The sequence below is a fragment of the Rhizobium sp. 57MFTsu3.2 genome (assembly GCF_012932765.1).
In the GTDB taxonomy this organism is placed as follows: domain Bacteria; phylum Pseudomonadota; class Alphaproteobacteria; order Rhizobiales; family Rhizobiaceae; genus Rhizobium; species Rhizobium altiplani.
Map to the genome: position 1 here is coordinate 226,749 of NZ_JDWI01000003.1, position 111,629 is coordinate 338,377.

General features: G+C 59.5%; 114 protein-coding genes, 1 tRNA gene, 3 pseudogenes and 2 riboswitches (2 of these 120 cut by a window edge). Of the genes and pseudogenes, 57 read left to right on the top strand and 61 right to left on the bottom strand.

Translation table 11 applies throughout. The features are described 5' to 3' along the window. Together AF71_RS05200 and grxD are read right to left on the bottom strand one after the other, a co-directional pair. Positions 1–1,045 carry the 5' portion of a multidrug effflux MFS transporter gene (locus tag AF71_RS05200; RefSeq protein ID WP_018854872.1) on the bottom strand. 161 nt of this gene lie to the left of the window's left edge, so the window shows 1,045 of its 1,206 coding nt (coding positions 1–1,045); its start codon is at positions 1,043–1,045; its stop codon lies beyond the left edge, outside the window. Positions 1,046–1,188: 143 nt separating this feature from the next. Continuing rightward, on the bottom strand, positions 1,189–1,524 hold the full coding sequence (grxD, locus tag AF71_RS05205) for a Grx4 family monothiol glutaredoxin (protein ID WP_016554134.1): 336 nt from the start codon (positions 1,522–1,524) through the stop codon (positions 1,189–1,191). 281 nt (positions 1,525–1,805) lie between these two features. Here grxD and AF71_RS05210 point away from each other — a divergent pair, with 281 nt between their 5' ends. Further along, positions 1,806–2,957: a hypothetical protein gene (locus AF71_RS05210; protein ID WP_169680271.1), complete on the top strand. Its 1,152-nt coding sequence runs from the start codon at positions 1,806–1,808 to the stop codon at positions 2,955–2,957. A 20-nt stretch (positions 2,958–2,977) separates the two neighbouring features. Here the strand turns inward: AF71_RS05210 and AF71_RS05215 are convergent, their stop codons facing one another. From AF71_RS05215 to AF71_RS05225, 3 genes are all read right to left on the bottom strand, one after another. Beyond that, entirely contained in the window at positions 2,978–3,211 is a 234-nt protein-coding gene (locus tag AF71_RS05215; protein ID WP_025661197.1) for a BolA family transcriptional regulator, read from the bottom strand. A gap of 19 nt (positions 3,212–3,230) precedes the next feature. Beyond that, positions 3,231–5,465, bottom strand: coding sequence for a phosphoribosylformylglycinamidine synthase subunit PurL (purL, locus tag AF71_RS05220; protein ID WP_169680272.1), 2,235 nt, complete (start codon positions 5,463–5,465; stop codon positions 3,231–3,233). A 255-nt stretch (positions 5,466–5,720) separates the two neighbouring features. After that, complete coding sequence (locus AF71_RS05225) at positions 5,721–7,139, bottom strand: PLP-dependent aminotransferase family protein (RefSeq protein ID WP_169680273.1); 1,419 nt, start codon at positions 7,137–7,139, stop codon at positions 5,721–5,723. Between the two features lie 78 nt (positions 7,140–7,217). Between AF71_RS05225 and AF71_RS05230 the strand changes: the two genes are divergently transcribed. Then, positions 7,218–7,478 carry a DUF1127 domain-containing protein gene (locus tag AF71_RS05230; RefSeq protein ID WP_169680274.1) on the top strand — a complete coding sequence of 87 codons (261 nt, stop codon included), beginning with the start codon at positions 7,218–7,220 and terminating at the stop codon, positions 7,476–7,478. On the opposite strand, the gene AF71_RS05235 is transcribed toward AF71_RS05230, so the two are convergent. From AF71_RS05235 to AF71_RS05265, 7 genes are all read right to left on the bottom strand, one after another. Then, positions 7,479–7,877: a hypothetical protein gene (locus AF71_RS05235; protein WP_169680275.1), complete on the bottom strand. Its 399-nt coding sequence runs from the start codon at positions 7,875–7,877 to the stop codon at positions 7,479–7,481. A 47-nt stretch (positions 7,878–7,924) separates the two neighbouring features. Continuing rightward, positions 7,925–8,596, bottom strand: a complete 672-nt coding sequence (gene purQ, locus AF71_RS05240) for a phosphoribosylformylglycinamidine synthase subunit PurQ (protein ID WP_018854879.1) — start codon at positions 8,594–8,596, stop codon at positions 7,925–7,927. Between the two features lie 8 nt (positions 8,597–8,604). Continuing rightward, on the bottom strand, positions 8,605–8,850 hold the full coding sequence (locus AF71_RS05245) for a hypothetical protein (RefSeq protein WP_025661192.1): 246 nt from the start codon (positions 8,848–8,850) through the stop codon (positions 8,605–8,607). A 22-nt stretch (positions 8,851–8,872) separates the two neighbouring features. Then, the gene (gene purS / locus AF71_RS05250; protein ID WP_018854881.1) at positions 8,873–9,115 is read right to left on the bottom strand and encodes a phosphoribosylformylglycinamidine synthase subunit PurS; all 243 of its coding nucleotides are present in this window, start codon (positions 9,113–9,115) and stop codon (positions 8,873–8,875) included. 33 nt (positions 9,116–9,148) lie between these two features. Further along, positions 9,149–9,913, bottom strand: a complete 765-nt coding sequence (purC, locus tag AF71_RS05255; RefSeq protein ID WP_007532892.1) for a phosphoribosylaminoimidazolesuccinocarboxamide synthase — start codon at positions 9,911–9,913, stop codon at positions 9,149–9,151. A gap of 231 nt (positions 9,914–10,144) precedes the next feature. Next, a complete protein-coding gene (locus AF71_RS05260; RefSeq protein ID WP_348644113.1) occupies positions 10,145–12,358 on the bottom strand; it encodes an EAL domain-containing protein in 2,214 nt (737 codons plus the stop codon). Between the two features lie 474 nt (positions 12,359–12,832). Continuing rightward, positions 12,833–13,387, bottom strand: coding sequence for an alpha/beta hydrolase (locus tag AF71_RS05265; protein WP_018854883.1), 555 nt, complete (start codon positions 13,385–13,387; stop codon positions 12,833–12,835). 158 nt (positions 13,388–13,545) lie between these two features. On the opposite strand from AF71_RS05265, the gene AF71_RS05270 reads away from it, so the two are divergent. Next, positions 13,546–14,349, top strand: a complete 804-nt coding sequence (locus tag AF71_RS05270; RefSeq protein ID WP_018854884.1) for a DUF2189 domain-containing protein — start codon at positions 13,546–13,548, stop codon at positions 14,347–14,349. Between the two features lie 71 nt (positions 14,350–14,420). Continuing rightward, a complete protein-coding gene (locus AF71_RS05275; protein WP_025661189.1) occupies positions 14,421–14,900 on the top strand; it encodes a low affinity iron permease family protein in 480 nt (159 codons plus the stop codon). A 6-nt stretch (positions 14,901–14,906) separates the two neighbouring features. Here AF71_RS05275 and purB read toward each other — a convergent pair whose 3' ends face one another. The 4 genes from purB to AF71_RS05295 form a co-directional block, all read right to left on the bottom strand. Beyond that, entirely contained in the window at positions 14,907–16,214 is a 1,308-nt protein-coding gene (gene purB / locus AF71_RS05280) for an adenylosuccinate lyase (protein ID WP_112667560.1), read from the bottom strand. Between the two features lie 62 nt (positions 16,215–16,276). Next, a complete protein-coding gene (locus tag AF71_RS05285; protein ID WP_018854887.1) occupies positions 16,277–16,768 on the bottom strand; it encodes a hypothetical protein in 492 nt (163 codons plus the stop codon). Positions 16,769–16,784: 16 nt separating this feature from the next. Further along, positions 16,785–17,465, bottom strand: coding sequence for a ribulose-phosphate 3-epimerase (gene rpe, locus AF71_RS05290; RefSeq protein WP_018854888.1), 681 nt, complete (start codon positions 17,463–17,465; stop codon positions 16,785–16,787). 42 nt (positions 17,466–17,507) lie between these two features. Continuing rightward, a complete protein-coding gene (locus AF71_RS05295) occupies positions 17,508–18,590 on the bottom strand; it encodes a branched-chain amino acid ABC transporter substrate-binding protein (RefSeq protein ID WP_112648587.1) in 1,083 nt (360 codons plus the stop codon). A gap of 171 nt (positions 18,591–18,761) precedes the next feature. Here AF71_RS05295 and AF71_RS05300 point away from each other — a divergent pair, with 171 nt between their 5' ends. Genes AF71_RS05300 through AF71_RS05330 form a run of 7 tightly spaced genes read left to right on the top strand, consistent with a single transcriptional unit; the run spans position 18,762 to position 24,455 of the window. After that, on the top strand, positions 18,762–19,256 hold the full coding sequence (locus tag AF71_RS05300) for a flavin reductase (protein ID WP_169680277.1): 495 nt from the start codon (positions 18,762–18,764) through the stop codon (positions 19,254–19,256). 21 nt (positions 19,257–19,277) lie between these two features. Continuing rightward, a complete protein-coding gene (locus AF71_RS05305; RefSeq protein ID WP_018854891.1) occupies positions 19,278–20,207 on the top strand; it encodes a MoxR family ATPase in 930 nt (309 codons plus the stop codon). Between the two features lie 3 nt (positions 20,208–20,210). Continuing rightward, on the top strand, positions 20,211–21,473 hold the full coding sequence (locus tag AF71_RS05310) for a VWA domain-containing protein (RefSeq protein WP_169680278.1): 1,263 nt from the start codon (positions 20,211–20,213) through the stop codon (positions 21,471–21,473). Next, positions 21,470–21,799, top strand: coding sequence for an XdhC family protein (locus AF71_RS05315; RefSeq protein WP_026371479.1), 330 nt, complete (start codon positions 21,470–21,472; stop codon positions 21,797–21,799). Before AF71_RS05310 ends, AF71_RS05315 begins: the two co-directional genes overlap by 4 nt. Continuing rightward, positions 21,799–22,503, top strand: coding sequence for an XdhC family protein (locus AF71_RS05320; protein WP_018854894.1), 705 nt, complete (start codon positions 21,799–21,801; stop codon positions 22,501–22,503). The genes AF71_RS05315 and AF71_RS05320 overlap by 1 nt, the downstream gene beginning before the upstream one ends. Beyond that, the gene (locus tag AF71_RS05325; RefSeq protein WP_169680279.1) at positions 22,500–24,134 is read left to right on the top strand and encodes a molybdopterin-binding/glycosyltransferase family 2 protein; all 1,635 of its coding nucleotides are present in this window, start codon (positions 22,500–22,502) and stop codon (positions 24,132–24,134) included. The genes AF71_RS05320 and AF71_RS05325 overlap by 4 nt, the downstream gene beginning before the upstream one ends. Before the next feature lie 3 nt (positions 24,135–24,137). Then, positions 24,138–24,455, top strand: coding sequence for a TfoX/Sxy family protein (locus AF71_RS05330; protein ID WP_018854896.1), 318 nt, complete (start codon positions 24,138–24,140; stop codon positions 24,453–24,455). 3 nt (positions 24,456–24,458) lie between these two features. Here the strand turns inward: AF71_RS05330 and AF71_RS05335 are convergent, their stop codons facing one another. The 5 genes from AF71_RS05335 to AF71_RS05355 form a co-directional block, all read right to left on the bottom strand. Further along, entirely contained in the window at positions 24,459–24,881 is a 423-nt protein-coding gene (locus tag AF71_RS05335; protein WP_018854897.1) for an NUDIX domain-containing protein, read from the bottom strand. Between the two features lie 5 nt (positions 24,882–24,886). Next, positions 24,887–26,374, bottom strand: coding sequence for a DEAD/DEAH box helicase (locus AF71_RS05340; protein ID WP_169680280.1), 1,488 nt, complete (start codon positions 26,372–26,374; stop codon positions 24,887–24,889). A 157-nt stretch (positions 26,375–26,531) separates the two neighbouring features. Beyond that, positions 26,532–27,830 carry a M23 family metallopeptidase gene (locus tag AF71_RS05345; RefSeq protein WP_018854899.1) on the bottom strand — a complete coding sequence of 433 codons (1,299 nt, stop codon included), beginning with the start codon at positions 27,828–27,830 and terminating at the stop codon, positions 26,532–26,534. 97 nt (positions 27,831–27,927) lie between these two features. Then, the gene (locus AF71_RS05350) at positions 27,928–28,755 is read right to left on the bottom strand and encodes a ferritin-like domain-containing protein (RefSeq protein ID WP_169680281.1); all 828 of its coding nucleotides are present in this window, start codon (positions 28,753–28,755) and stop codon (positions 27,928–27,930) included. Continuing rightward, entirely contained in the window at positions 28,752–29,225 is a 474-nt protein-coding gene (locus tag AF71_RS05355; RefSeq protein ID WP_018854901.1) for a peroxiredoxin, read from the bottom strand. Before AF71_RS05355 ends, AF71_RS05350 begins: the two co-directional genes overlap by 4 nt. Before the next feature lie 119 nt (positions 29,226–29,344). Between AF71_RS05355 and AF71_RS05360 the strand changes: the two genes are divergently transcribed. After that, complete coding sequence (locus AF71_RS05360) at positions 29,345–32,731, top strand: DUF3971 domain-containing protein (RefSeq protein WP_169680282.1); 3,387 nt, start codon at positions 29,345–29,347, stop codon at positions 32,729–32,731. 52 nt (positions 32,732–32,783) lie between these two features. Here AF71_RS05360 and tyrS read toward each other — a convergent pair whose 3' ends face one another. Next, positions 32,784–34,040, bottom strand: a complete 1,257-nt coding sequence (tyrS, locus tag AF71_RS05365; RefSeq protein WP_169680283.1) for a tyrosine--tRNA ligase — start codon at positions 34,038–34,040, stop codon at positions 32,784–32,786. A gap of 116 nt (positions 34,041–34,156) precedes the next feature. On the opposite strand from tyrS, the gene AF71_RS05370 reads away from it, so the two are divergent. Both AF71_RS05370 and AF71_RS05375 read left to right on the top strand, forming a co-directional pair. Next, the gene (locus tag AF71_RS05370) at positions 34,157–35,275 is read left to right on the top strand and encodes an anhydro-N-acetylmuramic acid kinase (protein ID WP_169680284.1); all 1,119 of its coding nucleotides are present in this window, start codon (positions 34,157–34,159) and stop codon (positions 35,273–35,275) included. Then, complete coding sequence (locus AF71_RS05375; RefSeq protein ID WP_018854906.1) at positions 35,275–35,799, top strand: GNAT family N-acetyltransferase; 525 nt, start codon at positions 35,275–35,277, stop codon at positions 35,797–35,799. The genes AF71_RS05370 and AF71_RS05375 overlap by 1 nt, the downstream gene beginning before the upstream one ends. Here the strand turns inward: AF71_RS05375 and AF71_RS05380 are convergent. Then, positions 35,796–36,473: an alpha/beta hydrolase gene (locus AF71_RS05380; protein WP_007789602.1), complete on the bottom strand. Its 678-nt coding sequence runs from the start codon at positions 36,471–36,473 to the stop codon at positions 35,796–35,798. The two genes, AF71_RS05375 and AF71_RS05380, sit on opposite strands and share 4 nt — an antisense overlap. Before the next feature lie 205 nt (positions 36,474–36,678). Here AF71_RS05380 and AF71_RS05385 point away from each other — a divergent pair, with 205 nt between their 5' ends. The 9 genes from AF71_RS05385 to AF71_RS05425 all read left to right on the top strand — a co-directional run bounded on the left by AF71_RS05385 (position 36,679) and on the right by AF71_RS05425 (position 45,490). Further along, positions 36,679–37,845 (top strand): cysteine desulfurase family protein, encoded by a 1,167-nt coding sequence (locus AF71_RS05385; protein ID WP_029792342.1) that lies wholly within the window; start codon positions 36,679–36,681, stop codon positions 37,843–37,845. A 143-nt stretch (positions 37,846–37,988) separates the two neighbouring features. Continuing rightward, positions 37,989–39,458 carry a Fe-S cluster assembly protein SufB gene (gene sufB, locus AF71_RS05390; RefSeq protein WP_029792341.1) on the top strand — a complete coding sequence of 490 codons (1,470 nt, stop codon included), beginning with the start codon at positions 37,989–37,991 and terminating at the stop codon, positions 39,456–39,458. 72 nt (positions 39,459–39,530) lie between these two features. Beyond that, the gene (sufC, locus tag AF71_RS05395; RefSeq protein ID WP_018854909.1) at positions 39,531–40,286 is read left to right on the top strand and encodes a Fe-S cluster assembly ATPase SufC; all 756 of its coding nucleotides are present in this window, start codon (positions 39,531–39,533) and stop codon (positions 40,284–40,286) included. Positions 40,287–40,309: 23 nt separating this feature from the next. Next, the gene (sufD, locus tag AF71_RS05400; RefSeq protein WP_029792339.1) at positions 40,310–41,584 is read left to right on the top strand and encodes a Fe-S cluster assembly protein SufD; all 1,275 of its coding nucleotides are present in this window, start codon (positions 40,310–40,312) and stop codon (positions 41,582–41,584) included. Between the two features lie 12 nt (positions 41,585–41,596). Next, on the top strand, positions 41,597–42,838 hold the full coding sequence (locus tag AF71_RS05405; RefSeq protein WP_018854911.1) for a cysteine desulfurase: 1,242 nt from the start codon (positions 41,597–41,599) through the stop codon (positions 42,836–42,838). A gap of 11 nt (positions 42,839–42,849) precedes the next feature. Further along, on the top strand, positions 42,850–43,230 hold the full coding sequence (locus tag AF71_RS05410; protein WP_018854912.1) for an SUF system Fe-S cluster assembly protein: 381 nt from the start codon (positions 42,850–42,852) through the stop codon (positions 43,228–43,230). A gap of 77 nt (positions 43,231–43,307) precedes the next feature. Beyond that, entirely contained in the window at positions 43,308–43,700 is a 393-nt protein-coding gene (gene sufA / locus AF71_RS05415; RefSeq protein WP_018854913.1) for a Fe-S cluster assembly scaffold SufA, read from the top strand. A 138-nt stretch (positions 43,701–43,838) separates the two neighbouring features. Further along, complete coding sequence (locus AF71_RS05420) at positions 43,839–44,456, top strand: LysE family transporter (protein ID WP_018854914.1); 618 nt, start codon at positions 43,839–43,841, stop codon at positions 44,454–44,456. Positions 44,457–44,530: 74 nt separating this feature from the next. Then, positions 44,531–45,490, top strand: a complete 960-nt coding sequence (locus AF71_RS05425) for a UDP-glucuronic acid decarboxylase family protein (RefSeq protein ID WP_029792338.1) — start codon at positions 44,531–44,533, stop codon at positions 45,488–45,490. Positions 45,491–45,495: 5 nt separating this feature from the next. Here the strand turns inward: AF71_RS05425 and AF71_RS05430 are convergent, their stop codons facing one another. From AF71_RS05430 to AF71_RS05455, 6 genes are all read right to left on the bottom strand, one after another. Continuing rightward, a complete protein-coding gene (locus tag AF71_RS05430) occupies positions 45,496–46,512 on the bottom strand; it encodes a glycosyl transferase family 90 (protein WP_113471524.1) in 1,017 nt (338 codons plus the stop codon). A gap of 159 nt (positions 46,513–46,671) precedes the next feature. Then, the gene (locus tag AF71_RS05435) at positions 46,672–46,944 is read right to left on the bottom strand and encodes a DUF982 domain-containing protein (RefSeq protein WP_018854917.1); all 273 of its coding nucleotides are present in this window, start codon (positions 46,942–46,944) and stop codon (positions 46,672–46,674) included. 70 nt (positions 46,945–47,014) lie between these two features. After that, positions 47,015–49,879, bottom strand: a complete 2,865-nt coding sequence (gcvP, locus tag AF71_RS05440) for an aminomethyl-transferring glycine dehydrogenase (RefSeq protein ID WP_018854918.1) — start codon at positions 49,877–49,879, stop codon at positions 47,015–47,017. Continuing rightward, positions 49,879–50,241, bottom strand: coding sequence for a glycine cleavage system protein GcvH (gcvH, locus tag AF71_RS05445; protein ID WP_018854919.1), 363 nt, complete (start codon positions 50,239–50,241; stop codon positions 49,879–49,881). The genes gcvP and gcvH overlap by 1 nt, the downstream gene beginning before the upstream one ends. Before the next feature lie 23 nt (positions 50,242–50,264). After that, positions 50,265–51,401, bottom strand: coding sequence for a glycine cleavage system aminomethyltransferase GcvT (gcvT, locus tag AF71_RS05450; protein ID WP_026371482.1), 1,137 nt, complete (start codon positions 51,399–51,401; stop codon positions 50,265–50,267). Positions 51,402–51,475: 74 nt separating this feature from the next. Beyond that, positions 51,476–51,556: riboswitch (glycine riboswitch) on the bottom strand. Between the two features lie 3 nt (positions 51,557–51,559). Continuing rightward, positions 51,560–51,647: riboswitch (glycine riboswitch) on the bottom strand. Between the two features lie 113 nt (positions 51,648–51,760). Further along, positions 51,761–52,030, bottom strand: coding sequence for a hypothetical protein (locus tag AF71_RS05455; protein WP_018854921.1), 270 nt, complete (start codon positions 52,028–52,030; stop codon positions 51,761–51,763). A 118-nt stretch (positions 52,031–52,148) separates the two neighbouring features. On the opposite strand from AF71_RS05455, the gene crcB reads away from it, so the two are divergent. From crcB to AF71_RS05490, 7 genes are all read left to right on the top strand, one after another. Further along, a complete protein-coding gene (gene crcB, locus AF71_RS05460; protein WP_018854922.1) occupies positions 52,149–52,526 on the top strand; it encodes a fluoride efflux transporter CrcB in 378 nt (125 codons plus the stop codon). Positions 52,527–52,615: 89 nt separating this feature from the next. Further along, on the top strand, positions 52,616–53,611 hold the full coding sequence (locus AF71_RS05465) for an RluA family pseudouridine synthase (RefSeq protein WP_018854923.1): 996 nt from the start codon (positions 52,616–52,618) through the stop codon (positions 53,609–53,611). Further along, on the top strand, positions 53,608–54,261 hold the full coding sequence (locus AF71_RS05470) for an HAD-IA family hydrolase (protein ID WP_018854924.1): 654 nt from the start codon (positions 53,608–53,610) through the stop codon (positions 54,259–54,261). The genes AF71_RS05465 and AF71_RS05470 overlap by 4 nt, the downstream gene beginning before the upstream one ends. 8 nt (positions 54,262–54,269) lie before the next feature. Next, the gene (locus AF71_RS05475) at positions 54,270–55,055 is read left to right on the top strand and encodes an ATP12 family chaperone protein (protein ID WP_029792333.1); all 786 of its coding nucleotides are present in this window, start codon (positions 54,270–54,272) and stop codon (positions 55,053–55,055) included. A 70-nt stretch (positions 55,056–55,125) separates the two neighbouring features. Then, the gene (locus tag AF71_RS05480) at positions 55,126–55,581 is read left to right on the top strand and encodes a hypothetical protein (RefSeq protein WP_029792331.1); all 456 of its coding nucleotides are present in this window, start codon (positions 55,126–55,128) and stop codon (positions 55,579–55,581) included. 32 nt (positions 55,582–55,613) lie between these two features. Continuing rightward, on the top strand, positions 55,614–57,146 hold the full coding sequence (locus AF71_RS05485) for an acyl-CoA carboxylase subunit beta (protein ID WP_018854927.1): 1,533 nt from the start codon (positions 55,614–55,616) through the stop codon (positions 57,144–57,146). A gap of 126 nt (positions 57,147–57,272) precedes the next feature. Then, positions 57,273–57,659, top strand: a complete 387-nt coding sequence (locus tag AF71_RS05490; protein ID WP_018854928.1) for a DoxX family protein — start codon at positions 57,273–57,275, stop codon at positions 57,657–57,659. A 66-nt stretch (positions 57,660–57,725) separates the two neighbouring features. On the opposite strand, the gene fghA is transcribed toward AF71_RS05490, so the two are convergent. From fghA to AF71_RS05530, 8 genes are all read right to left on the bottom strand, one after another. Further along, complete coding sequence (gene fghA / locus AF71_RS05495; protein ID WP_018854929.1) at positions 57,726–58,559, bottom strand: S-formylglutathione hydrolase; 834 nt, start codon at positions 58,557–58,559, stop codon at positions 57,726–57,728. Next, positions 58,556–59,023, bottom strand: a complete 468-nt coding sequence (locus AF71_RS05500) for a YaiI/YqxD family protein (protein ID WP_113470452.1) — start codon at positions 59,021–59,023, stop codon at positions 58,556–58,558. The genes fghA and AF71_RS05500 overlap by 4 nt, the downstream gene beginning before the upstream one ends. 104 nt (positions 59,024–59,127) lie before the next feature. Continuing rightward, positions 59,128–59,706, bottom strand: coding sequence for an S-(hydroxymethyl)glutathione synthase (gfa, locus tag AF71_RS05505; protein WP_018854931.1), 579 nt, complete (start codon positions 59,704–59,706; stop codon positions 59,128–59,130). 104 nt (positions 59,707–59,810) lie between these two features. After that, positions 59,811–60,938, bottom strand: coding sequence for an S-(hydroxymethyl)glutathione dehydrogenase/class III alcohol dehydrogenase (locus AF71_RS05510; protein WP_018854932.1), 1,128 nt, complete (start codon positions 60,936–60,938; stop codon positions 59,811–59,813). A gap of 132 nt (positions 60,939–61,070) precedes the next feature. Continuing rightward, positions 61,071–62,339: a hypothetical protein gene (locus AF71_RS05515; protein WP_113470451.1), complete on the bottom strand. Its 1,269-nt coding sequence runs from the start codon at positions 62,337–62,339 to the stop codon at positions 61,071–61,073. Between the two features lie 98 nt (positions 62,340–62,437). Continuing rightward, on the bottom strand, positions 62,438–64,447 hold the full coding sequence (locus AF71_RS05520; RefSeq protein WP_169680286.1) for an acetyl/propionyl/methylcrotonyl-CoA carboxylase subunit alpha: 2,010 nt from the start codon (positions 64,445–64,447) through the stop codon (positions 62,438–62,440). An 85-nt stretch (positions 64,448–64,532) separates the two neighbouring features. After that, entirely contained in the window at positions 64,533–65,240 is a 708-nt protein-coding gene (locus AF71_RS05525; protein WP_018854935.1) for a hypothetical protein, read from the bottom strand. A gap of 99 nt (positions 65,241–65,339) precedes the next feature. Further along, entirely contained in the window at positions 65,340–66,218 is an 879-nt protein-coding gene (locus tag AF71_RS05530) for a DMT family transporter (protein ID WP_049809231.1), read from the bottom strand. 307 nt (positions 66,219–66,525) lie between these two features. On the opposite strand from AF71_RS05530, the gene AF71_RS05535 reads away from it, so the two are divergent. The 6 genes and pseudogenes from AF71_RS05535 (at position 66,526) to AF71_RS05560 (ending at position 72,633) form a co-directional block, all read left to right on the top strand. Beyond that, complete coding sequence (locus tag AF71_RS05535) at positions 66,526–68,013, top strand: mechanosensitive ion channel family protein (RefSeq protein ID WP_026371484.1); 1,488 nt, start codon at positions 66,526–66,528, stop codon at positions 68,011–68,013. A gap of 274 nt (positions 68,014–68,287) precedes the next feature. Then, a complete protein-coding gene (locus AF71_RS05540) occupies positions 68,288–68,698 on the top strand; it encodes a cupin domain-containing protein (protein ID WP_029792320.1) in 411 nt (136 codons plus the stop codon). Between the two features lie 107 nt (positions 68,699–68,805). Further along, positions 68,806–69,564 carry an SDR family oxidoreductase gene (locus AF71_RS05545; RefSeq protein WP_169680288.1) on the top strand — a complete coding sequence of 253 codons (759 nt, stop codon included), beginning with the start codon at positions 68,806–68,808 and terminating at the stop codon, positions 69,562–69,564. 168 nt (positions 69,565–69,732) lie between these two features. Then, positions 69,733–70,455 (top strand): annotated as a pseudogene (locus AF71_RS05550) (HlyD family secretion protein); the annotation flags it as partial. A 60-nt stretch (positions 70,456–70,515) separates the two neighbouring features. Next, positions 70,516–72,119 (top strand): annotated as a pseudogene (locus tag AF71_RS05555) (MDR family MFS transporter). Positions 72,120–72,195: 76 nt separating this feature from the next. After that, a complete protein-coding gene (locus AF71_RS05560) occupies positions 72,196–72,633 on the top strand; it encodes a hypothetical protein (protein WP_018854942.1) in 438 nt (145 codons plus the stop codon). Between the two features lie 33 nt (positions 72,634–72,666). Here AF71_RS05560 and AF71_RS31500 read toward each other — a convergent pair whose 3' ends face one another. Beyond that, positions 72,667–72,918: a hypothetical protein gene (locus AF71_RS31500; protein ID WP_246733585.1), complete on the bottom strand. Its 252-nt coding sequence runs from the start codon at positions 72,916–72,918 to the stop codon at positions 72,667–72,669. Then, entirely contained in the window at positions 72,884–73,429 is a 546-nt protein-coding gene (locus AF71_RS05565; RefSeq protein WP_246733586.1) for an NmrA family NAD(P)-binding protein, read from the bottom strand. Before AF71_RS05565 ends, AF71_RS31500 begins: the two co-directional genes overlap by 35 nt. A gap of 327 nt (positions 73,430–73,756) precedes the next feature. Here AF71_RS05565 and AF71_RS05570 point away from each other — a divergent pair, with 327 nt between their 5' ends. Next, entirely contained in the window at positions 73,757–74,395 is a 639-nt protein-coding gene (locus AF71_RS05570; RefSeq protein ID WP_018854944.1) for a response regulator, read from the top strand. 56 nt (positions 74,396–74,451) lie between these two features. Here the strand turns inward: AF71_RS05570 and AF71_RS05575 are convergent, their stop codons facing one another. Beyond that, on the bottom strand, positions 74,452–75,093 hold the full coding sequence (locus AF71_RS05575) for a response regulator (protein WP_018854945.1): 642 nt from the start codon (positions 75,091–75,093) through the stop codon (positions 74,452–74,454). 182 nt (positions 75,094–75,275) lie between these two features. Between AF71_RS05575 and AF71_RS31505 the strand changes: the two are divergent. After that, a pseudogene (locus tag AF71_RS31505) lies at positions 75,276–75,607 on the top strand (adenylate/guanylate cyclase domain-containing protein); the annotation flags it as partial. Positions 75,608–75,796: 189 nt separating this feature from the next. On the opposite strand, the gene AF71_RS05580 reads toward AF71_RS31505, so the two are convergent. Then, entirely contained in the window at positions 75,797–77,371 is a 1,575-nt protein-coding gene (locus AF71_RS05580) for a carboxylesterase family protein (protein WP_169680290.1), read from the bottom strand. Positions 77,372–77,528: 157 nt separating this feature from the next. Further along, complete coding sequence (locus AF71_RS05585) at positions 77,529–77,681, bottom strand: hypothetical protein (RefSeq protein WP_112647943.1); 153 nt, start codon at positions 77,679–77,681, stop codon at positions 77,529–77,531. Between the two features lie 226 nt (positions 77,682–77,907). On the opposite strand from AF71_RS05585, the gene AF71_RS05590 reads away from it, so the two are divergent. Then, a complete protein-coding gene (locus AF71_RS05590) occupies positions 77,908–80,223 on the top strand; it encodes a PAS domain-containing sensor histidine kinase (protein WP_113470447.1) in 2,316 nt (771 codons plus the stop codon). A 26-nt stretch (positions 80,224–80,249) separates the two neighbouring features. Here the strand turns inward: AF71_RS05590 and AF71_RS05595 are convergent, their stop codons facing one another. Beyond that, on the bottom strand, positions 80,250–80,615 hold the full coding sequence (locus AF71_RS05595; protein WP_113470446.1) for a response regulator: 366 nt from the start codon (positions 80,613–80,615) through the stop codon (positions 80,250–80,252). 918 nt (positions 80,616–81,533) lie between these two features. Further along, positions 81,534–81,618: transfer RNA gene (locus AF71_RS05600), tRNA-Leu, on the bottom strand. Between the two features lie 171 nt (positions 81,619–81,789). Between AF71_RS05600 and lipB the strand changes: the two genes are divergently transcribed. Next, positions 81,790–82,509 (top strand): lipoyl(octanoyl) transferase LipB, encoded by a 720-nt coding sequence (lipB, locus tag AF71_RS05605; protein WP_026371487.1) that lies wholly within the window; start codon positions 81,790–81,792, stop codon positions 82,507–82,509. Positions 82,510–82,554: 45 nt separating this feature from the next. Here lipB and AF71_RS05610 read toward each other — a convergent pair whose 3' ends face one another. Together AF71_RS05610 and AF71_RS05615 are read right to left on the bottom strand one after the other, a co-directional pair. Continuing rightward, positions 82,555–82,926 carry a hypothetical protein gene (locus AF71_RS05610; protein WP_018854953.1) on the bottom strand — a complete coding sequence of 124 codons (372 nt, stop codon included), beginning with the start codon at positions 82,924–82,926 and terminating at the stop codon, positions 82,555–82,557. Between the two features lie 247 nt (positions 82,927–83,173). Next, on the bottom strand, positions 83,174–83,668 hold the full coding sequence (locus AF71_RS05615) for a peptide deformylase (protein ID WP_169680292.1): 495 nt from the start codon (positions 83,666–83,668) through the stop codon (positions 83,174–83,176). 167 nt (positions 83,669–83,835) lie between these two features. Here AF71_RS05615 and mgtE point away from each other — a divergent pair, with 167 nt between their 5' ends. Next, a complete protein-coding gene (mgtE, locus tag AF71_RS05620; protein ID WP_018854955.1) occupies positions 83,836–85,248 on the top strand; it encodes a magnesium transporter in 1,413 nt (470 codons plus the stop codon). A 77-nt stretch (positions 85,249–85,325) separates the two neighbouring features. Further along, a complete protein-coding gene (locus AF71_RS05625; protein ID WP_016554043.1) occupies positions 85,326–85,718 on the top strand; it encodes a MerR family DNA-binding transcriptional regulator in 393 nt (130 codons plus the stop codon). Here the strand turns inward: AF71_RS05625 and AF71_RS05630 are convergent, their stop codons facing one another. Together AF71_RS05630 and AF71_RS05635 are read right to left on the bottom strand one after the other, a co-directional pair. Beyond that, entirely contained in the window at positions 85,719–86,705 is a 987-nt protein-coding gene (locus AF71_RS05630; protein WP_113470444.1) for a heparan-alpha-glucosaminide N-acetyltransferase, read from the bottom strand. It lies immediately after the preceding gene. Continuing rightward, a complete protein-coding gene (locus tag AF71_RS05635; protein ID WP_113470460.1) occupies positions 86,706–87,470 on the bottom strand; it encodes a DUF599 family protein in 765 nt (254 codons plus the stop codon). It abuts the gene before it with no gap. Positions 87,471–87,655: 185 nt separating this feature from the next. On the opposite strand from AF71_RS05635, the gene AF71_RS05640 reads away from it, so the two are divergent. After that, positions 87,656–89,062, top strand: coding sequence for an L-serine ammonia-lyase (locus AF71_RS05640; RefSeq protein ID WP_113470443.1), 1,407 nt, complete (start codon positions 87,656–87,658; stop codon positions 89,060–89,062). Between the two features lie 59 nt (positions 89,063–89,121). After that, entirely contained in the window at positions 89,122–89,559 is a 438-nt protein-coding gene (locus AF71_RS05645; RefSeq protein WP_113470442.1) for a DUF1489 family protein, read from the top strand. A 5-nt stretch (positions 89,560–89,564) separates the two neighbouring features. Here AF71_RS05645 and AF71_RS05650 read toward each other — a convergent pair whose 3' ends face one another. The 6 genes from AF71_RS05650 to AF71_RS05675 all read right to left on the bottom strand — a co-directional run bounded on the left by AF71_RS05650 (position 89,565) and on the right by AF71_RS05675 (position 95,118). Beyond that, positions 89,565–89,843: a hypothetical protein gene (locus AF71_RS05650; protein ID WP_113470441.1), complete on the bottom strand. Its 279-nt coding sequence runs from the start codon at positions 89,841–89,843 to the stop codon at positions 89,565–89,567. A gap of 110 nt (positions 89,844–89,953) precedes the next feature. Next, positions 89,954–91,423, bottom strand: coding sequence for a serine hydrolase (locus tag AF71_RS05655; protein ID WP_210258153.1), 1,470 nt, complete (start codon positions 91,421–91,423; stop codon positions 89,954–89,956). A 117-nt stretch (positions 91,424–91,540) separates the two neighbouring features. Beyond that, positions 91,541–92,290, bottom strand: coding sequence for a hypothetical protein (locus AF71_RS05660; RefSeq protein ID WP_113470438.1), 750 nt, complete (start codon positions 92,288–92,290; stop codon positions 91,541–91,543). A gap of 236 nt (positions 92,291–92,526) precedes the next feature. After that, the gene (locus tag AF71_RS05665) at positions 92,527–93,132 is read right to left on the bottom strand and encodes a transglutaminase-like cysteine peptidase (RefSeq protein ID WP_169680293.1); all 606 of its coding nucleotides are present in this window, start codon (positions 93,130–93,132) and stop codon (positions 92,527–92,529) included. A 645-nt stretch (positions 93,133–93,777) separates the two neighbouring features. Next, the gene (locus AF71_RS05670; RefSeq protein WP_018854964.1) at positions 93,778–94,389 is read right to left on the bottom strand and encodes a PilZ domain-containing protein; all 612 of its coding nucleotides are present in this window, start codon (positions 94,387–94,389) and stop codon (positions 93,778–93,780) included. Positions 94,390–94,479: 90 nt separating this feature from the next. After that, positions 94,480–95,118, bottom strand: a complete 639-nt coding sequence (locus tag AF71_RS05675; protein ID WP_113470436.1) for a PAS domain-containing protein — start codon at positions 95,116–95,118, stop codon at positions 94,480–94,482. Between the two features lie 292 nt (positions 95,119–95,410). Between AF71_RS05675 and AF71_RS05680 the strand changes: the two genes are divergently transcribed. Further along, positions 95,411–96,169 carry a rhomboid family intramembrane serine protease gene (locus tag AF71_RS05680; protein ID WP_062370894.1) on the top strand — a complete coding sequence of 253 codons (759 nt, stop codon included), beginning with the start codon at positions 95,411–95,413 and terminating at the stop codon, positions 96,167–96,169. A 103-nt stretch (positions 96,170–96,272) separates the two neighbouring features. Then, a complete protein-coding gene (locus AF71_RS05685; RefSeq protein WP_018854967.1) occupies positions 96,273–96,707 on the top strand; it encodes a CBS domain-containing protein in 435 nt (144 codons plus the stop codon). 15 nt (positions 96,708–96,722) lie between these two features. Here AF71_RS05685 and AF71_RS05690 read toward each other — a convergent pair whose 3' ends face one another. The 3 genes from AF71_RS05690 to folE all read right to left on the bottom strand — a co-directional run bounded on the left by AF71_RS05690 (position 96,723) and on the right by folE (position 98,914). Beyond that, the gene (locus AF71_RS05690; protein WP_112660177.1) at positions 96,723–97,694 is read right to left on the bottom strand and encodes a patatin-like phospholipase family protein; all 972 of its coding nucleotides are present in this window, start codon (positions 97,692–97,694) and stop codon (positions 96,723–96,725) included. 114 nt (positions 97,695–97,808) lie between these two features. Then, on the bottom strand, positions 97,809–98,267 hold the full coding sequence (gene hisI, locus AF71_RS05695; RefSeq protein WP_018854969.1) for a phosphoribosyl-AMP cyclohydrolase: 459 nt from the start codon (positions 98,265–98,267) through the stop codon (positions 97,809–97,811). A gap of 26 nt (positions 98,268–98,293) precedes the next feature. Then, positions 98,294–98,914: a GTP cyclohydrolase I FolE gene (gene folE / locus AF71_RS05700; protein WP_018854970.1), complete on the bottom strand. Its 621-nt coding sequence runs from the start codon at positions 98,912–98,914 to the stop codon at positions 98,294–98,296. Positions 98,915–99,221: 307 nt separating this feature from the next. Here folE and AF71_RS05705 point away from each other — a divergent pair, with 307 nt between their 5' ends. The 5 genes from AF71_RS05705 to thrS all read left to right on the top strand — a co-directional run bounded on the left by AF71_RS05705 (position 99,222) and on the right by thrS (position 102,849). Then, positions 99,222–99,668, top strand: a complete 447-nt coding sequence (locus AF71_RS05705; protein ID WP_018854971.1) for an iron-sulfur cluster assembly scaffold protein — start codon at positions 99,222–99,224, stop codon at positions 99,666–99,668. Between the two features lie 12 nt (positions 99,669–99,680). Further along, entirely contained in the window at positions 99,681–100,079 is a 399-nt protein-coding gene (yidD, locus tag AF71_RS05710) for a membrane protein insertion efficiency factor YidD (protein WP_113470433.1), read from the top strand. A 3-nt stretch (positions 100,080–100,082) separates the two neighbouring features. After that, entirely contained in the window at positions 100,083–100,220 is a 138-nt protein-coding gene (locus tag AF71_RS05715) for a hypothetical protein (protein ID WP_162763407.1), read from the top strand. Further along, a complete protein-coding gene (locus tag AF71_RS05720) occupies positions 100,217–100,741 on the top strand; it encodes a DUF1697 domain-containing protein (RefSeq protein ID WP_169680294.1) in 525 nt (174 codons plus the stop codon). The genes AF71_RS05715 and AF71_RS05720 overlap by 4 nt, the downstream gene beginning before the upstream one ends. A gap of 122 nt (positions 100,742–100,863) precedes the next feature. Then, positions 100,864–102,849 (top strand): threonine--tRNA ligase, encoded by a 1,986-nt coding sequence (thrS, locus tag AF71_RS05725; RefSeq protein ID WP_169680295.1) that lies wholly within the window; start codon positions 100,864–100,866, stop codon positions 102,847–102,849. Positions 102,850–102,936: 87 nt separating this feature from the next. On the opposite strand, the gene AF71_RS05730 is transcribed toward thrS, so the two are convergent. Then, positions 102,937–104,028 carry a hypothetical protein gene (locus tag AF71_RS05730; protein ID WP_037089063.1) on the bottom strand — a complete coding sequence of 364 codons (1,092 nt, stop codon included), beginning with the start codon at positions 104,026–104,028 and terminating at the stop codon, positions 102,937–102,939. A 113-nt stretch (positions 104,029–104,141) separates the two neighbouring features. Between AF71_RS05730 and AF71_RS05735 the strand changes: the two genes are divergently transcribed. The 3 genes from AF71_RS05735 to AF71_RS05745 all read left to right on the top strand — a co-directional run bounded on the left by AF71_RS05735 (position 104,142) and on the right by AF71_RS05745 (position 106,578). Next, the gene (locus AF71_RS05735) at positions 104,142–104,726 is read left to right on the top strand and encodes a nitroreductase (RefSeq protein WP_018854977.1); all 585 of its coding nucleotides are present in this window, start codon (positions 104,142–104,144) and stop codon (positions 104,724–104,726) included. Then, the gene (locus tag AF71_RS05740) at positions 104,726–105,328 is read left to right on the top strand and encodes a flavin reductase family protein (protein WP_113470431.1); all 603 of its coding nucleotides are present in this window, start codon (positions 104,726–104,728) and stop codon (positions 105,326–105,328) included. The genes AF71_RS05735 and AF71_RS05740 overlap by 1 nt, the downstream gene beginning before the upstream one ends. Positions 105,329–105,405: 77 nt before the next feature. After that, positions 105,406–106,578, top strand: coding sequence for a DUF2336 domain-containing protein (locus AF71_RS05745; RefSeq protein ID WP_192241976.1), 1,173 nt, complete (start codon positions 105,406–105,408; stop codon positions 106,576–106,578). On the opposite strand, the gene AF71_RS05750 is transcribed toward AF71_RS05745, so the two are convergent. Continuing rightward, positions 106,575–106,982: a hypothetical protein gene (locus tag AF71_RS05750; protein WP_113164078.1), complete on the bottom strand. Its 408-nt coding sequence runs from the start codon at positions 106,980–106,982 to the stop codon at positions 106,575–106,577. The two genes, AF71_RS05745 and AF71_RS05750, sit on opposite strands and share 4 nt — an antisense overlap. A gap of 108 nt (positions 106,983–107,090) precedes the next feature. On the opposite strand from AF71_RS05750, the gene AF71_RS05755 reads away from it, so the two are divergent. After that, positions 107,091–107,549, top strand: a complete 459-nt coding sequence (locus AF71_RS05755; RefSeq protein WP_018854981.1) for a GNAT family N-acetyltransferase — start codon at positions 107,091–107,093, stop codon at positions 107,547–107,549. Here the strand turns inward: AF71_RS05755 and AF71_RS05760 are convergent, their stop codons facing one another. Beyond that, the gene (locus AF71_RS05760; RefSeq protein ID WP_018854982.1) at positions 107,550–108,728 is read right to left on the bottom strand and encodes an AI-2E family transporter; all 1,179 of its coding nucleotides are present in this window, start codon (positions 108,726–108,728) and stop codon (positions 107,550–107,552) included. A gap of 205 nt (positions 108,729–108,933) precedes the next feature. On the opposite strand from AF71_RS05760, the gene AF71_RS05765 reads away from it, so the two are divergent. Together AF71_RS05765 and AF71_RS05770 are read left to right on the top strand one after the other, a co-directional pair. Continuing rightward, positions 108,934–109,551, top strand: a complete 618-nt coding sequence (locus AF71_RS05765; protein ID WP_113470429.1) for a GntR family transcriptional regulator — start codon at positions 108,934–108,936, stop codon at positions 109,549–109,551. A 3-nt stretch (positions 109,552–109,554) separates the two neighbouring features. Beyond that, on the top strand, positions 109,555–110,010 hold the full coding sequence (locus AF71_RS05770; protein ID WP_169680297.1) for an OsmC family protein: 456 nt from the start codon (positions 109,555–109,557) through the stop codon (positions 110,008–110,010). A gap of 5 nt (positions 110,011–110,015) precedes the next feature. On the opposite strand, the gene parE is transcribed toward AF71_RS05770, so the two are convergent. Then, positions 110,016–111,629 carry the 3' portion of a DNA topoisomerase IV subunit B gene (gene parE / locus AF71_RS05775; RefSeq protein WP_062370902.1) on the bottom strand. Its footprint extends 459 nt past the window's final position, so the window shows 1,614 of its 2,073 coding nt (coding positions 460–2,073); the start codon falls outside the window, past its right edge; it ends in the stop codon at positions 110,016–110,018.

Genomic DNA, 111,629 nt, shown 5'->3' on the forward strand with positions numbered 1-111,629 from the left:
TGCTCATGAAGCCGAGGACGGACGAAGCCGTTCCCGCGACGTGGCCGAGCGGCTCCATGGCAAGCGAGTTGAAGTTGGAGCCGATCCAGCCGAACTGGAACATGGCCACACCGAAGAAGCAGATGAAAAACGCAAAGGGCATCGGTTGCGGCCCAAGAACGAGGGCTGCGAGCCAGATGGTGTTGACGGTGATAAAGCCGACCAACGCGCCATGCGACAACCGCCGCATCCCGAACCTGCCAACAAGCCGCGCGTTGAGGAATGACGAAAGCGACATGAAGACAGCGACGCCGGCAAAGGCGAAGGGGAAGTAGACCCCAAGCTCGTAGATGCCGACGTATATCTGCTGCGCGGAATTGATGAAGCCGAACAGCGAACCGAAGATGAAGGTGGTGGCAATCGTGTAGCAGAGGGCGATGCGGTTCGTGAGAACCAGCTTGAAGCCACCGATCACCGAGCGTGCGGTGAACGGGCGGACATTCGCGGGACGCAAGGTTTCGGGAAGGCGGATATAGGCCCAAACCGAGATCAAAGCGGCCAGGACGGCGATGAACACGAAGATCAGATGCCAGCTGCCGAAGAACATGATGATCTGGCCGCTGCCCGGCGCGATGACGGGAACGATCATGAAGACCATCATGATCAGGGACATGACCTCTGCCATCTGCCGGCCGCCGTAGATATCACGGACGATGGAGATGGTGATGACGCGCGTCGCTGCGGAACCAATGCCCTGAATGAAGCGAAGTGCGAGAAGGCCCGCAAAGGACGGTACCAGTGCGATCCCCAGCGCAGAACAGATATAGATGACAAGGCCGATCAACAGCGGCAGACGGCGGCCGAATCGGTCGGAGAGAGGGCCGTAGAAGAGCTGAGCCGAGCCGAAGCCCAGCAGATAGGCGGAAACGACGAACTGACGGTGATTTTCGCTTTCGACGCCAAGGCTTGCGCCGATCTGCTGCAGTGCCGGCAGCATGATGTCGATCGCGAGCGAATTGACCGCCATCAAGAAGGCGGCGAGCGCAATGAATTCCCCTTTGCCCATGGGCAATTGGCCCGCGTGCACGGTTTGTGATGAATCTGTCACAATGAATTTCCCATAAACGGGCCAAGGCGCTGTTCAGCACAGCGCCTCGGACTCAAAATGCAAGATTTGGAAACCGGGCGGACGCCCGGTGACCGAACAGGTCAGGCAGCGCCGCGAACGGTCACGCCATGTTCCTGCAGGTGCTGCTGCAACTCGCCGGCCTGGAACATTTCCCGGACGATGTCGCAACCGCCGACGAACTCGCCCTTCACGTAGAGCTGCGGGATCGTCGGCCAGTTGGAGTAATCCTTGATGCCCTGGCGGATCTCGGAGTCAGCGAGCACGTTGATGCCCTTGTAGTCGACGCCGATGTAATCGAGAATCTGCACGACCTGGCCGGAGAATCCACACTGCGGAAACTGCGGCGTGCCCTTCATGAAGAGGACGACGTCGTTGCTCTTGATTTCGTTGTCGATGAATTCGTTGATACCGCTCATAGGGACTAATCCTTTCCACAGGCGAGTTAAAGGCCCGCCGTTTCAATCGTTAAGCTTAGATAGCATGTGATCCGCGGAATTCCAGCAGGCCGAGCCAAAAAAAGAGCGCCCTATCGGTTTGCGGACGGCGCATTGTTGCGCTTGCGTTACGCCTGGTTCAGGAGCGGCTTAATCTCGCGCGCGCATTGCCGGTTATGGCAAGGAATTCACCCGGATTTTGCCACAATTCTCGCCGATTGCGGCGCAGCAATTTCCTGCCGTGCGCGGCCAGAAAGAAAATAATGACATTGATTTCGAAACGGGTCGTTCTCCATTTTCCGGGGTTCGAGCCACTTGATGGGCGTGCTCACAGGGCGCGCTATGAACGATCCGCAAAACAAAGTGCAGCGACCTGGAATTTCTCCGTGCTGACAGGCGAGCCGGACGACGGACCGGCGTCGACGGCGTTCAAGGTGAAGGCGGGTGTTGACGGATGGGAAACCAACAGCCACATCCATATCTTCGACCACAATGCTTTGGTGGAGCAGCTTCGATCACGCAGCATACCTGCGCAAATTCTGGCGGGCTTTCGTAGTGCTCTGCAGGTCATCCTCCATGGCGGGATGGCCGGCTACTTCAGGCACGCTTGGCGATTCGGGCTGTTCTTCGTCTTTCCGTTCCTGATGATGATACTCGGCTTTTCGCTTAGCGCCACGATCGCCGTGATACCACTCGAAATGGAGTTGCCCGCTTTTCATCTCCTGTGGAGCACGGCGTTGGCATTGTGTTTCTTCGTCTTCGTGTTTCTGCCTTTCGCGGAGCGCTTCTACACGCTGCATCTCTTCGCTGACTGGCGGATGGCGGTCGCTCTTGCCCGGACGAGCGATGCGGCATTCGACCAGTGGCTAGATCGCTGTGCCACGGCCGCGCAGACCGCCCTGTCGGAACCTGCGCAGGAGTATGTGATCTCATCTCACAGTATGGGATCCAGCGTCGCCGCCCACGTCGTTGGCCTCCTGCTCGAACGGGATCCTGATGTTTTTGCCGGCAAGAAGGTGATCTTTGCAACGCTCGGCTCGGCAATCCTGCAATGCGCATTGTTGCGCCCCGCGCACGTGTTGCGGTCACGGGTCGGCCTGATCGCGCGATGCGACAGCGTCAACTGGCTTGATGTCCACTGTCTGACCGACGCCATTCATTTCTACAAGGTGCCGGTCGTAGCGGTTTGTGGACATGGAAATGCACGGCCTGCGAAGATGATCTTCATTCGCGTGAAGCAAATGCTGACTATCGAGCACTATAAGAAGATCAAGAAGGATTTCCTGCGCGTGCATCGGCAGTATGTCCTGGGGCCAGACCTGCGGGCGCCCTTCGACTTCACGCTGCTAACCGCCGGCCCACGCTCGGACATGGTCTTTGCTGCAGACGGTTATAACGAAATGCCCGGCTTCTAACCGGGCATTTGCGTTCGATATCACTCAGGTGCCGATGTCTGCAGCGCCAGGGCATGCAGTATGCCACCCATGTTGCCCTTCAGGGCCTCGTAGACCATCTGATGCTGCTGCACGCGGCTCTTGCCGCGAAAAGCTTCCGCTACCACCTCAGCCGCATAATGATCGCCGTCGCCGGCAAGATCGCGGATGGTCACCTTGGCGCCGGGGATGCCGGCCCTGATCATGTCTTCGATATCACCGGGTTTCATAGGCATGATCGTTACTCCTTGCGCATTATTCCGTGGCAGCCAGTGTGCCATGGCCTTCCATGTAATCAGGGAACCATGATTCATGGGCGTCGCGCAATTGCTGAATCGGCAGCGACAGCAGATCGTCAATCACGAGGCTTTCACCTTCGACAGTGCCGAGGCGGCGGAAAGGTACACCCGCACCTTCGGCGTTGGCGCAGACGAAATTGGCAACATCCGCTGGCACCGTCAGCACGTAGCGGGCCTGATCTTCGCCGAATAGGAGCGCGTGCGGTGCACCTTTGCTTTCACGAAGATCGATCTTGAGGCCCTTGCCTGACGCCATCGCCATTTCGGCGAGAGCCAGAACGAGGCCGCCGGAAGAGATATCGTGGCAGCTCGTTGCCTGGCCGTTTCGGATGACCGAGCGGACGAAGTTGCCGTTACGGCGCTCCGCGAGGAGATCGACCTCGGGAGCGGGGCCTTCAGTGCTGCCGACGACATCGCGCAGATAGGCCGACGAACCGAGATGGCTGCCGTCCGTACCGATCATGATTACCTTATCGCCATTCGAGGCGCTGCCGATGCGCGCCATCTTCTTCCAGTCGGGCAGAAGGCCGACGCCAGCGATCGTCGGTGTCGGCAGGATCGCAACGCCGTTGGTTTCATTGTAGAGCGAGACGTTCCCCGACACGATGGGGAAGTCGAGGACGCGGCAGGCTTCGCCGATGCCTTTCACGGCCTGAACGAACTGGCCCATGATTTCCGGCTTTTCAGGGTTGCCGAAGTTCAGGTTGTCGGTCGCCGCCAGCGGCTCTGCGCCGGTAGCCGTGATGTTGCGCCAGCATTCTGCGACTGCCTGCTTGCCGCCCTCGAACGGATCGGCCTCGACATAGCGCGGCGTCACATCGGACGAGAATGCAAGAGCCTTGGTCGGATGGTTCTCGACGCGAACGACGCCTGCATCACCTCCCGGAAGCTGGAGTGAGTTGCCCTGGATCAGGGTGTCGTACTGTTCGTAAACCCAACGGCGGCTCGATTGATTGGGAGAGCCAACGAGCTGCAACAGCGCCTGGCCGTAGTCTGCCGGTGCGGCAACGAGGTTCGCGGGCAGCGGCGCACGCTTGTCCGATTCTCGCCACGGACGATCATATTCCGGCGCCTGGTCGCCGAGATCCTTGATCGGCAGGTTGGCGACTTCTTCGCCCTGATGGACAACGCGGAAGCGCAGGTCGTCGGTGGTCTTGCCGACGATCGCAAAATCCAGGCCCCACTTGGTGAAGATCGCCTTCGCCACGGCTTCCTTTTCCGGCTCCAGAACCATGAGCATGCGCTCCTGGCTTTCGGACAGCATCATTTCGTAGGCGGTCATCTGCTCTTCGCGCACCGGCACGGTATCGAGATCGAGCAGAATGCCGAGATCGCCCTTTGCACCCATTTCGACGGCCGAGCAGGTGAGGCCGGCAGCACCCATGTCTTGGATGGCGATGACGGCGCCGGTCTGCATCAGCTCGAGGCAGGCTTCCAGCAGGCACTTTTCGGTGAAGGGATCGCCGACCTGGACGGTCGGACGCTTTTCCTCGATGGACTCATCGAATTCGGCCGAGGCCATGGTCGCACCGCCGACGCCGTCGCGGCCGGTCTTTGCGCCGAGATAGACGACCGGCAAGCCGACGCCCTTGGCTTCCGAGAGGAAGATGGCATTCGACTTGGCCAGGCCAGCCGCGAAGGCGTTGACCAGGATATTGCCGTTATAACGCGCGTCGAACTCGACTTCGCCGCCGACCGTCGGAACGCCGAAGGAGTTTCCATAACCGCCGACGCCCGAGACGACACCGGAGACTAGGTGACGGGTCTTCGGATGGTCCGGCTCGCCGAAACGCAGCGCATTCATTGCTGCGATCGGGCGTGCACCCATGGTGAAGACGTCGCGCAGAATGCCCCCGACGCCTGTGGCCGCGCCCTGATATGGCTCGATGTAGGACGGGTGGTTGTGGCTCTCCATCTTGAAGACTACGCAGTCGCCGTCATCGATATCGACAACACCGGCATTTTCACCCGGGCCCTGAATGACGCGCGGACCTTTGGTCGGCAGCGTACGCAGCCACTTCTTGGAGGATTTGTAAGAGCAGTGCTCGTTCCACATGGCCGAAAAGATGCCGAGCTCGGTGAAAGTCGGTTCGCGTCCGATCAGGCTCAAGATCCGCTGATACTCGTCTGGCTTCAGGCCGTGGGCGGCAATCAGTTCGGGGGTGATCGGGCGGGTATTGGAAATGGTCATGAGCTCTCGGAAGTCCCTGCCGTTGCGCGATTGCGGTGTCTTTAGCCTAAGTGAATGAAACGCGCGATAGGAAAATGCCCGCTGTTAACAGACAGCAGGCACCAAAAGGCGACTATCGTGCCAGCTCAAAACTTGTAGCCGACCTGGATGCCGGCGCGCGTAATCCGAATTACGCACCATCGATCATCGGCGGGTAAAGCATTTTTGCCGACCGACGATGCTTTGTCGCTGGTCTGCGGCCGATCTGCCGTCGCTTCAAATCTCACCATCATAGCCGGCGCCGCCGCTTTCTAGTAGGCGTCTCAAAGTCATCAATCCTGCAACCAGATCGTCACGGTTTCTGGGGGACGAGAAGCCTATCCGCACGCGGTGATAAACTTTCTCGGCGCGAGCGGCCTTGAACTCGTCCTCGTCATCGATCAGCACGCCATCTCTATAGGCGGCGTTCTTGAAGGTTCCCGAGAGCCAGGGATCGGGCAGCTTCAGCCAGAGGAAGGGAACATGCGGATGGGACACAAAATCGTATCCCTGTAGTTGTTGCCGTGCGAGGCGCTCGCGGATGGCCAGTTCGGCCGTGCTTGCCTTGCGGATTTCGTGTGCTTGGCCGCTCTGAACGAGACGGGCGCAAGCCTCGGCCAGAATGAAAGGCAGCCCGCCCGTAATCATCTTGTGCGTTACCTTGATCCGCTGCGCAAAATGCGGCGGGCAGGCGACCCAGCCGCCGCGCACTCCGGCAGCCACGGACTTTGAAAGGCCACTGATCAGGAAGGTGCGATCGGGCGCGAGCGACGCCAGCAGGGGATTTTCGTCTCCAGTCATGCCACCGTAGAGATCGTCCTCTATCAGCCAGACGCCATGCCTGCGTGCAATCTCCGCGATCCGTACCCGCCGCTCGCAAGGCATCGTAGCCAGGGTGGGATTGTGCGCGGTCGGCATGAGGAACGCGAGCTTGGGATGCTGCTGAAGACACAAGCGCTCGAAGTCATCGGGGATTACGCCGTTCTCGTCGGAGTCGACGGTGATCGTACGGCGACCAAGAATGCGGGCGCTGCGGCTGACCTGCGTATAGCTCAAATCTTCAAATACGATCTTGTCACCGGGCGACGACACGGCCGAAATCACCGAGACCGCCGCCGCGTGTGCGCCGAGGGTAGGGACGATGTTTTCGGTGTCGGGCGTCCAATCGTTCCTGGCGAGCCAGCGCCGCCCTGCCTCGTACCAATTTTGCGGGAAAACACGGGAATAGGACGAAATCTCGGAAAGCTGCTCCTCGCCGATTGCGGCGAGCACGCTGCCGATGATCTTGCCCTGGCCGAGGTCCGGAGCCGCGGTGGTGTCAAAGCGTATCTTGCCGGCCGGCGCATCAATCGGACGCGTGCCGCCGAGCGCGATGGTCAGTGGGTCCGGCTGATTGCCGGGTGCCGTCTCGGCGCGATCCAGGACATATGTGCCGCGGCCGACTTCTCCCGCGACGAGGCCGCGTTCGTGCACCAGCGCATAGGCCCGGCCGATTGTCCCGATTGTCACGCCTATGTCGTAGGCAAGGTTTCGCTGCGGCGGCAACTTGCTGCCAGCGGGCAATGTACCTGCGGCAATGGCTGATTCAATGCTGTCCGCAATCCGGAGGTAAACCGGGCCGAAACCGCGCGAAACGTCTGGGAGCCAATTTGTCATGATGACAATTCTCTATATTGTCACCCTTCGTCCGTCAAGATTATCTGAATTACAGACACAATCCACGTGGAGAATGAAATGTCCGCCGTTCCAGAGAACGAGCTCCGGATTGCACCGCTCCCTTCCAAGGTGCAATCGATACAATGCCGCATTCAGCAAGACTCTCGCCGTGTGCCGCGCACCTTGCTGGTGTCCGCATTGCAACGACTAACATCGTGGCATCAGAAGCGAGAGAGCCGCAGGGTGTTGCGTGATCTGACGGACGCCGAACTGCTGGACATTGGCGTCACGCGCGCCGAGGCGAACAAGGAGGCCAGCAAGTCGTTCTTTTGGGACTGATCAGCCGCAAGCCTTGCCGCCGGAGGCCCAGCGGGTGACATCCTTGACGATCCGCGGTCCGGTGGCGCCTTGCATCATCGGACCGAAGGCATCGAGCTTGGAGGGGTTGCCCTCTGCCTGAACAACGAGCAATGGGCGGCTTTCGGGGCTTCCCTTGTGCACGACGAGAATGCGCGGACGACCGGAGAAGGAATTCAACTCCGGCGCCAACCTGTATGCGGCAAAGGCCGCGTCGCCCGACTTGAACCAGCAGGCGTTCGCACCGAGAGCAACGCGCTCCATGGTGGACAGCGCGCTGCGGTCAGGACCCTTCGCGGGCGTGTTCGATTGGCAGGACGCGACCAGCGCCGCCGTTGCGGCAATCGCGAGAACACGTGTCATCGAAAGGCGAGGACGCATCAACTTGCTCCAATGGACTGGATGAATGGCCTCTTACGTGCCGAAGGTTAAGCTGCGATTACCTCGAGGGCGGATGCGAACAGACCACGGCCGTCGGAACCGCCATGCGCTGCTTCGATGAGGTTTTCGGGATGCGGCATCATGCCGAGGACGTTGCCCTTATCGTTCATGACCGCGGCAATATCGTTGATCGAGCCGTTCGGGTTGGTGCCTTCCGCATAGCGGAATACGACCTGGCCGCTGCCTTCGATCTTTGCCAGGGTCTCGGCGTCGGCGAAGTAGTTGCCGTCGTGATGGGCGACTGGGCTGCGAATGATCTGACCCTTGGAATAGGCGCGGGTGAAATCGGTGTCGGCGTTGACGACTTCGAGCTTGATCTCGCGGCAGACGAATTTGAGCGAGGCATTGCGCATCAGCGCGCCAGGAAGCAGACCTGCCTCGAGCAGGATCTGGAACCCGTTACAAACGCCGAGAACCTTGACGCCCTTGTTTGCCTTTTCGATGATCGCCTGCATGACCGGCATGCGCGCTGCGATAGCGCCGCACCGGAGGTAGTCGCCATAGGAAAAGCCGCCGGGGATGACGATCAGGTCGACGTCCGGAATATCCGTCTCCGTTTGCCAGATGGTCACCGGCGCGTGACCGGAGATTTTCGTCAGTGCTGCGATCATGTCTCGATCGCGATTGAGACCCGGAAGTTGAACGACGGCTGATTTCATGAGTGCGGCTAAAACCTTGTTTGTGCTTCTGCAAGTTCTCTGAGTACGAGACGCTTTTCAATACGCTCCAGCCGGCCTTCGTGCCGACCGAGAACACCGTAAATACTGTGTATTTCCTGCTCCATCGTGGTCATCGTGTCGCGCATGCAATGCATTTCGCTTCGGATCTCGTCAAGCGACGCGTCCAGCGTATCGATGTGCTCGTTCATCTTCGTCAACAACTCAAGCATGAGCTCTTGCGTCAATTCAGCCATCGAGTGCGCTCCACGACCAAGATTAGTCGACGGAAATATTATAGTTCTCGATCACCGTATTTGCGAGGAGTTTCTCACACATTGCCTTGAGGTCGCTCGCCGCTTTCTCCTTGTCAGCGCCTTCGAGTTCGACGTCGAAAACCTTGCCCTGACGGACATGGCCGACACCATCGAAGCCGAGAGCACCGAGGGCGCCCTCGATTGCCTTGCCCTGCGGATCGAGAACGCCGTTCTTCAGCGTGACGGTTACACGAGCCTTGATCACTTTATCTTCCCTGTCTTGCTTGGCCTGAAAGTCTTACTTCACGAGCACCGGTCCGGTGCCGCGCACAGGCTCGTTCTCGTTGATGATGCCGAGGCGGCGCGCAACTTCCGAATAGGCTTCGAGAAGTCCACCCATGTCCCGGCGGAAGCGGTCCTTGTCCATCTTTTCACGGGTATCGATATCCCAGAGACGGCAGGAGTCCGGCGAAATCTCATCGGCCAGTATGATGCGCATCATGTCGCCTTCGTACAGGCGACCGCATTCGATCTTGAAGTCGACAAGCTGGATGCCGACGCCGAGGAAAAGACCGGTCATGAAGTCGTTGACGCGAATGGCAAGCGCCATGATATCATCGAGTTCGGCGGGGTTCGCCCAGCCAAATGCCGTGATGTGCTCCTCGGAAACCATCGGATCGTCGAGCGCGTCGGACTTATAATAGAACTCGATGATCGAGCGTGGCAGCACGACGCCTTCCTCGATGCCAAGGCGCTTGGACAGCGAGCCGGCGGCAACGTTGCGTACAACGATCTCAAGCGGGATCATTTCGACTTCGCGGATCAACTGCTCGCGCATGTTGAGGCGACGAATAAAATGCGTCGGAATGCCGATCTTGTTCAGATGGCTGAAAATGTATTCCGAAATGCGGTTGTTCAGAACGCCCTTGCCATCGATGACTTCGTGCTTTTTCTTGTTGAAGGCGGTGGCATCGTCTTTGAAGAACTGGATCAGCGTGCCCGGTTCCGGGCCCTCATACAGAATCTTGGCCTTGCCCTCGTAAATACGGCGGCGACGGTTCATTGCAATTGTTCTCTATCGTTGGCGCTCTTGGGATAGCGCGAGTGGATCGATCTCGTGGCGTCCCCTTAAAGGAAAAGCGAGGGTTTCACAATCCGCCTGTCACTCCTTCCCCGGAATCCGGGATTGCCGGAGTGCCGCTAAGAGAATCGAAGACTTTCTGCGAAGCAGTTTACAGGTTTTTTGCGATCAACGGAATGTGAGCCGTCCGTCTCGGCGGAGTCATGCAGGCCTTTATCTTTGGCCGGAGCTGTTGATCGACTTGCGCAGGTCCTGTTGCAGGCCGCGGGCAGGGCCTTCCACGCCCCGCCAGGACGCAGCGCGTGCAAAGGGCGCTATCTGCAGTGCGGGCATCGGGCGGGCCAGCGCGTAGCCCTGGAGCATGTCGCAACCGAGGTCGCAGAGGATTCGGACGTGGTCCATCGTCTCCACCCCCTCAGCCGTGACGAGAATGTTCAGCGAACGACCGATGTCGATGATCGAGCGGACGAGCTTCCGCTGCTCTGCCGAGTGGGGCAGCATGCGGATCAGCTCGCGGTCGATTTTCAAGGTCTTGGGGCTCAGCTTCAAAAGGCTAACAATCGACGCGTGGCCCGTGCCGAAGTCATCGATCTCGATATCGATGCCGAGGCGGCGTAGCTGCCGGAGATTGGCGGTCACGGCATCATCGCAATCGTCCAGCGAGATCGATTCAAGCAGTTCGAAGGAGATCGTGCGAGGCTCGATCTTCAGTCGGCGAAGCTTCTTCGCAAGGTTCGGATCGGCGAGGCGACGAGACGAGACGTTGACTGCGATCTTCGGGATGCGAAGCCCTTCATCCTCCCATCGCTGGCGATCCGCCAGTGCCTGCTCGAGGATAAGACCGTCGATCGTCGAGACAACATCCAGATCTTCGGCAATCGCGAGGAAGCGATCGGGGGCCAGCAAACCGTGTTCGCGGTGCTGCCAGCGCGCCAGCGTCTCGACGCCGGCAACCTCGAGCGTTCGCGCCTGGAACTGCAACTGGTAGAACGGGATAAACTCGCCGCGTTCCAGGCCCAGCAGGATTTCGTCGGCCAGTCGCTTGCTGGCGATGATGCGGCGGCGCTCATCGGTCGAGAAGAATTCGTGGCGATTGCGTCCACCACTCTTTGCACGGTAGAGCGCGATATCGGCATTTAGCAGAAGTTGCTTGGCATCCAGCGCCGGACCGTCCCCCGTGGCGATTCCTATACTTGCGCCGAAACGGCAATCATGGCCCTCGTAGCGAATAGGCTTGCAGAGCTCGCGGATGATGCGTTCGGCCAGATTAGAGATCTTCCTTTGTGTGACGTCGAGGGTACACAGGACCACGAACTCGTCGCCACCAATACGAGCGACGAAATCAGTGGAACGGACGTTCCTTTTCAGGACCTGCGCAACGTGCTTCAGCATCGCGTCGCCGGCACGGTGGCCGAGCGTATCGTTGATCTGCTTGAAGCGATCGAGATCGATATGGAGGATCGCGAGCGTCAGGCCGGTCCGGCGACATTCGGCGGAACGCTCGTCCAGCATGCGATCCAGGTATCGGCGATTGGGTAAGTTGGTGAGGTAATCATGCAGCGCCAGGTGCTCGATGTTTTCCTTGGCGCTTTCGAGCTCCCTATTGCGGGCTTCGGCGAGATCCTTGGCGCGCTGCAACTCGTTATTGAGCCGGACTTCGGCAGTGACATCCCAATTCGCACCGATCAGCTTGCGGCGTCCGTCGCTGTCGAGAAAAAATGCCGCCTTTGCGCGGATGACGCGCTCGATGCCGTCCTGCCGGATGATGCGGAATTCGTGCTCAAAATCGGTGTTGTCAGCGATGCTCTCGCTGATGGTCGCTAGCACACGTTCCCTGTCATTGGGATGCAGCGAAGCCTCCCAGGCATCGCCCGTGGTGGCTGGCGACGTCCCAGTAATGCCGTAGATCGCCAGAAGACGGTCGTCCCAATCGACAGTGCCATTCTCGATGTCGGCCTCGAAGACGCCGATATTGGAGATATCAAGCGCGAGATCGAGGCGTCGCGACACGTGCGCCAGCCGCTCCTCCGCCTCCTTGCGCTCGGTGATGTCGGTATCGGTGCCGACGAGGCGGGCAGGGGCGCCATTTTCGTCCCATTCGACACAAGCACCACGGCATTCGATCCAGATCCAGTGGCCGTCCCTGTGGCGCTCGCGATACACGAAAATCTGATAGTCCGGATCGCCTGCATTCTGACGATCGATCGCCCTTACGACGAATTCCCGATCATCGGGGTGGATGAGTTCAATCCAAGTGTCATAATCCCCGTCGGCATCCTCATCGGGTGCCATGCCACGAATGGTCTTCCAGGTATCGGAATAGTAACGCTTGCCAAGACGAAGATCGTGGTCCCAGACGCCGAGGCCTGACCCGACAAGAGCGTAGTTCCAGCGACTCTCGCGCTCCGAGAGTTCGGCGCTATTTATTGGGGGCGCGTGGTCGTCGAGCCCGGTCGCATGAAGCTTGGTCTTCGGTTTGCCCCGGTTGCCGGGTGTCGATCGTTTCAATCTGCGTACTCGCTCTCCTGGCGCGTGTATATTTTGGATGCATTGAATTAAACAGCCCTTAATGCCATAAAAATAATATCTACGTAAAAACAATTACTTGGTTGTGCGTTCCGCCCTGCGTAGCCTGAGGGGCGCAGACAAGGTTCGACAATGCCCATTCACTTGTGCAGTGGTGCCCTATATCGCCCCAATTGGCGGAGGGAATGCGATGTCTCCAGAATGGCCGATGTTCATACTGCAATGCATCGTTCTTGTGGGCCTGGCGGGCGTTCTCTTCATTCGCGGAGAGGGTGACTAGCCGATTGCTCAGCTAAAACCGCCCGAGCGTTCCCGTGCTGGGCGCGGCGATGCAATGCCCGACTGTGAATTGCGGTTCTGCCAAAGCGTCCGGTATTACGGCTTCAAACGGCCAAGGAATTGGGCAAACACCATTGTTCCTTCCGGCCAAGGCCCGTGGCCGGACTCGGTGTTGATATGGCCGGCCTCACCAGCGTCAATGAGGAGGGATCCCCAGCTTGCAGCGATGTCATCGGCGTGCTCGTAGCTGCCGAAGGGATCGTTGCGGCTGGCGATCGTGATTGTCGGGAAGGGAAGTGGATCCCGCGGGTACGGGCCGAATGTCATCAGGTGCTTCGGCCGTATTGCCGGATTGGCGACATCGGGCGGTGCAACGAAGAATGCCCCGGCTATCTTGTTGCGAAAATGGGGAATTGCATGGATCGCCGATGGAATGCCAAGGGAATGCGCAACCAGCACCACCGGTCGCGTGGCAGCGTTCACCTCCTCGGCGATCCGCTGAACCCAATCGTCGCGGACCGGCTTCGACCATTCTGCCTGTTCGACACGACGAGCCGTGCTGAGCTTGGCCTCCCAGCGGCTTTGCCAATGATCGGGGCCGGAATTCGTATAACCGGGAATGATGAGGATTTCGGCGTCTGAAGCTTTCATGATGGCGCGGATGTGAGAAAGCTCGACGGCGATGTCAAGGGAGGGTGGGACAAGGCTTCTGAAATTTGTTATGTTTTTGGCAGTGCCGGTTGCGTCTCGTATCGGCGTTGTCGCCGATCCTTTCGCTGCCGGCTATCTTGGCTGAGGAGGAGAAAGCCATGACGGCATTCCATGTTATGTCGGGTGCAAGCGATGTCTACACACGCCCGGTCGTCAACAAGATCAGCGTTTCGGATGTCTTTGATGCGCTACGGCGCGGCCTCGACGATTTTCGTGAAAAACCATCCCACTATGTATTTTTGTGCCTGATGTATCCGATTGCCGGCATTTTTCTCGCTGTCGCGACGTCAAGTGCTAACCTCCTGCCGATGATTTTTCCGCTGGTATCGGGCTTTGCACTGATCGGCCCTATCGCCGCGATCGGGCTCTATGAGATCAGCCGCAGGCGCGAAGCTGGCATGGATACCTCGTGGAGGCACGCGCTCGAGGTAACAGGATCGCCAGCGTTTCCATCGATCATTGCTGGCGGATTGTTGCTGTTTGGCTTCTTCGTCGTCTGGCTTGTCGCTGCGCAGACGCTCTATGCCAACGTGTTCGGCGACGTTTTCCCGCGATCGATCTCGCTCTTCCTCTCAGAGATCTTCGGCACGGCTGCAGGGCTGCAGTTGATCATTTGGGGACACGTGCTTGGTCTGGGCTTTGCTATTATCGTGTTGGCCACGACCGTCGTCACCTTCCCGTTGTTGCTGGATCGGGATGTCGGTCTCGTCTGCGCGATGGAGACATCGGTCAGAGCGACCGTCGCCAACCCGATCCCCGTCTTCTGCTGGGGGCTGATCATCGCCGTTTCTCTCATCGTCGGCACCATCCCGCTCTTTGTCGGGTTGGCGTTGGTGATGCCGATCCTCGGGCATGCCAGTTGGCACCTGTATAGGAAGCTCGTGGCACCGCCAGTGGTCTGACAGTCAGGGCGCCGGGAACTGCAACACCTCCCTGGGAGTTTCGCTGAGGCGAATACCGAGGGAGGTTATACATGGCAACGCCGCAGCATCTGTTTACCCGCTTTGCCAGCAGGACTTCTGAATGGGCAGGCAGGCCCGCCACGTTCGTGCTGGCGGTCGTACTCGTCGCGGTATGGGCAGGGACAGGCCCGGTCTTCGATTTCTCCGAGACTTGGCAACTGGTCATCAACACCGGAACGACCATCATTACCTTCCTGATGGTGTTCGTGCTTCAGAACGCGCAGACGCGGGATGCTCGGGCGGTGCAGGCCAAACTCAACGAAATCATACTCACCAGCCACGCGGAAAACCGCTTCATCGGCATCGAGCATCTTGACGACGAGGACCTCCAACATCTCGATCGCCTCGTTGCCAAGGCGGCGAAAGGCGTTCGCAATCAACGGTCGTCAAAAGCGTCCAACGGTCAAAATGGTGGAGGCGAGGCGAGCGCGTCGGCAAGGCTCAAGAAGACGAAGCGTAAAACGGCGCCCGTGAAGGCGCCGTCTCGGTAATCCAGCTTAGGCAGCGCCGAAGACGCGCCGGAAGATCGTATCAACGTGCTTGGTATGATAGCCAAGGTCGAATTTCTCGCGGATTTCCTCTTCGGAGAGCGCGGCACGGACCTCGGAGTCGGCAAGCAGCTCCTCCAGGAAATCCTTGCCCTGTTCCCACACCTTCATGGCGTTTCGCTGGACGAGCCGGTAGGCATCCTCGCGGGAAACGCCTGCCTGTGTCAGCGCCAGAAGCACGCGCTGCGAATGCACGAGGCCACGGAACTTGTCGAGGTTCTTCATCATGTTGTCGGGATAGACCACGAGTTTCTCGATGACGCTGGCCAAACGGTTGAGGGCAAAGTCGAGCGTGATCGTCGTGTCGGGCCCGATGCCGCGCTCGACGCTCGAATGGCTGATATCGCGCTCATGCCACAGGGCGACGTTCTCCATGGCGGGAACGACCGACATGCGCACCAGGCGCGCCAGACCGGTCAGGTTTTCAGTCAGGACCGGGTTACGCTTGTGCGGCATGGCCGAAGAGCCCTTCTGGCCGGGCGAGAAGTATTCCTCAGCTTCCAGGACTTCCGTGCGCTGCATATGGCGAATCTCGATCGCGACGTTTTCGATCGAAGAGGCAATGACGCCGAGGATGGCGAAGAACATCGCATGCCGGTCGCGCGGAATGACCTGCGTCGAAACCGGCTCCGGCACCAGGCCGAGCTTGGCGCAGACATGTTCCTCGACGCGCGGGTCGATATTGGCGAAAGTGCCGACAGCGCCGGAGACCGCACCGGTGGCGATTTCGGCACGCGCGGCCAGCAGGCGGGCGCGGTTGCGGCTCATCTCGGCGTAGAAGCGCGCGAGCGTCAGGCCCATCGTGGTCGGCTCGGCATGAATGCCGTGGCTGCGACCGATGCGGACGGTGTCCTTGTGTTCGAAGGCGCGTGCCTTGAGAGCGGCGAGCAGACGATCCATGTCGGCGAGCAGGATGTCGGCTGCGCGGACGAGTTGGATGTTGAATGTGGTGTCGAGAACGTCAGAAGACGTCATGCCCTGGTGGACGAAACGCGCATCGGAACCGACGATCTCTGAAAGGTGCGTCAGGAAGGCAATGACATCGTGCTTGGTGACGGCCTCGATTTCATCGATCCGCGCAACGTCGAACGTGGCGGCGCCGCCTCGTTCCCAGATCGTCTTCGCAGCCGATTTCGGGATGACACCCAGTTCGGCGAGCGCATCGCAGGCGTGAGCCTCGATCTCGAACCAGATGCGGAATTTGGTTTCGGGCGACCAGATGGCGACCATCTCTGGCCGGGAATAGCGCGGGATCATGGCTTCCTGCTTTCGTTCATAAGGAAATGCTGGCGCCCCTGTATCAAAGACAGGCGGCAATCTCAACGCATGCGTTTAGCAAGCGCAACACTAGTGCCGAAAAGGCAGAGAAGGCCGAGCGGAAGAAACAGGCGAATTCCAAGGACGGCGAACTGATAGACTGCACTGGCACCGGTGAAGACGAATTGAAACACCCACGTCAGGGATCCAAAAGAAGCGTGCCACGCCGAGTAGAAGACCCGGTAGTCCATGGCGAATAGAAAGGCGGTCATCAGGATCGTCCCGGCAGCAAGTGTCAGGAAGAAGGCTGCAAAACGCGTCTCCGGCGAGCGTCGGTGCGCAAGGAAGCGACCCAATGGCAACATGAATGGCCAAGCCAGCAATCCGCCTGTGAAATAGAGTAGCGCGAGGTCGCGGAGATGTGCCGTCTCCATTCCGTTTCTGAAACAGAGCGCGGCCATCGCGGACGCGAGCATCTGCGTGCCCCAGAGCACTGCGCCTGCGAATAGATCGGGGAGAGGCGGGCGCGCCGCCTTGAGCCGCTCGGAGATCAAGGACGGCCTGCTTTCATCACGACTTGGACTGACCTTCGGCGGCACTGCGCAAGGCGCTGATGGCCGCCTTGTAGGCCTCGACCGAGCCGCCCTTGAAGATCGCCGAACCTGCGACGAGAACATTGGCGCCAGCTTTGCCGACGATCGGCGCCGTTTCGACTGTTACTCCACCATCGACTTCGAGATCGATCGGCCTGTCACCGATGAGTGACCGCGCGGCGGCAATCTTGTCCGCCATCGCGGGAATGAATTTCTGTCCGCCAAATCCGGGGTTTACCGACATGATAAGGATGAGGTCGACCTCGTCGAGGACATTTTCTAGCGCCGAAAGCGGCGTGGCCGGATTGAGGGTGACGCCGACCTTTTTGCCCAGGCTGCGCACAGTTTGAAGCGACCGGTGGAGATGCGGCCCGGCTTCGGCATGGACGGTAATGCGGTCGCAGCCCGCCTTGGCGAAGGCCTCCAGGTAAGGATCGGCAGGTGCAATCATCAGATGGCAATCAAAAACGGCGTCCGTATAGGAACGCAGCGATTTGATCACATCAGGGCCGAAGGAAATGTTTGGGACGAAGTGACCGTCCATGACGTCGAGGTGAATCCAATCGGCTCCAGCCGCGGTCACGTCACGGACTTCCTGGCCCAGTTTGGCAAAATCGGCGGCAAGGATGGATGGCGCGATGCGAATGGGCGTAGTCATTGACGTCTCTCCGTAAAACTCGTGCAGCGGCGGCGGCAAAGCCTATTCGATCGGAGCGCTTGGCAGCACGAACGAACCGGCGTGCCATAGCAGCAGGCGGTAGGGGTTATCGGCCAATTCATGGCCGGCGTTGAAAGCAATCTTTCCGATAATCGTCTCGAAGGAGGTGCCGCCGATATGCTGCGCGATCGGCCTATCATCAGCGCCGGCATCCTGGACAGCCTTCGTCGCGATTTCCACAGCTGCATAAGCAGGCAGTACATAGCCCTCCGGCTCGACGCCGCCGGCGCGTAACGCATCGACAACCGACTTCGCTTCCGGCCGCGCCGCATAGTCCGGCAGGGCAACGGCGTAAACGCCATCGGCAAGCGCGAGCGGTTGGTTGGCAGCCCGCATGGCGTCGCCACCGAGGATATCGAGTTGAATCTTTTCCGCCGCTGCATCACGTGCGATCACTGCAACGTCGCTGCGATCCCCGCCGACAAATACCTTTGTCGCCCCGGCCTTCTTCAGGCGGCGTACAAGAGCAACCTGCTGCTCCTGGCCCGGTCGATAGGTGTCGGTGAATACCGGCTTGAGGCCTTTTTCCTCGAGCGCGTTTCGGATCGCTTCCGTAAGCTCCCGGCCATGGATAGTGCCGTCTTCGACCAGTGCGATCGGCGAGGCCGCCCACTCCCGTACGATCACCTCGATAATCTTCTCCGCTTCCGCGCCATCGGCCGGCGCCATTCGATAGAGCGGCCAGGCATTTTTTAGCGCGTCTTCCATGAGGATGCGTGAGCGCACCGAGATGGTAATCGCCGGGATATTGGCATCCTTCAGCTTTGGCAGTGCGCCCTCGAGCGTCTCGCTGCAGAGAAAGCCTACGGCTACCTGGACCTTGGCATTGATCAACGCGTCAGCGATCGCCGCGCCGCTGTTTTCCTCGCAAGTCTCCGCGACCGTGACGATCGTGTTGCCATCCTGCTGGATCCTGGCAGTAGCACCGGCAATGATCTGGGCTCCGATTGGCGCGAGGTTGCCAGTCTGTGGCGCAACAACGCCAATCGTGAGGCCGGCGGCATGGCATTCTCCGGCCGCAAGGAGCAGCATCGGCAGAAGTGCTAGGCCACGCAAAGTATTCATAAAAGCCGCAGGTCCGTGTCGTTTGTCCTGCTCTTTTATCCGTCCGGCATCGATCGTCAAAGAAAAACGCACGGTTGGGAAGCTTTTCGCCTGGCTTTTGTAGAAAAGGTAACCGATCACCTTCATATTATAGAAAACAGCAAAACCGGTGACGCCGGATGGAGAATGCCTTTGTTGAACAAGCAACCGATCGACCCGCGCCTCTACCGGGATGCGATGAGCCGCTTTGGCGGCCATGTGCAGCTCGTAACGACGGCGATCGGCGAGGAGCGCAGAGGCGTGACGATCACTGCCGCTTGCTCGGTATCCGATAGCCCTGCGACCGTACTGGTATGCCTGAACAACAGCAATCCGAAGAACGACATCTTCTTTCGGAGCGGCATCTTTGCATTGAATACCTTGGCCGCGTATCATCAAGCGCTTGCGGATGCTTTTTCGGGGCGTGCGCTGCTCACCAACGACGAACGCTTCGCGATGGGTGTGTTCGACAAGCTGGTAACGGGCGCGCCCATCCTTCGCGACGCGCTTGCCTCCTTCGATTGCCGCGTGAGCGAAATCAAGGAAATGTCGACGCACCACATCATTTTCGGCGAGGTCGTGGCAGTCCGGTACAACGAGGCGAAGCCTGCGCTTGTCTATATGAACCGGGATTACCACACGCTATAACTCCTGAAAAAGGGAGGAGACATGCCGGATCAAACTCATCCGCCGCTGCCATCGTCGATCGATGAGACGATCGCGATGCTGGGCGATCAGGATTATCTCGCGGGGCGGGCGCTTGGAACAGTGCTTTTCCTGGCCCTGAAGATGAAGCGTCCTCTCTTTCTGGAAGGCGAGGCGGGTGTCGGCAAGACCGAGATCGCAAAGGTGCTCTCGAAAGCTCTCGGCCGGCCGCTGATCCGCCTGCAATGTTACGAAGGACTGGATATCGCTTCGGCTGTCTACGAATGGAACTATCCGGCACAGATGCTCGAAATCCGCCTGGCCGAAGCGTCCGGGCTGACCGACAGGAACAGGATAGAGTCGGACATCTTCTCCGAACGATACCTCATCCGCCGGCCGGTGTTGCAGGCTCTGTCGAGCGCAGATGGGCGGGCGCCCGTCTTCCTCATCGACGAGCTCGACCGCACCGATGAAGCGTTCGAGGCCTTTCTGTTGGAGGTTCTCTCTGATTTTCAGGTGACGATCCCCGAGCTTGGCACTATCCGTGCAGCCGAGCCACCGATCGTCATTATAACCACGAACCGGACGCGTGAGGTTCACGACGCGCTGAAGCGGCGTTGCCTATACCATTGGGTCGATTATCCCGATGCCGCGCAGGAGCTGGAGATTATTCGCCGCAAGGTGCCGGGCTGTAATGCGGCTCTGTCCGCGCAGATCGTCGCCTATGTACAGAAGCTTCGGGCACTGGATCTTTTCAAGAACCCGGGCGTAGCCGAGACGATTGATTGGGCGACAGCGCTGACCGAACTCGATCGCCTGGCGCTCGATCCGGAAACGATTTCCGATACGATCGGAACACTGCTGAAATACCAGGACGACATCGCGCGTATCCAGGGTAGCGACGGTGCGAAAGTCCTGGAGGATATCAGGGGCGAGCTGCAGGCGGCAGGATAACGGATGGAAGCTACAAGCCGACAGGATGGGATTGTCTTTCCGCCTCTTCCGGTCGGTGACGGTCGTTTTGCCGATAATATCGTCTTCTTTGCCAGGGTACTGCGGAAGGCCGGCATGAAGATCGGGCCGGCCGCGATCGTTGATGCGATCGAGGCGGTCGAGACGATCGGTATCGGGTCGCGTGAGGAATTTCACGCCGCGCTCTCATCCGTCTTCGTCAAACGGCACGAAGACAAGCCGGTCTTCGACGAGGCGTTTCGCCTTTTTTGGCGCTCGCGGGACCTTGTCGAGAAGATGATCGCAATGCTGTCGCCAAGGGCGTCGGAAACCCTCCAGAAGGAGAAGGCAAAGCCCGGCGAAAGCCGCGCCGCGGACGCCTTGCTCGGCGACCGAAGGGACAACAAGCCGCCGCGCGACGAGCCTGATATCGAGATCGATGCGCGCTTTACGATGTCGGGCAACGAAGTCTTCCGGCGGATGGACTTCGCCCAAATGTCTGCGTTGGAGATTGCCGCGGCCAAGAAGGCACTTGCGAAACTGCAGCTGCCTCTGGACAAGGTGCGGACCCGGCGCTTCCGCCCATCGCATGCTCACGCCCATGTGGATGCGCGCGCGACGATGCGGGCTGCATTGCGCAGCGGGGCCGGCCTCATTCTTCCGCGATACCGCGAGATCCGCGAGGTTCAGCCACCCTTGGTCGTTCTCGCCGATATCTCCGGCTCGATGAGCCAGTACACGCGCATCTTTCTGCACTTTCTCCATGTGCTAACGGAGAAGCGCCGGAGGGTTCATACCTTCCTGTTCGGAACGCGCCTCACGAATGTCACTCGCCAGATGCGGCACAAGGATCCCGACGAAGCAATGGATGAATGCGCGGCAGCGGTAAGGGATTGGTCCGGTGGGACGCGGATCGGTGAGACGCTGAGGGAGTTCAATCGCCTGTGGGCTCGCCGTGTGCTGGGGCAGGGCGCGGTCGTGCTGTTGATCACCGACGGGCTGGAGCGCGAGGGAACGGATCTGCTCGCGGCAGAAATGGACAGGTTGCATCGCTCGTGTCGGCGACTGATCTGGCTCAATCCGCTGCTGCGCTTCGACGGCTTCGAGCCGCGCGCGCGTGGCGTGCGCGCAATGCTGCCGCATGTTGACGAATTCCGACCGGTTCACAATCTATCATCCTTGAGCGACCTTGCGGAAGCACTCGGCGCAACGCGATCGACGGAATGTGACCCGCGCCGGTACCTCGAAAGATTGAAAGGCATCGCATGACAGGTACATCGTTTGACCTTGATCCGTTAATGACGGCGGAAGCCTGGAGAAAAAGCGGGCGAGACGTGGCGATTGCCACGGTCATCGAGACGTGGGGATCGGCGCCACGACCGGCCGGAAGCCATCTCGTGATCGACCGAGACGGCAATTTCGAAGGCTCCGTATCGGGGGGCTGCGTCGAGGGCGCCGTTATCGCCGAGGCGCTTGATGTGATCGCCGACGGTAAGGGGAAGATGCTCGAGTTTGGTGTTGCGGATGAAACGGCGTGGCGCGTCGGCCTTTCTTGCGGCGGCCGGATTCGTGTCTATGTCGAAAGGCTCAATTGATGGATGCGGCAAATCTTGCGCGGCTGAATGACGCGCGCCGGGCGCGCCGCGCCGCCATGCTGCTGACTGATCTCGAAAAGGGAGGAGATACCGTTGTCCTTGAGGGGGAGCCAGTGGAACCCTCCTTGCGAGCGGATATCGAGGCTGCCTTTCGCTCAGGGAAATCGACGGCAATCGAGGTCGATGGGCATCGCTACTTTCTTAACGTGCATCTGCCGCCGGCCCATATCGTGATTATCGGCGCCGTTCACATCAGTCAGGTCCTGGCGCAGATGGCATCGCTTGCCGGCTTCGATGTGCGGATCATCGATCCGCGCACGGCTTTCGCCACGCCGGAACGGTTCCTCGGGACCGATCTGACGGCGGATTGGCCGGTGGATGTCCTCAAGGATCGTCCGCTGGACGCCTATACGGCGCTCGTCGCCGTGACGCATGACCCGAAGATCGACGACTATCCCATTACCGAGGCGTTGCGGACCGGCTGTTTCTATGTCGGAGCGCTCGGCAGCCGGAAGACGCATGCGACTCGGCTAGAACGGTTGCGCGCAGACGGTGCGGACGAGGCCGCGCTTGCCAAAATCAGCGCGCCGATCGGGCTTAATATCGGTGCGTCGAGCCCAGCCGAAATCGCGGTCGCCATTCTCGCGGAGATCGTCCAAACGCTGCGGACGCGGACCTTGTCTCCGGTTGGTGACAGCAAATGAAGTTCGGATCATTCTCCATCGAGGCAGCCGAGGGCGTGGTCCTCGCCCATGCCGTGAAGCTTGCCGGCGGCAGCCTGTCCAAAGGACACAGGATCGGTGCCGGCGACATCGAAAGGCTGCGCGGTGAGGCTATAGGGCAGGTCATTGCTGCACTAATGGAGGAGGGCGACGTCGGGGAGGACGAGGCGGCGAGACGACTTGCGCAGGCAATCGCGCCCGACCATTTGCGCCTCTCTGAGGCTTCCACGGGACGCGTGAACGTCTATTCGACTGTTGACGGCCTGTTCGTCGCAAGCCGCAGCGCCGTCGACCGGCTGAACAGCATCGACCCTGCTATCACGCTTGCCTGTCTCAACGATCATGTGCCCGTTCGCAATGGCGACATGGTTGCGACATTCAAGATCATCCCGCTCGCCGTGTCCGGCGCCAAACTCGACCTTGCATGCGAGGTGCTGCGGTCGACATCCGCCTTCGAGGTGAAGCCCTTTGCCGGCCGCTCGGTCTCGTTGATCGCGACGGAACTGCCGTCGCTGAAGCCATCGGTCATGGACAAGACGGCACGCGTGCTTTCCCGGCGGCTCGTCGCATCAGGCAGTCATCTCGTGAGGGAGACGCGGGTTGCTCATCACGTCGAACCGGTAGCGCAGGCGCTTCTCGACGCATTGCGGCTACCCGACAGCGCCCCGAAGTTGGTCATCCTTTTCGGCGCGTCCGCCGTGATCGACGCGGAGGATGTGATTCCCGAAGCCATAAGAAGGGCCGGCGGCGAAGTCGTGCAGGTCGGCATGCCTGTCGATCCAGGGAACCTGCTTGTCCTCGGTCGGATCGGTGATATTCCCGTCATCGGCGCACCGGGATGTGCACGCAGCCCGAAGGAGAATGGCTTCGATTGGGTACTCGACCGCATTCTGGCTGGCGAACAGCCGAGCGCAGTCGACATCAGCGGCATGGGTGTGGGAGGTCTTCTGATGGAAATCCAGGCGCGGCCCAGCCTACGCGAAGCCGAGGCGCGCACTAGCCCCGCCGGCAAGCTTGTTACAGTCATTCTTGCCGCGGGCCAGGCCAGACGGATGGGAGAGGGCGGCCCGCACAAGCTGCTGGCGGAGTTTGGCGGTGTGCCGCTTATCCGGCGATCGGTGATGACCGCGATCGGCAGCCGCTCGGCGTCGGTGATCGTCGTGACGGGACATCGTAAAAGCGAGATTGAATCAGCACTGTCCGGACTTGACGTGACAATTGCTCACAATCCGGATTACGCGTCGGGCATGGCTTCGTCGCTCGCAACGGGATTCTCGGTCGAGCACGCCCGTGACGCGGATGGAATTCTCGTTATGCTTGCCGATATGCCGGGTGTGTCCAGTGATGATCTCGATAAGCTAATGGCAGCTTTCCGGCAATCTGGCGGCCAGTCGATCATCCGCGCGGTGTCGCGCGGCAAGCGTGGCAATCCCGTGATATTGCCTAAATCTCTATTTGATGCAGTGCTGCGGCTGGAGGGTGATGTCGGGGCGCGGCACATCATCGAAACATCGGGCGTGCCTGTCGTGGACATCGATATTGGCGATGCGGCGCATCTGGATGTGGATACGCCGGAAGCGGTCATTGGCGCAGGAGGGGTTTTAAAGGGCTAAGGGATGGACACGGCGGCAATTGAAGAAATGTTTCAGGGGCTTGGACCCGTCACCATCAGGCGCATGTTCGGCGGCAAGGGCATCTACCATATGGGGCGGATTGTTGCTGTCGAAGTGCGCGGCGAGATGCTGTTGAAGGCCGACGAGCAAAGCGCATCGGAATTCGAGGCGGCGGGAGCGTCGCAATGGGCCTATGAAGGCAAGAAGGGAAGCCCGGTGAAGATGCCGTATTGGTCCATCCCCGACGATGCCTATGACGACCCCGATGTCATGGCGCGATGGGTTCGGCTTGCCTACGAAGCGGCTGTCCGAGCGGAATGAACCTTAGAGGAGTTCGCCCGACTTGAGCTTTTCGATTGCGGCCGCCGCAAATGCGGAAAGCGGCTGCGGGAGATCGGCGCGGCTGAACCAACCGAAGTCCGACAGCTTGTCCGGCTCCGTGAGCTGCGGTTCTCCATCGAACTCGGACGCTACATAGAGCAGGGAAATCCAGTGCTGGGCATCCGCGTCGCTGATCAGTTCCGTGGCGCCGAGAAGGTTGACGCGGCCGATCGATAGGCCGGTTTCTTCTTCCGCCTCGCGTCGAGCCGCCTGCTCGGACGGCTCCATATGATCGACCTTGCCGCCTACAATGCTCCAGTGGCCGGCTTCAGGAGCGCGCATGCGCCTGTAAAGCAGGATCTTGCGGTCGCGCAAAACCACCAGGCCAACGCCAAGGCCCGGGAAATCGATGCCAGGCGTGCCCATATTCGTCAGATCTTGGCGTTGGCCGTGATCAGCATGAAGGCGGGAATTTCATCACCGAAGCCAACCGGCGTCGGACCGTCGTCGTGGTCGCGATAGCGGCGGCGGTCGCGATTGTCGTCGTTTGCCGGGTAAGGACGAGCGGCGCGCGAGCTCTGCTGCGGCTTGTTTTGTTCTGCTTTGCGCTCTTGCTTCACGCTTTCGACCTTTGCTGGTGCTGCTGTTTCCATCGTCTCGACGTCATTATCTGCGACGGCGATTTCAGATTTATGACCTCGACGGCTCTTGCCGCGGCCGGTGTCCTTGTCCCGGCCCTTGCGACGCGAGCGATCGTCGTCGCGGCTGGGTTCGGGCGGAGGCAAGGCGGAGAGGTCGCCGTTCAACCACTCGACCTTCTCGCCGATCAACTTTTCGATCGCGTCGGCATGTTTCTGGTCGTGGCGGGTGACGATGGTGAATGCAGCGCCGGAACGGCCTGCGCGGCCGGTACGGCCGATACGATGCACATAATCCTCGGAATGGATCGGAACATCGAAGTTGAAGACGTGGCTGACGTCGGGAATATCGAGACCGCGAGCGGCGACATCGGAAGCCACGAGAAGCTGGAGATTACCGTCCTTGAAGTTCTGCAGCATGGCCATGCGCGAACGCTGATCCATGTCGCCGTGCAGAGCGCCGGCGGAAAAGCCGTGGCGGTCGAGCGAACGGAAGAGATCGGACACGTCCTTCTTGCGGTTGCAGAAGATGATTGCGTTCTTCAGATCGGTTTGAGCCTTGATAAGATCGCGCAGAACAGCACGCTTCTCATAATCCTTGCCATGCGAGGCAACGAAGCGCTGCGTTACCGTCTTTGCGGTGGATGCCGGCTTGGCAACTTCGATCCGCTCCGGATTCTGCAGGAAGCGACCCGCAAGCTTCTGGATCTCGGGCGGCATGGTTGCCGAGAAGAAAAGTGTCTGACGGGTGAACGGGATAAGCTTGGCGATGCGCTCGATATCCGGGATGAAGCCCATGTCGAGCATGCGGTCGGCTTCGTCGATGACGAAGATTTCGACAGCACTCATCAGGAGCTTGCCGCGTTCGAAATGGTCGAGCAGGCGGCCCGGGGTGCAGATCAGAACATCCGCGCCACGCTCGAGCTTGCGATCCTGATCTTCAAACGAAACGCCGCCGATCAGCAACGCGACATTCAAGCGGTGGTTCTTGCCGTACTTTTCGAAGTTCTCCGCAACCTGGGCGGCTAGTTCGCGGGTCGGCTCGAGGATCAGAGTCCGGGGCATGCGGGCGCGGGCACGGCCCTTTTCCAGCAGCGACAGCATCGGCAGAACGAAAGACGCAGTCTTGCCCGTTCCCGTCTGCGCAATCCCGCAAATATCGCGGCGCTCAAGCGCAAAGGGGATGGCACCAGCCTGAATTGGGGTTGGCGTCGTGTAACCCGCGTCGGTCACGGCGGAAAGCACTTTTTGGCTCAAGCCAAGATCAGCAAATGTCGTCAAAGGGAAAACTGTTTCCGTTCCGGTTCGGCCGTACTCTGGTTGAGTCGGCGTGATTGCGTGGCGCAATGCAGCGCGACATAAGCCGAAACTCTCCTTAAGTCAAGGAATACAGGCCTTGCAGCCAGTGCCGAGGTAAAGACGTGGTTAGCGCGCGTAGTTACTGTATGTAACTCGCAAGCTTCAAGCCCGCATTCATGAAGTAAATGGGATCAATGGCACGACCATCCTGACGGACTTCATAGTGTAAATGCGTACCGGTGGACCGGCCGGTGCTGCCGGCAAGGCCAATCACGTCCGTGCGGTCGACTTTGTCGCCAATTTTCACGAGAATTTCCGACATGTGGCCGTAACGCGTGGAAATGCCCTTGCCGTGATCCACCTCGACCATGTTGCCGTAGCCGCCGGTCCAGCCGGCCGCTATGACCTTGCCGGGTGCCGTCGGGTGAACCTTTTCGCCAGGCGCAAAACGGAAATCGATGCCGGAGTGGAGTGCGAGGCGGCCGAGGAACGGATCACGCCGGTTCCCAAACGAGCTGGTGATCTCCTTGCCGGCGGCCGGATTCTGGAATGGCAGCGATTCGGCCATGCTCCGTACAGTCTCCAGGCGGGTGAGGGCATCGTCCAACTGCGCAAGCGACGTATCGAAATCATCGTTGCTCTCAGGCTCTACGTAAGGGCCGCCGACTGCGGTGTCATCCTGCTTCAAGCGCTCGGCCGGGACCGAAATCCTGAACCGCGTCAAGACCTTCGATATGGCATTGGCGGCGCCGCCGGCATCGCTCGTCAGTTGCGCGATGCGGGTGCGTTGCTTCTGCTCAATATCCTTCAGAGACAGCGTTACCTTGGAAAAAACCCGGTCAGCTCGGTCGCCGACGGTTTCCTTTGCCGGCACATCAGCCAGCGTCGCGTTATCAGGCGTCGCCTCAGCAGGTTCTACAGCGCCGGCAAGCTGATTCTCGATAGCCTGAACTGCGCCGGAGAGCGAGGCATGCTTCTCGTTTGCGTCGGGCGCGTAGGACTGGAGTGGTGTGGCCGCCTTGTTTCCGAGCCCGGAACTTTCGGCCCGGTCAAGAAGGGAGCCCAACTTGCCGTGGCGTGAGGTGAGCGCCAGTTGTTGCTCCATCAATTTGTCGACCTTGTCTTCGACGACCTGCTGATCGAGCAACTGGCGGGAGGTAACGCGATCGACCTGAGCTCGCAGAGCGGCGATCCGGTCCTCATAGTCGTGCTGCATGCGCGCCTGTCTGGCCATTGCCGCGCCGATCAGGTCGTCACGCAGCACGAGATAGGATGTGGCCAACAGATAGCCGATCGCAAAGACCCCGACAAAACATAAGACAAGCGCCGCCATCCACGGCTTGACGGTGAGGTGACGGACCCGGTCACCGCTCGCCAGGATCAGGATATGCTCTTGTTTTCGCTGACCGAATACGCGGCTATGCTGTGCATGCGTCACGGAGAATCTCCCAATCGAAGGCCGATGCCTCAATTGCCGCAGTTACGCACGATTATGGTTAATATTTACTTAGGTCAGTATGGCTGTCGTGATCGGATCAGGCGTTGCTTGTCGATGTCAGCGATCGGTAGAAGGATGGCGTCAGTCCTGCTTCGGCCCGGGCGATGTCGTTGAAGGGAGGCTTCAACGGTCCGCGGAAGTTGGCGCGTACCAACTCGTGGAATGTCCGTGCCGGATCCCGCTTTTCTCTGGCGCAAAGGAAGCGGAACCATTTGGCGCCTATCGCAACGTGACCTTTCTCGTCGTTGTAGATGACATCGAGCACGGCAGCGCTCTCCAAATCCCCGGTTTCGCGCATCTTGGCCTGCAGCGACGGTGTGACGTCCAACCCGCGAGCCTCGAGAATAAGCGGGACAACGGCGAGGCGCGCCGTCAGGTCATTCCTCGTCGCGTGCGCGGCCTGCCAAAGGCCGTCATGGGCGGGGAGGTCACCGTAGTCGGCGTCGAGGTCATTCAGGCGGGCGCGCACCATGCGGAAATGTTTCGCTTCTTCGAAGGCAACCTGCATCCACCCGTCGAAGAAGGAGTTCGGGACGGGTTCGGTCGCGAATCGCGCAACGATATCAAGCGCCAGATCGACGGCGTTGAGTTCGATGTGGACGATGGCATGCAGCAGCGCGATGCGCCCCTTGACGGTATGCAAGGACCGCCTCTCCACCTGCGTCGGCGGTATCAAGTCCGGCTTATCCGGACGGCCCGGCCTCTCAGGCAGCGGCGCGTCAAGTGGCGAACGCAGGGACAGTGTGCGAGCAAACCAACGCGTCGCAGTTTCCTGGGCGAGCGTCGTCTTCTTATCGAGATCAGTTGCTCGGATAGCGTCGATCGCTCCGCCGCGCAGGGACGTGATGCTGGAGCGAGAGGTCATCGCGACAGGTTCTGCACGGCGGCAAGAACGATTTCTGCGTGGCCGGGCACCTTCACCTTCTGCCAGATCGTTCCGATGGTCCCATCCTCACGAATGAGGAAGGTTGTGCGCTCCACGCCCATGAAATTGCGTCCATACATGCTCTTTTGTTTCCACACACCGTAGGCCGCCAGCGTCGTCTTCTCTTCATCGGACGCCAGGACAACCGAAAGACTATGCTTCTTGATGAAGCGATCATGGCATTTTGCGGAATCGGGAGACATGCCGATGACGGCAGCACCGGCCTTTTCGAACTGGTCTGCAAGCGCCGTGAAAGCCAACGATTCGGCCGTGCATCCTGTCGTGTCGTCCTTGGGATAGAAGAACAACACCAGCGGCTTACCACGGAAATCGGCAAGCGCGACGCGGCCTCCGCCATCGCGCGGGAGATTGAAGTCAGGCGCCGTCGTGCCGATGCTGACATCCGTCATGGAGAGACCTTTCTTTTGCCGAGTTTATGGATAACAGGTGATTTGCCAGATATATATTGGACGGGTAGTCGTCCAGCCAGTCTGGTCCAAACCGCAAATTAGGGAGTTAGGCGAGACGCATGTCGGCGATCCGCGGCGAGAAAATTACATTCCGCAAGAAAGACATCGTCGCACTGCATGAGCTCCCTTCGGCGCAGGCCGAAGATCCCATGATCGTCAGTTGCCCGCCGTCGCGTTCGCGCATGCGCAAGACCGCCGGCGCCACGGGTGGCTGCGTCGCCGTTATTTTCTTCGTGCTCGCTGCAATTGTCTTCACGGTAGAAAGCGGCATATTCGACGGGCCGCTGACGCGGCAGGCGCAGGCTGCACTCAATTCGGCCATCGGGCCTCGCTATAGGGCGGAGGTCGGCTCCACTGCTATCCGCTTTACCTCGAACCTGCGCCTTGCGCTCGAAGCTCGCAACGTCAACATGATTGACGAGAAGAGCGGCCAGCACCTGTCGACCACACATGCGATGCGCATGGCGCTCGACCCGCTACAACTCTTTCGCGGTCGGATTGCGATTGCGCAGATCGAGGCGGAAGATATCGCACTCGACACAGCGCTGCTGCCGTCTGGAAAGCCGCTCAAGCTCGATGACGTTCGCATCGACGAGATTCCGACGGCGATGGAAGCTGCGTTCGCTCAACTCGACATGATCGACAGTTTTGTCGAGCGGGGTGGGACGCGCTCAGTGAAACTCTCGGGCATAGATATCAAGCTGGCCGATACGGCGAATGGTCCACTCTCGATCGTCGTCGACAGCCTGGACTTCACAAGGACACGCCAAGGCGCGCTGGCGCTGGATGGTGAGGTCGCGATCAACGGCAAGGCAGCGACGCTCAGCGTCATCACCGAAAGAACCGGCGAACGTACCTCGAAGTTGACGGGACAACTGGCGGGCGTCGACCTGGGACCGTTCACACTCAAGCGGAATGTCCAGGGTCAAATCCGGCAGGGCATCGACGGCTCTGGTGATGTGACGATCTCGGCAGTTCGCACCGGCGATCAAGCCGAGCCGGCGCTCGGCGCGTCAGTCGACCTGGAGCCTGGGCAATTCTATATGGATGGCGACCAGCAGGAGTTGAGCGGAGGGCGCATCAACCTCGCCTACGACTTTGACAAGCAGAAGCTTGAGATCGCGAAATCGCGTGTTCAGTTCGGCGCGACATCCGTCCCGCTTACCGGCGCTCTTATCGATCTGGACAAGATCGATGCCGCTGCAGGAAAGGGCTTCGGGATAGATCTGCTGGTCAGTGGCGGCACCGCGGCCCCCACCGCGTCAGGCGAGCAACCGCTCGCCTTCGATATCCAGGCGACCGGTCGCTACCTCGTTACCGACCGCGAACTCGAATTCCCGAACATGCGGGTTTCGAGCCCTGCTGGCGGTCTTTTTGGCTCGCTGCATGTTCGTCTGGGCGACGTGTCGCCGGAGATCAGCTTTGCCGGGCAGTCACAGCAGTTGCAGACAACGGCCGTCAAGCAATTGTGGCCATTCTGGATGGCGTCGAAGGGCCGCGAATGGGTTCAGCGCAACCTCTTCGGGGGCACCGTCACCGACGCATCAATCTCCGTCTTCATTCCGTTCGGACGCCTGGACGAGGCGGTCGGCAAAGGTCTGAAACTCGACAAGAACCAGATCCGGATTGCTTTCGACATCGCAGATACCCGAATGAACGTGGCCGGCGACATCCCGCCAATCCGCGATATGAATGCCCACTTTGATCTGAGCGGTCCGCGGGCGACAATCTCGATCAAGAGCGGGACGGCATTCTTTCCGTCCGGACGATCGGTGAGCGTCGGCGAGGGCACGTTTGTCCTGCCATCGACCTACGACAAGCCGCTCATGGCCGAACTCAATCTTCCCATTTCCGGCGCGGCTGACGCGGTCGGCGAATTGCTCACCTATAAGCCGATCCAGGTGTTACAGCGCGCGGGCTTCGTGCCCGAGGACCTGAAGGGCAAGGTGTCGGCGAAAGTGCAGGCTCGCATCGGGCTGATCTCGTCGCAGAATCCTCCTCCTGCTGAATGGAAAGCGGTCATGCAGCTACAGGATCTCGATGTCGCCAAACCGTTTTCGGGCCGCAAGATCACTGGTCTCGACGGCGTGTTGAACGCGGATCCAAAGCAGGTCAGCCTCGACGGAAAGGGGCTGATCGATGGCATTCCCGCCGGGATCAAGCTTGTCGAGCCGACGGACAAGTCGTCCAATGTCCAGCCGCAGCAGACCATTACTGCCACCTTGAACAATGATCAGCGGGAAAAGGTGCTGCCCGGTCTCAACGACATCGTCGATGGTAGCGTCGACGTGGAACTCAATCGCATCGATCAGGACCGACAGGCGGTCACTGTCGACCTTGGAAGGGCGCGGCTGTCTCTCCCATGGATCGGCTGGTCCAAGGGCGGCGGGATCGGCGCGACGGCCACATTCGAGGCCTCCGGCCCTGCAGACAACACCGAGTTGAAGAACTTCGTCCTCAAGGGGGATGGATTCGGGGCAAATGGCTCGCTTGTTATCGGCAAGGGCAATCTCGTGAAGGCGGATTTCGACAGTGTCAAACTGTCGTCGCTGGACGACTTCTCCGTTTCGGTGAAGCGCGGCAAGGGAGGGTTTGATGTCTCCGTGTCAGGCGAGAGTGCAGATGCACGTCCGATCATCGCGAGATTGAAGTCCAGCAGCGGCGATGACTCCGACCACAGCGGCAGCATATCCGTTCGAGCCAAGCTCGGCCGCGTCGTCGGTTTCAATGACGAGAAGTTGCGCAATGCCGAGATGACCTATGTGTCGTCAGGCGGGAGGCTGCAGACACTGAATTTCACCGGCGTCACCGACAGCGGCGAGGCGTTCGTAGCCCAGACGAAGGGCAATGGCGTTATCAATGTCACGAGCGGCGATGCCGGCTCTGTTTCCCGCTTCGCCGACCTCTATCAGCACATGATGGGCGGGTTGCTCAATATGCAGATCCGCCTAGGGGCGGGCGACAATTGGGATGGCTCCATCGACATCAGGCGCTTCTCGCTTGTCAACGAACAGCGCTTGCACTCGATCGTTTCGACGCCGGTCGGCGAGGAGCAACGAAGCCTGAATTCAGCGGTAAAACGGAACATCGATACATCGGCGCAGCGTTTCCAGCGCGGCTTTGCGCGCATTGTTTCTCAGAACGGCGTCGTCAGTATCGAGAACGGCGTGGTGCGTGGTGACCAGGTCGGCGCGGTGTTTCAGGGAACGGTTCGTAACCAGCGCGGCAGGATGGACATGACGGGTACCTTCATGCCTGCATATGGCCTCAACCGGCTGTTTGCCGAATTGCCGTTGATCGGCATCATCCTTGGGAACGGCACGGATCGCGGCCTGATCGGCATTACCTTCAAGCTCACAGGAAAGTTGGAATCGCCGGATCTGATCGTCAATCCGTTGTCGATCATCGCGCCGGGCGTTTTCCGCAACATCTTCGAATTCCAGTAGGCACAAAAAAGCCGGCGCGAGGCCGGCTTTCTGTCTGAGACGTTGACCACGCTTAGGCAGCGCGGCGGATCAGGATGTGCTTCTTCTTGCCGAGCGATAGCTTGATCACGCCATCAGCGGTGATCTCTTCGCTGCCGATGATCTTGCGCTCGTCGCTGACGGCCTGGTCGTTGATGCGCACCGCACCGCCCTGAACGTGGCGGCGGGCCTCGCCGTTCGAGGCTGCAAGGCCGGCGCGGACGATCAGCGACAGAAGGCCGATGCCACCGTCGAGTTCGGCAGCCGGGACGTCGACAGACGGAAGGTTCTCGGCAAGGCCGCCTTCCTCGAAGGTCTTGCGGGCGGTTTCGGCAGCCTGCTCGGCGGCAACACGACCATGCAGGATCGCGGTGACCTCAGTCGCCAGGATCTTCTTGACCTCGTTGATCTCGGAACCGGCAAGCGCTGAGAGGCGTGCGATTTCGTCCATCGGCAGCGTGGTGTAGAGCTTCAGGAAGCGCGAGACGTCAGCGTCCTCTGTGTTGCGCCAGTACTGCCAGAAGTCATAGGCCGTCAGCATGTCCGCGTTGAGCCAGACAGCGCCGGTCGCAGACTTGCCCATCTTGGCGCCGGAAGCGGTCGTCAGCAGCGGCGAGGTGAGGGCGTAGAGCTGCGGCGTCCCCATGCGGTGACCGAGGTCGATGCCGTTGACGATGTTGCCCCACTGATCCGACCCCCCCATCTGCAGACGGCAGTCGTAGCGCTTGGCCAATTCGACGAAGTCGTAGGCCTGCAGGATCATGTAGTTGAATTCGAGGAACGACAGCGACTGTTCGCGGTCAAGGCGCGTCTTGACGCTGTCGAAAGCCAGCATGCGATTGACCGAGAAGTGCCGGCCGACATCGCGTAGGAATTCGAGGTAGTTGAGCGATCTCAGCCACTCTGCGTTGTTGATCATCAACGCATCCTTCGGGCCTTCGCCGTAGGAGAGGTAGTTCGAGAAGACGCGCTTAATCGAAGCGATGTTGCTCTCGATCGTATCGACGGTCATCAGCTGCCGCGCTTCCTCCTTAAAGGAGGGATCACCGACCATGCCGGTGCCGCCGCCCATCAGCGAAATGGCGCGATGGCCGGTCGCCTGCATCCAGTGCAGCATCATGATCTGGATCAGCGAGCCGGCATGCAGGCTGGGAGCGGTGGGGTCAAAGCCGATATAGGCCGTTACCGTTTCCTTGGCGAAGAGTTCGTCGAGGCCCGTTTCATCGGAAATCTGATGAATGAAGCCGCGCTCTTTCAGCGTACGGAGGAAATCGGATTTGAACTCGGACATGACCTTTTGCTCTCGGGTGCGGATTTTCGGATTGGCTATTGTTGAAGTGACGCGGCGCGTTTAGCACTGTTTTGCCGAACAGTCACCATTTGGCGAGAATCTTCCAGCGAGGGGTCATGGAGAAGATCAGGACCGCGATCGGCTTGATGAGCGGAACATCAATGGACGGCATCGATGTGGCGCTGCTGCGGACCGACGGCCGAGCCTTCGTCGAGCGCGGGCCGTTTCTCGGTGTTCCGTATGAGCCAGACTTCCGCGACCGATTGAAGCTGGCGCTGGAGCAGGCGAAGTCTATTGCGCAACGTGAGCAGCGGCCGGGCGATCTGGCGTCTGTCGAGCGTGAACTGACGTTACGTCATGTAATTGCCGTAAGGGAATTTCTGGCTACGAATGTGCTCGATGCCTCGTCGATCGACGTCATCGGCTTTCACGGCCAGACAGTGTTACATCGCCCGGACGAAGCGCTGACGGTCCAGATCGGGGATGGGGCGCTTTTGGCACGGGAAACCGGCATTCCTGTTGTCTACGATCTTCGTGCCAACGACATGATGCATGGCGGCCAGGGCGCGCCATTGGTTCCGGTCTATCATGCGGCGCTCGCCGCCAACGTCCCTCATGCCACATTGCCGGTCTGCTTCGTCAATATCGGTGGGATCTCAAACCTGACCTATATTGGCGCGGATGGCGTCATAGTCGGTTTTGACAGTGGCCCGGGCAATACGCTGATCGACCAGTGGGTCGAAACCCATGCGGGCGTGCCGTTCGATCAGGGCGGCATGATAGCCTCCGAGGGACGGATCGTGGGGGAACTGGCCGATCGCTATTTGAATAGCCCGTTCTTCACCGCAGAGAAGCGGCGCTCGCTCGACCGCAACGACTTTCCGCCGCCGTCGGGTGCAGATGCGGAGCTTGTAGACGGCGCCCGCACACTTGCCTATGTCGCGGCCGCCTCGATCATCAAGTCCGCCGGTCACTTGCCGGTCACGCCGGCCCTCTACGTCATCTGCGGTGGTGGTCGGCTCAATCGCGTGCTGATGCAAGATTTGAAAGATATCGCCCATCGCAACGGCGCCGAGGTGATAACGGCGGAGCAGGCGGGGTTCAATGGCGATTCCATGGAGGCTGAAGCCTGGGGCTATCTCGCGGTAAGGTCGTTGGACCGCTTACCATTGACATTTCCCGGCACGACCGGCGTGCGTGCGCCCGTCAGCGGCGGTGTCGTGGTGAAGCCGTGATGCAACAGGCGATTCTGGAGACGCCGCGCCTAGTCGCGGTCATGTGGGAACCTGACGACGCGGGCCTGATCCATGAGCTTCACTCCACGATTGAGACGACACGGTATCTTTCGGGCGCTGCGCCGTGGTCGCGTGAGAAAGCCGAGGAAAGGCTCCGCAATTGGTTCGGCGAGCAGGAGCGGGATGGAGCCACCAAGTACAAGATCCTCAGTCGTGACGACGGCCGCTTCATTGGCCGCGCGGGCTTTTCCCTGCTTGGCGGTGAGCGGCAGGATTTCGAACTCGGCTATTCGCTTCGGTTCCAGGAATGGGGCAAGGGTTATGCGACGGAGATTGCCGGCGAGTTGGCGGAATGGTTCTTCGAACGGAACTTCGCGCAGCAGTTCATCGCATTCACGCATCCGGACAATGCCGCATCTCAGCATGTCCTAACGAAAATCGGCATGCGAAGCCGCATGCCGATGATCATTGACGGATTGGCCTGTCCGACGTTCGAACTGACCGCCGGGATGCGGACCGCTTAGCGGATCCGCTTGGCAGCCGGTTCCGGCACGAGTTCGCCGTTCAGGCGGCGATCGAGGTAATCCTCGCATTCGCTCATCAGCGTCTCGACCTGGCCGTTGAAGAAGTGGTTGGCGCCAGGCACCGTGCGGTGCGTGATCAGGATACCCTTCTGCGTCTTCAGCTTCTCAACGAGGCCGTTTACGTCCTTCTCGGGCGCAACCTTATCGGCTTCGCCGTTGATGATGAGCCCGGAAGACGGGCAGGGTGCGAGGAACGAGAAATCATACGTGTTCGGTTGCGGCGCGATCGACATGAAACCTTCGATTTCCGGGCGGCGCATTAGAAGCTGCATGCCGATCCAGGAGCCGAAGGAATAACCGGCAACCCAGCAGGTCTTCGAATCAGGATGCAAGCTCTGTACCCAGTCGAGCGCGGACGCGGCGTCCGAAAGCTCGCCAGCGCCGTGGTCGAATTCACCCTGGCTGCGACCGATTCCCCGGAAATTGAAACGCAACGTCGTGAACCCGCGCTTCTGGAACATGTAGAAGAGCTGGTAGACGATCTGGTTGTTCATCGTGCCGCCGAACTGGGGGTGCGGGTGCAGAATGAGGGCAATCGGTGCGCTTTTTTCCTTGGAGGGCTGGTAGCGGCCTTCAAGACGGCCGGCAGGGCCGTTGAAAATGACTTCGGGCATCGGTACTCCGGCTTTTATTTTTCGCGTTCGGCCCTGCGTAAGACTTGACGAATGTTGTCAGCTTTTCTAAAACGCAGTTTAGAACAATTCGAAACTTGCATGACGATCCACGCATTGTGGGATGTGTCATAAGGCAAGCCCGGCCGAAATTTCAAGGAAAATGAGCCGAGCCGCCTCGCAAGGATTTAGCGCAGGACAAAAGATCATGGCGCCGCCACGCCTTTATCTCGATTGGAACGCGACTTCGCCGCTGCATCCGAATGCGCGCGACGCGGTCCTGCGCGCGTTGGACCTGTTCGGCAATCCAAACTCGGTCCACGGCGAAGGCCGAGCCGTTCGTGCTGCGATCGAGCATGCACGACGCCAGGTGGCGGCACTTGCAGGGGCTGATCCGGCCCATGTAATCTTTACGAGCGGCGCGACAGAGGCAGCCAATATGGTGCTGACGCCCGAGTTCAGGATGGGGCGCACGCCGCTTAAAGTCAGCCAGCTTTTCTATTCTGCCGTCGAGCATCCTGCGATGCGGGAAGGCGGTCGCTTCCCGAAGGAACAGACGGCGGAAATTCCGGTGACGGAGGCCGGCGTCGTCGATCTCGATGCGCTTGGTGCTTCGCTTGCCGCTCATGACAAGTCGGCCGGGCTGCCGATGGTCGCGGTCATGCTCGTTAACAACGAGACCGGCATCGTCCAACCGATTGCCGAGGTTGCGAAGCTGGTGCAGGCGCATGGCTGCCTTCTTGTTGTCGATGCCGTACAGGCAGCCGGTCGCTTGAAGCTGGATATCAACGCGCTCGGCGCCGATTTCCTAATCGTCTCATCGCACAAGATCGGCGGCCCGAAAGGCGCCGGTGCGCTTGTCACGCGCGGTGAAGTGCTGATGCCGCGACCGCTGATCCATGGCGGCGGCCAGGAGAAGGGTCACCGCTCGGGGACTGAGAACTCGCTTGCGGTGATCGGGTTTGGTGCTGCCGCCGAAGCTGCTGCGATGGAATTTGAGGCACGCAACGAAGCGATCTCCGTGCTCCGTGACCGACTGGAAACCGGAATGCGAGGCGCGGCACCTGATGTCGTCATCTACGGCTCCGAGGGCCAGCGCGTTTCGAACACGACTTTCTTCACCCTTCCGGGGCTGAAAGCCGAAACGGGCCAGATCGCCTTCGATCTCGAAGGTGTGGCGCTTTCTGCCGGGTCTGCCTGCTCGTCCGGCAAGGTCGGCGAGAGCCATGTCCTGGTTGCCATGGGGCGAGACCCCAAGCTCGGCGCTTTGCGCATTTCGTTGGGCTTTGCCACCACCGAAGAGGAGATCGACAAGGCGATTTCGGTCTTCGCGAAAATAGCCGCTCGGCGCAAGCCGGCCGGGGAGGCGGCTTGACCGCTTCATAAATTTGCGGAAACGCAATTTTCCGCTTGCCATTCGGGCTGAAAAGTCCCTTTTGGCCACCTACATACGGGGCAAACGATACTGCCCGAACGACAAGCTGCCGGACCTTTTCTCCGGCGAGATTGGAGAATGACATGCCCGCCGTCCAGGAAACGGTTGATCGCGTTCGTCAGATTGACGTCGATCAGTACAAATACGGTTTCGAGACCATTATCGAAATGGACAAGGCGCCCAAGGGCTTGTCCGAAGACATCATCCGTTTCATCTCCGCCAAGAAGCAGGAGCCGGAGTGGATGCTCGAATGGCGTCTGGAAGCCTACAAGCGCTGGCTGACCTTGGAGGAGCCCACCTGGGCTCGCGTCGATTATCCGAAGATCGATTTCAACGACATCTATTACTACGCCGCGCCGAAAAGCACGCCCGGCCCGAAGTCGCTTGACGAAGTCGATCCTGAAATCCTCAAGGTCTACGAAAAGCTTGGCATTCCGCTCAAGGAACAGGAAATCCTGGCTGGCGTCGAGAAGCCGAAGATCGCCGTCGATGCCGTCTTCGACTCTGTCTCCGTTGTCACGACCTTCAAGGAAGAGCTTAAGAAGGTCGGTGTGATCTTCATGTCGATCTCGGAAGCCATTCGCGAGCATCCGGAACTGGTGCAGAAGTACCTCGGCTCCGTCGTTCCGACCTCCGACAATTACTACGCGACCCTGAACTCGGCCGTCTTCACCGATGGTTCGTTCGTGTTCGTTCCGAAGGGCGTTCGCTGCCCGATGGAGCTGTCCACCTACTTCCGCATCAACGAAAAGAATACGGGCCAGTTCGAACGCACGCTGATCATCGCCGAGGAAGGCGCATACGTCTCCTACCTCGAAGGCTGCACCGCGCCGCAGCGCGACGAAAACCAGCTGCATGCCGCTGTCGTTGAGCTCGTTGCGCTCGATGATGCCGAGATCAAGTACTCGACGGTCCAGAACTGGTATCCGGGCGATGCGCAGGGCAAGGGCGGCATCTACAACTTCGTCACCAAGCGCGGCGATTGCCGTGGCGACCGCTCGAAGATTTCGTGGACGCAGGTCGAGACCGGTTCGGCTATCACCTGGAAGTACCCATCCTGCATCCTGCGCGGCGATGACTCCAGAGGCGAGTTCTACTCGATCGCCGTCTCCAACGGCCACCAGCAGGTCGATAGCGGCACGAAGATGATCCATCTCGGCAAGAACACGTCGAGCCGTATCATCTCCAAGGGTATCGCCGCGGGCGTGTCGCAGAACACCTATCGCGGCCAGGTCTCGGCGCACCGCAAGGCATCCAACGCCCGCAACTTCACGCAGTGCGACTCGCTGCTGATTGGCGACAAGTGCGGCGCCCACACGGTTCCCTATATCGAGGCGAAGAACTCCACGGCGCAGTTCGAGCACGAGGCGACCACCTCGAAGATCTCGGAAGACCAGCTCTTCTATTGCCTGCAGCGCGGCATTCCGGAGGAAGCGGCGATCGCCCTGATCGTCAACGGCTTCGTCAAGGAAGTCCTGCAGGAACTGCCGATGGAATTTGCTGTCGAAGCGCAGAAGCTCATCAGCATCTCGCTTGAAGGCAGCGTCGGCTGACGCGACACGACATGAATGCGCGAGGGCGCGTGGAGCGCGCCTTTCTCCGATTGCTTTTTATGGGAAAATACCATGCTTGAAATTAAGAACCTGCACGCCCGCATCGCCGAAGACGGCACCGAGATCATCCGCGGCTTGAACCTCACCGTGAAGGCCGGCGAAGTGGCCGCCATCATGGGCCCGAACGGCTCCGGCAAGTCGACGCTCTCCTACATCCTGTCCGGCCGCGAAGACTACGAAGTCACCGAAGGCGACATCCTCTACAACGGCGAGAGCATTCTGGAGCTCGACGCTGCCGAGCGTGCCGCCAAGGGCATCTTCCTGGCCTTCCAGTACCCGGTCGAAATTCCGGGCGTTGCCACCATGCAGTTTCTCAAGGTTGCGATGAACGAGCAGCGCAAGGCGCGCGGCGAAGAAGAGCTGAAGACGCCTGACTTCATGCGCCTCGTCAAGGACGCAGCCGGCAAGCTGCAGATCAACACTGAAATGCTGAAGCGCCCGCTGAACGTCGGTTTCTCCGGCGGTGAGAAGAAGCGCGCCGAAATCCTGCAGATGGCCCTCCTGCAGCCACAGCTTTGCGTTCTCGACGAAACCGACTCCGGTCTCGACATCGACGCGCTGAAAATCGTTGCCGACGGCGTCAACGCGCTGCGTTCGCCGGATCGCGCTGTCGTCGTCATCACGCACTACCAGCGCCTGCTCGACTACATCGTCCCGGATACCGTTCACGTTCTCTACAAGGGGCAGGTGATCAAGTCGGGCGACAAGACGCTGGCGCACGAGCTGGAAGCCAATGGCTACGCCGACATCATCGGTGCGGCAGCCTGATTGAGGCGGAAAGGACGAGTCTCATGAACATGCAGACGACGAGCCGCCAGACCGCCGCGGAAGCGGCGCTCATCGAGGCTTTCAACAACCAGATCGGCGAACTGCCGGGCGACGGTTCGGTCATCGCCATCCGGGACAGGCTGCTTGACGACCTGAAGAAGGCCGGTTTGCCGACGCGCCGCATCGAGGCCTGGCACTATACCGACCTCAAGACCCTGCTGCGCGCCATTCCGGATCAGGCTGGCGACGCCGGCTCCGAAGCTCGCGACCCGCTGGTCGAAGAGTCCTCCGTTTTGTCGGTTATTCAGGGTGTTCCTGATCTCAAGGCTTCGGTCGATGGTCTGGACATATCAGGCTATGCGGCTCAGCTCTCCAACGGCACGGCTGCCACCAGCCTCGGCGCGCTCGGCAATGACGACGCGATCGGCCGGATCAACGGCAGCTTCGTTCGCGATGGCTACGTCATTGACGTTGCCTCGGAAACGACGTTTGACCAACCGCTTGAGATCCAGTTTGTTCACGCTGGCGGCCAGACGCATACGCGCCTGCCGGTCACCTTCGGCGCGAACGTAAAGGCGACGGTCATCGAACGTCACCTTGCAGTGACGTCGGATGCGGCTTTCGTGTCCCACATCAGTGACATCACGGTTGGCGAGGGTACCGAGCTCACCTGGATCATCATCCAGCAACAGGGCGCTGATGATACGCACCTCGGCCAGATCCGTGTCGATCTCGGCGCCGATGCCAAGCTGAAGCTGTTCGTCATCAATGCCGGCGGCAAGCTGGTTCGCCAGGAACTGCACATCAAGGTGACTGGTGAGGGCGCCGATCTGACGCTTCGCGGGATCAACCTGCTGGGCGCTGAAACGCATACGGACGTTACCATGGTTCTCGGCCATAACGTCCCGCATACAGGTTCCACGGAAGTGATCCGTAACGTCGTCTTCGACCGCGCCAAGGGTGTATTCCAGGGTATGATCCGCGTTGCGCCCGATGCGCAGAAGACCGACGCGAAGATGGCGTGCAACACTCTATTGATATCTGACGACGCCGAGTTCTCGGTGAAGCCGGAGCTCGAGATCTTCGCTGACGACGTTCAGTGCGGTCACGGTGCAACCGTTGCCGACATCGACGACAACCATCTCTACTACATGATGGCGCGCGGCATTCCGGAGAACAAGGCGCGCGCCATGCTCGTCAATGCCTTCGTTGCCGAAATCGTCGAGGAACTGGAAGACGAAGCTCTGGTCGAGGCGCTGGAAGGCGTCATCTCGGCCTGGCTCGAAAAGCACGCCTGATCGGATAGCGTCATGGACAAGATAGTTCCGGCAACCGCATACGACGTCGAAGCCATTCGCAAGGATTTCCCGATCCTTGCGAAGGAAGTCTATGGCAAGCCGCTGGTCTATCTCGACAACGGCGCCTCCGCCCAGAAGCCGCAGGCCGTCATCGACGCGATTTCCCACGCCTATTCGAACGAGTATGCGAACGTTCATCGTGGTCTGCATTTCCTCTCGAATGCGGCCACGGACGCCTATGAGGGCGCTCGCGAGAAGGTCCGGCGCTTCTTGAACGCGCCTGATATCAACGACATCGTGTTCACGAAGTCTTCAACGGAAGCGATCAACACCGTCGCCTATGGCTGGGGCATGCCCAAGCTCGGCGAGGGCGACGAGATCGTCATCTCGATCATGGAGCATCACTCCAACATCGTACCGTGGCATTTCATCCGTGAGCGGCAGGGTGCCAAGCTGGTCTGGGTACCCGTCGACGACGAGGGTGCTTTCCACGTCGAGGATTTCGAAAAGAGCCTGACGGAGCGGACCAAGCTCGTCGCGATCACGCATATGTCGAATGCGCTCGGCACGGTGGTTCCGGTCAAGGAAATCTGCCGGATCGCGCATGAGCGCGGCATTCCTGTACTGGTTGATGGTTCGCAGGGCGCCGTCCATATGCCTGTCGACGTGCAGGATATCGATTGCGACTGGTACGTGATGACCGGCCACAAGCTTTACGGGCCGTCGGGCATCGGCGTGCTGTATGGCAAGAAGGAGCGGCTTCGCGAGATGCGGCCCTTCCAGGGCGGCGGCGAGATGATCTTCGAGGTGACAGAGGATGCCGTGACCTACAACGATCCGCCACATCGCTTCGAAGCTGGCACGCCGCCGATCGTCCAGGCGATCGGGCTCGGCTATGCGCTCGACTACATGGAAAAGGTTGGCCGCGAGGCGATCGCGCGCCATGAGGCTGATCTCGCGGCCTACGCCGCGGAGCGGCTGCAGGCGGTCAATTCGTTGCGGGTGTTCGGCACGGCGCCGGGCAAAGGTGGTATCTTCTCCTTCGAGCTTGCCGGTCTGCATGCACATGACGTGTCGATGGTAATCGACCGTCAGGGTGTTGCGGTCCGCGCGGGCACGCATTGCGCCATGCCGCTCTTGAAACGCTTCGGCGTCACCTCCACATGCCGCGCGTCCTTCGGGATGTACAATACACGGGCCGAGGTCGATGCCTTGGCAGATGCGCTTGATTATGCGCGCAAGTTCTTTGCCTAAGGAGTGTCCATATGAGCTTGGACGAAAGCGAACAGAAGATCGACGTGCGCGAAGGCATCGTGCATTCCAGCATTCCGGCCGACGAACTGGCGCGGCTGAGCGACGACGTAATTTCGGCGCTCAAGACGGTCTATGACCCTGAAATTCCGGCTGACATTTTCGAGCTCGGGCTGGTCTACAAGATCGACATCGAAGACGATCGCATGGTGAAGATCATGATGACGCTGACTGCGCCGGGCTGCCCCGTTGCCGGTGAGATGCCGGGTTGGGTGGAGAACGCGGTCGGCGCGGTTGAGGGCGTATCCGGCGTCGAGGTCGAGATGACCTTCGATCCGCCGTGGACGCCGGACAGAATGTCGGAAGAGGCGCAGGTCGCCGTCGGCTGGTATTGATCGGTTAAGCTACTGGCACTACATTTGAATCATGAAACGCCGGACCTTGAATCCGTGCGCGGAAGGAGAAAAGGCCCATGGGCTTTGCAATCATGAGCATGACGGAGACCGCTGCGAACCGCGTGAAGGCGATCGTCGAGAACTCCGGATCAGAGGCCAAAGGCATTCGCGTCGGGATCAAGAAGGGCGGCTGTGCAGGGATGGAGTATACCATCGACCTCGTGACCGATCCGAACGCCAAGGACGATTTGATCGAGCGGGATGGCGCCAAGGTCTGGGTCGAACCATCAGCAGTGCTGTATCTCCTCGGCACCGAAATGGGCTTCGAGAGCACGACGTTGCGCTCCGGTTTTACCTTTACCAATCCAAACCAGACGTCTGCGTGCGGCTGCGGCGAATCCGTGGAACTGAAGCCTGCAGACCTTGCGGCGCTTGCTGCCCAGGGCAATGCTGTCGTGCCTGCGCACTGATTGTCACAATCATTCGAATTCTCGATTAGGCCGCCGGTTCGGCGGCCTTTTTGATTTTACCTCTTCGCAATAGCGCCTTAAGGGCTCTCTTTCGAAAGTCCGCGGGATTGTCTCCTGTGGAGGGGAAGCGACTGACCAATGCTATTGCTGTTTGCGAAGGGCGCCCTGCTGGGCGTCATCATCACGGCCCCGCTGGGGCCGATTGGAATGCTGTGTATCAATCGTACATTGGAGCGCGGCTTTACTGCTGGCTTCTCCTGTGGCCTCGGAACGGCGCTCGGTGATGCCAGTTATGCCCTGGTCGCAGTAACCGGAATCGCGGTCTTCGAGCAGGCCATGTCGGTAGCAACGCTGCCTCTGGCGATTGGCGGAGGCTTATTGCTCCTGGCGCTGGGCTATCGAGGGCTGACGCACGATCCGGTCAGGGCTGCAAATGTCAGGGCGGCGGGCCTCCTGGGCACAACAGCTGCAACGTTTTTTCTGACAATCTCCAACCCGGCCACCATTCTCTCCTTTGGCGCGCTGTTCGCCGGTTTCGGGTTGACGGAGGAAACGCGGCGTTTCAGCTCGGCCGTGATCGTGGGCGGCGTCTTCAGCGGATCGCTTGCTTGGTGGTTTCTTCTGAGTGGTACGGTCAGTGTCGCCAGGGGCAAATTGCCAATGAATTTTACAGCAAAGGTCGTGCGCGGAACAAGCTATCTGCTGATACTCTTCGGCCTCGCAGCGCTCGCCTCAGCAGCCTACTCGCTCCTCTAGTTTCAGGCCGGCTCCCTTGAAGGCAGGCAGAATCCGCGATAGGCCTGCGACGTCACAAACAAGCGCAAGCCACTATGAATAAACGCATTCTTGTTACCGGCGGCGCCGGCTTCGTCGGCACACATCTTTGCAGAAGGCTGCTCGACGGAGGGCATCGGGTTGTCTGCATGGATAATTTCTCGACGGGCTCCATGCACAATGTCGCGGAATTGCTCAATAACCCCGCCTTCAGCTTGCTTACTCAGGACGTGAACGAGGCCGTGAACCTCGAGGTTGACGAGATCTATAACCTCGCATGCCCAGCCTCACCGGTCCATTATCAGGCCGACCCGATCGCCACGTTGAAGACGAGTGTCGTCGGCGCGCTCAACATGCTCGAGCTGGCTCGAGACAGGAATATTCCGGTATTGCAGGCATCGACATCGGAGGTTTATGGCGATCCCCATGTCCATCCGCAATCGGAAAACTACTGGGGCAACGTCAATCCGATTGGCCCGCGTGCTTGCTACGACGAGGGGAAGCGGAGCGCCGAGACATTGTTTTTCGACTATCGCCGCCAGTTCGAACTACCGATCAAGGTCGTGCGCATCTTCAACACCTACGGGCCGCACATGCATCCCGCCGATGGAAGGGTTGTCGCAAATTTCATCAAGCAGGCGCTATCGGGCGACGACATCACCGTCTATGGCGACGGAACACAGACGCGGTCGTTTTGCTACGCGGACGACCTGGTCGCGGGTCTGATGGCCATGATGAGCAGTCGTCCGGATGTTACGGGTCCGATCAATCTTGGCAATCCGGAAGAGTTTACGATCCGACAGTTGGCGGACCTCATCCTCGAATTGACCAACTCCAATTCACGCATCGTCCATCGCCCTCTACCCGTAGATGATCCGCGTCAGAGGTTGCCGGATATCGAAAAGGCGAGGCGGCTTTTGGACTGGACGCCGAGCGTTCCGCTCCGCGACGGCCTGACGCGCACCATTGCCTACTTCAAGACCGTTCGTGAGGCACCGGTACTGGCAGCCGTTTAAGCCAGTTAGTCCCGATCCCAGTGTTCTTCGATGAGGTTGGCAGCGCGCCGCGCCTGGGTTGCGAAAGTAAGCTTACGTGCCAGCGCCTGACCACGTTCCGCAATGGCCTTGGCTTCGATTTGTTGGCTGCGCACCCAATCGATCTTCTCGCGAAAGTCCGACATGTCGGCAGCGACCGGTACATAGTGTTCGAACGGCTTGAGTTCGTCATAATACCACTGGCGAAAGCCGAATTGTGACTCGACCTTCAGCACGCAGCATCCGTAGAGCATGCGCACCAGGAGGTTCGACCAGGTGTTGGTATAGCCATCGATATCAATCGCGAACTTGCGCCCAAGCCAACTTTGGGCCGCAATCGGCTGCCCCAGAAGCTTTTGCCGGTCCGCCAGCGTGCCGTAGTCGTCCGCAGTCGGATGGAGATCGACGAACTTGACGTCCAGTCCCGCCATGTCCCTGAGTTGCAAGACCATCCGGATCCTCTGAAGGACGGCGGGATTGTTGATGTCTTCCGGCGAAAAGCTCGCCCAGCCGCAGCCGTTCATGCCGCCGCGCCAGACGATGTCGTTCGAGCGCTCCTCCCAGCGCGGCGCTGTCTGGCCGCGCTCCAACTCGGCGGCAAAGCCGTCGTTCTGGAAGAAGTGCGGATCTGGCAGCCCCACATGCTGAGGCAACCGCACGGACGCCGCAAATCGTGCGTTGGAGACCGCCTCTCCATCCGAGGCGTTCACGGTGATGTACCTCACCTCTGGCGGGCACAGGCTCAGCCAATAGGCATAGCTGCAGACCTTGTACCGCATGTATCCGGAAAACCACCGTGTCGCGGCGCTCTCGAGAACGAGGATGAAGTGTTGCCCATGCCGCTCGATCCGAACATCTCGAGGCGGATTCCCGGCATCGGTGTAACCAATGCGTACCTTTGGCGGCTTGGCGCCGACCCGTTTGAACTCGCGCCTGAAATAGGGTGCAACCCGTCGCGTGCTGTAGAGGCGAAGCGGGTTGAGGGTGGAAGAATACGTCATCATATTCCTGAGCTTACGCGACAATCGTCAAACGATCGCTGACGCGATCACGCGGCAATCAATATGGTGGATTGGGGCCAAAGAACAGATCGCGTGTGTGCGCATGCAGCGCGCAAGCCGGTACCGAACGAAGCCTTGGTCCAAGGGAGGTTGGACCGCTTGTCAGCTCTTGATGTCGATGCCCGCTTCGATGGCAGCTTCTATGAAGGCACGTCGTGCATCCTCGTTCGTGCGCTTGCCCTTGACGACGTCGGCGCAGATCAACAAGGCGCGGTCGAGCGCCGGACCGTCTTCGGTCGGCCAATCCTCGATCATCGTCCAGGAGGCCGCCTGCGTCGTTGCGATCGTCACGTAGTTGCCCGGCTCTTCAAGGGCAAGCAGGACCGGCTTTGGCCAGGGAGCCTGCGTCAGAGAATCGCTGTCGTCTTTTGGCATTCCGCGCGGACCTTCATTTCCAGTGTAAGTGCGGAACGGCCCTCCCTGAAAAGGGAAGGCCGTTCGGATGTTACTCAGCAGCTTCCGCGTAGCTCTCAACCGGCGGGCAGGTACAAATCAGGTTGCGGTCGCCGAAGACGTTGTCGACGCGGTTGACCGGTGACCAGTACTTGTCGACGCGGAAGGCGCCGGGTGGGAAGCAGGCCTGTTCGCGCGAATAAGGACGATCCCATTCGCCGACGAGATCCTCGACTGTGTGCGGGGCGTTCTTCAGCGGGTTATTGACCTTGTCCGAGCGACCTTCCTCGATGTCGCGGGCCTCCTGGCGGATCGCCAGCATCGCCTCGCAAAAGCGGTCGAGTTCGGCTTTGGTTTCCGACTCCGTCGGCTCGATCATGAGCGTGCCGGCGACCGGCCAGCTCATGGTCGGGGCGTGGAAGCCGCAGTCGATCAGGCGCTTTGCGACGTCGTCGACCGTCACGCCGGCGCTATCGACCAGCGGGCGCGTGTCAATGATGCACTCATGCGCCACGCGCCCGGCCTCGGACTTGTAGAGCACGTCGTAGGCGCCCTTCAGCCGTGCGGCGATGTAGTTGGCGTTGAGGATCGCCACCTTCGTCGCCTGCGTCAGGCCTTCGCCGCCCATCATCAGGCAGTAGCTCCAGGAGATCGGCAGGATCGATGCCGAGCCGAAAGCCGCAGCCGATACCGCGCCCTTACGACCGTCGGTTTCCGGATGACCCGGAAGGTAGGGTGCCAGATGCGCCTTGACGCCGATCGGACCCATGCCCGGGCCGCCGCCGCCATGCGGGATACAGAACGTCTTGTGCAAGTTGAGGTGGCTGACGTCGGAACCGATGTCACCAGGACGGGACAAGCCGACCATGGCGTTCATGTTGGCACCGTCGAGATAAACCTGGCCACCATGCTTGTGCACGAGGTCGCAGATTTCCTTGACGGTTTCTTCGAAGACGCCGTGTGTCGACGGGTAGGTGATCATGCAGCAGGAGAGGTTCACCGAATACTGCTCCGCCTTGGCGCGGAAATCATCCATGTCGATGTCGCCGTTCTCACGAACCTTGACGACCACGACCTTCATGCCGACCATCTGTGCCGAGGCAGGATTGGTTCCGTGCGCCGACGTCGGGATGAGGCAAACGTCGCGATGGCCGTTGCCGTTGGCGATATGGTAGTTGCGGATCGTCAGCAGGCCAGCATATTCGCCCTGCGCGCCGGAGTTCGGCTGCATGGAGAAGGCATCATAGCCGGTTACGGCGCAGAGCTTTTCCGTCAGATCGTCGATCATCTCGCGATAACCGAGCGCCTGATCGGCTGGAACATACGGATGAATATCCGAGAACTCAGGCCAGGTGATCGGCAGCATTTCCGCTGTAGCGTTCAGCTTCATCGTGCATGAGCCGAGCGGGATCATCGCGCGATCGAGCGCCAGATCGCGGTCCGACAGCCGGCGGATGTAACGGGTCATCTCGCTTTCGGCGCGGTTCATGTGGAAGATCGGATGCGTCAGGTACTCGCTGGTGCGGGCGAGGCCCTTCGGCAGGCGATAGCTCGGCTCGAAGTCGCCGACAGCAAAATTGCCGCCGAAGGCGCGCCAGACGGCTTCCAGCGTTGCCGGGCGCGTACGCTCGTCAAGGCTCATGCCGATCTTCGTCGCGCCGACCTTGCGCAGGTTCACACCTTCGGCGACGGCTGCCCGCATGATGAGGCCCTGCATATGGCCGACATCGACAGTAATGGTGTCGAAGAAAGTTTCGGGCTCGATGGTGTAGCCGAGCTTTTCCAGGCCCTTGGCCATCAGCACGGCCTTCTGATGAACCTGCTGTGCGATCGCCTTGATGCCCTTCGGGCCATGGAAGACGGCGTACATCGAGGCCATGACGGCAAGCAGCACCTGCGCTGTGCAGATGTTCGACGTCGCCTTTTCGCGACGAATATGCTGTTCGCGGGTCTGCAGCGACAGGCGATAGGCGCGGTTACCGCGAGCATCGACGGAAACACCGACGAGACGGCCGGGCATGGAGCGCTTGTGTGCGTCCTTGACCGACATGTAGGCCGCATGCGGGCCGCCATATCCAACAGGAACGCCGAAGCGCTGAGAATTGCCGATGGCGATGTCGGCGCCCATTTCCCCGGGCGACTTCAGAAGCGTCAGAGCGAGGATGTCGGCTGCGACGATCGCGATGGCACCGGTCTGATGCAGGCGCGAAATCAGGCCGGTGAAATCATGAACATGGCCATGCGTGCTCGGATACTGAAAGATGGCGCCGAAGACGTCGACCGGGTCCAGATCGGTGAACGGATTGCCGACGATGACGCTCCAGCCGAGCGGTTCGGCGCGGGTCTTGATCAGCTCGATCGTCTGCGGATGGCAGGCGGCATCGACGAAGAAGGCCTTCACCTTCGACTTGGAGACGCGCTCCGCCATTGCCATGCCCTCGGCAGCAGCAGTCGCTTCATCGAGCAGCGATGCGTTGGCGACATCGAGACCGGTGAGGTCGCAGATCATGGTCTGGTAATTGAGCAGCGCCTCGAGGCGGCCCTGACTGATTTCCGGCTGGTAGGGCGTATAGGCCGTGTACCAGGCGGGGTTTTCCAGGATGGTGCGCTGGATAACCGGCGGCGTGATCGTGCCGTAATAGCCTTGGCCAATCAGCGAGACGAGCACCTTGTTCTTGTTGGCCGTCTCGCGCAGCTTGTCGAGCGCCTCGCGTTCCGTCATCGGCGCGCCCCAGACAAGCGGCGCCTTCTGACGGATGGAGGGCGGCACGGTGGCGTCGATCAGCCCGTCGAGGCTGCTGTAGCCGATGACACCAAGCATGTCAGCCATTTCAGCCGGCGAGGGGCCAATATGGCGACGGTTGGCGAAGTCATACGGCTGGTAGTCTGTAAACTGGAATTCGGTCGGCGTCGTCATTACGCGGTGAGCTCCTTGTAGGCCGCTTCATCGAGCAGGCCATCGGCATCGGTGGCGTTTGCCAGCTTCAGCTTGAAGAACCAGCCGGCGCCCTGGGGATCGGAATTGACCAGCGACGGATCGGCGACGATCGCAGGATTGACTTCGGTGATCTCACCATCGAGCGGACAATAGACGTCGGAAGCAGCCTTGACGGACTCGACGGTGGCCGCGTTGTCGTTCTTGGAGAAGGTGGCGCCAACTTCAGGCAGTTCGACGAAAACGAGGTCGCCAAGCTGATCGACGGCATAATTGGTAATACCGACCGTTGCGACAGCGCCTTCGATTTTCAGCCACTCGTGTTCTTCGGTAAATTTCAGCATGATTGTAATCTCCGGAAAATGTTTCAGCGTTTGTAGGTCGGTGTGATGAAGGGAAGGGCGCTGACCGTGACAGGCAGGTATTTGCCGCGCACTTCGGCGTAAACTTGCGTTCCAACGGCTGCGTGGGGAAGCTGCACATAACCCATCGCAACGGGACCCTCGACCGAGGGGCCGAAGCCACCCGAGGTCACTTCGCCGATTTCCGTCTTGCCTTCGGAATCCGCAAAGAGCTTGGCGTGGCCGCGAACCGGGGCCTTGCCCTCGGGCTTCAGGCCGACACGCCGGCGGGTCGCGCCGCTTTCCAACTCGCGCAGAATGCGATCAGCGCCGGGGAAACCGCCGGCGCGAGTGCCGCCGGACTTGCGGGCCTTCTGCATTCCCCATTCAAGCGCGGCTTCCACGGGCGTGGTGGTCGTGTCGATGTCGTTGCCATACAGGCAGAGGCCGGCCTCAAGGCGCAGGCTGTCACGAGCGCCAAGCCCGATCGGCGCGACGTCCGGATGTTCAAGCAACCGCTTGGCGACATCCTCCGCCTTGTCTTTGGGAATGGAGATTTCGAAGCCGTCCTCGCCGCTGTAGCCGGAGCGGGAGACCAGACAGGAAACGTCGTGCAGCCGGCAGTGGCGCACGTCCATGAATTTCATCGCGGCGACATCTGCCCACAGTTCCGCGAGCACCTCGACGGAGCGCGGTCCCTGGAGGGCGATGAGCGCGCGATCAAGGAGCGTGATGTCGCAGCTATCGCCGATATGCTTCTGGAGATGGGCAAGGTCGTCATCCTTGCAGGCCGCATTGACGACGACGAACAAGTGATCGTCGAGATGGGTGATCATAAGGTCGTCGAGAATTCCGCCGTTCTCATCGGTGAAGAAACCGTAGCGTTGGCGACCTTCCGCGAGGCCGAGGATATCGACCGGAACGAGGCTTTCCAGCGCCAGCGCGGCGTCCTCATACTTTCCGGACTTTGCCTTGATGACGACCTGGCCCATATGGGACACGTCGAAAACACCGGCGGACGTGCGGGTCTGGATGTGCTCCTTCATCACACCGGCCGGATATTGCACCGGCATGTCATAGCCTGCAAACGGCACCATACGGGCGCCAAGTGACAGATGCAGCTGATGCAGCGGGGTTTTCTTGAGGGCAGCAGTATCGTCCAACGACGCCTCCGGGGTTTGCGCCTGGAATTCCATGCGCGGGCTCAAATCTTCAGACGCAGTTGCGCCTTGTACTTCGAGCCCCCTCTGTCCCTGTGCCTGAGATTGTTATCCCTTCGGCGAGCGTTTCGAGAACGCTTCTCTCCAGAGTTCCGTCTGCCCCTTGCTGGTCCTTTGGCCTGAGAGTTTCCGGGGCGGTTGCTCCTTCGGCACCGGTCGTAGACGACCAGCTTCTCCCAACAAGGTCGAGGGCAATTATCTGGCCAGGGCTGTAGTTGGCAAGGGGGAATGTCGCCGCCGAACAAATTTTTGTCGCGCGCTTCTAATGATAGGTCGCTGCGGGTGAGAAAATCCGGCAACGCTCAGCTCTCGCTGTAGAATTCCAGGGCCTGTTTCAACCCGGCCTGCGGCTGCCTTTGCCCCATCGTCATGAGATCTAGCGCGACTTCCGTCGATTGAATGATATTGGCGGGCTCTTCGACGTCCTGGCCGCTGGCTGCCTTGGTTTGACGATCGGCGGCGCGGCGAGACTCTTTGGCAGAGGTACTTGCGGACACACGCTGTGGAATCCGAAGCGTTTCAAACGCTGCGGCGGCGGTGCTTGCGGATATGCTGCCAACCAAGACTGTCATGGTGACACGATAAGGCGCGGGGGTTCTTAACTGGCTAAATCAACCGCTAGCATTTTATGCATCTTGATCTTCCCCGCAGATGATTGGAATGTCCCGCGCGTCAAAACAGAGTAGATCCATGATTCAGGCCTTCCTTGTCGCCGTCGGCGGTGCGATCGGTTCCGTGCTTAGATACTATGTCGGCCAGTTGGCACTCAGGATTGCAGGGCCGGCATTTCCGTGGGGGACACTGACCGTCAACGTTGTTGGCTGCTTCATCATCGGCGTATTCGCGGAGATGATCGTCCGGCGCTTCGATGCCTCGCCGGAATTGCGCCTGCTACTGATCACCGGCTTCCTCGGCGGTCTTACAACCTTCTCCTCGTTCTCGCTCGATGCAATTTCGCTCTGCGAGCGTGGCGCAACTGTCGCCAGCGCGGTCTATATCGCTGCCAGCGTCGGCCTCTCCTTGGCCGCGGTGATCGGCGGACTGGCACTCATGCGCGCGATCTTGTGAGATTACGATTTCCGTTTTCGGCAAAAATGCTCTAAAGCCAGCCGCAAAGGCCGCGCCGTGCGCGGAAACCATTTTCCGAAAGATGACGTATGGCGGGTATTGAACACAAAAAGGTGGAGCCGGATGAGGCGGGCATGCGGCTCGACCGCTGGTTCAAGGTGCACTTCCCGGGCCTCGGTTTCGGCCCGCTCCAGAAGCTGCTTCGCTCCGGACAGGTTCGCGTCGACGGTGGGCGGGTTAAAAGCGACACGCGTGTGCAGCCCGGACAGATGGTGCGCGTGCCACCGCTTGATGTCGATGCCAAGGCGAAAACCGGACCGATCGCTGGCCGCGATCTCAAGCACTCCGGCGATTTCGAACTGTTGTCGCGGATGGTGCTGCACGAAGACGACAAGGTCATCGTCCTTAACAAGCCCGCGGGCCTTGCGGTGCAGGGCGGCTCAGGCGTGACACGCCATATCGACAAGATGCTCGAAGCCTGGACCAGTCCGAAAGGCGAGAAGCCGCGCCTGGTGCATCGCTTGGACAGGGACACATCGGGTGTCCTGGTCATCGCACGCACCCGCGGCGCCGCCCAAAAGCTGACAGCCGCCTTTCGGGAACGCGACACGAAGAAGACCTACTGGTCGCTCGTGAAGGGGGTACCGCGCAAGCGCGAGGACAAGATCTCGACTTGGCTTGTGAAGGAAGCAACGCCGGATGGCGACCGCATGCGGATTGCCAAGCATGGTGAGGAGGGCGCCGACCACGCCGTTTCCTACTACCGCGTGGTCGAGACGGCGGCGCAGAGGCTCGCCTGGCTTGAAATGGAGCCCTATACCGGCCGTACGCATCAGCTTCGCGTCCATGCGCTCCATATCGGTCACCCGATCATTGGGGATCCCAAATATTTCGACGATGATCCGAACTGGGATTTTCCCGGCGGCGTTCAAAAGCGACTGCACCTGCACGCACGCCACATCGACATCCCGCATCCGTCCGGAGGGCGCCTTCGCATCACCGCGCCGCTGCCTCCGCATATGGTCCAGACCTGGAACCTGCTGGGATTTGATGAGAACTCTGCCGACGGAGCCGATGACGAATGAGACTGGCGCTCTTCGATTGTGACGGCACGCTGGTCGACAGCGCAGCACTGATCCATGAGGTGATGGCGCGGACCTTCGTGCACTTCGGATACGATAGGCCGGATGTCTCGTTGACGAAGTCGATCATCGGACTGACGCTGGATATCGCCATTGCGCGGATGCAGGGAAAGCCGCACGTGGACGACGAAGCGATCGCGATGACGGCACACTACAAGACGATCTATGCCGGTGTTCGTGACGAACCTGGAATGGACGTGCCGCTGTTCAATGGCATCAGGCCGTTGATCGATGAATTGGCGCAGAACGATGACATCCTGATCGGAGCGGTAACGGGCAAGTCGCGTCGCGGTCTTGTCCACATTCTCGAAACACACGGTTTCGCACCCCATTTTATCGTTTCGCGCACGGCTGACGACTGCCCATCGAAGCCCCATCCAGCTATGGTAATGGAGTGCTGCAGCGAGATCGGCATGAATCCCGCCGATGCGATTGTTATCGGCGATGCCATCTACGATATGCAGATGGCGAAGGCCGCGGGCGCGAAAGCGGTTGGCGTGTCGTGGGGCTATGCGAGCGTGGACGATCTGGTGTCTGCAGGGGCCGACGGCATTGTTCGTCACCCGAGTGACGTTTTGAAGCATTTTTCCTGAGGTGAAGCATGCGTGATCTGTTGAACGACCTGGCGGAAGGATTGAGCCATCCGGACCCTATTCGCCGTGCCCAGATCCAGATGAAGAAGCCGTTGCCGAAGCGCTTCTACAAGGCTGTCACGATCGCGGAAGTCGACGAAGGCCATTCCATCGAGCTGGACGGCAAGGCCATTCGTACGCCAGCGCGCAAACTGCTTGTTGTCGCGACGAAGCCACTTGCGGAGCTTTTGGTACACGAATGGGAGGCGCAGGTTGAGGTGATCGACCCCTCGACCATGCCTGTGACTCGGCTCGTCAACACCGCCATCGACGGAGTTGCAGCCGACACGCAAGCCGTCTTCGACGATATCGTGCGCTTCTCCTCGAGCGATCTGCTTTGCTATCGTGCCGAAGCGCCGCAAGCCCTCGTCGAGCGCCAGAGAGATCTTTGGGACCCGGTGCTCGATTGGGCCGGCAACTCGCTCGGTGCGCGCTTCATCCTGATCGAAGGCGTCATGCACCATGACCAGCCGCCGGAAGCAATTTCTGCGTATTCCGCAGCATTGAGGCGGCACGACGATGCGACGACCCTGGCGGCCTTGCACACCATCACGACACTGACCGGCTCCGCGCTGCTGGCGCTTGCCTTCGCCGATGGCACTCTGCCGGCGGACAAGGTTTGGTCGCTCGCGCATCTCGATGAGGATTGGACGATCGAGCATTGGGGCAGTGACGAAGAAGCCGAAGAGCGGCGCGCGAAGCGCTTTGAGGACTTCAATGCCGCTGCGGACGTTTTTTTGGCCTTGAAGGGCTGAAACATATTGCGTTGAGCCGGGTTATCGCGAAAATCTGCGAGTCTATTGGGGGCGGATGCGGATTTTCTTAATGAGCTGGGTCAAGTCGTGCTTTTTACCGGTGGCGCTGGTTTGCATCGCGCTTGCCTCGTGCTCGATTTTCGCAAAGGAGCAACCCGCCCCGGTCTATGACGTGCGAAGCGCTGTCGTTGTCAGCGCGCAGAAGATCCCGCCAGCAATCCTTGCCGGTGTCGGCGATCGAGTAAATGCCGCGATAAACGCTACGGTGCGAACAGACGTCTATCCGCGCGTTGTGCTGACAATCCGGATCCTTTTTGTCGAAAAGGGCCAGGGCTTCGACAAGAGCCGGAATGTCGCAAAGGTCAGCGTCGATGCCGCCTCCGTCGACGATGGTTCGGTCATCGCCGTCAGTGCGTTTGAAGTGACAAGCTTCTCCAGTAGTCCAGCGGCAGCCGACGAGATCCTCGCCGAGGATATCGCCGCTCGCATTCGTTCCGCTTTCTCACTGAGCGCCGGACGCGCTTGAACCAGCCGCGTGATCCGCGGCGAGGAGTATCCATGAAGGAAATTCTTGAAGAACTCGAACGCCGGCGCGGCATTGCACGGCTCGGTGGAGGCAAGGGGCGTATCGACGCGCAGCATCAGCGCGGCAAGCTGACGGCACGTGAGCGGATCGATCTTTTCCTGGACGAGGACTCCTTTGAGGAGTTCGACATGTTTGTCGAGCATCGATCCAACGATTTTGGCATGGACAAGACGCGGATCGCCGGTGACGGCGTGGTCACCGGTTGGGGAACGGTGAACGGGCGAACGGTATTCGTCTTCGCGAAGGACTTCACGGTGTTCGGCGGTTCGCTCTCGGAAGCGCATGCCGAGAAGATCATGAAGGTTCAGGATATGGCGCTCAAGAACAGAGCGCCGATCATCGGCATCTATGATGCCGGCGGCGCGCGTATCCAGGAAGGCGTGGCGGCGCTGGGCGGGTATGCGGAGGTCTTCCAACGCAATGTGCTCGCCTCCGGCGTCATTCCGCAAATCTCGGTCATCATGGGTCCATGTGCCGGCGGTGACGTTTACTCGCCCGCCATGACCGATTTCATCTTCATGGTCCGTGATACCTCCTACATGTTCGTGACCGGCCCCGACGTGGTGAAGACGGTGACGAATGAGACCGTCACCGCGGAAGAGCTCGGTGGCGCCTCGGTGCATACGACCAAATCCTCGATTGCCGACGGCGCCTACGACAATGACGTCGAGGCGTTGCTGCAGGTTCGGCGACTCATCGACCTGCTACCGCAGTCGAACACATCACCGGTGCCCGAAATCGAATGTTACCAGTCGGTGACAGATGCCGATGCATCGCTCGACACACTGGTGCCAGCGAACGCGAACAAGCCCTACGACATCAAGGAATTGATCCTAAAGACGGTGGATGAGGGTGATTTCTTCGAGATCCAGGCGAGCTTCGCCAAAAATATCGTCTGCGGCTTCGGTCGGATCGAAGGCTCGACCGTCGGTTTCGTGGCAAACCAGCCGATGGTGCTCGCCGGCGTGCTCGACAGCGATGCGTCGCGAAAGGCAGCGCGGTTCGTCCGCTTCTGCGACTGCTTCAACATTCCGATCGTAACCTTTGTGGACGTGCCCGGCTTCCTGCCTGGAACCGCCCAGGAATATGGCGGGCTGATCAAGCATGGTGCGAAACTGCTGTTCGCCTATGCGGAGGCGACGGTGCCGAAGCTCACCGTCATCACGCGCAAGGCGTTCGGCGGGGCCTATGACGTCATGGCATCGAAGCATTTGAGGGGGGACTTGAACTATGCTTGGCCGACGGCTCAGATCGCCGTGATGGGCGCGAAGGGGGCCGTCGAAATCATCTTCCGCAAGGATATCGCCGATCCCGAAAAGATCAGCGCGCATACGAAGATGTACGAAGATCGGTTCCTTTCTCCGTTCGTCGCTGCCGAGCGCGGTTACGTGGACGAGGTCATCATGCCGCATTCCACACGCCGACGGCTGGCGCGGGGCCTAAAGATGCTTCGCAATAAAGACCTGAGCAATCCTTGGAAGAAGCACGACAATATTCCGCTTTAAGGAGAATAAAGTGGGGAAAGCCAAGGAAAATCAACAGGAAGTGATCGCCCGTCAACGATCCGTGTCTTCTTTCCTCCTGGCGAAGCAGCTAACCCTCCGCTGTCTTTATTCAAAAGGAGAGTCTACATGGAACGACTGAGCGCCTACCAGTCCTACGCGCTTGCCGCTCTGCGCATCATCACTGCGCTGCTGTTTATCGAGCATGGAACGATGAAGCTTTTCGCGTTCCCGGCCGCGCAGATGGACGGCCCGCTGCCGCCCTTGCTGCTGGTCGCCGCTCTGCTCGAAGTGGTCGGTGGCCTGCTGGTGCTGATCGGGCTGTTTACGCGGCCGGTCGCCTTCATCCTTTCGGGCCAGATGGCTGTTGCCTACTTCATGGCGCACGGATCGAAAGCGTTCTGGCCGGCTCTGAACGGTGGCGAGGCGGCAATTCTGTTCAGCTTCATCTTCCTGTTCATCTTCTTCGCTGGCCCCGGTGCTCTGTCGGTCGAGGGGCGCAAGGCCTCCGCCTGATGCAATAAAATGCCGTGGCCGGCTTTACCGGCCGCGGCTGCGGCTCGCTACCCGTTTTTTGCCGCCTCAGGCAAGACGCTCCGCGTGCCACTTCAGATGATCGTCCATGAAGGTCGAAATGAAGTAGTAGGAGTGATCGTAGCGCTCGTGCAGGCGCAGCGTAAGCTTGATGTCAGTATCCTTCACAGCCTCTTCGAACAGCCATGGACGCAGCCCGCTCTCCAGGAAGCCATCGGCCTTGCCTTGGTCAATCAGGAACTCGGGAAAACGTGCGCCGTCGCTTACCAAGGCGCAGGCATCATATTTCCGCCAGGTGGCACGGTCGGAGCCCAGATATTTCTCAAACGCTGGGGCCGACCAATCCGCGGTCGAAGGCTCCACGATGGGCGCAAAAGCCGAGCAGCTCTTGAACCGATCTGGGTTCCGGAGCGCGATGGTCATGGCACCGTGACCGCCCATCGAGTGACCGAAGATGCCCTGGCGGCTCATGTCCATGCGGAAGTGTTGGCTAACATAGGCCGGAAGTTCTTCGGTGATGTAGGTGTACGTCTGATAGTTTTCCGACCAAGGCCTTTCCGTCGCATCGAGATAGAAACCGGCGCCTTGGCCCATCTGCCAATTGGTAAGCTCATCCGGGACGTCATTGCCGCGCGGGCTCGTGTCCGGGCAGACGACGATCAGGCCGAGCTCTGCAGCCATGCGCCGATATTCGCCCTTTTCCATAACGTTTGCATGCGTGCAGGTTAGGCCTGAGAGATACCAGACAACCGGGCAGGGCTCCTTGATGGCCTTTGGTGGGACGAAAACTGCAAAAGTCATGTCGCACTTGCAGGCGTCGGATTCGTGCGTGAAAACACCCTGCATGCCGCCAAAGGCAGTCGTCTGTGAAATTATGTTCATTCTTTATCGTCCGTTTTTGGGGTAAGCGCCTTGGCCCGGCGGCACAGGCGATCGAAAGTTTCGAGGAAGCGGGAGCGATCCTTCGGGCCGAAGGCCGCATTGTAACCCTTGCTTTCGCCGGTCTCTCTCAGGTGAGCGCCGAGATCGCGCATAGCGCTCGCCATGCCGATATTGGTATCGTCGAAGACCCGACCCGTCGGACCGCTGACGAGCGCGCCAGTTGCCACGCAACGGACCGCGAGCGGGACATCGGCAGTGACGACCACGTCACCGACACTGGCATGCTCGGCAATCCAGTCGTCGGCGGCATCGAACGAGGCCGAGACGATGACATTGTGCACCATCGGATCGCGGGAAGGACGCAGACCGGAATTCGCCACGAAGGTCACTTCCATGCCGTGGCGCTCGGCGACCTTGAGGATTTCCGGCTTCACCGGGCAGGCGTCTGCATCGACATAAATCATGAATTTCAATCTGGTTTGATGGAAACGCTAGGAGGCCCCGACGGGCGCGTAGCGGCGGTTCGTTCGGGGTCTCATAATCCGACGGCTGCCATTCGTTCAAGACGTCAGGCTTCCTTCAGTGTGCCTGCCTTTTTCGCCACCCAGGTTGCGATGACATCCATCAGCGTTGGGTTCAGGCAATCATAGGGCGTGAGGCCTAGCTCGTTCAGGCGACCGCGGACACCTGCCATCGCCGAAGGCGGCGTGCCGGATTCGATGATCGACGACACGAAGGCCGCGAATGTCGGCTCCGGCCAGCCACTCTCCTGAAAGCGTTCCGGATGAATGAAATCGAGCCCTTTGAAGGCATGTTCGCGCTCCACCGGTCCGTACATATGAACGCCGCAGGCCTTGCAGGCATGGCGCTGGATCAGCGCATCCGGATCGACGACCTGCAGCTTGTCGCCATTTTCCAGCACCGTGACGTTTTCATGCGGGGTCACGGCGACCACTGAAAAAGCCGCTCCCTTCGGCTTCCAGCATTTCGTGCAGCCGCAGGCGTGATTGTGCGCGATAGTACCCTTGATAGCGACCTTCACAGGACGGTCGACGCAGGCGCAGACCAGCGTGCCGCCGTTGAAATTTGCCTGGCCCTTTTTCACACCGCCGTCGAGGGCGGGGTGCAGCGATACTTGACTTGGCATGTTCAGCTCCTCCTCCTTAGCTGCCCACGGCTCCCAAATCAGGATCAATTTGCGAAAAAGCCGCAGGCCATTTTAAAGTCGCACCGCATTCCGTCGTCCTCGCCTCAATACAGTACCACGCTTCGGATGCTTTCGCCGGAATGCATGAGTTCGAAGCCCTTGTTGATGTCTTCGAGCGGCATGGTGTGGGTGATCATCGGATCGATCTCGATCTTGCCCTGCATGTACCAATCGACGATCTTCGGCACATCGGTGCGGCCACGTGCGCCGCCAAAGGCCGTGCCCATCCAGGAGCGACCGGTAACCAGCTGGAACGGCCGGGTAGAGATCTCCTGGCCGGCACCCGCAACACCAATGACCACGGACTTGCCCCAGCCGCGATGCGAGGATTCCAGCGCCTGACGCATGACCTTGGTGTTGCCGGTGCAGTCGAAGGTATAGTCTGCGCCACCGATCTGGTCGGCGCCGCGCTTCGTCATGTTGACGAGGTAAGGCACGATGTCGTCGCCGACCTCCTTCGGGTTGACGAAATGCGTCATGCCGAAGCGCTCGCCCCAGGCCTTCTTGTCGTTGTTGAGATCAACGCCGATGATCATGTCGGCGCCGGCGAGGCGCAGGCCCTGGATGACGTTAAGGCCGATGCCGCCGAGACCGAAGACGATCGCGGTCGCGCCCATCTCCACCTTGGCGGTGTTGATGACGGCGCCGATGCCCGTGGTTACGCCGCAGCCGATATAGCAGATCTTGTCGAAGGGTGCGTCGGGATTGACCTTGGCGACGGCGATCTCCGGCAGCACCGTGTAGTTGGCGAAGGTTGAGCAGCCCATATAGTGGTGGATCTTGTCCTTGCCGATCGAGAACCGCGAAGTGCCATCCGGCATCAGCCCCTGGCCCTGTGTCGAGCGGATGGCGGTGCACAGATTGGTCTTGCGCGACAGGCAGGACGGGCATTCGCGGCATTCCGGCGTGTAGAGCGGAATGACATGGTCACCCTTCTTCACCGAGGTCACACCTGGACCGACATCGACAACGATGCCGGCGCCCTCATGGCCGAGGATCGCCGGAAACAGACCTTCCGGATCCGCGCCCGAGAGGGTGAAATCATCCGTGTGGCAGATGCCGGTCGCTTTCACCTCGACCAGCACTTCGCCGGCTCGCGGTCCCTCCAACTGAACGGTCATCACTTCAAGCGGTTTTCCAGCCTGTACGGCAACGGCGGCGCGAACGTCCATGTCAGATGCTCCTACTGATTTGATTGGGCGGAGCTTTGCACGCACGACGCGGCCCGCTCAAGGGAAAACTGTCCGTGGGCGTGAGTTTCCGCCTCGAATAGGCTGATTGCGCCAATCCCTATACGGCCTGCGTCAAAAGAGCTTTTCAGTTGCGAAAATAATGGCATAGCCATGCACCGCGATGCCCGCGTAGAGGCCGAAGGCAACCAGCATGCGCTCGCCGTCCTTCATCTCTTCGAGCTTCTGGCGCGGCTTCACGGAAGCGCCGCTGACGAGGCTAACAAGCGTGAAAACGAGCAGGCCCGCGGTTAGCACGTTCGCCGGCAAACCGATCTCGAATCCGATGCCGAGAATGCACAGGGTGACAACAAAACTGGCCGCAATCTGCGACCTTCGCGTGCGGAAAATTTGCCGGAGCACCTGGCCGCCGTCGAAACGGTGCATCGGCAGCAGGTTCAGCAGGTTGAAAGCGCCGAGGATCAACAGGAAGATGAGCAGAGGTCCACGTGACGCCAAGGGCAGCAGACCGGCATCGGCGAGCTGCGTGGCGACCGCGAGGATCGGGACAAGGAAAGCCGACATTCCTGCACCCATAAGGGCGCAGGTCGCCACCTCGAATAGCGACCGGTAGGGCCTTCCGCCGACCGCGATGCCACCCAGCAATGGCACGAAGATCATCCTGACGGATGCGTGACCGAACATCCGGTAGGCCGCCATATGCCCGAGTTCATGGAAGACAATGACAAGAGTCAGGAATGTCGAGAGCATCAGGCCACCTGCATCGAACCCAAGGAAGGGCCAGAGCAGCAGTGTCGACAACACCGCAAGACCGCCTTGGACCAGAGGTCGCTCAAAGTAGCCCTGTGGCAGCGACTCGCCTGTTTTCAACCATCCATCGAGCGCCTTCATTTCCCGGCGCAGGACGAAATAGCGGAACAAGAGGAACGCCAAGCCACGGTAGCGGTCGGTCTGTTCGATTTCCAGCAGCGCACCATCGGGTGTCGGTCGAATCATACGGCGCTCCCGGTAGTTGTCCCAGAATGTGGGATCCAGCGTGCTGTCATCGATGATGTGAGCCTGGAAGCCGTGGGCATTGCTCGCCATCCATGGCAACGGTTCCAATGCAAGTAGCCGTCGGGACGGCGCGCCGTTCTTGTCGAGATGCCGGTAGGTCTGTTCCACCACGCCGCGCCGATCGGCAAGGGCGTGACTGCTGATGACCGAGTGGTGCCAGGATGCGTCCGGACCGGCGGGGTTCATCGCGTTCCAGAGTCTATCGGGGGAGCATCCGTAGGTCCGGCTGAGGCAAATGGTTCTGCGTCCCAGCGGGATTCGCATCAGAAGCCAGAGAAAACCGAGATTTATGACCAGCAAGAGGGTCGCCGATTGCAGCGCCGTCATTTGCTACCTCCACCGGGCATCCCGCCGGTGGGGCCACGATAGGCGGCCAGCCGTTAACAAAACCTAACCAGCGAGGCAGCAAGAGGCGTTAGCGTCCGTCAGGCAAACTCGAGAATGACGGCATCAACGGCAAGGCTCTCTCCGGGCTTGGCGTTGATCTTGCTGACGACCAAATCGCGCTCGGCGCGCAGCACGTTTTCCATTTTCATGGCTTCGACCACGGCAAGCGTTTCGCCCGCTTTGACTTCCTGGCCCTCGACCACGGCAATCGAAACGACGAGACCAGGCATCGGGCAGAGCAGCAGCTTCGACGTATCCGGCGGAAGCTTCACTGGCATCAGCTTATCGAGTGCGGCATGTCGCGGCGTCAATACCTTGGCTTTCAGCGATATTCCCTGCCAGTCCAGCCGGAGGCCATTGAGAACCGGGCGGATCTGCGCAATCACGCTTTGGCCCGCGACCTTGCCGCGCCAAACGGAATCGCCAGGTCTCCAGTCGGTGACGACATTGGAAATCTTGCCGCCAATCTCGATGTCCATGTCGAACGGGATCGTCACGAGCCCATCGACCAGACGTGCATCGACGTAACTGTCACCCAGCCTGACGGTCCAGTCCTCACGGGTCGCGCCGGAGGGGCCGCGCAAGCGATCGGCGAAGCGCTCCCGACGGTTGGCTTCAACGAGAGACGCAGAAAGAGCGACGGCCGCGAGGGTGGCTTGCTGATGTGCGTCCGGTACCATCGGCGCAAATCCATCAGGGTATTCCTCCGCGATGAAACCGGTCGACAGACGCCCTTCGCGCCAGCGGGGGTGCTTCATCAGCGCGGCCAGGAAGGGGACGTTGTGTTCAATTCCGTCGACGACGAAACCGTCGAGTGCCTCGCCCATCGCCTCGATCGCTTCAAGACGTGTCGCGGCCCAGGTGCAGAGCTTCGCGATCATCGGATCGTAGTACATCGAAATCTCGGCACCTTCGAAAACGCCCGTGTCGTTGCGCACGATGGTGTTACCGGACTTGCCTTCGGCGGGTGGCCGATATCGCGTTAGGCGCCCGATCGATGGAAGAAAGTTTCGGTAGGGATCCTCGGCATATAACCGGCTCTCGATCGCCCAGCCGTTCAGCTTTATGTCGCTCTGTGTAAAGGGGAGCTTTTCACCGGCTGCAACGCGGATCATCTGTTCGACCAGGTCGATACCCGTCACCAGTTCGGTAACCGGATGCTCGACCTGCAGGCGCGTGTTCATTTCCAGAAAATAGAAATTACGGTCACGATCGACGATGAATTCCACCGTGCCGGCGCTTTGGTAGTCCACGGCGCGGGCGAGCGCGACCGACTGCTCGCCCATGGCCGCGCGAGTTTCCGCATCAAGGAAGGGCGAGGGAGCCTCTTCGACGACTTTCTGGTTGCGGCGCTGGATGGAGCATTCGCGTTCGCCGAGATAGACGACGTTGCCGTGCCCGTCCGCGAGCACCTGGATCTCGATGTGGCGGGGCTCGACAACATATTTTTCGATGAATACGCGATCGTCGCCGAAGGAACTCTTCGCCTCGGAACGCGCTCGGTCGAAGCCGTCGCGGACTTCCGCTTCGCTCCAGGCAATGCGCATGCCCTTGCCGCCGCCGCCGGCAGAGGCCTTGATCATGACGGGGTAACCGATCTCGGCTGCGATCTTTTCCGCGTGAGACGCATCCTCTATGACGCCGAGATAGCCGGGGACGGTGGAGACCTTGGCGGCGTTGGCGAACTTCTTCGACTCGATCTTGTCGCCCATCGCCATGATGGCTTTCGGCTTCGGACCGATGAAGACAATGCCTTCCTTCTCCAGAGCTTCACAAAACGACGCTCGCTCGGAGAGGAAGCCATAGCCGGGATGAACCGCTTCGGCGCCCGTCTGTTTGCAGGCAGCGATAATCTTGTTCGCCACGAGGTAGCTTTCGGCCGCCGCAGCGGGACCGATATGAACGGCCTCATCAGCCATCTCCACGTGGAGTGCATCCCGATCCGCATCCGAGTAGACGGCCACCGTCGCAATTCCCATGCGGCGCGCAGTCTTGATGACGCGGCAAGCGATCTCGCCGCGGTTCGCGATCAGGATTTTCTTGAACATGGAGACTCCACCCAAAACATGCGTTCCGAAGTTTTACGCATAAAACCCCGGAACGCACAATCAGCCGAAAGAATATCGGCGTGTCTCAGGCCACGGCGGTTTCGTTGCCGAAACTGTCATCGACGATCCTCAGCCATCGGCTGCGGCGTGGGGCTTCGGCATAATCCACGAGTTGGAGCGCCGAGAGAATGTCGGCCCAACGCGGGTGATTTCCCGCCGGCAGCGTTTCCTCCGCGATCCGCATCATAACGCCCCAAGTGAGGGGCGGCGCACTGATAACGCCGGCATCGCTTATGCCGCGGAGAACCCGCATCATGTAATCGATATCCTGTCGCGTGATACCCTTTCGATCCACTGCGCGCGATAGCCGGTATCCGCCGACGTTTTCCGCCAGCGCAAGACGTAACTGATCGAGTGCAAAGGCGCGCAACTCATCCGGCACGTTTACCGCGATCTCCATCACGTGCAGAACCAGTTCGAGCTCGAGCTCCGAATTGACCACGCCGTCGGTCGCGACCATGCGTATGAGCCAGGCCACATTGATCTCATCGAGAGACCCCTGAGGGTAGCTATAGTTGACGATGAAGCCAGCGAGTTGCTCCACAAAGAAGGAGTTCCACTCCGGGCATTTTGCGGGGCAGGAATTGTTCAGCGCCAACATGGCGACAACGTTGTCGGCGGTCCGGATGCCTTCCGGGAAGGTATGTTTGCGCAGCAGACCGATGTCTTCGGTGGTCAGCTGATGCTTCCCGGCAATCACACATGCCGGAAAAGCGAGACGGAATTCGCTCATCTTTTGTCTCCAGGACCTCATCATGAGGCCGAAGGGCCCTTCTACTGCGAGCGAATTGATGATCCCTCAAGAAGCAGTGTTAATGGCGCGCTCAAATAGTCACGACGTTTTTAACGATCGCGCCTGCACACGCTCCCGCCAGATGATGAAGAGACCGGACGCGACGATGATCAGGATGCCGATCCACTTCGAAACGTTGGGAAAATCGCCGAATAGCGCGTAGCCGAGTACTGTTGCTGAAATGATCTCGAAATACTGGAATGGTGCGAGCAGCGACAGCGGTGCGAGCCGGAAGGCTCGGACGATGACCATATGGGCATAGCCCGAAATCGTCCCGAGGATCAGCAGCAGAACCAGTCCCAATGCCGAGGAGGGCAGGGAGGGATGGAAATCGCCGACGCCAAGTCCATTGCCCGCGATCAACGCGACAGCCATGAACGCGGTGCCGCCGATACCAGCCATCGTCTGCATGGTCAGCGGGGAGTCAGCAATGCCGATCGCCCGGTTCATGAAGAGATAAAGCGAGTACAGGAAGGCGCAGAAAACGGGTAAGAGCGCCTTCAGGCCGAAGATCTCATAGCTCGGCTGAATGACGATCATTGCGCCACCGAACCCGACGACAATCGCCATCCACCGACGCCAGCCAACCTTGTCTCCGAGGAAGATCGCCGACAGCGCCGTGAGCATGAGGGGCTCGACAAAATAGATCGCGAATACGTCCGCGAGCGGCATATATTTCACGGCAACGAAGAAGAGCAGGCTCGCCGCCCCATGGAGGGCACCGCGCAACAGATTCATCCACGGGCGCTTGGCGTGAAGCGCCTTGCGGCCGAATACCGCGAAAAGGAACGGCAGCGTGCACACGAGCTGGAAGAAGAAGCGGTAGAATGTCACCTGGCCGGGCGACATCGCCTCGACGGTCGCCATGTATTTGGCGATCGCATCCATCGTCGGCAGCACGAGCATCGCGCCTGCCATCAGGGCCATTCCCTGGAGGGGATTCTGGTATTCGGGAGGATTGCGCATCAGTGAGATTCTATATTCGGTTCAAGCGGCTATATAGAAAGTCATGGGTGCGGGTGAAGGGACGGAAGGCGCTCTGCGACCCAATGAGCACTCAGCAAGACGCAAACGATGCGCCGTGGCATCGCCGTGAGGGTAAACCTTGGTGTAGTAGCCGCGCTCGCATCGTCGGCCTATGTTCGACTGTCGCGCTGAGCCGCCGCGTGACATGTGCGCCTCTAGATCGGCGCATGGGGTCAGAATTTTTCGTTGTGGGATCGTGATGGGTCAGGAAGTTCACCTGCTGCCGCTGCTTATCAGTGTGATGGGGCTCGCTGGGATAGTCATTTGGCATATGCAGGGACAGGGACGCCCGACCCAGCGCCTGATCGTTCAGATCGCAGTCTTCCTGTCAATGACCGCCGTGCTTGCCTACGCTCGGATTGTGCCGTTCCGCTTCGACCCCGCGGACCTAAACGGCGCCAACGCGTTGATGGTATCGGCCAAGATTCTCTGGTGGGTCCATTTGTCGTGGGCCGTGATCGGCTTCGTTCGTATCTACATCGTCCTGGACGGGCGGCCACGAGAAGCGAGACTGATCCAGGATCTCATCGTCGCACTCGTCTATCTCGGGGTGCTGTTGTCAATCATGGCGTTTGTTTTCGGCGTGCCGATCGGAACGCTGCTGGCAACGTCTGGCGTCATCGCCATCATTCTCGGTCTTGCCCTACAGAGCACCTTGAGCGACGTATTTTCCGGCATCGCTCTCACGCTAGGCCGCCCCTATGTCATCGGAGACTTCATTTATCTGAGCGATGGCACCGAGGGACGTGTTGTCGCCACCAACTGGCGCTCGACTTACCTTTTGACAGGCGCTCATAACATCGTGGTGCTGCCCAATAGCGTCCTGGCCAAGCTGGGGCTGACGAATGTCAGCCGGCCGGACGAGAACCATCAAATCGACCTGTCGATACGGGTTGCCCCGACACACATGCCCCGAACCATTGTCGAGGTGATGCACACCGTGCTCGACAGCTGCAACCTCATCGTGAAGCAGCCACCCCCAAACGTCGTGCTTGCCGGCATTGACGGCAGCGCCGTGACTGTCGAACTGCAATTTCGCGTCACCAGCCCGGCGCAACGAGGTGCTGCGCGAACCGAAGTCATCGACCTCGTATATCGTCATTGCAAGGCGAACGGCCTGCAGTTGGCGCTCCCCCCGGAAAGCCCACTTGCAGGAGACTACCTTCGAAGCGCGCCGCGTCCCGCGACGCCCCCGGCGCAGAGCCTCATCGACGCTATTTCGATCTTCTCATTGCTGAGCCAGGAAGAGCGCGATGTCCTCGTCGCGTCTGCCAGCCGACGAACCTTTTCCCCGGGGGCTGAAATCGTCCGGGAAGGGGGGCGTCTTGCCAGCCTCATGATCGTACGTGCGGGCATCATCGCAATGAGGAAGGGTGACGAGGAAGTGGCGCGGTTGGCCCCCGGAGACTTTTTCGGAGAACAGGGATCACTCGCCGGTATGGCAGAGCAACATGGGCTCTATGCGGTAACGCGGGTCACCGTCTATGAGATCGACCAGACTGCTTTTGCGCCGCTGATGCGTGAACGACCGGAACTCGCCGAAGACCTCGCTGCCCATCTTGCTCATCGCGAAGGGCTCGGGGTGAATTCCGGGGTACCGACAATCCACAATGAGCGGCGCAGACTGGATTTGCTCAAAGGAATTCGGTCGATCTTTCGCGCGCACCGGGAACACCTGAACCCTTGAGGCTCGATCAAGGCGACCCCATCCCAACCGAAGCCTAAACTAGTCCAAATTGGTGTGTTTTTGACACCGCGGTCGGCACCCGCGCTGGCGTGCCCGGTCATGTTCGCTCTGCGGCAAGAGTCAGGCGGCCCATCCGATCGACCCAAACCGGCGCGTTCGGTTCGGCAAACCTTCGTATAGATTTGGCAAACCTTCGTATATCTATTGTGCCCAATGCCCGTCGCATAGGATCGGCTTCGGTCACTATCAATGACGTCAACGAAGGAGAATTGCCATGCGAAGGCTCGCAAGTGGCTTGCTTTGCGCAACGCTGATGGCTGTGCCTGCCGTAGCCGCGGATAAACCCCACAATGCCAAGGTCTCGATCGTATTCGACCACGTGCTTCCGAACGTACCCGGAAAAAGCGTGCGCGGCGTGCTCGTCGAATACGGTCCCGGCGGGTCCAATCCCTCGCACACGCACGCCAAAAGCGCCTTCATTTACGCCACCGTGATCGAAGGCAGCATCAAGAGCCAGGTCAACGATGGCCCGGTCAAGGTCTACAAGACCGGTGAAAACTGGATCGAGGTCTCCGGCGATCACCATAAAGTCAGCGCGAATGCGAGCAACACGAAGCCTGCGAAGATTCTTGCCGTATTCGTCGTCGACACGGCCGAGACGGAGCTGACGACCCCCGACAAGTAAGCAGTTGCTGTGGGGCGGGAGGAGGCGACGGCAGTGCCGCCTGCTACTGCCTCAATCTCAAAACCTGAGATGTCCTCGGTGGATATCCAGTCTCAAAGGATAGAACCATGAAAATCGTCATCATCGGAGGCACGGGCCTCGTTGGAACGAAAGTTGCGGAGCGCCTGCGCAAGCAGGGACACGATGTAGTGCAGTCGTCCCCGTCGACCGGGGTCAACACACTCACAGGCGAGGGACTCGACGACGTACTTGCCGGCGCGAACGTCGTACTCGACGTCACCAACTCGCCGTCATTTGAGCCGAGCGCCGTTCTCTCGTTCTTCCAAACGTCAACAACAAACCTGCTCAAAGCAGAGCGCGCGGCAGGCGTCGACCACCACGTCGCGCTTTCCATCGTTGGCATCGAGAGATCGTCCGAGAACGGTTACTTCCGGGCCAAGGTTGCTCAGGAAGACCTCATCAAGAAGGGTGGCATCCCATACACCATCGTCCGCTCCACCCAGTTCCTCGAATTCCTGGGCGGGATTGCCGATAGCGCGACCGTCGATGGGACAGTCCACGTTTCGCACGGCGCGTTCCAGCCAATTGCTGCGGACGAGGTTGCAGGCTTCGTCGCTGAGTCCGCTGCTGGTGCTGCCGAGAACCGAACCATCGAAATCGCAGGGCCTGAGAAGAAGCCCCTGAGTGATTTCGTTAAGGGCTATCTCACCGCTATCGGCGACAAGCGAACGGTCGTCGTCGATCCCCAGGCCAGGTACTTCGGTTCGCTAGTCGATGACCAGTCCTTGGTTCCTCTCGGACCAGCCAAGCTTGGCAAGCTGGACGTCAAAACGTGGTTTGCACAACGTCCCCAGGCAGCTGCCTGACCAGATACGGCCTGGCGGCACCCCGCCGCCGGGCCTGCGTTTTTGAGCGCGGGAGATTGCCAGGAGAAGGAAGATGGTCGAATTGCCTCGCCAGGATACCTTCGAGAAAGCCGCCGAGACTGACAGAGGAACCACCGATGGGACTCCTGTCGATACGTTGAAGCCGATCAGGCATCCGTGATCGAGCAGGCGAGGGCCTCAGTCGATGTCTCGAAAGCATCCTATAACTTTGCAAAATCTGATGCGGCGCGAAATGCGCGGCTGACATCAAATGGGTCCGGTACTCTGTCGCGCGCCGAACAGAGCCAGTCCATATTGGATCAGGCGTCTGCAGCGGTAGAGCGCGATCAGGCCGCGTTTGTTGCCGCACAGAACAAAGTGCGAGTCCTTAGCACACAGCGCGACCAGATCGTAGCCCAGCGAGATCGAGCCGAGGCGGCCGTCCAGCAGGCCAAACTCAACCTTTCCTACACGAGCATTGTTGCAGCAGTCGACGGAACCGTTGGTGCGCGGTCGATCCGTGTTGGCCAGTTCGTCTCGTCCGGCACCCAGCTCATGGCGGTGGTTCCGCTCCATGCCGTGTATGTTGTCGCGAACTTCAAGGAAACCCAACTCACTTACGTTCGCCCCGGCCAAACCGTCGAGATCAGGGTCGACAGCTTTCCGGATCTTACGGTGAAGGGTCACGTCGACAGCATCTCGCCCGCCAGCGGCCTGGAATTTTCGTTGCTTCCACCCGACAACGCGACTGGAAACTTCACCAAGATCGTGCAGCGCATTCCGGTCAAGATCCTCATTGATGACGAGGGTATCGCCGGCAAGCTCCGGTCCGGAATGTTGGTGGAGCCTGAAGTGGATACCAAGGCCACCCGGATGTCGGAAGGAATATGAGGATCGGTGCTTCCATGGTCGTGATCGGCAGTCAATGGAAGCCCGAAGGAGTGAGGTCTCATGGCTACTCTTCTGATCCCTGCCAACAGCAATCAGCAGTTTGCGAAATCGGTCGAGCCCGCGCTGAGTGCTTTTCGGATGTGGTGCGCGGTGGTCGGCTCAACGCTCGGCGCGTTCATGGCCGTCCTGAACATTCAGATTGTCAACGCATCACTGGCAGACATCCAGGGAGCCATAGGAGCCGGGAAGGACGATGGAGGGTGGATATCGACCTCCTATCTGATCGCCGAGATTGTCGTTATTCCCCTCACGGGCTGGCTGGCGCGCGTCTTTTCTGTCCGCACCTATCTCCTAGTCAACGCCGCCCTGTTTCTGGTCTTCTCGGTTGCCTGTGCCTTTGCCGCTAATCTGCAACAGATGATCGTGCTGCGCGCGATCCAGGGCTTTACCGGCGGCGTCCTCATCCCCATGGCATTCAACATCATCATCACGTTGTTGCCGAAACCCAAGCAACCGATGGGCCTCGCGCTGTTTGCGCTGTCGGCAACCTTTGCTCCCGCCATAGGACCGACGATCGGGGGCTACCTGACGGAGAACTACGGTTGGGAGTTCATCTTCTACGTCAATCTGGTCCCTGGATCGCTCATGATTGCGATGCTCTTCGTATCTCTGGAGCCCGCCCCGATGAATTTGGGTCTGCTTGCCAAGGGCGACTGGCCGGGCATCGTCACGATGGCCGTTGGATTAGCAGCCTTGCAGACGGTGCTCGAGGAAGGGAACAAGGAAGACTGGTTCGGGTCCGACTTCATCGTTCGGCTATCGGTCATTGCCGTGGTGTCGCTTACGCTTTTTCTCATCATCGAGATAAAGTCGGCTCACCCGCTTCTGAACCTGCGGCTTCTCCTGCTCCGCAATTTCGGTTTCGGTGTCGTTGCCAATTTTCTGCTGGGAATGGCACTCTACGGTTCGGCCTTCATTCTGCCGATCTATCTCTCACGGGTTCAAGGATACAATTCGGAGCAGATCGGGGTCGTTCTTGCCTGGACGGGCATACCTCAGCTTCTGCTCATCCCGCTTGTACCGCGGATGATGAAGGTCTTCGACGTCCGTTTGCTGATCGTCGTCGGATTCAGTCTCTTTGCGGCCTCGAACTTCATGAATGTCTATATGACCGCTGATTACGGGAGCGACCAGCTTTTCTGGCCGAATGTCGTGCGTGCGGTCGGACAGGCGCTCGTCTTCACTCCGCTTTCGGCGATTGCAACAGCGGGTATCGAAGAGCAGAACGCCGGTTCGGCGTCTGCGCTGTTCAACATGATGCGCAATCTCGGCGGCGCCGTCGGAATTGCTTCCCTGCAGACTTTCCTGACGAAGAGGGAGCAATTTCACTCCATCATTCTGACCAATGCGGTCAGCGCCTTTGAGGAGGCGACTCGTGATCGTGTCGCGCAGTTGACGGCCTATTTCATGAGCCACGGCGTCAGCGACCAAGCAATGGCGACACACAAGGCCGTTGTCGCGATCGCGCTCAGAATCAGGAAACAGGCCAACATCATGGCCTTCAGCGGTACTTTCTTCCTGTTGGGGGTGGCGCTCGTCGGGCCTTGCTTGCCTCGCTCCTGCTGAAGAAGCCCGTCCAGCTCTCCGAGGGTGGCGCGCACTGACTGCTACAGCCGACTGTGCAAGCTTGGAGCAAGCTGAAGTTGCAACTTATCTTCCACATCACGTCGATATGGAGGAATGAAAAACGTGCGAGTAAATTCTGATAGTTCGATCTACAGCCTCATGATGCCAACGTCGCGTAAAGCACCGTCTGTTTCCGACGAAAAGCTGCAAGTTGTGTCGGCGCCCAAGGCCCCGGCCGTTCGTTCGGACGATCAACTCATCGATGATTTTTACGCGCGCCTGACCAAACAGCAACTCGATTGGGCCGACAGCAACAAGGACAGCACTGTCACTAAGAGCGAGTACATGGATTCACAGGCACGCCTTGCGAAGATCGACAATCGTGTGTTCGATCCTGCAACCGCTGAGCAGCATTGGAACAAGCTCGATCCCAGCGGCAAAGGATGGCTCAACGAAAGCGAGTTGCGCGAAGGTTACGAGAACCTCCTACCGGTCAGTGTCGGACATCTGGATGCGAACTACGCCGAGCGTCTCCGCACGAGGCAGGGGTAGCGTCCATCGAGACCGCGAATTTCCCATGATCTCTCACGCGACATCTTGCACGGACATGCTCGTGAACAGCCACTCGTGGAAGGAAAGCGTCCCTGTTGCGATCATGCGAGAGGGTAGAAGGCCGTCCTTCGAGAGGGCAACGCCGAAATAGCGGGCAGTAGGGTCGAGGACGACCGGACGGGGGTCTTCCGCGGCGGTAAGAAGCTCCTGCGCGATTTCCACCAGTTCAAAAGCTTCGGGGCCGCCGATCTCAACAATTGAGTTCGACGGCTTCGCGGTCGCCAAGTTGGTAATCGCGCCAGCCGCTTCGTCGGCAGCTATCGGTTGGACACGAACAGAAGGCACTCTCAGTTTCGTCCACGGCGCTTGCATCGACAATCCCATTGAAGAACTCGAACATCTGCGTCGAGCGTGCAATCGTGAATGGCAACCCGGAGGCTCGTATCAGGTTTTCCTGCACCAGCTTTGCGCGAAAATAATCGTTCTCCACCAGTCGATCGACAGCAACAACCGACAGCGCAAGGTAGTGTGTCACTCCGGAAGCTTTCGCGGCGGACAGAAGGTTGCCGCTTGTTTTCCTGAAGAAGTCGAGTGTATCGGTCTCTCCGAATGATCCGGTATTCGTCACGTCAATGACGACATCTGCTCCGGACAGTGCACGTTCCACGCCTTCACCCGTGTAGGCGTTGACGCCTGTGCTCGTAGAGGCTCTTGTGATGTCGAATCCATCGCGTTCAAGGATGCGAGCGATCTTGGATCCCATCATGCCGCTTGCGCCGATAACCGCGATCTTCATCTCATGCCCCTCGTAGTTTGCTGTCTCATTCGATCCGTCTCGATTTTTGGGGTGCTGTTAGATTCGGTTGTTGGTCGAAGAAGGTCAATGCAAACCAAGGTTTGGGGTGATCGGGCCGGCACTGTCGCCGGTCGTTGCGGCTCCCTAGGTCGCCCCCCCGGGACGTAAACCAAGGTTTACCATCCCAGGATCTCTAACCCGTGATAAGTTGGCAGTGAGCACAATTCCGCGAGCGGCGAACCCATCACGAGAGGGGCGAGCGGGAACCGGCCCTTCAACATCGGGAGTGCGATTGGTGAGCGTTCGCCTTTTAGTCGAGGTGAGATCATGGAAAGCCTGACAACGAAGGCGGGTTTATCCGCCGAACCTATCGTTCACGTCATCGACGACGACAAGGAGATCCGGGAGTCTTTGCTCGATCTCTTCATGATCACGAACAGGCGCGCCTCTGCCTACTCCAGCGGTCCTGATTTCCTTAAGACTGTTGACACGACCGCGCCCGGCTGTGTCGTGGTCGACCTTCGAATGCCCGAAGGCAGCGGCTTGGATGTACAAAGCGAACTCATCACCATGGGAAGCAGGATGCCCGTGATATTTCTGACCGGCCACGCGGACGTTCGGGCGAGCGTCAGAGCCATGAAGGCGGGAGCCACCGATTTCATCATGAAGCCATTCGTCAACCGGGATCTACTCGATGCCGTGGATCTCGCAATTCAACTGGATGGCGAAAGACGAAAGATTGAAGCCGAACAAGCTCATGTCCGGTCACTGGTCGACACGCTGACCCCGCGAGAGCATGAGGTCATGCTGGCCGTTGTCAGTGGGCTTATGAACAAACAGATCGCCTTTGAACTCGGGATCAGCGAGATGACTGTGAAGCTCCATCGGATGAGCGTGATGCGAAAGATGCAGGCTCGCTCTCTTGCCGACCTTGTTCGCAAAGTCGAGAAGCTCCAGATCCGTTGATCCGGCGGGTACGAAGCGACAACGCCGGAACACCCGCCAGCCTCCAGCGCAGAATACTAATGGCTGAGATATTCGAACTGCCGAACCAACTCCGCCAGGGACGCCGCCCGCATCTTTTTCATGGCACGCCCACGATGGAGCTTCACCATGATTTCGCTGATGCCGAGTTCAAAGGCGATCTGCTTGTTCATCGACCCGCCCACGACGAGTCCGATGATCTGGACTTCGCGTGGGGTGAGGGTGGCAGCTCGCTCCAGTATTTCTTTGCGATACGCTCGCTGGGTCTGCCGCTCCCGATCGATCGTGAAGGCGGTTGTAATCGCCTCGACAACCTCATGTCGCTGCAACGGTTTTGGCAGAAAGTCCACAGCGCCCGCCTTCATGGCACTGACGCTCGTTGTCACGTCCCCGTGTGCCGTCATGAAGACCACGGGAAGGTCGTATCCACGCGTCTTCAGTTCCTTCTGGAATTCGATGCCATTCAGATCGGGTAGCCGCACGTCGAGCAGAATGCAGCCGCCTGCATCCTGCGAAGCGTGGCTGAAGAAATCGAGGGCCGCATCGAAGCCCAAGGCGTGAATTCCAAGCGACTCGAGCTGATCTATAAGTGAAATGCGAAATTGCTCGTCGTCTTCCACCACGTGGACGGTCTGCTGAACCAGAGGTTCGCCTGTCTGCATATGAGGAGCATTGGCCATGAACGTCCCCCGGACAGCTCATTTGCTCATGGCATATTAGCGATCGCAATTTTCGCAGGCAAGTAAGCGAACGTTGCATGACGAAGATCCGAACGCTTTCTGCACCGTGGCCTTGCTGGTCGGCTATCCGCTTGGAAACGGGAGGAACCGGAAATAGCAACAGGCCTGAACCTTCTGTTATAGACCTGCATGAGGTCTTCGAGCCAACGATCAGTGCCCATCACGGTCGCCTGGTCAAGCTCATGGGCGACGGTCTGTTGGTGGAATTCCATAGTGTCGTCGATGCCGTTCGCTGCGCCGCAGACGTGCAGCACATTGAGGTTGAACGCAATGCGGACAGGCAACCCGATCGTCGACTTGAATTTCGCATGGCCATCAACCTTGGGGATGTGATTGTCGAAGGCGATGACATTCAGGGGACGGGGTCAATATTGCCGATCGCCTGCAGGGGCTGGCGGAGCCGGGAGGAATTTGCATTGCCGCCAATGTGCACGAGCAGGCCAAGAACAAGCTCGACTTCGCTTTTCCAAGCATGTTGCGATGGCACTCGAAGCGAAGCCGGACTTTTCTGTCGCGGAACGGGGCAAGAGGCTGGCCTACAAATACGACGCCGATCGGCAACGTTTCCTTGACGGACTGCGCTGCGCCGGCCTCCCAGAATAGCATTTTGAGTAGGCGTTTCGTGCATTTAGGCGCCGCAGCCTCAGTTCTGCTCGTTCCAATATCTTTGCCAGAGGTCGAGCCTGGGCTTCAGCGGATCGGGCCCTACGATCGCGCCGTCGTTGGTGAAGTTGATGAGTTTATCGGTATTGGGGTCGTAGATGGGCCAATATGGCCGTGAGCCACCATTGGGATCGCCCTTTCTTGCAAAATCGACCCAATAGCCACTCGCAAGTGCGGCCATGGCCCAGTCGGCAGGCGTAACCTTGTCTTTCACCAATGCGGCTGGGATGTCGAACATATACGGAGTCTCAAAGCCGTGCGGAGTGCCTTTCCATTTCGGATCATCGCGCAGCGCCTCGGCGACATAGGAGAAGCGATACCACCAGGTCGGCTGACCTGCTCGGATCATCTCGTCAGCGAGATGGCGAGACGGCTCGACAATCGTCTTGTCTGCGAAAAGCTGCTGTCTGAGCTCTTCGAGCGTCTCTCGGTTCCCGGGATCATAAAGCGCGCGAGCCTCTGCCGCAGCCTTCCCGAATATCTGGAACAGGTCGTCTTTCGTCGCGGCCTGGCCGATACCAAGATCACGACTATTCGCTCCGACAATGACGGGCACTGGCGCTTGACGTCCTGCTGCGAAGGCCGCCTCGGGCGTTTCGAGCAAAAACTGTCCATCAAGGATAGGTCCTGAAATGCCGATGACCGGCTTGCTTGTCGACATTCCCGCCAGCGCCTTTGGTGCCGATGCACCCTCGGTCAGCTTTTCAGCAGGTAGCGCCCGGAGCGCTGCGAGAGCGCCGGAATCGGTGCCAGTGATTCCGAGAGAGTCGGCAAAGTCCAACGCGGCTTTCTCCCCTTGCTTCAGCGATGACAGCGGCAAGCTTTGGGCACGCGCCGTGGGAGCGCCCGGCGACTGCAAAATGGCTGCCTGGAAGAGCCCTCGCGACAAAGGCGACACCATGTGAGCCATCACCGAGCCGCCGCCTGCTGACTCTCCGAATATGGTCACCCTCTTCGGATCGCCGCCGAAGGCCTTGATGTTCTGTTGCACCCATTTCAATGCTGCAAGCTGGTCCATGTAACCATAGTTACCGACCGGTTCATCAGGAGATTCCTCTGTGAGCCCAGGATGAGCGAAGAAACCCAACCGTCCTAGGCGGTAGTTCATGCTGACGAACACAACTCTCTGCGCGGCGAGCTGGTCGCCGGGATACTGAAGGGTATTCCCGTGTACAAGAGCGCCGCCGTGTATCCAAACCATAACCGGAAGCGGTGTCCTGGAACGTTTGACTGGTGTCCAGATGTTGAGTGTCAAACAGTCTTCGGACTTTGGCAAATCATCGGCCTGCACGCATGAAGGACCGAAGCTCCGCGCTTCCCTGACGCCATTCCATTTCGACACCGGCGTTGGATTGCGCCATCGCAGATTACCAACAGGCGGAGCGGCGTAGGGTATACCTTTGAAGCTAATGACCGTGCCTATCGTCTCACCTCGCAGCATTCCGCTGTCGATTTGAACGGTATCGTCTGCAGCATCAGTTCTTGGTGCAAAGATCATCTGACACGTTGCGACCGCCAAAACGAGCAAGAATTTGCTACTGCGGTCTACGGGCACCATCCCCTCCAATCACCAGATTCTGACAGTCTGCAGGTAAAAATACTCCCCTCTGGCGACATCAAAAAGCGTTCATCCGCTCACGACAAATGCTGTGCGTAACGCACCCATTTCGCGTGCGTCGTGTCTGCGTGCATCTGATCGCGGACGCTTCACCTCAAACATGATGCTTGAAATATTGCACCTCGCGCTCGTGCTTCTCAGCCGCTTCGCGTGATTTGAACGTGCCGAGATTTTTGCGCTTGTGGGTCTTTGGATCGACCTTGCGTGAATAGAGCCGATACTCGCCGGATTTCAGCCTACGGATCACGACAGCCTCCTTCGTGGTAGTCCGTAAATTCCAAAAAGACTTGAAGGTTCCCGTTTGCTGCGGTGGCATGAGATGTCCCGCTTGCCGGCGTAACTCACACGTTGGGCGGGTGCGCGCGACCTCTTCAAACACTCGTGATCGGAACGCCACTCGGTTGGACTGAACCCTAAAGCGGGCGTAAAAAGCAGTGCGAGCAACTACAGTGCCGCTCAGGGGAGAGCAAACCATGGCGCCGGGCCTTGCTACAGCTGTTAATTCGCCCATGGGAGCCGCCAAGACCGTCGAGAAACTGTCAGGCAATGGCTGGGCTATGGATGCCAGCGGGAGGTGGACCTATCTGTCCCATGATCTGCAGCTCGCGCTCGCGAAGACCCCGGAAGACCTGAATGCGTGGTGGAGTGAGGGAGAGGGGGCCTGGAAGCAACTGGTTCACCCCGACGACTACGAACGTGTTGCCGGGGAGTGGCGGCATTGCCTTCGGTCAGGGTATCCGTTCGACAGTGAATTTCGCATCAGACGCAGGACCGGCTTTGGTTGGGTACGAAGCTCCGGTCGATCCATCCTGGACGACTCTGGCGACATCGTCGGCTGGTACGGGACCTCGCTAGATATCGATAGCGACCGAAAAACTGTCGACGCCTTGCATGACCGGGAGCTCGAACTCTCGCTGTTGGTGGATTCCGTACCGAGCCATCTTTGGCGGCTGACGCCCGAGGGAGAACCGAGCTTCTTCAACAAGAGAATGATCGACTATCTCGGCCGGGACGTCAGCGATATCCAGATACCTGGCCTCAGCCGACTGGACGCCATGATCGAGATGGCAATTCATCCGGAAGATGCGGAAGAGTTCGGTGGCGCGCTCAATCAGAGCCTGGTAACGGGCGAGAGCTTCTTCATGAGATATCGCCTGCGTCGCCATGACGGCGTTTACAGGTGGATGTCCAGCCGTGCGGAATCGGTGCGAGACCACGATGGCCGCATCGTCCAATGGTACGGCCTCTGTCACGATGTCAACGATCAGGTCACCACTGAGGAGGCGCTCAGGCGAAGCGAATGGCACCTGCAACGCTTGATCGATGCCTTGCCGGTCCACATCTGCAGTTGGACAGCCGCGGGAGAGCTTTCCTACGTAAGCAAGCGCTTTCTCGAAGAAGCCGGATTGTCGAAGGCGAGCTTTTCGGAGTTCGCGAAGGCCGCGCTGGACTTGATCCATCCGGACGACGTCGCGCAGGTTCGAGGTCAGGCTCTCCAATGCATTCAGAAGGGCGACGCATTCTCAATGAGATATCGCCGACGACGGAAAGACGGAACTTTTCGTTGGACGGCCGACAGGTTCGAGCCCCTGCGCGGTACTAACGGCACTATTGTTGAATGGTATGGCCTTTCAGTTGATGTCGATGAGGAGATGCGGATTCAACAGTCGCTGCGGGAGAGCGAGCACTCTCTTCATCAGCTGGTGGAGACACTGCCGGCACTCATCTACTGCCTGGCCCCTGATGGCAGGCCGATCTATCGCAGCCAGAAGCTGAGCGAATATCTGGGCTTCAGGATTGAGGAAGATGCAGAAACCGGTAAGAGCCTCCACGCCACCTTGGAAGCGATCATCCATCCCGAGGACCTCCCCGCCGTTAAGAGAAAATACAGCCAGTCGCTGCCGACAGGAAAGCCGTACGCGATGAGGCACCGAATGCGGCGGTTCGACGGAGAATATCGCTGGATGGAGACCCGGGCACTGGCGATGTACAATGCGGAAGGTGAAATCGTTCAATGGAACGGCGTGTGCCTCGACATCGACGATTGGCTTCGTGCGCAGGAGGAACTGCGACTAGCCCAGAGGAACCTTGCCAGGGCCAGCCAGGCGGCGAGCCTGGCTGAGCTCACCGCATCGATCGCGCACGAGATAGGTCAACCGCTCGCGGCGATGATCTCCAGTTCCGACGCGTGCCAGCGGTGGCTGAACGCAGAACCGCCGAATATGGAGCGAGCCCAGAAGGCGCTGGATCGTGTTGTGAGAAGTGCGAATACCGCGACGGACGTCGTGAACCGCATTCGGGCGCTTTTCAAGCATTCCGACGACTCACGTCGTGTCAACGCATTTGGTAACGTGGTTACCGAAGCGCGCGACTTGATGGCAGAAGAGGCACTGAGACGAGGCGTCCGGATAAACTCGCGTATCGACAGCGATCTTCCGCCGCTGTTCTTCGATCACATTCAAATCCAGCAGGTCCTCGTCAATCTTATCCGGAATGCGATGGAAGCGATGGATGCGGCTCCAGATCGCCGCCTCCTGCAGCTGCGCGTGCGCCGTGATGAAGACTGGGTTCACACGGAGATCGCCGACAATGGTCCGGGCATCGACAATCCTGACCGCATTTTCGAGCCGTTTTTTACGACAAAGGGGCAGGGGATGGGCATGGGGCTGGCGATCTGCAGGTCGATTCTCGAATCCCATGGCGGGAGAATCTGGGTCGAGAAAAATGATCCGAATGGCGCAAAATTCGTCTTCTCGCTACCGGTGAAAGCCGAGGCGGCCCGGGCATAATAGCCTTCCCAATGGGTTCCGATCGGTCAGACCGTGACCGCGGCTTCGATGGCTGAGCGGAGTTCGCCACCAGCAAATGGTTTGAAAAGACAGAGACCGGTGCGTTTTGCTTCTTTGATAAGCGCATCCTGAGCGTGACCGGTCATGAACACAACAGGTATGGTGATGTTCCGCCGTCGTAGCTCATTGCTGAGGTCGATCCCACTCATGCCAGGCATCGAAATATCGAGGACAAGACACTTCGTATCCGGGATTCGAGGGAATGCGAGGAACTCGGCGGCCGACGCGAATGTCACCACGGAATAGCCAGACACCTCCAGCAGATCGAGCAGCGATTCCCTCACTGCTTCGTCATCATCTATGATCGCAATTAGCGTCGGATGCATATTCATCGTTTTCTCATCAGCACAAACCTGGTCATTGTTCGCCGGGGCAGTCTTCCTTGCGGCTGCCTATGTCGTTTTGTCGAAGGATGAATGAGAACGTGGCGCCCCCAATCCGGCGTGACGTAGTGCGCCCGCTCAACCGGTCTGCGGCGCGGGGTGATCCGCTCGAGAACTGGTGCTCCCTAAATGGCGGCCCGTCGGGGTTTGGTGCGACCACGAGAGCCGAAGCACCATTCACGGCGCTCGCCCGGCGGCAAACGCGTTGGCTATCTACCCGCAGCAGGTCAACGAGGACGTCAATCGATCCTAAATGCGAGCAGGCTGAATCTCTGATTCTATCCAGGTCCAGCTGAACAGGATCGTTGTTTCGGTCAGAGGTCATTTGTGTTGTGGATGACATAGCTTCTCACGCTCTCGATTAGGTCGTATCATGAGCCTGAGGATACAACTCCCGTAAGGTTATGCGGACAGCGCGAAGGCAAAGAGCCTTTTGGCAACCCTGTTTGAAAGCACGCGCTTTTTCCGGACTTAGATTACGCCGATAGGTAGGCGCTCGCATCCCCAACACAAGTATATCTTGAGGGTCTGGTGCGTTCGGCCGTGACGATCGTATCGCGCCATGAGTGCGCTCTTTTGCGCGATCTTTTGATGATCCCGCGAATCGCCGAGGACATGTCGTCAGCAGGGCGGCTGCTCGCCCGAATCAAGTAGGGGAATGCCAGAACCGGCAGTCGCTGCAAAGATGGGAGCCGAGCTTGCCACAGCAGGGGCAACAGCCGATATAGACTGACTCCGTTGGAAACAGAGCCTCATGGCCTGCCGGGAGCATCGTCGCAAATCTATGCAAAGATTGTGAGGAGTTTTAAACGCTGGGGCGCAAACGCGCCTCATCAGGTTCAATGCTATCAATCCCATTGGATTGAATGGTGCGGTCGAGAAGACTCGAACTTCCACGGGTTGCCCCACAGCGACCTCAACGCTGCGCGTCTACCAATTCCGCCACGACCGCATCGTGGTAGGTGCCGATTTGTGCCGGCGGGGCAGCATTTAGCAAAAGCATTTCCGGTACACAAGGGCGATATGACAGATTTTTTCAAAAGAAATCACAGCATTTGAATCGTCCTCGAAACGGGACCATATAGGCCTTCGCAGCGCTGCCTCCGCAGCCGCAGCACAAGGAATGGCCATGCTACGCACAGATCTTGAATTCTCCATGATGCCCCGAGAAGGCTCGCGGCCGGTCCGATGGCGGATCGCCGACGGCCTCGTGCCCTATGAGGAGGCTGTGGAAAACATGGAGCGCGAGGTCGCGGCGATCGCAGACGGCGGCGACGAGCTCGTCTGGCTCGTGGAGCACCCGCCTCTCTACACGGCGGGAACGAGCGCAGATGCCAAAGACCTGGTCCAGCCCGACCGGTTCCCTGTCTTCGCAACAGGACGCGGCGGCGAATATACCTATCACGGGCCGGGCCAGCGTGTTGCTTACGTGATGCTGGACCTGAAGCGTAGGCGCCAGGACGTGCGTGCCTTTGTTGCCGCGCTTGAGGAAGTGGTCATTCGCACGCTTGATTCGATGAACGTCCGCGGCGAACGGCGCGAGGACCGCGTCGGTGTCTGGGTTCGCAGGCCTGACAAGGCGGCTCTACCCGACGGCACGATGGCAGAAGACAAGATCGCGGCACTGGGGATCCGGCTGCGGAAATGGGTGACCTTTCATGGACTGTCGCTGAACGTCGAACCCGATCTCGATCACTTCAGCGGAATCGTTCCATGCGGGATTTCCGCCCATGGCGTCACGAGTCTGGTCGACCTCGGCCTACCGGTCATGATGACTGATGTCGACATCCGGCTTCGACAGGCATTCGAATCGGTTTTTGGTGAAACAGTCACCGAGGGGTGACGCAATGAAGAAAGGGCCGGATGACCGGCCCTCGGCAATCGATTGCTATTTGTCGCCGATGTCGCGGCAGGCATCGGTATGTGACGCTCCGCTATCGCCGCCAGCCGTATGCACCCCGGAGTTCGTCCTCATGTAGTCGCAGTCGGGCAGGCGCCGGACGCTTCCCGTTGTCATCCTGTCGACGGGAGCCGACATCCGGGCTGGCGCAAATCCGTCGCTGTCATTCGTGTAGTCGTTGGAATATTCCGGTGCCTTGCGATTGGCGTAGTGAATTGGCTTTTTCGCCGTCATCTGGACGGGCGCAAACCCGTCGCTGTCGTTGCTGTAGTCGTTCGAGTACTGTTGGGCAAAGGCTGCACTTCCTAGGCCGAGGCTGAGGGCAAGAACGGAAGCGGCGGCCGCAAATCTGAAACGCATGGGATAACTCCTCAATTCATCGTTGCATTGACAACGACACCAAACCCTCGGCAGGAGTTAGTTCGCGCTCAAATTGCGGCAAGAATGCGGGCAAAAAATCACGCGAACGGTGCCGTTTTATCAAATGAAATCACAGATCCGCGACCGAAATTGACCGTTTCGTGATGGAACATTCTCTCTCATTCGGAAAGCGCGCGCTACCGTGTTTACACAACCAGAAGAAGATTAATTGTGCACTCAGCCGGGGCTACTTTCGTAACTTCTCCCACCGTTTGACCAGCCGCTCGCGCTTGAGCCTGGAAAGGCGCTGTATCCAAAAGATGCCGTCGAGCTGGTCAATTTCGTGCTGGATGCAGACGGCGAGGAAGCCCTCCGCTTCCTCCTCGTGAACGACGCCCGTCAGATCACGGTATCGAACACGAATTGCCTTTGGCCGGACGACCTCATCAGTCATACCGGGCATGGAGACGCTCCCTTCAACATGGCGAATCGTGTCGTCTGACACTGACACAATCTCCGGATTGACGTAGTGGCGCACGCCTTCGTTTCGGCCAAGCTCAATGACGGCCACCCGCAGAAAGACGCCGATGTGCGCAGCAGTGATACCGACGCCTGGCGCCGCCCGCATCGTATCCAGCAAATCGTCCGCGAGGTCGCGCAGCCTCTGGTCAAAGATTTCGACGGGTTCGCAAACGGTTTTCAGGCCAATGTCGGGAAAGCGCAATAAGGGTCGGACAGCCACTGGTAAAGTTCCTGTTTTGAGATGCGCGGAAACTATCGCTGCGCACGCGCATTGTCATCCGCGCGAGGCGTTTGCGGCTGGACGGACTTCAAGCTTTCAGCTAGCACGAAGCTATATAATTCGGCGCTTAGTCATTGAACTTCAAACGGGATGCGAGGGCGGCAACCATGACGAACGACGCAGAAGAGCTCGTCCGCCCGCGTCCAGACAGCGGCGATGCCGACATCTATGATGAAAATGGCAACGTCCGGGGCGATTTCCTGGCGCTGGTCGGCGCCGCGATTGCCGATCGCGACACGATCTTCTTGCGCCAGCACGTCGCCCGCCTGCATGAATCCGAAATAGGCGACCTTCTCGAATCGCTGCAGCCGGACCAGCGGCTCGCGCTTGTTCGCCTTCTCGGCGACGAATTCGACATGACGGCGCTGACCGAGGTCGATGAAACGATTCGCCGCGAGATCGTCGACCAGATGCCGAACGAGCAGATCGCCGCAGCGATTGGTGAACTCGATTCGGACGATGCCGTTTACATTCTCGAGGACCTCGACACTGAGGATCGCGAAGAAATCCTCGCGCAGCTGCCGTTTACCGAACGTGTGAGGCTGCGGCGCGCGCTCGACTATCCGGAAAGCTCGGCCGGCCGTCGTATGCAGACGGAGTTCGTCGCGGTCCCGCCGTTCTGGACGGTCGGGCAAACGATCGACTACATGCGCGACGAGGAAGACCTGCCATACTCGTTCTCGCAGATCTTTGTCATCGACCCGACATTCAAGCTATTGGGCGCCGTCGATCTGGACAAGATCCTGCGGACAAAGCGGCAAACCAAGATCGAATCCATCATGCGGGAGACGAATCATCCGATCCCTGCGGAGATGGACCAGGAAGAGGCCGCCCAGCTTTTCGAACAATACGACCTTCTCTCCGCCGCCGTCGTCGACGAGAACGACAGGCTGGTCGGTGTGCTCACGATCGACGACGTGGTCGACGTCATTCACGAGGAAGCCGACGAAGACATCAAGCGTCTGGGCGGTGTCGGCGACGAAGAGCTGTCGGACAATGTTTTCTCAACCGTCCGCTCTCGCTTTCTCTGGCTCGTGATCAACCTCGGAACGGCCTTGCTGTCTGCAAGCGTCATCGGGTTGTTCGACGAATCGATCGAGAAGATGATTGCGCTTGCGGTGCTGATGCCGATCGTGGCCTCCATGGGCGGCAATGCGGGCACGCAGACGATGACGGTTACCGTCCGCGCGTTGGCGACCGGCGACATTGATATCTACAACGCCGGGCGCATCATCCGCAGGGAGGCGGGGGTCGGCGTCGCCAATGGCGCGCTGTTCTCCGTCATCATGGGGGCCATCGCTGCCACCTGGTTTCACGACTATCAGCTGGGCTTCGTGATCGGCGCCGCGATGATCATCAATCTTTTTGCGGCAGCCCTTGCCGGAATTCTACTACCGTTGCTCCTGCATAAGGTCGGAGCCGACCCAGCCATTGCGTCGTCAGTTTTTGTCACGACCGTAACCGATTGTACGGGCTTTTTTGCCTTTCTCGGTATCGCTACATGGTGGTTCGGAATTTAGCCGGCTCGAATTTCCGCGCAGAAATTGACTATTACGTAAAAGTCAATATTATTGGCACCCTTAATGGTGGGGAGCCTATGCCGGTCAGCAAGTACTATAGCATAACCGAATTGACGCGCGAGTTTGGAGTGTCGACGCGTACATTGAGGTTCTACGAAGACGAAGGGTTGATCCATCCCGAACGCCGTGGACGCACGCGGTTGTTCCGTCCGGCAGACCGCCGCCTAATCCAGGAAATCCTGCGAGGCCGACGTATCGGCTTCACCATTGCGGAAATCCGCGAGATCATCCAGGTCTACAAGGAGCCGCCTGGCGAGTTGGGCCAGCTGAAGCTCCTGATGAAGCGCGTCGATGAGAAGCGCGAAGACCTGCGCCAGAAGCGCAAGGACATCGACGACACCCTGGCCGAGCTCGACAATATCGAAGAGGCATGCCTCGGTCGTCTGGCCGATATCGGCGTCGGCACCTGACTATTGCGCGTTGGCGCTGCACTCGCTCGCCAACGCCATGATCCGCCCGTCATCCGGCTTGACGGCGCCAGACTGGAATTCCGTGAAGAGCTTTTGTGTCTGCAGCGCATCGAGGGTGCACTGGCAGAAGCTGCGGCATAGCGCTTCACCTTCCTGCATCATGCAGGAGGCATTGCATTGCCTCAGGTAGGTTTCGACCGGGTCCGGCTTAGCGGGCGGAATGATCACGGAAAGTCCGTAGGCAACTGCAATCAGCACCGGCTGATGAATGAGGTAAAAGGCGAGGCTATGACGCCCCGCCCTTGCCGGCAGGCTTGAGCCCGTGCCAAGCTTTGCAAGCCTCTCGGGAAGCCCCGTCCTCATGGCAAGCAGAGCTGTCGTCATGCCAAGCAGGAAGGGCACCGCCCAAGGAAAGATCGGGACATAGTCGTTCGACCGTTGCGGCATCTCTGCCAGGCCGATCCATGCGAGGTAACGCGGATTGAAGATCTGCGAGCGCAACAGGTTGGGCGCGACCCACGTATCCACGACCCATGCCGCGGTAACAGCAGCGGTTGCGGCGATGGTGACAGGCAAGGGCAGACGCAGGAAGGCAAGGCCCAGGAGGCTGAGGACCGCGATGCAATGGAGAATGCCGAAGAATATCCATTCGCCGGGGAAAACAAAGCGCGTCACCACTGAGATCGCAAGCGCCGCGGCAGTGATCATCGCAAACCGCTTCCAGAACGGGCGCCAGCGGATCTCCGGCGTGTTTGCGAGGACCAGGCTGACGCCGACAATGAACAGGAAGGTCGATGCGATGGCGCGGGCATAGAGCTTCAGCCAGCCGGTTTCAGCCGTACCTGCGGCGAGGTAGCCCATGAACTCCATATCCCAGGTGAAATGATAGGTCGCCATCGCCAGCAGGGCGACACCGCGCGCGGTGTCCAGCGAGCCAATGCGAGGCGGCTTAACGCTCGTATGTGTTTCCGTCGCCAGAGCGGTCATTCACAATCCCTCGGATGCGTCGTTGTCATCGTTCGACGGCTTGGCGCGAGGAATAGGAGAACGGTGGAGATTTGATGGCGGTTGAGCATCCATGATCGCCAGCCGCGCCTCGGAGAAGAACTGCCGCCTCGTCAGAACGACGATCACGATCGTCGTCGTGAGCATGAAAACATAGGGATTGATGAACCAACCGAGATAACCGATCGAGAGGAAGATGGCGCGCAGCCCCTCGTTGAAATGACCCGCGGCAATGATGTTCATGCGGATGACGCGTTCCGCCGCCCGCTCGGCGGCAATCACATCGTGTTCGCTGTCGCGCATCATCGGGATTGAGCCGAAGAGGATGGTGCAGTAGTTGAAGAGGCGATACGACCAGCCGAATTTGAAAAAGGCGTATCCGAAAAGCGCCGCGAGGCCGCCGACCTTCATTTCAAAGACGGCATGCCCGCTATGAAAGACGAAGGGCAGGTCAGCGAAGACGGCGTCGACTTTCTCCGTTGCCCCCAGCAGAGCAAAGCAGCTGCCGATGGCGAAAATCGACGTCGAGGCGAAGAATGCGGTGCCATTCTGCAGGCCGGCCATGATCTGGGTGTCGATCATCTTCAAATCGCGGCGCAGCGAATTGTAGATCCACTCGCGCCGGCGTTCCCGCATGGCGTGGGTGAGGCTGGTTCGGCCGAAGAAACTCGAGCTTTGCAGCAGGCGCGCATAGCCGAACCAGATCGCTGCAAAGAACACCAGTGCAATGTAATCCGCTGTCGTCATCATTATATTGAATCAGGCTCCCGTCGCCGCGTCACTCTACAGATGCGGTGGCACGCCGCAATGACTGGCAAGTCGCAGCGCTTCGTTTTACAGATGTCGCACGCGTGAAATGCCATGTCGGTCCATCGCAGGGATCGTGGGAGCCGGTAGCGTAGGTTTGCGCAGCAACTTTACAGGATGCAGTCATGTTCCTTTCCGTTTTCGACGTCTTCAAGATCGGTGTCGGCCCCTCCAGTTCGCACACGATGGGTCCGATGACTGCAGCCAATCGATTCCTCGATCTGATCCTGTCGAATGATTGGCCGCGCCCGACTTCTGGCGCCAAGGTTGCGTCGATAAAGGTCAGCCTGCACGGTTCACTGGCGCATACAGGGATCGGGCACGGGACGGGCAGGGCCGTCATCCTCGGCCTGATGGGCGAGCAGCCTGACAGCGTCGATCCCGACAAGATGGACGGGATCATCAGCCAGGTGGAGCGCTCCGGCCGTATCTCGCCGCCGGGGCATCCGAGTTATGGTTTCCAGCCGAAGACCGATCTGATCTTCGACAAGAAGCAGCCGTTGCCGGGCCACGCCAACGGTATGTCGCTTTCCGCCTTCGACAAGGACGGGCGGATGCTGGTCAAGCGCATCTACTATTCAGTCGGCGGCGGCTTCGTCGTGACCGACACCGAGCTCGAGCAGATGCGTGCAAAGAAGAAGACTCCGTCCGATTCGCTCAAGGTTCCCTATCCTTTCTCCTCGGCCAAGCAGATGCTCGACATGGCCGCGCGCTCCGGCCTCTCGATCGCGCAGATGAAGCGTGCCAATGAGGAAACGCAGCGTAGCCGCGAGGAACTGGACGCCGGTCTTGATCGCATCTGGGAAGCAATGCGCTCGTGTATCGAACGCGGGCTCAAGGTCGATGGCATCATGCCGGGCGGGCTGAATGTTCGCCGCCGCGCCCGGGCGATTCACGACAAGCTGCAGGAGGAATGGCGCAGCAACCGCATCAACCCGCTGCTCGCGAACGACTGGCTGAGCGTCTACGCCATGGCCGTCAACGAGGAGAATGCTGCTGGTGGTCGCGTCGTGACCGCTCCGACGAACGGTGCCGCGGGCGTTATCCCGGCGACGATCCGCTATTATGAGCATTTCCACGACGATTGGGACCAGAACGGCATCCGCGATTATCTTCTGACCGCTGCTGCGGTCGGTGGGATCATCAAGCACAACGCCTCGATTTCCGGCGCAGAGGTCGGCTGTCAGGGTGAGGTGGGCTCCGCAGCCGCCATGGCGGCTGCCGGCCTTGCCGCGGTTATGGGCGGGACGCCAGAGCAGATCGAGAACGCCGCCGAAATCGCGCTGGAACATCATCTTGGGATGAGCTGTGATCCAGTCGCGGGTCTCGTGCAGGTTCCCTGCATCGAACGAAATGCCCTCGGCGCGGTCAAGGCGGTTACGGCTGCCTCACTGGCCATCAAGGGCGATGGCAGACACTTCGTTCCGCTCGACGCCTGCATCGAAACCATGCGGCAGACCGGCAACGACATGAGCGAGAAGTACAAGGAGACTTCTACCGGCGGCCTTGCCGTCAACGTCGTGGAATGCTGACTTTGTGAACATGCGACTTGCCGCTTGACGCTGCCCGATAAAAGGATTTGAACGGCGGCATGGCATTGCATCTCATTAAACTGTGTGTGGGCGCGGATTCGATCGACGATCTGCGTGAGTGGGTCGCCGAGCGGTCTCTCAGGGCGATTGCGGACGGGCTAGAGCCTCATTCCGTGCATACGACGAGGATGGTCCCGAAGCGGGTCGAAGAGTTACTTGACGGCGGTTCGCTCTACTGGGTGATCAAGGGGCAGGTGCAGGCGCGCCAGAAGCTGCTCGATATCCAGACCTTTACCGATGGCGAGGGAATCTCACGTTGCCATCTGGTGCTGGGGCCCGAGGTGATCGAAACTGCAGTCCAGCCGAAGCGTGCGTTCCAGGGCTGGCGCTACTATCCGCAAGATGATGTGCCGCGCGATCTGAATAGCCTTGGAGAAGGAATTGCGGAAATGCCCGCGGACCTTCGCCGCGAGCTTTCCGAACTCGGCCTGCTCTGACTAGCTTAGCGCAGGCGCAACGTTACCGGTGCCCGACCTTCCGGGCAGGTGACGTGAAGGTGGATACTGGTTTCCGCCTGTGAGCAACGCCAGGCCCGCGCGCCGTGGCACAGTAGCAGATTGATCAGGTCCTTGGTCTTTGCCGATTTCGGCTTCTGCCGCTGCAATCCTACCTCTGCCAGTCGCAAAGCCGCTTCATGTAGCGGGTGCAAACCGGCTCGCGGATTTTTGCCGGTCACCCGACCATGTGGCGGAAATTCCGGAATATTCTCGTTGATCGCCATTCTCATCCCCGTACGCATTACAAACCGAGTCTCAGAACTCCGTCGGATCAAACACACGATCACGACGTCTGTGACATGCCGCCCGGTCTAGTGGGCGGCATGTCAGCTGATCATTGGGCCGTAGCCCAGCACTTCACGCCGGCGCGCTTGAGGGCGTTGCAGGCGTTCACAGCAGAACGCTGGTCATCGAAACCGCTGAAGCGAGCACGGTAGCTTCCGGCATTGGCGACTGCGATAGGCTTTGCGGAACGAAGGGACTTGCCACCCTTGTTCTTGGCGCTGTCGAGCAGGTCCATCGCGCCTTCCTTGCTGGAAGAAACGCCAATCTGAACGGCCCAACCGGCCAGCTGCGGTTCCTTGGTCGATGCGGTCGTCAGTTCGTCGACAGACGTATCGCCCTGTTCCGGCGGGACATAGGCAGGAGCAGGTGTGGGCGTAGCAACAGATGCCTGCTTGATCGCCTGGGTCTTGACCTTCGTCGGTGCTGGCATTTCCTGCTGGAGGAGCGGATTGTCGGACTTCGACTTGGCAACGTCGGCATACGCAACCTGCGCGGAGGCCGCTTGATCGCGGGTATCCGGCGTTGGCGCTGTCCGAGGCAGGCTGATTTCAGGTGCAGCCGAAGCGACGCGTGTTTCGGCGACGGGCGCTACCGGTTGTGGCGCGGTCTGGGCGATCAGATCCGAGGAACCACTGCGGCTGGATGCCTTGGGCAGGTAGGCGGCGATCAGCTTGCGCATCTGATTGTCGCGGGCAGGGGTCGAGGCCCCGCCGAGAACAACGCCAACGATCGACTTTCCATCGACCTGAACGGAGCTAACCAGATTAAAACCAGCCGCCCGGGTATAACCCGTCTTGATGCCATCGACGCCGCGCACGGAGCCGACAAGACGGTTGTGGCTACGGATGATGCGATTTCCGAACTTAAAGCTCTGCGTGGAGAAGTAGCCGTAATACTGCGGAAAATGCTGGCGAAGTGCGATACCCAGACGGGCCTGGTCGCGCGCAGTCGTCATCTGGGCGGTATTCGGCAGGCCGTTGGCATTACGATAGGTCGTACGCGTCATACCAAGCGCATGCGCTTTCGCGGTCATCAGCTGGGCGAAACGATCCTCTGTGCCACCAAGCAACTCGCCGAGAGCAGTGGACGCGTCATTGGCCGACAGCGTCACGAGGCCAAGGATTGCCTGTTCGACGGAGATCGCACCACCTGCGCGAACACCGAGCTTCGTCGGCGCCTGGGCGGAAGCGTGGGCGGAAAAGGGCACCGAGCTGTCCAGGCGGATGCGCCCCTGCTCCAATGCTTCGAAGGTCAGGTAGAGCGTCATCATCTTTGTGAGAGAGGCCGGATACTGCAGGCGATCCGCGTTCTCGCTATAGAGAACGTTGCCGGTTTTCGCGTCAACGACGATACCCGCGTATTTTGAGTTGGCAGCCTCCGCATCGGCATCGATCGAGTCGGCCATAATGATACCGGCCGCCAGAGACAGCGCCGTGATCGCTCTTATAAGAATATTGCGGGATCGCGATGGTGATACGGAGGAGACTGACCTTGGCACTATTCTACTCTTCGCTTGCATTTCGGACACTGGAGAGATCGGCCGCCCTCCCGGCGCGATCGTTCTCTCAGCAAATTATCCGTCCGGGGTTACCAATCCGTTTATGATTAATCGTTTCTTTCGCCACATCGGATCATTCTAGCGACCTGGCGCAGAAGCGTTCACAAGTCGCTCTTCCACAAAATGGCGAATAGCGGCATCAATATGGTCCCAATCAGGCAGATGCGTGCTGGAGAACCGGTAAAGCACAGTTAAGTCGCGACCGAGTTTTATGTCACGCTGGCAATCCCCGCTGGTGGCCATTTGACGCGTCGCCGGCAAGGCGCAACGTACGACATAGTCCTGGCCGCCGGCGCGCGGCGCGGTCAACAGAACCTCATCGGCATAGCCCGCGTCTGCGCGCAGGTGATGCAGCGTCATGCCATTGGCAAAGGGGACGCCGTCGCCCTCGACGAGATGCGAGTAGATCGGTTCTAGTCGTCCCGACATATCCCGGGACATAGTGCTTTGGGTGACCTGAAGGAAGATCAGTCCCGACGACTGGGTAACATCGTCGAAGCGCTCGTGGTGTTCCTTGCTGTAGCCCTGCATTTCCGGCCAAGTGAGATAGAGGTCCGCCCTTTCGAACAGGCCGTCCTTCCGCTGGCTAGGGAAGCGCAGCGTGTTTTCGGGAAGGCGGAGAGTATCGCGGCCAATCGTCAGGGTTATCGGCGTTATCGCATCGGTATTGCCAGCGAGGGAAATGCGAGCGCCAAACCAGCGACCACCGAAACTGATGGCCAGTGTCAAAGCCGCAAGGCAGGCGACAGCGATCGTAAAACGGACGACGAAACGCGTCGAAAGGAGTGGCGACTCCTCAATTTCGCGTGCGGTACCGGTATGGTTCATGGCGGCCTTCGGATGTCAGACCGCCGCGAAAGGAACAAGAGTCGCCGGTGCCGTTGGTTGATGCAGCGATTGTCTGGCTGATACGGTTAACGAACACTTAAGCGCCGCCTTGCGGCAAGAAAAAAACGAACCGCTCCCGGGACAGCGGGAGCGGCTCTGTGGCGCCGGTCAGGCACGGGGATGCGGGGGACGACCGGAGCCGTATGGTTACGCCGGATATTCCCGGCGTTACGCGCTTACTTGACGCTGCCGACCGCCACCGCGCGACCATCCTGCAGCTTGACCCAGCGGCTCGGATCGTTAGCGGACTGACGCTTGAGGTAGGTGTATTCGGTATCGGCCCAAAGCATGACCTTGTTGCGCATGTTATCGAGGATGAAATCGCCGCGGTCCGTGCGGACCGTCAGCACCGCATGGCCTTCGCCATTCGGCTGCAGGACGACGGTGATCAGCAGATCGGAAGGCGAGAAGCCGGCATCGATCAGCATCTTGCGCTTCAGCAGCGCATAGTCTTCGCAATCGCCGGCGGTGCGCGGATAGGCCCAGCGTTCTTCGACACCGTAGATTTCCTTGTCGGTCAACGGCGTGATCGACGAATTGACCTGGTAGTTCGCTTTGAGGATCGTCTTCCAGCGTTCCTCCGTCAGAAGCAGCTCGCCTTGATCGCCGTCTGCATTGGCGCACTCGGTAGGCATTTCCTTGCAGAACTGGTAGGCACCGATCGGCGGGCTCGCATTTCCAAGGACCGTCATGTTGAGGGGGCTCGCTTGTCCCAAACCCGCCATCGCGATCAACATTGCACCGACGGCCAGACTGCCTTTGATGAAACTCGTTATTGTCATTTGTCGTGTCCCCGTTGTGAGGAGAACCTGACACAGACATTTTTATTCGACGCAAAATTACGCAGTTAAATTAAAGGCTTAGTTGATTCAAACACGCAGAGAAATCGACTAAAAACAAAATCGAATTCGCCTAAAATTCGAAGGGCTTTCGCGCTAAACTTGATTAAAATTGCTCCTTCCTCGGAAAGAGGTTCGGCGTTTAATCGCAGCATTTTGGGACAAGTTATTAACGCAGCGTCCGGATCCGAGGCTTTGGGAGGACTTCATTTACCATCTGGACTGCCGCCGCGATGGTCCGCGCCTAGATCATAATCGCGGTGCTGGCGGTGAAATTCGCCGATTGGCACGTTTCGGCAGCAAAATTATTATCGAGAAATTTTGCGGAAAAGCAGCTGTCGGATCCACGGCCCACGATCGATGAGAACTACTTTGCGGCTAGGCTCTGAAAAATTGCCATGCGCCCGCAAGCGGCTTCTCAAGGTCCAGCTGCCTTTGAGCAGGCGCCGAGTGACCAATCGGCAGGGCTGGGCGGGTGCGGCCGCCGTTGCGTTGATCGAGAGAATGATGTGCAACAGGCCGAGGGATCAAATTCGCGATAAGCGAACATCGAACAGCAGGCACCCGGGCGGCGCGCCTGCGGCACGATTAGAGAAATTCGCGCAGTGTTTCCCGCGACTGGATCGACAGGAATTCGATCGCAACGCCTTCCACGAAATGGCGTACGACGCGGCCGCGCATATTGCCGAGGCGGAGAGGTGTGCCAATGGGCGGACGCACCTCGACATCGACTGCAGCGCCGGAAAGCGACAGGTCCATGATGCGGCAGCTGTAGCGGGCGCCGTCTTCCAGCGTGATTTCGGTTTTCGTCTCGCGCGGCGTCAGGCGGTCGTGACGGCGGTCTTCCGGAAGGCCAAGCTCATGCTTATTTGCAAGCCAAGTTAGCTGTGCTGCGAGCTTTTCGCGCTTGCGTTCGGTCGCATGGATCGACATGACAAAGCCACGACCATCGATCGTCTGCACATAGCCTTCGACGCGCCCGAGGTGATCGATATAGGCCACCACACGCTCGTTGGCACGAGGGCGGCCCAGGCAAGTCACGTACATGTCGCCCGGCGACATATCGATGACCAGGCACTCAAATTCCTCGTAGTTCGCCAGCATAAGCCGGCCCTGCATGTTGATTGGGACACGTTGAAAGGCACCTTGTTCGAGGCGAGGCGCAGTTCGTTGCGTCTGAACTTGCTGGAACGCGTGCATCAAAGGGCTTCTTCATGAAATACAACCAACCGATCATTACCCGGAATCCCTTAACAGAAGGTTGTTCAGATTCGTCCACTATGCACGCATTCAGTTGTGCCTAACCGAGCCTGGAACGCCGAATTCAGCAAATAGATTGGACATAACGCGTCGCATTGTGTCAGCGATCGACGGGGTACGCTCGTATAGCGGGTGCTCATCTCCGAACTCGGCATCCTTGAGCTCCCTGTCGGAGCCAAGCCCTTCGTGCAGCGATCGGATGCGATCGAGAGCGAGGAACTGGAGCGGCACGACTTCCAGCCAGCTTGATGCGACCGCGGGGGCGATAGCCCCCAGAAGTTTGTCGCATTGACACTCGTCCGAGCGAAGCGGCAGGAGGACAATTTCGAAGGAGGCACAATGGCCGGCCGCGGTGAAACCCGTGGCGTTGAGCAGCTCCGGCATCGCGTTGCTCATGAGGCCCGCGGCCATCTGTTCGATGTCGTCCTTCCCATGCGCCCAAAGCTCGGAAAACGGGACCCCACGGAGATCGCGACCAAAGAGATCGCAAATACGGGTTCCGGCAAGGCGGAATGCAATGCGGCCCGAATCACCTGTTTCGAGGAGAAACACGCTCGACAGAATCTGCCGCAAATGCGTTGGCTCGACCTGCGATCTCAACGGCGCAACGTCTTTGCCGCGGATCCGAGTCCAATATTCGAATAGGTCGATCGTCGTTTTGAGACGCATTGCTGCACCGGCTGTTTCATTTTGGATCAAAACACGGCCGTCATGGCCATGCGCTATGATGCTGTGCGTATCTCGTGCCAGCTCGGAGCAGTTAAGGTTAAGGAACGGTTTCGATTGAGCCGCACATCGCGCCGTGACAATGTCTGTCCATCGCTTCCTGTCTTCGGGAAGTTCAGCACAGACTGTCGGGCGCGGATATCCTCGACGCTCGAAGCCGTCCGGTCTTTGCCGGACGGCTTTTTTTTTGACCTTTCGTCCTGTAAGGCTGTGCCGCAATCAATTGAGGACGAAGATGAACGAGCAGTCGGAGCCGCAAACGGCGATAGAGCCCCCGCCGCCGTCACCCATCTTCAACCTTCCGGGCCCGGTGCTCGCGGCACTTGCGCTGCTGGGGCTGATATATGCGGTTCAATCGCTGCTTCTATCCGGCAGCGGCCTCGACTGGCTGTTCTTCAATTTCGGCTTCATTCCGTTGCGCTACATCACGCCGCTGTCAGAGCAGGGCCCGCAACTTTTCTGGACGCCGATTACTTATTCGCTGCTTCACGGCAGTATAGAGCATATCGTTTTCAACGGGCTGTGGCTCATGGCCTTCGGCACACCGGTGGCGCGCCGGATTGGAACGTTTCGCTTCATCGTTTTCTGGGTGCTCTCGGCAACTGCGTCCGCCGCCTTCCATGCGGCCTTAAATTGGGGAGGGGCCACGCTGCTGATCGGCGCGTCGGGCGTGGTGTCCGGCCTGATGGGCGCTGCCTGCCGCTTTGCGTTCCCGCCTGAACAGCGGATGAGCGGGCCGGCGCATCTTAATCCGCGACTCTCGATGCTGGGAGCGTTTCGCAGCCGCACGGTCGTCGCCTTCATTCTCTTCTGGTTCGTGGGCAATCTCCTGATCGCCGTCGGCGTCCCGTTGATTGGCGACGGATCCCAGGCAATCGCCTGGGACGCCCATATCGGAGGCTTCGTTTTCGGCTTCGTTCTCTTCGGCTTTTTCGACCGGGAGCCACCCGAGCAGCCGCTCATTTCAGAGACATCGGATATATTGCAATCTTGAGCATTGGAGTGCACCATTCCTCCTGATCCGTGATGGGAGGAGAGCCGCCACGGATGCCTGTGATCAGTTGAAGTGTTTCACTTTCGACATAGGAGGTTCAAGAATGTCCAACTCAGTCAAGGCCATACTCGATGCGAAGGGCAGGGATGTCGTAACCGCCGGGCCAAACACGACCGTTGCCGAGGCGGCTGTGATTCTCAGCAAGAAGAAGATCGGCGCTATCGTTATCGTCGGGATGGAAAACAAGATTTCCGGGATTTTCACGGAGCGCGACGTCGTGCACGCGATCGCCAAGGCGGGGGCGGCCTGCCTCGATCAGCCGGTTGGCTCGCTTATGACCGCAAAGGTCTATCGGTGCCATGAAGATTCGACAGTGTATGACCTGATGGGGCTGATGACGAGCCGACGCTTCCGTCACGTTCCTGTCGAAACGAACGGCAAACTTGCCGGTATCATTTCGATTGGTGACGTCGTGAAGACGCGTATTGCTGAAGTCGAACTGGAAGCCGAACAGATCAAGGCCTACATCGCCGGCTGAATGCTTCGCCGGCGCCTAGAGAGAGCCGGCGAATAGTTCCTGCATCCGTTTCAACTCGGGAAGCCTCAGCTTGGCTTCTTCATAGCCGCGCTCAATCGCTTCTCCAGCGCGATGGAATTCCGAGAGGCCGATATCGCCGAGACGCGGCTGAAGCGATATGTCCGGCGGATCGCCCGCCAAGCGCGCACGCGCGATCCTATCCTGGATGATGTTGAAAGCCTGCACCATCACACCGGTCATGCCGAGCTTGGTATAGGGCACCTCCTCGCGTCGCTGGACTTCGGAGCGCGAGAGGGTTGCATTGTGCCGGACGACAGCCGATCGACCGTAAAGATCGTAGTTCAGATTGACGGCAACCACGAGCGGTTGCTCGTAGGCGCGACATACGGAAACGGGAACCGGATTGACCAGCGCGCCATCGACGAGTGTCCGTTGATTGCTGCGGATGGGTTCGAAAATGCCGGGGAGGGCATAGGAGGCGCGAAGAGCCGTAATTAGCGATCCGTTTGCGATCCAAACTTCGTGCCCGGTGTTTACTTCGGCGGCGACAGCCACGAATGGCCGGTCCAGATCTTCGACGTTGAGCCCCTCAAGATGCTCCTGCATGCGCTTCGTCAACCGCATGCCGCCGAACAGACCACTGCCGCCGATCGTCAGATCAAGCAGGCTCGCTATACGCCGCATCGTCAGCGAACGAGCGAATCCTTCCAGTTCGTCGAGCTTGCCCGCCAGATAGCAGCCGCCGACCAGCGCACCGATCGAGGTTCCGGCAACCATGCCGATCTCGATACCTTCTTCGTCCAGGGCGCGCAGAACCCCTATATGCGCCCAGCCGCGTGCGGCGCCGCCGCCCAGCGCAAGGGCAAGCTTGGTTCTCTTGGGGGCAGGCGGAGGAGATGCGGGAGCGTTCATGTCTGGCGCGGTCGGGGTGCTGGCATTGGACGCGCCCGCCTCGGAGCTTTGGCGGTACAATCCCCAATTCAGCATGGCTCGTATCCCTCCCGGCAAACAATTAAAAACGAACTATATTAGTGTCCCGCGTCCCTTTCCAATTCGTATATAGGCGTAGATTTTGGCCCAATAAGAGGCAACTGCCTGCTTTTATGACTCTTTACCGTAGACTTCGTCCGGATCGAACTGGAGCTCGTCATCGACGATTTCGAGCATCGGCTTGCCGTCTTCGAGGTTCACGGTCCTATAGAAGCAGGATCGGCGACCGGTGTGACAGGTGGCATCATGGCCTGCGACCTCGACCTTCAGCCAGATGGCGTCCTGGTCGCAGTCCGTTCGGATTTCCTTGACCATCTGGGTGTTGCCCGAGGTTTCGCCCTTGATCCAGAGCTTGCCCCGCGAGCGGCTGAAGTAATGAGCCTTCCCGGTCTGAATGGTCAGTGCGAGGGCCTGGGCGTTCATATGCGCCACCATCAGCAACTCGCCATCGGCGGAATCGGTGACAATCGCGGTGATCAGGCCGCGATCGTCAAAGCGTGGCGTGAAGTCGCCCGCGTCCTCAAGTTCTGATTTATCATCGGACGGCGCATTGAACGCAAAGGGCATCATCGCGGCTTTCTTAACTGAAGCCGTATTCAGCGGCTCCGGACCATGGACATGAATCGGGCTTGATCAGCCGGCTCAGTTTTGAACGTTCCGGTAAATGTTGTCGTCAATGTGGTCGAGCCCTGCTTTTGCACACCGCGCATCGCCATGCACATGTGTTCGGCCTCAATCATGACGGCTACACCGCGCGGAGTGAGCGTGTCGTCAATGGCCTTAGCGATCTGGGCGGTCATGGTTTCCTGCGTTTGCAGGCGACGACCGTAGATCTCAACGACGCGTGCGATCTTCGAAAGGCCCAGCACCTTGCCATCCGGCATGTAGGCAACATGGGCCTTGCCGATGATTGGAACCATGTGGTGTTCGCAATGAGAGAAGAACGGAATATCCCTCACCAGGACCATGTCGTCGTAGCCGGCAACCTCTTCAAAGGTACGGCCCAGCACATCTTCCGGGTCCATATCATAGCCGGCAAAGAGTTCACGATAGGCTTTGGCCACGCGTGCTGGCGTATCGAGCAGGCCTTCGCGCGTCGGATCGTCACCTGCCCAACGCAACAGCGTGCGGACGGCATCCTCTGCTTCTTTCTGGCTGGGCCGATCCGCATCGAGATCGGCGGGGGTCTGCGGAAAATTCTTGATGATGGCGTCCATATGTAACAGTCTCCTGATCCGCTTTGGCGGACCGTCTTTCGGACTAGCCACTGGCAATTCCACTCAAGGGAATTCATGCACCTTTGGCAGGCTCCGGGGCTTTCAGGGCTTGGTTTGCTGCCCTTCCGGCACGGTTTCCCAATCAAACTTAGCCGAGGCCATTGCATTTTTCTGGCCTTCGAACGACATACATATAGGAAAACGGCATCCTTATGTAAGTCTCCCGGCACGACACGCTGTGTTTTTCTTTTGTGCTACAATGAGTTTTGAGGCGCCGATCCGCATGAATTCTGGAGCGGAATCCACGATGGACGATATCTACAACAGCAAAATCCTGGAATTCGCGGGCAATATTCCGCTGATCGGCAGCTTGCCGGATGCGGACGCCAGCGCCCAGGCGCACTCCAAACTTTGCGGCTCCAAGGTCAAGATCTGGCTGAAGATGGACGGCGATACGGTCACCGCCTTCGCGCACGACGTCAAAGCCTGCGCGCTCGGACAGGCATCGTCTTCGATCATGGCCCGCCATGTGATCGGCGCCAGCGCGACTGAGTTGCGCAAGGCGCGAGAGGACATGCTGGCAATGCTGAAGGCGGACGGCGAGGGGCCGGAAGGCCGCTTCGAGGACATGCGTTATCTCCGCCCCGTGAAGGACTACAAGGCACGACATGCCTCGACGATGCTGACCTTCGACGCCGTCGTCGATGCGGTCAGCCAGGTCGAGGCCAAGCGCGGCGAAACCATCGAGGCCTGAGCGGCATAACCGATGTGCAAATTCTGTTCGATCAATCGCGATGAGGACGAAGACGAGGGTGGCGCCGCCGCACCGCGTCGATCCACGCGCTCCTACTCCCGAAATTACTCCGGCCCGTTTCGGAAGACGGCCGGCAGGGTGCTGGGGATGGGTTTCATTCGCGCCTACCAGTTGACCCTCTCCGGTTTCATCGGCAATTCCTGCCGCCACATCCCGACCTGCTCGGAATACGGCTATGAGGCAGTCGCCCGTTACGGGCTGTGGAACGGCGGATGGATGACGCTCTTTCGCGTCGCGCGCTGCGGCCCGGGCGGCACCAGCGGGCTCGACCCGGTTCCTGAGCAGCTCGGCGAACGCTTTCACTGGTGGACGCCCTGGCGCTACCTCGCGCTTGGTCGCAAGGCGGGCTGAACGATGACGCAAGGTGCATTTCGGGTGTTTCGCCGTCGCCTCGACGTCCCCGATGCCTCGCTCAAGTATGTGGATGCGGCCGCGTCCAAGCACGAACTCGAAGATTTTGGCGAGGGCGCGGCAGAGTTCTGCAAAGCATGATCTACGTCGCGCTCCTGCACAGCATTGTGCTTGCGCCCGGTCGCCGCGTGGTGATGTCCGACCTTCGCGACATGGCCAAGGACATCGGGTACAAGAATCCGAGGACACTTGTCTCGACCGGGAACATCGTTTTCGAGGCCGATGCCGCCCTGCTCGCAGAGATCGAGGCGAAGCTGGAATCGGCCTTCAAGGCTCGTTTCGGCAAACCGGTCGATATCATCGTGCGCAAAGGTATCGACTGGTTGACCCTTGCGAAGTCCAATCCTTTTGCAGACGGCGAGGGCAGTCAGGTGATCGTGCGCGTCATGCGCAGGCCGCTTCCACCTACTGCCATGGAGGCGCTTCGCCCTTATGCCGATCTTAAGCAGCGAATGGCACTCACCGCCGGCGACCTTTGGATCGATTTTGCCGGCAAGCCGAGCGAGTGGAAGTTGCTCTCGGCACTGACGACCAAGCGAATGGGCGTCGGAACATTGCGGAACTGGAACACGGTGCGTGGCCTTGCCGAAATGATCGGCTAAGCTGGCTTTTTCTTTACTCAAGCAGCAAATCTCGGTATCAGGCGGCGGCGCATTCGTGCGGACGAAGCGCTTCATTGCAACCACCCGCATTCGTTGGCGGGACTGGACAAGGAGAATTCTAGATGTCCCAATCCGTTTCCCTGACATTTCCCGATGGTTCCGTGCGCAGCTACGATGCTGGCGCAACCGGCAAGGATGTCGCAGAATCCATTTCCAAGTCGCTTGCCAAGAAGGCAGTCGCGATCGCTATCGACGGTCAGGTCCGTGACCTTTCCGATCCGGTGACGGCAGGCGCAATTGAAATCATCACCCGCACCGACGGCCGCGCGCTGGAGTTGATCCGGCATGACGCAGCCCACGTGATGGCGGAAGCCGTGCAGGAGCTCTGGCCCGGCACGCAGGTCACGATCGGCCCTGTTATCGAGAACGGCTTCTACTACGACTTTGCCAAGAACGAGCCCTTCACACCCGACGATCTGCCGAAAATCGAAAAGAAGATGAAGGAGATCATTGCTCGCAACGCGCCGTTTACCAAGGAAGTCTGGGCGCGCGAGAAGGCCAAGGAAGTGTTCGCCGCGAAGGGCGAAAGCTACAAGGTTGAACTCGTCGATGCGATTCCGGCAGGCCAGGATCTGAAGATCTATTATCAGGGCGACTGGTTCGACCTCTGCCGCGGCCCCCATATGGCATCGACCGGCCAGATCGGGACGGCGTTCAAGTTGATGAAGGTGGCCGGCGCCTATTGGCGTGGCGACAGCAACAATCCGATGCTGACCCGCATCTACGGCACGGCATTTGCCGAACAGGCCGAACTCGACAACTACTTGCACGTGCTCGCGGAAGCCGAGAAGCGCGATCACCGCCGCCTCGGCCGCGAAATGGACCTCTTCCATTTCCAGGAAGAGGGTCCGGGCGTTGTCTTCTGGCACGGCAAGGGATGGCGCATGTTCCAGACGCTCGTCGCCTATATGCGCCGTCGTCTCGCCGAAGACTACCAGGAGGTCAATGCGCCGCAGGTGCTCGACAAGTCGCTCTGGGAAACCTCCGGTCACTGGGGCTGGTACCGCGACAACATGTTCAAGGTCACCGTCGCCGGCGACGATACGGATGATGACCGCGTGTTCGCGCTGAAGCCGATGAACTGCCCCGGCCATGTGCAGATCTTCAAGCATGGCTTGAAGTCTTATCGCGAACTGCCGATCCGTCTTGCGGAATTCGGCACAGTTCACCGCTACGAGCCGTCCGGTGCTCTGCATGGGTTGATGCGTGTGCGCGGCTTCACGCAGGACGATGCGCACATCTTCTGCACCGACGAGCAGATGGCAGCCGAGTGCCTGAAGATCAACGATCTGATCCTGTCGGTCTACAAGGACTTCGGCTTCGACGAGATCACCATCAAGCTCTCAACGCGCCCGGAAAAGCGTGTTGGTTCGGATGATCTTTGGGATCGCGCCGAAAGCGTGATGACCGACGTGCTGGACACGATCCAACACCAGTCGAACAACATCAAGACCGGCGTTCTGCCGGGCGAGGGCGCGTTCTATGGTCCGAAGTTCGAATATACGCTAAAGGACGCGATCGGCCGTGAATGGCAGTGCGGCACGACGCAGGTCGACTTCAACCTGCCGGAACGCTTCGGTGCCTTCTACATCGACAGCAATTCGGAAAAGACGCAGCCGGTGATGATCCACCGCGCGATCTGCGGTTCGATGGAGCGCTTCCTCGGCATCCTGATCGAGAACTTCGCAGGACATCTGCCGCTGTGGGTATCGCCGCAGCAGGTCGTCGTCGCGACGATCACGTCCGAGGCCGACGGCTATGGCGCCGAAGTCGCGGCAGCGCTGCGGGACGCCGGCCTGACCGTTGAGACCGACTTCCGTAACGAGAAGATCAACTACAAGATCCGCGAGCATTCCGTTACGAAAGTTCCCGTCATCATCGTCTGCGGGAAGAAGGAAGCGGAAGAGCGCACGGTCAACATCCGCCGTCTTGGCAGCCAGGAGCAAACCTCGATGTCGCTTGACGAGGCAATCGCAAGCCTCGGGCTCGAAGCCACGCCGCCGGACGTGCGCCGGAAGGCGGAAGCGAGGAAGGCAAAGGCAGCCTGAGCTGCCTCCAGCACGTGAATACAACACCGCCCGGTTTCTAAAAGAACCGGGCGGTTTTTCTTTGTCTGTGGCCCCCTAGGAGGCCGATCAGTCCGCGTCGGCGCCGGTGCCGCCCTGGAGCTGATCGTAGGTAGGTAGCGGTGCCTGCGTATTCGGCGAGCCGTCACTCGCTGGCGGTTGCTGATCCGGCTGAACCTGAACGGTTTTAGCGGCCTCTGTCGGTTCTTCGGGTTGCACGTCCTTCATAAGAACTTCGACGTCTGTGTTCTTGCCGGCTTCGACCTTGAAATCCCGCTGGTAGATCTTGTCCTTGTTTCGAGCGACGGCGGAGTATTCGCCTTCGGCGAGCACCATGGTCGGGAAAGCGCTGACGCTCTCGCCGACACTGTCGCCAGCGGCCGTCAGGATCGACCAGGCCGTATCGGCGATCGCTTCCCCACCGGCGTCGGACACGAGCTTGAACGTGATCTGTGCTGCCTTGTGCTGGATCGTTGCTTCCGTGAGCTTGCCTGCCTCCACCTGGATATCGGCGCGGATCGAGGCATTGGTGTCGCCGTATTCGGAGACGATGTGGTAGGTTCCGGCATTCAAGCGAACCACGGTGTTTGGCGGCACGTCAGCCATGACAAGACCGCGCTCGCCGTCCTCACGCACGTCGGCGGAGTAAATCGAGAAGCTGAGCTGATCCGGGCGAATGCGAACGTCCGTTCCCGAGACCGCGTTCAGCAGTAAGCCACCGGCTTCCAGCACCATCGTCTGCTTGTCGACCTGACCCTCTTCAGGAACCGTCAGCTTGCGCGTGACACCGGCGCGACCGAAAGAAACGTTGACGAAATAGTCTCCCGGCGCGAGCTGAAAATCCGCGGAGCCGCCTTGCGAGGACGCGATCAGCGGAAGCTTTCCGTCGGTGCCCGCTGCCGGGCTGAACACATACCAGGAGAGACCATCCTGAACAGGATCGCCGTTGGCGGTCAGTTTCGCCTCGAGCGCGATCTCGCGCAGCTTCGAGCCCTGCGGGGCGGTGCCCGGCGCGATGAAGGCATTCAGCTTCGGCATTTTCGCAGTCGTATCCAACTGCTTGAAGGTCTGGAAGGCGTCCTGCGCCTGGCTGCTTAAAGGCAGTAGGGCGGTCAAAACCAAGGCCAGGCTTATGCGTGCATATGGCGAAATGCCAACCATCTGTCGTGCGAACCAATTGACATCTGAAATCACAGAGGCCACTTCAAGACCAACGCGATGGCAAATTCAAGACCCATCCCAAATGCTGTCATGAAAATGGAAGTCTCTCCCGCATGAAATCCGATATCAAGCTGATCGACTATCTCGGTGTCCGTCGCTCTATTCCCGCTTTCCAGATGTGCGAGCCGGGCCCCGACAAAGCCGAGATCGAAGAGATTTTGCGCCTGGCCTCCCGCGTGCCCGACCACGGCAAGCTCGCGCCATGGCGCTTCATCGTCTATCGCGGCGAAGAGCGTGCCCGGATTGGCCAAGAGCTCCTCAAGCTCGCGCTCGAGGCCAAGCCAGAACTGTCTGAGGAAATGGTCCAGGTGGAGCGTACGCGCTTTACCCGCGCTCCTGTTGTCGTTGCCGTCGTCAGCAAGTCCGGCCCGCACATCAAGATTCCCGAGTGGGAGCAGCTGATGTCTGCTGGTGCTGTCTGCCTCAACATCATCTTCGCCGCCAATGCCCACGGCTGGGTCGCCAACTGGCTGACGGAGTGGTTCGCCTATGACGAGCGCGCCTACGAACTCCTGGGCGTCAAGTCGGGCGAAAAGATCGCTGGTTTCATTCACATGGGCTCAACGACGTTTCCGCCCGTCGAGCGCCCGCGCCCGGAACTGACCGAGACTGTGACCTGGGTTGGCGGAGGGGACTGATGTTCTATACCACCGATACGAACCGGCATGGCCTGTCGCACGATCCCTTCAAGGCCATTGTCTCGCCGCGTCCGATTGGCTGGATCGGCAGCAGGGGAAGCGACGGCTCGATCAACCTTGCACCGTACTCTTTCTTCAATGCGATTTCCGACCGCCCGAAACTCGTGATGTTTTCCTCCGCCGGTCTAAAGCACAGCCAGAGGAATGCGATCGAGACCGGCGAGTTCACCTGTAACTTTGTCAGCCGGAACCTGGTCGAGAAGATGAATATCTCATCTGCGGCCGTCGACTATGGCGTTGACGAGTTTGCTCTTTCCGGCCTCGCCGCCAGGAAGGGTGAGCTTGTCGACGCGCCCTACGTCGCCGAGGCCTTTGCCGTGCTCGAATGCAAGGTAACGGAGACCCTTGTGCCGAAGTCACTCACCGGTGAAAATTCCGAGAACATCATGATCCTCGGTCAGGTTGTCGGCATCCACATCGACGAGACGATCATTCGCGATGGGCGACTCGATATGGCGATCGCCAGGCCAGTCGCCCGCATGGGTTACATGGACTACAGCGAAGGCAGCGACGTGTTCGAAATGTTCCGGCCGCAGGTTTGACGTTGGCCGTCAGCGCTTAAGGAACATGGTGAACCAATCATAAACTTTTCCAAGATACCGTGATCTCACTGATTGGAATGCGAGAGAATCGCATTCGGGCATGGGGCACACGGGTGATCGTAGAAGCATTTCTTCGTTGGGCGGAAACTGCCAAGGCCGGAGACAGGGCCCGTGCGGCCAGTGCCCTCGGCAGAGCCTATCTGCAGTCCGAAATGGCAGCAGAAGAACGCGCCGCGGCCGAGATGGCCATGACTTTCCTGCTCGACGACCCATCCCCCAAGGTGAGGCTGGCGCTTGCCGAAGCAATCTCTTGGTCACCGGAGGCGCCGCGAGCGGTTATTCTCTCGCTGGCCGCGGATCAGCCGGAGATCGCCTGCCATGCGGTCACATGCTCACCCTTACTGTCGGACGCAGACCTCGTGGATCTCGCGGCCAGCGGCAGCGACATCACGCGAATGCTGATTGCCGCGCGCGGCACGATTTCACGGCCGGTTTCAGCCGCGCTCGCCGAGATCGGTGAAGAAGAGGCCGTCCTCTGCCTTCTCGAGAACGGCGGGGCGGCCATCGCGCCTTACTCTCTTAAAAGAATTGCCGAGCGGCTCGGCCATCACTGCGAAATCCGCAATCTGCTGCTGGAGCGCGGGGATCTTGCGGCGGACGCGCGTCAGTTGTTGACGCAGCATGTCAGCGCCGCCCTCGTTGGTCTGCCATTGGCGCTAGCGACGATCGATCCCGGCCGACTGCACAGGATCAGCAGAGAGGCCAATGAAACTGCCATCGTGTCGATTGCTGGCGAGATTACGCCGCGCGAGATTTCAGACCTTGTCGAGCATTTACGGGTTAGTGGCCACCTAACGCCGTCGTGCCTGATCCACGCTCTTTGCTCCGGAAAGGTCGAGTTCTTCGCAGGCGCCATCGTCAACCTGACTGGCTGCGAAGAGCGACGCGTTCGCTCCATTCTCGCAACCGGTCGCATGCACGCGGTGCGCGCCCTCTATGAGACGGCCGGCCTTTCCCGCGAGATCAGCACGATCTTCGTCGAAGCGACGCTGTTGTGGCGGGACGCATCGAAAGATCTGGCAGCGACGATGCTCGGCGACGTCTGCGGCAAGCTGCTTGAGAAGTTCCGCCGGCATGCAACGCATGGGGCCGTGCAGGAACTCCTGGAGATGATCGAAAGGCTGCACATCGCTGAACAGCGGCAGCATGCACGCGCTTATGCTCAATTTACGTCGCTCGCCGCAGCCTAGCGGTGCAGCCGCTTCGCCACCCAGGAATAGCTGCCCGAGACGAAGTGGACGGGTGAAGCCAGCGCTGTTTTCATTTCGCTACCGGACGGCAGGTACGCGCGCACCTCACTCGCCACCCGGTCAGCGAGGGCCGACAATCGACCCTGCGTTTCGGCTGGAACGGGCGGCGTCGGCGCGCTTTCCACGACCGCCTTTGGCGCTTCCGGGGAGGCAGGCTTCGGTGGCTCACAGACAGCAATTACCGTTGGGTAGCTGACATTCGTATAGCGCTTCAGCTGCCTTTCCGAATCGGCGTCGCACATGGCGACGGTCTGCCATTTCTGCTCAACCGTGGCGAGATAGTTGCATTGTGTGACCGAGTCGTTGCAGCCTAGGATCGTCATTGCAACCAGCACCGCTTGCATAATATCGCCTTTTGAATATTGAACCTTCGCCTCTTAGATGCTGAAATTCCAACAGAATGAAGGCGCCCCAACATTTTTTACGCGGGCGCCACAAGACAGGAAAAACCCGTGTCCATTACGATTGCATTGGAAACACCGCGCCAAGACGGCGTGCTCCGCTTGCTCGACATGTCCGACGCCTATGCCCAGTCTCTGTATCCGCCAGAAAGCAATCACCTCGTCGATGTATCGACCCTGGAGAAGCCGGCCGTCAGCTTCTTCGTCGCCCGCAACGAGGGTGCGATCGTTGGCTGCTGTGCACTGGTCGAGGCTGGCGACGGAACGGCGGAGATCAAGCGGATGTTCGTCGATCCCGGCGCCCGCGGCTTGAAAGTGGCAAGCAAGCTGATGGACGCACTCGAAACGACGGCCGCTGAAAAGAAGCTCCAAGCCGTCCGTCTTGAAACCGGCATTTACCAGCCAGAAGCGATCGCTCTCTACCGAAAGTACGGCTATGGCGAAATCGAAGCGTTTGGCAGCTACCTGCCAGACCCACTTAGCCTGTTCATGGAAAAGCGGCTGCCCTGATCATTCGGCCGCGCGAGACGCCGGCGGGGCCTGCTCGTCGATCATGACGTTCGGGCCGGTTTCGGCACTCCGGACCTCGTGCATCCATTCGCGCCAGATCGCCACAATGAGGGCCATCAGCACCGGCCCGATGAAGAGGCCGAGAAAGCCCATGGTTTTCACGCCGCCGACAAGGCCGAAGAAGGTCGGCAGGAATGGCAGCTTGATGGGACCGCCAACAAGCTTCGGACGAAGTGTCTTGTCGACAATGAACAGCTCGACCGTTCCCCAAACGAAAAGGCCGATGCCTGCGATATGTGAGCCACTGGCGAGCAGGTAGACAGACACCAGGGTAAAGGACAGCGGGGCACCACCGGGTATCAGGGCCATGATACCGGTCAGGACGCCGAGCGTGACGGGCGAGGGGACACCGGCGATCCAATAAGCGACGCCGAGCACGATGCCTTCGCCGATCGCGATCAGCGTCATGCCCATGACAGTCGAGCTGATGGTTGCCGGAACGACGCGGGAAATTCGCTCCCAGCGGTTCGGAAGAATGCGTTCGCCGAGCATATCGATCTGCTGCGAGAAGGAGGAACCATCGCGGTAGACGAAGAACAGCGCGATCAACATGAAGAGCAGCGTGAGGAGCAGGTGGAAGGCGCCACCGCCAGCTGCCAGAATCGCCCGATAGATGTTGCCGATATGGGCGCCGCTCACAGCCTGGATTAGCTCACCCATGGCACCGGGGCTGCCGATATATCTGGTCCACAGTTCATCGAGATACGGACCGGCAAAAGGCAGGGCGATGATCCACTGCGGGGTTGGCGCACCGGACCTGTTTGCGTGCACGGCCCAGGCCACCCATTCGCGCACCTCACCTGTCGTATAGGTGACGGCGAAAAAGATCGGCAACACGAGAAACGTCACGATCATCAGAATGGCGATGGTGGCGGCGACCGTTGTGTTTCCACCGACACGGCTGAGAAGCCGGCGATACAGCGGCCAGCTTGCAAAGCCGATGACAAGGGCGGCGAGAACCGGGACAGCAAAGCCGTAGAAGAAGTAGACGCCAGCAGCGACAACAAGCACGAGCAGCCAGCGCGCCGCGGAGATGGAGGGAATTAACGGCGTGCGGGCTGGGCCTGAGGGGCCGAGCCATCGCGGCTCTCGCTGGATGTTGTTGTTCGGAAGGCTCACGTCGTTCTTTTCCCCTGTTTTGGCTATGGATATGGGCCATGCGTCCCTCGGGCGCAAGCACAATGACCGATTCATGTCATCGACTGGCGCCCGTGAGACCACCGGCGATCCATACTACGCTCCCTAACGCTATTCTTCGCAATCAATATGACAGAAATCCTGCCACAGCGTTGCCAAAATACACTTGCGCGTTTACTTTGGATCCATGGATACAAACCTGATTGCAACGGCGCTGCGGCGCGAAATAGAAGGCGGGAGCCTGCCGCCAGGGACCGTCCTGAAACAAGAGCTCCTGGCAGAGCGGTTTGGCGTGAGCCGCCAGCCGGTACGCCAGGCGCTAGATCGGTTGCTAGCGTCAGGCCTGCTCGACCGGCGGCCTGACCGAAGCCTGGCCGTCGCCGGTTTGACGGAAGAGCAAGCACGTGAACTCGCCGAGATCCGCGCAGCCTTGGAGAGCATGGCGCTGCGCGCTGCGCTGCCGCTGCTCGGCGACAGCGACCTGCGCAAGGCGCGCCGTCTCAATGAAGATCTGATCGAAGAGGATGATCCGGCCACGCTGGAGGAGCTGGATGTCGCCTTTCATCGAACGCTCTACGGGCGATGTGGCAATCGCCGCCTTCTGTCCATGATCGACGAACTGCGGCGTGAATCGCGTCGTGCCTATCTGAGGCAGCCAAAGGGCTCCAACGAGCGTGTGATCCTCCACGCCGAGCATCGCGCCATCATAGACGCATGCGCGCGTCGCGACGAGGCTGAGGCACTGAAGGCCCTGTCGGGCCACCTGCAGATGACAACAGCGCGCCTGACGCGCAAGGGAGAATGAGAGATGACGACGTTTTCCGCGGAGGTCGCATGGGAGCGGGGCGCGGCAAGTTTTATCGACGGACGCTATAGCCGCGGGCACAGATGGAGCTTTGATGGCGGCGCCACCGTCGCTGCCTCCGCTTCGTCGCACAATGTGCCGTTGCCGTACGCGCTTGCCGAGAATGTTGATCCGGAAGAGGCATACGTTGCAGCACTGTCGAGCTGCCACATGCTCTTCTATCTCTGGCTGGCCTCAAAGAAGCGCATCCTGGTCGATAGCTATGTCGATGCGGCAACCGGCCTTATGGAAACTGTGCAGGGCAGGACAATGGTGAGCCGCGTGGAGCTTCGACCGCAGGTTACCTATGCCGGCGACAGGCCGAACCGAGAGATCGAACAGAAACTCCACCACGAAGCGCACGAGTTGTGCTTTCTTGCCAACTCCGTGAAGACGGAAATTACGGTGCGCCTCGACTAGCCGGTTCAGATATCGAGGTTTTCCGCAAAGGCGGCGCGATCCTGAATGAACCGGAAGCGCGCTTCCGGCTTCGTTCCCATCAGGTCGTCGACCGCCGTGCGCGTACCCTCGAAATCCACCTCGTCGATAATCACGCGCAACAGCGTGCGCTTGCCTGGGTCCATGGTGGTTTCTTTGAGCTGCGCCGGCAGCATTTCGCCGAGGCCTTTGAAACGGCTGATTTCGACTTTCGCCTTGCCCTTGAACTCGGTCTCCATCAGCTCGGCGCGGTGCGCATCGTCGCGGGCGTAAGCGGACTTCGCGCCCTGGGTGATCTTGTAGAGCGGCGGTACGGCCAGGAAGAGGTGACCGCCACGGACCAGCTCCGGCATTTCCTGATAGAAGAACGTGATCAGTAGCGAGGCAATGTGGGCACCGTCGACGTCGGCATCGGTCATGACGATGATGCGTTCGTAGCGAAGGTCTTCCTCACGATACTTCGAGCGGGTACCGCAACCGAGCGCCTGAACGAGATCGGCGAGCTGCTGGTTGGCGCCAAGCTTTTCGCGACCGGCACTGGCGACGTTGAGGATTTTGCCGCGCAGGGGGAGGATCGCCTGGTTGGCACGATTGCGAGCCTGCTTGGCCGAGCCACCTGCCGAGTCACCTTCGACGATGAAAAGTTCGGCACCCTGGGCGGTGTTCTGTGCGCAATCGGCTAGCTTGCCGGGCAGGCGCAGCTTGCGCACGGCGGTCTTGCGGTTGACTTCCTTTTCCTTGCGACGGCGCAGGCGTTCTTCCGCACGCTCTATAACCCAGTCGAGCAGCTTGGCTGCCTCGTTCGGATTGTCGGCAAGGTAGTGGTCAAAGGGGTCGCGGAGTGCGTTTTCAACGATCCGCTGGGCTTCGACCGTGGCGAGCTTGTCCTTCGTCTGGCCGACGAATTCCGGCTCGCGGATAAAGACCGAGAGCATGCCGACGGCGGAGATCATCACGTCATCGGTGGTGATCTGGGCAGCGCGCTTGTTCTGCGTCAGTTCGGCGTAATTCTTCAGGCCCTTGGTCAGCGCGATGCGCAGGCCCGCCTCGTGCGTGCCGCCTTCGGGCGTCGGGATCGTGTTGCAGTAGGAGTGGACCTGGGGATCGCCGCCGTACCAGGTGATCGCCCACTCCAGGGAGCCATGACCACTGGTCTTCTCGGTTTTCCCTGCGAATATCTCGCGGGTAACGGTGAATTCCTTGCCCATCGTCGCCTGCAGGTAATCCTTCAGGCCGCCGGGGAAGTGGAAGACCGCCTTGTCAGGTATCTCCGAGCCTTGCGGCAGAACGCCTTCCTCGCAACTCCAGCGGATTTCGACGCCGCCAAAGAGGTAAGCCTTGGAGCGTGCCATACGGAACACACGCCCGGCATCGAACTTCGCGTGCTCGCCAAAGATCTGCGGATCGGGGTGAAAGCGGACTCGCGTGCCACGACGATTGTGGACGTCGCCGAGTTCTTCCAGTTCGCCCTGGGGCAAACCGCGGGAAAAGCGCTGACGATATAGCTTCCGATTGCGCGCAACCTCGACTTCCAGCACGTCGGAAAGCGCATTGACGACGGAAACGCCGACGCCGTGCAGACCACCTGACGTCTCATATGC

What these genes read in the sequence shown, in the direction of transcription:
- grxD (WP_016554134.1), bottom strand. Translation starts at nt 1,524, where the DNA reads ATGAGCGGTATCAACGAATTCATCGACAACGAAATCAAGAGCAACGAC.
- AF71_RS05210 (WP_169680271.1), top strand. Translation starts at nt 1,806, where the DNA reads ATGACATTGATTTCGAAACGGGTCGTTCTCCATTTTCCGGGGTTCGAG.
- AF71_RS05215 (WP_025661197.1), bottom strand. Translation starts at nt 3,211, where the DNA reads ATGCCTATGAAACCCGGTGATATCGAAGACATGATCAGGGCCGGCATC.
- purL (WP_169680272.1), bottom strand. Translation starts at nt 5,465, where the DNA reads ATGACCATTTCCAATACCCGCCCGATCACCCCCGAACTGATTGCCGCC.
- AF71_RS05225 (WP_169680273.1), bottom strand. Translation starts at nt 7,139, where the DNA reads ATGACAAATTGGCTCCCAGACGTTTCGCGCGGTTTCGGCCCGGTTTAC.
- AF71_RS05230 (WP_169680274.1), top strand. Translation starts at nt 7,218, where the DNA reads ATGTCCGCCGTTCCAGAGAACGAGCTCCGGATTGCACCGCTCCCTTCC.
- AF71_RS05235 (WP_169680275.1), bottom strand. Translation starts at nt 7,877, where the DNA reads ATGCGTCCTCGCCTTTCGATGACACGTGTTCTCGCGATTGCCGCAACG.
- purQ (WP_018854879.1), bottom strand. Translation starts at nt 8,596, where the DNA reads ATGAAATCAGCCGTCGTTCAACTTCCGGGTCTCAATCGCGATCGAGAC.
- AF71_RS05245 (WP_025661192.1), bottom strand. Translation starts at nt 8,850, where the DNA reads ATGGCTGAATTGACGCAAGAGCTCATGCTTGAGTTGTTGACGAAGATG.
- purC (WP_007532892.1), bottom strand. Translation starts at nt 9,913, where the DNA reads ATGAACCGTCGCCGCCGTATTTACGAGGGCAAGGCCAAGATTCTGTAT.
- AF71_RS05265 (WP_018854883.1), bottom strand. Translation starts at nt 13,387, where the DNA reads ATGAAAGCTTCAGACGCCGAAATCCTCATCATTCCCGGTTATACGAAT.
- AF71_RS05270 (WP_018854884.1), top strand. Translation starts at nt 13,546, where the DNA reads ATGACGGCATTCCATGTTATGTCGGGTGCAAGCGATGTCTACACACGC.
- AF71_RS05275 (WP_025661189.1), top strand. Translation starts at nt 14,421, where the DNA reads ATGGCAACGCCGCAGCATCTGTTTACCCGCTTTGCCAGCAGGACTTCT.
- purB (WP_112667560.1), bottom strand. Translation starts at nt 16,214, where the DNA reads ATGATCCCGCGCTATTCCCGGCCAGAGATGGTCGCCATCTGGTCGCCC.
- rpe (WP_018854888.1), bottom strand. Translation starts at nt 17,465, where the DNA reads ATGACTACGCCCATTCGCATCGCGCCATCCATCCTTGCCGCCGATTTT.
- AF71_RS05295 (WP_112648587.1), bottom strand. Translation starts at nt 18,590, where the DNA reads ATGAATACTTTGCGTGGCCTAGCACTTCTGCCGATGCTGCTCCTTGCG.
- AF71_RS05305 (WP_018854891.1), top strand. Translation starts at nt 19,278, where the DNA reads ATGCCGGATCAAACTCATCCGCCGCTGCCATCGTCGATCGATGAGACG.
- AF71_RS05310 (WP_169680278.1), top strand. Translation starts at nt 20,211, where the DNA reads ATGGAAGCTACAAGCCGACAGGATGGGATTGTCTTTCCGCCTCTTCCG.
- AF71_RS05315 (WP_026371479.1), top strand. Translation starts at nt 21,470, where the DNA reads ATGACAGGTACATCGTTTGACCTTGATCCGTTAATGACGGCGGAAGCC.
- AF71_RS05320 (WP_018854894.1), top strand. Translation starts at nt 21,799, where the DNA reads ATGGATGCGGCAAATCTTGCGCGGCTGAATGACGCGCGCCGGGCGCGC.
- AF71_RS05325 (WP_169680279.1), top strand. Translation starts at nt 22,500, where the DNA reads ATGAAGTTCGGATCATTCTCCATCGAGGCAGCCGAGGGCGTGGTCCTC.
- AF71_RS05330 (WP_018854896.1), top strand. Translation starts at nt 24,138, where the DNA reads ATGGACACGGCGGCAATTGAAGAAATGTTTCAGGGGCTTGGACCCGTC.
- AF71_RS05335 (WP_018854897.1), bottom strand. Translation starts at nt 24,881, where the DNA reads ATGGGCACGCCTGGCATCGATTTCCCGGGCCTTGGCGTTGGCCTGGTG.
- AF71_RS05350 (WP_169680281.1), bottom strand. Translation starts at nt 28,755, where the DNA reads ATGACCTCTCGCTCCAGCATCACGTCCCTGCGCGGCGGAGCGATCGAC.
- AF71_RS05355 (WP_018854901.1), bottom strand. Translation starts at nt 29,225, where the DNA reads ATGACGGATGTCAGCATCGGCACGACGGCGCCTGACTTCAATCTCCCG.
- AF71_RS05360 (WP_169680282.1), top strand. Translation starts at nt 29,345, where the DNA reads ATGTCGGCGATCCGCGGCGAGAAAATTACATTCCGCAAGAAAGACATC.
- tyrS (WP_169680283.1), bottom strand. Translation starts at nt 34,040, where the DNA reads ATGTCCGAGTTCAAATCCGATTTCCTCCGTACGCTGAAAGAGCGCGGC.
- AF71_RS05370 (WP_169680284.1), top strand. Translation starts at nt 34,157, where the DNA reads ATGGAGAAGATCAGGACCGCGATCGGCTTGATGAGCGGAACATCAATG.
- AF71_RS05375 (WP_018854906.1), top strand. Translation starts at nt 35,275, where the DNA reads ATGCAACAGGCGATTCTGGAGACGCCGCGCCTAGTCGCGGTCATGTGG.
- AF71_RS05380 (WP_007789602.1), bottom strand. Translation starts at nt 36,473, where the DNA reads ATGCCCGAAGTCATTTTCAACGGCCCTGCCGGCCGTCTTGAAGGCCGC.
- AF71_RS05385 (WP_029792342.1), top strand. Translation starts at nt 36,679, where the DNA reads ATGGCGCCGCCACGCCTTTATCTCGATTGGAACGCGACTTCGCCGCTG.
- sufB (WP_029792341.1), top strand. Translation starts at nt 37,989, where the DNA reads ATGCCCGCCGTCCAGGAAACGGTTGATCGCGTTCGTCAGATTGACGTC.
- sufC (WP_018854909.1), top strand. Translation starts at nt 39,531, where the DNA reads ATGCTTGAAATTAAGAACCTGCACGCCCGCATCGCCGAAGACGGCACC.
- sufD (WP_029792339.1), top strand. Translation starts at nt 40,310, where the DNA reads ATGAACATGCAGACGACGAGCCGCCAGACCGCCGCGGAAGCGGCGCTC.
- AF71_RS05405 (WP_018854911.1), top strand. Translation starts at nt 41,597, where the DNA reads ATGGACAAGATAGTTCCGGCAACCGCATACGACGTCGAAGCCATTCGC.
- AF71_RS05410 (WP_018854912.1), top strand. Translation starts at nt 42,850, where the DNA reads ATGAGCTTGGACGAAAGCGAACAGAAGATCGACGTGCGCGAAGGCATC.
- sufA (WP_018854913.1), top strand. Translation starts at nt 43,308, where the DNA reads ATGGGCTTTGCAATCATGAGCATGACGGAGACCGCTGCGAACCGCGTG.
- AF71_RS05420 (WP_018854914.1), top strand. Translation starts at nt 43,839, where the DNA reads ATGCTATTGCTGTTTGCGAAGGGCGCCCTGCTGGGCGTCATCATCACG.
- AF71_RS05425 (WP_029792338.1), top strand. Translation starts at nt 44,531, where the DNA reads ATGAATAAACGCATTCTTGTTACCGGCGGCGCCGGCTTCGTCGGCACA.
- AF71_RS05430 (WP_113471524.1), bottom strand. Translation starts at nt 46,512, where the DNA reads ATGATGACGTATTCTTCCACCCTCAACCCGCTTCGCCTCTACAGCACG.
- AF71_RS05435 (WP_018854917.1), bottom strand. Translation starts at nt 46,944, where the DNA reads ATGCCAAAAGACGACAGCGATTCTCTGACGCAGGCTCCCTGGCCAAAG.
- gcvP (WP_018854918.1), bottom strand. Translation starts at nt 49,879, where the DNA reads ATGACGACGCCGACCGAATTCCAGTTTACAGACTACCAGCCGTATGAC.
- gcvH (WP_018854919.1), bottom strand. Translation starts at nt 50,241, where the DNA reads ATGCTGAAATTTACCGAAGAACACGAGTGGCTGAAAATCGAAGGCGCT.
- AF71_RS05455 (WP_018854921.1), bottom strand. Translation starts at nt 52,030, where the DNA reads ATGACAGTCTTGGTTGGCAGCATATCCGCAAGCACCGCCGCCGCAGCG.
- crcB (WP_018854922.1), top strand. Translation starts at nt 52,149, where the DNA reads ATGATTCAGGCCTTCCTTGTCGCCGTCGGCGGTGCGATCGGTTCCGTG.
- AF71_RS05465 (WP_018854923.1), top strand. Translation starts at nt 52,616, where the DNA reads ATGGCGGGTATTGAACACAAAAAGGTGGAGCCGGATGAGGCGGGCATG.
- AF71_RS05470 (WP_018854924.1), top strand. Translation starts at nt 53,608, where the DNA reads ATGAGACTGGCGCTCTTCGATTGTGACGGCACGCTGGTCGACAGCGCA.
- AF71_RS05475 (WP_029792333.1), top strand. Translation starts at nt 54,270, where the DNA reads ATGCGTGATCTGTTGAACGACCTGGCGGAAGGATTGAGCCATCCGGAC.
- AF71_RS05480 (WP_029792331.1), top strand. Translation starts at nt 55,126, where the DNA reads ATGAGCTGGGTCAAGTCGTGCTTTTTACCGGTGGCGCTGGTTTGCATC.
- AF71_RS05485 (WP_018854927.1), top strand. Translation starts at nt 55,614, where the DNA reads ATGAAGGAAATTCTTGAAGAACTCGAACGCCGGCGCGGCATTGCACGG.
- AF71_RS05490 (WP_018854928.1), top strand. Translation starts at nt 57,273, where the DNA reads ATGGAACGACTGAGCGCCTACCAGTCCTACGCGCTTGCCGCTCTGCGC.
- fghA (WP_018854929.1), bottom strand. Translation starts at nt 58,559, where the DNA reads ATGAACATAATTTCACAGACGACTGCCTTTGGCGGCATGCAGGGTGTT.
- AF71_RS05500 (WP_113470452.1), bottom strand. Translation starts at nt 59,023, where the DNA reads ATGATTTATGTCGATGCAGACGCCTGCCCGGTGAAGCCGGAAATCCTC.
- gfa (WP_018854931.1), bottom strand. Translation starts at nt 59,706, where the DNA reads ATGCCAAGTCAAGTATCGCTGCACCCCGCCCTCGACGGCGGTGTGAAA.
- AF71_RS05510 (WP_018854932.1), bottom strand. Translation starts at nt 60,938, where the DNA reads ATGGACGTTCGCGCCGCCGTTGCCGTACAGGCTGGAAAACCGCTTGAA.
- AF71_RS05515 (WP_113470451.1), bottom strand. Translation starts at nt 62,339, where the DNA reads ATGACGGCGCTGCAATCGGCGACCCTCTTGCTGGTCATAAATCTCGGT.
- AF71_RS05520 (WP_169680286.1), bottom strand. Translation starts at nt 64,447, where the DNA reads ATGTTCAAGAAAATCCTGATCGCGAACCGCGGCGAGATCGCTTGCCGC.
- AF71_RS05525 (WP_018854935.1), bottom strand. Translation starts at nt 65,240, where the DNA reads ATGAGCGAATTCCGTCTCGCTTTTCCGGCATGTGTGATTGCCGGGAAG.
- AF71_RS05530 (WP_049809231.1), bottom strand. Translation starts at nt 66,218, where the DNA reads ATGGCAGGCGCGATGCTCGTGCTGCCGACGATGGATGCGATCGCCAAA.
- AF71_RS05535 (WP_026371484.1), top strand. Translation starts at nt 66,526, where the DNA reads ATGGGTCAGGAAGTTCACCTGCTGCCGCTGCTTATCAGTGTGATGGGG.
- AF71_RS05540 (WP_029792320.1), top strand. Translation starts at nt 68,288, where the DNA reads ATGCGAAGGCTCGCAAGTGGCTTGCTTTGCGCAACGCTGATGGCTGTG.
- AF71_RS05545 (WP_169680288.1), top strand. Translation starts at nt 68,806, where the DNA reads ATGAAAATCGTCATCATCGGAGGCACGGGCCTCGTTGGAACGAAAGTT.
- AF71_RS05560 (WP_018854942.1), top strand. Translation starts at nt 72,196, where the DNA reads ATGAAAAACGTGCGAGTAAATTCTGATAGTTCGATCTACAGCCTCATG.
- AF71_RS05565 (WP_246733586.1), bottom strand. Translation starts at nt 73,429, where the DNA reads ATGAAGATCGCGGTTATCGGCGCAAGCGGCATGATGGGATCCAAGATC.
- AF71_RS05570 (WP_018854944.1), top strand. Translation starts at nt 73,757, where the DNA reads ATGGAAAGCCTGACAACGAAGGCGGGTTTATCCGCCGAACCTATCGTT.
- AF71_RS05575 (WP_018854945.1), bottom strand. Translation starts at nt 75,093, where the DNA reads ATGGCCAATGCTCCTCATATGCAGACAGGCGAACCTCTGGTTCAGCAG.
- AF71_RS05590 (WP_113470447.1), top strand. Translation starts at nt 77,908, where the DNA reads ATGGCGCCGGGCCTTGCTACAGCTGTTAATTCGCCCATGGGAGCCGCC.
- AF71_RS05595 (WP_113470446.1), bottom strand. Translation starts at nt 80,615, where the DNA reads ATGAATATGCATCCGACGCTAATTGCGATCATAGATGATGACGAAGCA.
- lipB (WP_026371487.1), top strand. Translation starts at nt 81,790, where the DNA reads ATGGCCATGCTACGCACAGATCTTGAATTCTCCATGATGCCCCGAGAA.
- AF71_RS05610 (WP_018854953.1), bottom strand. Translation starts at nt 82,926, where the DNA reads ATGCGTTTCAGATTTGCGGCCGCCGCTTCCGTTCTTGCCCTCAGCCTC.
- mgtE (WP_018854955.1), top strand. Translation starts at nt 83,836, where the DNA reads ATGACGAACGACGCAGAAGAGCTCGTCCGCCCGCGTCCAGACAGCGGC.
- AF71_RS05625 (WP_016554043.1), top strand. Translation starts at nt 85,326, where the DNA reads ATGCCGGTCAGCAAGTACTATAGCATAACCGAATTGACGCGCGAGTTT.
- AF71_RS05630 (WP_113470444.1), bottom strand. Translation starts at nt 86,705, where the DNA reads ATGACCGCTCTGGCGACGGAAACACATACGAGCGTTAAGCCGCCTCGC.
- AF71_RS05635 (WP_113470460.1), bottom strand. Translation starts at nt 87,470, where the DNA reads ATGACGACAGCGGATTACATTGCACTGGTGTTCTTTGCAGCGATCTGG.
- AF71_RS05640 (WP_113470443.1), top strand. Translation starts at nt 87,656, where the DNA reads ATGTTCCTTTCCGTTTTCGACGTCTTCAAGATCGGTGTCGGCCCCTCC.
- AF71_RS05645 (WP_113470442.1), top strand. Translation starts at nt 89,122, where the DNA reads ATGGCATTGCATCTCATTAAACTGTGTGTGGGCGCGGATTCGATCGAC.
- AF71_RS05650 (WP_113470441.1), bottom strand. Translation starts at nt 89,843, where the DNA reads ATGGCGATCAACGAGAATATTCCGGAATTTCCGCCACATGGTCGGGTG.
- AF71_RS05655 (WP_210258153.1), bottom strand. Translation starts at nt 91,423, where the DNA reads ATGCAAGCGAAGAGTAGAATAGTGCCAAGGTCAGTCTCCTCCGTATCA.
- AF71_RS05660 (WP_113470438.1), bottom strand. Translation starts at nt 92,290, where the DNA reads ATGAACCATACCGGTACCGCACGCGAAATTGAGGAGTCGCCACTCCTT.
- AF71_RS05665 (WP_169680293.1), bottom strand. Translation starts at nt 93,132, where the DNA reads ATGACAATAACGAGTTTCATCAAAGGCAGTCTGGCCGTCGGTGCAATG.
- AF71_RS05670 (WP_018854964.1), bottom strand. Translation starts at nt 94,389, where the DNA reads ATGCACGCGTTCCAGCAAGTTCAGACGCAACGAACTGCGCCTCGCCTC.
- AF71_RS05675 (WP_113470436.1), bottom strand. Translation starts at nt 95,118, where the DNA reads ATGCGTCTCAAAACGACGATCGACCTATTCGAATATTGGACTCGGATC.
- AF71_RS05680 (WP_062370894.1), top strand. Translation starts at nt 95,411, where the DNA reads ATGAACGAGCAGTCGGAGCCGCAAACGGCGATAGAGCCCCCGCCGCCG.
- AF71_RS05685 (WP_018854967.1), top strand. Translation starts at nt 96,273, where the DNA reads ATGTCCAACTCAGTCAAGGCCATACTCGATGCGAAGGGCAGGGATGTC.
- AF71_RS05690 (WP_112660177.1), bottom strand. Translation starts at nt 97,694, where the DNA reads ATGCTGAATTGGGGATTGTACCGCCAAAGCTCCGAGGCGGGCGCGTCC.
- hisI (WP_018854969.1), bottom strand. Translation starts at nt 98,267, where the DNA reads ATGATGCCCTTTGCGTTCAATGCGCCGTCCGATGATAAATCAGAACTT.
- folE (WP_018854970.1), bottom strand. Translation starts at nt 98,914, where the DNA reads ATGGACGCCATCATCAAGAATTTTCCGCAGACCCCCGCCGATCTCGAT.
- AF71_RS05705 (WP_018854971.1), top strand. Translation starts at nt 99,222, where the DNA reads ATGGACGATATCTACAACAGCAAAATCCTGGAATTCGCGGGCAATATT.
- yidD (WP_113470433.1), top strand. Translation starts at nt 99,681, where the DNA reads ATGTGCAAATTCTGTTCGATCAATCGCGATGAGGACGAAGACGAGGGT.
- AF71_RS05715 (WP_162763407.1), top strand. Translation starts at nt 100,083, where the DNA reads ATGACGCAAGGTGCATTTCGGGTGTTTCGCCGTCGCCTCGACGTCCCC.
- AF71_RS05720 (WP_169680294.1), top strand. Translation starts at nt 100,217, where the DNA reads ATGATCTACGTCGCGCTCCTGCACAGCATTGTGCTTGCGCCCGGTCGC.
- thrS (WP_169680295.1), top strand. Translation starts at nt 100,864, where the DNA reads ATGTCCCAATCCGTTTCCCTGACATTTCCCGATGGTTCCGTGCGCAGC.
- AF71_RS05730 (WP_037089063.1), bottom strand. Translation starts at nt 104,028, where the DNA reads ATGGTTGGCATTTCGCCATATGCACGCATAAGCCTGGCCTTGGTTTTG.
- AF71_RS05735 (WP_018854977.1), top strand. Translation starts at nt 104,142, where the DNA reads ATGAAATCCGATATCAAGCTGATCGACTATCTCGGTGTCCGTCGCTCT.
- AF71_RS05740 (WP_113470431.1), top strand. Translation starts at nt 104,726, where the DNA reads ATGTTCTATACCACCGATACGAACCGGCATGGCCTGTCGCACGATCCC.
- AF71_RS05745 (WP_192241976.1), top strand. Translation starts at nt 105,406, where the DNA reads ATGCGAGAGAATCGCATTCGGGCATGGGGCACACGGGTGATCGTAGAA.
- AF71_RS05750 (WP_113164078.1), bottom strand. Translation starts at nt 106,982, where the DNA reads ATGCAAGCGGTGCTGGTTGCAATGACGATCCTAGGCTGCAACGACTCG.
- AF71_RS05765 (WP_113470429.1), top strand. Translation starts at nt 108,934, where the DNA reads ATGGATACAAACCTGATTGCAACGGCGCTGCGGCGCGAAATAGAAGGC.
- AF71_RS05770 (WP_169680297.1), top strand. Translation starts at nt 109,555, where the DNA reads ATGACGACGTTTTCCGCGGAGGTCGCATGGGAGCGGGGCGCGGCAAGT.